General features: G+C 41.9%; 91 protein-coding genes and 2 pseudogenes. 46 read left to right on the top strand and 47 right to left on the bottom strand.

The genetic code is table 11. The features are described from left to right. Nucleotides 1-215: 215 nt before the first annotated feature. The 4 genes from U5J89_RS15315 (at nt 216) to U5J89_RS15305 (ending at nt 3,718) form a co-directional block, all read left to right on the top strand. Complete coding sequence (locus tag U5J89_RS15315; protein WP_322576525.1) at nt 216-1,175, top strand: integron integrase; 960 nt, start codon at nt 216-218, stop codon at nt 1,173-1,175. 5 nt (nt 1,176-1,180) lie between these two features. Then, the gene (locus U5J89_RS16140) at nt 1,181-1,339 is read left to right on the top strand and encodes a GIY-YIG nuclease family protein (RefSeq protein WP_416208550.1); all 159 of its coding nucleotides are present in this window, start codon (nt 1,181-1,183) and stop codon (nt 1,337-1,339) included. A gap of 890 nt (nt 1,340-2,229) precedes the next feature. After that, nucleotides 2,230-2,925, top strand: a complete 696-nt coding sequence (locus U5J89_RS15310) for an alpha/beta hydrolase (protein ID WP_322576524.1) — start codon at nt 2,230-2,232, stop codon at nt 2,923-2,925. A gap of 103 nt (nt 2,926-3,028) precedes the next feature. After that, nucleotides 3,029-3,718: a response regulator transcription factor gene (locus U5J89_RS15305; RefSeq protein WP_322576523.1), complete on the top strand. Its 690-nt coding sequence runs from the start codon at nt 3,029-3,031 to the stop codon at nt 3,716-3,718. Nucleotides 3,719-3,797: 79 nt separating this feature from the next. Here the strand turns inward: U5J89_RS15305 and U5J89_RS15300 are convergent, their stop codons facing one another. Further along, nucleotides 3,798-4,241 carry a CBS domain-containing protein gene (locus tag U5J89_RS15300; RefSeq protein ID WP_322576522.1) on the bottom strand — a complete coding sequence of 148 codons (444 nt, stop codon included), beginning with the start codon at nt 4,239-4,241 and terminating at the stop codon, nt 3,798-3,800. 90 nt (nt 4,242-4,331) lie between these two features. Here U5J89_RS15300 and U5J89_RS15295 point away from each other — a divergent pair, with 90 nt between their 5' ends. After that, nucleotides 4,332-5,021: an RNA methyltransferase gene (locus tag U5J89_RS15295; protein WP_322576521.1), complete on the top strand. Its 690-nt coding sequence runs from the start codon at nt 4,332-4,334 to the stop codon at nt 5,019-5,021. A gap of 86 nt (nt 5,022-5,107) precedes the next feature. On the opposite strand, the gene U5J89_RS15290 is transcribed toward U5J89_RS15295, so the two are convergent. From U5J89_RS15290 to U5J89_RS15270, 5 genes are all read right to left on the bottom strand, one after another. Beyond that, nucleotides 5,108-6,082: a M23 family metallopeptidase gene (locus U5J89_RS15290; protein WP_322576520.1), complete on the bottom strand. Its 975-nt coding sequence runs from the start codon at nt 6,080-6,082 to the stop codon at nt 5,108-5,110. Nucleotides 6,083-6,195: 113 nt separating this feature from the next. Continuing rightward, a complete protein-coding gene (hprK, locus tag U5J89_RS15285) occupies nt 6,196-7,224 on the bottom strand; it encodes an HPr(Ser) kinase/phosphatase (protein WP_322576519.1) in 1,029 nt (342 codons plus the stop codon). Between the two features lie 5 nt (nt 7,225-7,229). After that, complete coding sequence (gene hpf / locus U5J89_RS15280) at nt 7,230-7,529, bottom strand: ribosome hibernation-promoting factor, HPF/YfiA family (RefSeq protein WP_322576518.1); 300 nt, start codon at nt 7,527-7,529, stop codon at nt 7,230-7,232. A 23-nt stretch (nt 7,530-7,552) separates the two neighbouring features. Continuing rightward, entirely contained in the window at nt 7,553-8,470 is a 918-nt protein-coding gene (gene xerA / locus U5J89_RS15275) for a site-specific tyrosine recombinase/integron integrase (protein WP_322576517.1), read from the bottom strand. Nucleotides 8,471-8,544: 74 nt separating this feature from the next. Further along, the gene (locus U5J89_RS15270; protein ID WP_322576516.1) at nt 8,545-9,711 is read right to left on the bottom strand and encodes a glycosyltransferase family 2 protein; all 1,167 of its coding nucleotides are present in this window, start codon (nt 9,709-9,711) and stop codon (nt 8,545-8,547) included. 76 nt (nt 9,712-9,787) lie between these two features. Here U5J89_RS15270 and U5J89_RS15265 point away from each other — a divergent pair, with 76 nt between their 5' ends. Then, nucleotides 9,788-10,867: a hypothetical protein gene (locus U5J89_RS15265; RefSeq protein ID WP_322576515.1), complete on the top strand. Its 1,080-nt coding sequence runs from the start codon at nt 9,788-9,790 to the stop codon at nt 10,865-10,867. 705 nt (nt 10,868-11,572) lie between these two features. On the opposite strand, the pseudogene U5J89_RS16135 reads toward U5J89_RS15265, so the two are convergent. Further along, nucleotides 11,573-12,175, bottom strand: a pseudogene (locus U5J89_RS16135) (IS110 family transposase); the annotation flags it as partial. A 92-nt stretch (nt 12,176-12,267) separates the two neighbouring features. Between U5J89_RS16135 and U5J89_RS15260 the strand changes: the two are divergent. Next, nucleotides 12,268-12,537, top strand: a complete 270-nt coding sequence (locus U5J89_RS15260) for a hypothetical protein (protein WP_322576514.1) — start codon at nt 12,268-12,270, stop codon at nt 12,535-12,537. A 74-nt stretch (nt 12,538-12,611) separates the two neighbouring features. Here U5J89_RS15260 and U5J89_RS15255 read toward each other — a convergent pair whose 3' ends face one another. After that, nucleotides 12,612-13,277: a lysophospholipid acyltransferase family protein gene (locus tag U5J89_RS15255; RefSeq protein WP_322576513.1), complete on the bottom strand. Its 666-nt coding sequence runs from the start codon at nt 13,275-13,277 to the stop codon at nt 12,612-12,614. An 82-nt stretch (nt 13,278-13,359) separates the two neighbouring features. Here U5J89_RS15255 and U5J89_RS15250 point away from each other — a divergent pair, with 82 nt between their 5' ends. Further along, complete coding sequence (locus U5J89_RS15250) at nt 13,360-13,986, top strand: O-methyltransferase (protein WP_322576512.1); 627 nt, start codon at nt 13,360-13,362, stop codon at nt 13,984-13,986. A 57-nt stretch (nt 13,987-14,043) separates the two neighbouring features. Here the strand turns inward: U5J89_RS15250 and U5J89_RS15245 are convergent, their stop codons facing one another. Beyond that, nucleotides 14,044-14,481, bottom strand: a complete 438-nt coding sequence (locus U5J89_RS15245; RefSeq protein ID WP_322576511.1) for a peptidylprolyl isomerase — start codon at nt 14,479-14,481, stop codon at nt 14,044-14,046. Nucleotides 14,482-15,237: 756 nt separating this feature from the next. On the opposite strand from U5J89_RS15245, the gene U5J89_RS15240 reads away from it, so the two are divergent. Further along, the gene (locus U5J89_RS15240) at nt 15,238-15,645 is read left to right on the top strand and encodes a CoA-binding protein (RefSeq protein WP_322576510.1); all 408 of its coding nucleotides are present in this window, start codon (nt 15,238-15,240) and stop codon (nt 15,643-15,645) included. Here the strand turns inward: U5J89_RS15240 and U5J89_RS15235 are convergent. Beyond that, the gene (locus tag U5J89_RS15235) at nt 15,642-16,355 is read right to left on the bottom strand and encodes a hypothetical protein (protein WP_322576509.1); all 714 of its coding nucleotides are present in this window, start codon (nt 16,353-16,355) and stop codon (nt 15,642-15,644) included. The genes U5J89_RS15240 and U5J89_RS15235 overlap by 4 nt on opposite strands. Nucleotides 16,356-16,436: 81 nt before the next feature. Here U5J89_RS15235 and U5J89_RS15230 point away from each other — a divergent pair, with 81 nt between their 5' ends. Together U5J89_RS15230 and U5J89_RS15225 are read left to right on the top strand one after the other, a co-directional pair. After that, complete coding sequence (locus tag U5J89_RS15230) at nt 16,437-16,778, top strand: DUF971 domain-containing protein (protein ID WP_322576508.1); 342 nt, start codon at nt 16,437-16,439, stop codon at nt 16,776-16,778. Nucleotides 16,779-16,796: 18 nt separating this feature from the next. Beyond that, entirely contained in the window at nt 16,797-17,885 is a 1,089-nt protein-coding gene (locus U5J89_RS15225; RefSeq protein ID WP_322576507.1) for a calcium/sodium antiporter, read from the top strand. 36 nt (nt 17,886-17,921) lie between these two features. Here the strand turns inward: U5J89_RS15225 and U5J89_RS15220 are convergent, their stop codons facing one another. The 3 genes from U5J89_RS15220 to U5J89_RS15210 all read right to left on the bottom strand — a co-directional run bounded on the left by U5J89_RS15220 (nt 17,922) and on the right by U5J89_RS15210 (nt 22,507). Further along, nucleotides 17,922-20,240, bottom strand: a complete 2,319-nt coding sequence (locus U5J89_RS15220; protein ID WP_322576506.1) for a M28 family peptidase — start codon at nt 20,238-20,240, stop codon at nt 17,922-17,924. Nucleotides 20,241-20,285: 45 nt separating this feature from the next. Next, nucleotides 20,286-20,990 carry an SDR family oxidoreductase gene (locus tag U5J89_RS15215; protein WP_322576505.1) on the bottom strand — a complete coding sequence of 235 codons (705 nt, stop codon included), beginning with the start codon at nt 20,988-20,990 and terminating at the stop codon, nt 20,286-20,288. Nucleotides 20,991-21,085: 95 nt separating this feature from the next. Next, nucleotides 21,086-22,507: a pyridoxal phosphate-dependent decarboxylase family protein gene (locus U5J89_RS15210; RefSeq protein ID WP_322576504.1), complete on the bottom strand. Its 1,422-nt coding sequence runs from the start codon at nt 22,505-22,507 to the stop codon at nt 21,086-21,088. A gap of 167 nt (nt 22,508-22,674) precedes the next feature. On the opposite strand from U5J89_RS15210, the gene U5J89_RS15205 reads away from it, so the two are divergent. The 3 genes from U5J89_RS15205 to U5J89_RS15195 all read left to right on the top strand — a co-directional run bounded on the left by U5J89_RS15205 (nt 22,675) and on the right by U5J89_RS15195 (nt 24,600). Beyond that, a complete protein-coding gene (locus U5J89_RS15205) occupies nt 22,675-23,223 on the top strand; it encodes a transposase (RefSeq protein WP_322576503.1) in 549 nt (182 codons plus the stop codon). A 234-nt stretch (nt 23,224-23,457) separates the two neighbouring features. After that, nucleotides 23,458-24,156: a deoxyribonuclease V gene (gene nfi / locus U5J89_RS15200; RefSeq protein ID WP_322576502.1), complete on the top strand. Its 699-nt coding sequence runs from the start codon at nt 23,458-23,460 to the stop codon at nt 24,154-24,156. Between the two features lie 69 nt (nt 24,157-24,225). Further along, the gene (locus U5J89_RS15195; RefSeq protein WP_322576501.1) at nt 24,226-24,600 is read left to right on the top strand and encodes a four helix bundle protein; all 375 of its coding nucleotides are present in this window, start codon (nt 24,226-24,228) and stop codon (nt 24,598-24,600) included. Between the two features lie 62 nt (nt 24,601-24,662). Here U5J89_RS15195 and U5J89_RS15190 read toward each other — a convergent pair whose 3' ends face one another. Further along, entirely contained in the window at nt 24,663-26,078 is a 1,416-nt protein-coding gene (locus tag U5J89_RS15190) for an NAD(P)/FAD-dependent oxidoreductase (protein ID WP_322576500.1), read from the bottom strand. A gap of 255 nt (nt 26,079-26,333) precedes the next feature. Here U5J89_RS15190 and mgtE point away from each other — a divergent pair, with 255 nt between their 5' ends. Genes mgtE through U5J89_RS15175 form a run of 3 tightly spaced genes read left to right on the top strand, consistent with a single transcriptional unit; the run spans nt 26,334 to nt 29,053 of the window. Further along, the gene (gene mgtE, locus U5J89_RS15185) at nt 26,334-27,716 is read left to right on the top strand and encodes a magnesium transporter (protein ID WP_322576499.1); all 1,383 of its coding nucleotides are present in this window, start codon (nt 26,334-26,336) and stop codon (nt 27,714-27,716) included. Between the two features lie 18 nt (nt 27,717-27,734). Then, nucleotides 27,735-28,583 (top strand): thymidylate synthase, encoded by an 849-nt coding sequence (locus U5J89_RS15180; RefSeq protein ID WP_322576498.1) that lies wholly within the window; start codon nt 27,735-27,737, stop codon nt 28,581-28,583. Further along, nucleotides 28,580-29,053, top strand: a complete 474-nt coding sequence (locus tag U5J89_RS15175) for a dihydrofolate reductase (RefSeq protein ID WP_322576497.1) — start codon at nt 28,580-28,582, stop codon at nt 29,051-29,053. The genes U5J89_RS15180 and U5J89_RS15175 overlap by 4 nt, the downstream gene beginning before the upstream one ends. A gap of 80 nt (nt 29,054-29,133) precedes the next feature. On the opposite strand, the gene U5J89_RS15170 is transcribed toward U5J89_RS15175, so the two are convergent. Beyond that, nucleotides 29,134-30,396, bottom strand: coding sequence for an HD domain-containing protein (locus tag U5J89_RS15170; RefSeq protein WP_322576496.1), 1,263 nt, complete (start codon nt 30,394-30,396; stop codon nt 29,134-29,136). A 51-nt stretch (nt 30,397-30,447) separates the two neighbouring features. Further along, a complete protein-coding gene (locus U5J89_RS15165) occupies nt 30,448-30,894 on the bottom strand; it encodes a thioesterase family protein (RefSeq protein WP_322576495.1) in 447 nt (148 codons plus the stop codon). Between the two features lie 240 nt (nt 30,895-31,134). Between U5J89_RS15165 and U5J89_RS15160 the strand changes: the two genes are divergently transcribed. After that, nucleotides 31,135-32,214 (top strand): M42 family metallopeptidase, encoded by a 1,080-nt coding sequence (locus tag U5J89_RS15160; protein ID WP_322576494.1) that lies wholly within the window; start codon nt 31,135-31,137, stop codon nt 32,212-32,214. A 130-nt stretch (nt 32,215-32,344) separates the two neighbouring features. Here the strand turns inward: U5J89_RS15160 and U5J89_RS15155 are convergent, their stop codons facing one another. The 4 genes from U5J89_RS15155 to U5J89_RS15140 form a co-directional block, all read right to left on the bottom strand. Beyond that, nucleotides 32,345-34,846, bottom strand: coding sequence for a fasciclin domain-containing protein (locus U5J89_RS15155; RefSeq protein ID WP_322576493.1), 2,502 nt, complete (start codon nt 34,844-34,846; stop codon nt 32,345-32,347). 86 nt (nt 34,847-34,932) lie between these two features. Next, the gene (locus tag U5J89_RS15150) at nt 34,933-37,713 is read right to left on the bottom strand and encodes a TonB-dependent receptor (protein ID WP_322576492.1); all 2,781 of its coding nucleotides are present in this window, start codon (nt 37,711-37,713) and stop codon (nt 34,933-34,935) included. 22 nt (nt 37,714-37,735) lie between these two features. Then, nucleotides 37,736-38,695 carry a FecR family protein gene (locus U5J89_RS15145; protein WP_322576491.1) on the bottom strand — a complete coding sequence of 320 codons (960 nt, stop codon included), beginning with the start codon at nt 38,693-38,695 and terminating at the stop codon, nt 37,736-37,738. Beyond that, a complete protein-coding gene (locus tag U5J89_RS15140; RefSeq protein ID WP_322576490.1) occupies nt 38,688-39,260 on the bottom strand; it encodes an RNA polymerase sigma-70 factor in 573 nt (190 codons plus the stop codon). Before U5J89_RS15140 ends, U5J89_RS15145 begins: the two co-directional genes overlap by 8 nt. A gap of 531 nt (nt 39,261-39,791) precedes the next feature. On the opposite strand from U5J89_RS15140, the gene U5J89_RS15135 reads away from it, so the two are divergent. After that, nucleotides 39,792-41,771, top strand: a complete 1,980-nt coding sequence (locus tag U5J89_RS15135) for a M1 family metallopeptidase (RefSeq protein WP_322576489.1) — start codon at nt 39,792-39,794, stop codon at nt 41,769-41,771. A gap of 67 nt (nt 41,772-41,838) precedes the next feature. On the opposite strand, the gene U5J89_RS15130 is transcribed toward U5J89_RS15135, so the two are convergent. The 6 genes from U5J89_RS15130 to U5J89_RS15105 all read right to left on the bottom strand — a co-directional run bounded on the left by U5J89_RS15130 (nt 41,839) and on the right by U5J89_RS15105 (nt 50,474). Next, entirely contained in the window at nt 41,839-43,782 is a 1,944-nt protein-coding gene (locus U5J89_RS15130) for a redoxin domain-containing protein (RefSeq protein WP_322576488.1), read from the bottom strand. 272 nt (nt 43,783-44,054) lie between these two features. After that, the gene (locus tag U5J89_RS15125; protein WP_322576487.1) at nt 44,055-44,987 is read right to left on the bottom strand and encodes an L-threonylcarbamoyladenylate synthase; all 933 of its coding nucleotides are present in this window, start codon (nt 44,985-44,987) and stop codon (nt 44,055-44,057) included. Then, the gene (mfd, locus tag U5J89_RS15120; RefSeq protein WP_322576486.1) at nt 44,980-48,333 is read right to left on the bottom strand and encodes a transcription-repair coupling factor; all 3,354 of its coding nucleotides are present in this window, start codon (nt 48,331-48,333) and stop codon (nt 44,980-44,982) included. The genes U5J89_RS15125 and mfd overlap by 8 nt, the downstream gene beginning before the upstream one ends. Before the next feature lie 128 nt (nt 48,334-48,461). Next, entirely contained in the window at nt 48,462-48,821 is a 360-nt protein-coding gene (locus tag U5J89_RS15115; RefSeq protein ID WP_322576485.1) for a hypothetical protein, read from the bottom strand. After that, nucleotides 48,799-49,455 (bottom strand): VWA domain-containing protein, encoded by a 657-nt coding sequence (locus tag U5J89_RS15110; RefSeq protein ID WP_322576484.1) that lies wholly within the window; start codon nt 49,453-49,455, stop codon nt 48,799-48,801. The genes U5J89_RS15115 and U5J89_RS15110 overlap by 23 nt, the downstream gene beginning before the upstream one ends. Beyond that, nucleotides 49,452-50,474: a hypothetical protein gene (locus U5J89_RS15105; RefSeq protein WP_322576483.1), complete on the bottom strand. Its 1,023-nt coding sequence runs from the start codon at nt 50,472-50,474 to the stop codon at nt 49,452-49,454. Before U5J89_RS15105 ends, U5J89_RS15110 begins: the two co-directional genes overlap by 4 nt. 197 nt (nt 50,475-50,671) lie before the next feature. Between U5J89_RS15105 and U5J89_RS15100 the strand changes: the two genes are divergently transcribed. After that, complete coding sequence (locus U5J89_RS15100; protein WP_322576482.1) at nt 50,672-51,961, top strand: M23 family metallopeptidase; 1,290 nt, start codon at nt 50,672-50,674, stop codon at nt 51,959-51,961. 3 nt (nt 51,962-51,964) lie between these two features. Here the strand turns inward: U5J89_RS15100 and U5J89_RS15095 are convergent, their stop codons facing one another. Beyond that, nucleotides 51,965-52,840 (bottom strand): DUF58 domain-containing protein, encoded by an 876-nt coding sequence (locus tag U5J89_RS15095; protein WP_322576481.1) that lies wholly within the window; start codon nt 52,838-52,840, stop codon nt 51,965-51,967. A 190-nt stretch (nt 52,841-53,030) separates the two neighbouring features. Between U5J89_RS15095 and U5J89_RS15090 the strand changes: the two genes are divergently transcribed. The 8 genes from U5J89_RS15090 to tkt all read left to right on the top strand — a co-directional run bounded on the left by U5J89_RS15090 (nt 53,031) and on the right by tkt (nt 61,275). Beyond that, nucleotides 53,031-53,303, top strand: a complete 273-nt coding sequence (locus U5J89_RS15090) for a hypothetical protein (RefSeq protein ID WP_322576480.1) — start codon at nt 53,031-53,033, stop codon at nt 53,301-53,303. 108 nt (nt 53,304-53,411) lie between these two features. Next, nucleotides 53,412-54,524 (top strand): alanine dehydrogenase, encoded by a 1,113-nt coding sequence (gene ald, locus U5J89_RS15085; RefSeq protein WP_322576479.1) that lies wholly within the window; start codon nt 53,412-53,414, stop codon nt 54,522-54,524. A gap of 273 nt (nt 54,525-54,797) precedes the next feature. Then, nucleotides 54,798-55,598 (top strand): AAA family ATPase, encoded by an 801-nt coding sequence (locus tag U5J89_RS15080; protein ID WP_322576478.1) that lies wholly within the window; start codon nt 54,798-54,800, stop codon nt 55,596-55,598. Between the two features lie 13 nt (nt 55,599-55,611). Beyond that, nucleotides 55,612-56,550, top strand: a complete 939-nt coding sequence (locus U5J89_RS15075; protein ID WP_322576477.1) for a ParB/RepB/Spo0J family partition protein — start codon at nt 55,612-55,614, stop codon at nt 56,548-56,550. 91 nt (nt 56,551-56,641) lie between these two features. Next, nucleotides 56,642-57,181: a DUF5683 domain-containing protein gene (locus U5J89_RS15070; protein ID WP_322576476.1), complete on the top strand. Its 540-nt coding sequence runs from the start codon at nt 56,642-56,644 to the stop codon at nt 57,179-57,181. Between the two features lie 9 nt (nt 57,182-57,190). Further along, nucleotides 57,191-57,895, top strand: a complete 705-nt coding sequence (locus U5J89_RS15065; protein WP_322576475.1) for a TIGR00730 family Rossman fold protein — start codon at nt 57,191-57,193, stop codon at nt 57,893-57,895. A gap of 164 nt (nt 57,896-58,059) precedes the next feature. Further along, entirely contained in the window at nt 58,060-59,121 is a 1,062-nt protein-coding gene (locus U5J89_RS15060; RefSeq protein ID WP_322576474.1) for a tetratricopeptide repeat protein, read from the top strand. A 144-nt stretch (nt 59,122-59,265) separates the two neighbouring features. Beyond that, nucleotides 59,266-61,275: a transketolase gene (gene tkt / locus U5J89_RS15055; RefSeq protein ID WP_322576473.1), complete on the top strand. Its 2,010-nt coding sequence runs from the start codon at nt 59,266-59,268 to the stop codon at nt 61,273-61,275. Between the two features lie 54 nt (nt 61,276-61,329). On the opposite strand, the gene U5J89_RS15050 is transcribed toward tkt, so the two are convergent. After that, on the bottom strand, nt 61,330-62,484 hold the full coding sequence (locus U5J89_RS15050) for a PP2C family protein-serine/threonine phosphatase (protein ID WP_322576472.1): 1,155 nt from the start codon (nt 62,482-62,484) through the stop codon (nt 61,330-61,332). A gap of 128 nt (nt 62,485-62,612) precedes the next feature. On the opposite strand from U5J89_RS15050, the gene polA reads away from it, so the two are divergent. Further along, nucleotides 62,613-65,393: a DNA polymerase I gene (gene polA / locus U5J89_RS15045; RefSeq protein WP_322576471.1), complete on the top strand. Its 2,781-nt coding sequence runs from the start codon at nt 62,613-62,615 to the stop codon at nt 65,391-65,393. On the opposite strand, the gene U5J89_RS15040 is transcribed toward polA, so the two are convergent. The 11 genes and pseudogenes from U5J89_RS15040 to U5J89_RS14990 form a co-directional block, all read right to left on the bottom strand. Then, a complete protein-coding gene (locus U5J89_RS15040; RefSeq protein WP_322576470.1) occupies nt 65,390-65,782 on the bottom strand; it encodes a DUF2914 domain-containing protein in 393 nt (130 codons plus the stop codon). The genes polA and U5J89_RS15040 overlap by 4 nt on opposite strands. An 83-nt stretch (nt 65,783-65,865) precedes the next feature. Further along, nucleotides 65,866-66,024: pseudogene (locus tag U5J89_RS15035) on the bottom strand (TRIC cation channel family protein); the annotation flags it as partial. 81 nt (nt 66,025-66,105) lie between these two features. Further along, the gene (locus U5J89_RS15030) at nt 66,106-67,218 is read right to left on the bottom strand and encodes a DUF6588 family protein (RefSeq protein WP_322576468.1); all 1,113 of its coding nucleotides are present in this window, start codon (nt 67,216-67,218) and stop codon (nt 66,106-66,108) included. An 81-nt stretch (nt 67,219-67,299) separates the two neighbouring features. Further along, on the bottom strand, nt 67,300-68,229 hold the full coding sequence (rsgA, locus tag U5J89_RS15025) for a ribosome small subunit-dependent GTPase A (protein ID WP_322576467.1): 930 nt from the start codon (nt 68,227-68,229) through the stop codon (nt 67,300-67,302). A 94-nt stretch (nt 68,230-68,323) separates the two neighbouring features. Continuing rightward, nucleotides 68,324-70,858 carry an endopeptidase La gene (gene lon, locus U5J89_RS15020; RefSeq protein ID WP_322576466.1) on the bottom strand — a complete coding sequence of 845 codons (2,535 nt, stop codon included), beginning with the start codon at nt 70,856-70,858 and terminating at the stop codon, nt 68,324-68,326. Between the two features lie 163 nt (nt 70,859-71,021). Further along, nucleotides 71,022-72,587, bottom strand: a complete 1,566-nt coding sequence (locus U5J89_RS15015; protein ID WP_322576465.1) for a DUF5723 family protein — start codon at nt 72,585-72,587, stop codon at nt 71,022-71,024. Between the two features lie 30 nt (nt 72,588-72,617). After that, nucleotides 72,618-74,882, bottom strand: coding sequence for an ATP-dependent helicase (locus tag U5J89_RS15010; protein WP_322576464.1), 2,265 nt, complete (start codon nt 74,880-74,882; stop codon nt 72,618-72,620). Nucleotides 74,883-75,004: 122 nt separating this feature from the next. Continuing rightward, entirely contained in the window at nt 75,005-77,707 is a 2,703-nt protein-coding gene (locus tag U5J89_RS15005) for a valine--tRNA ligase (RefSeq protein ID WP_322576463.1), read from the bottom strand. Between the two features lie 360 nt (nt 77,708-78,067). Beyond that, nucleotides 78,068-80,425 (bottom strand): DUF2309 domain-containing protein, encoded by a 2,358-nt coding sequence (locus tag U5J89_RS15000; protein ID WP_322576462.1) that lies wholly within the window; start codon nt 80,423-80,425, stop codon nt 78,068-78,070. Between the two features lie 20 nt (nt 80,426-80,445). Next, nucleotides 80,446-81,816: a proton-conducting transporter membrane subunit gene (locus U5J89_RS14995; RefSeq protein ID WP_322576461.1), complete on the bottom strand. Its 1,371-nt coding sequence runs from the start codon at nt 81,814-81,816 to the stop codon at nt 80,446-80,448. Between the two features lie 254 nt (nt 81,817-82,070). Then, nucleotides 82,071-82,406 (bottom strand): hypothetical protein, encoded by a 336-nt coding sequence (locus tag U5J89_RS14990; protein WP_322576460.1) that lies wholly within the window; start codon nt 82,404-82,406, stop codon nt 82,071-82,073. A gap of 203 nt (nt 82,407-82,609) precedes the next feature. Here U5J89_RS14990 and U5J89_RS14985 point away from each other — a divergent pair, with 203 nt between their 5' ends. After that, nucleotides 82,610-83,512 carry a LysR family transcriptional regulator gene (locus U5J89_RS14985; RefSeq protein WP_322576459.1) on the top strand — a complete coding sequence of 301 codons (903 nt, stop codon included), beginning with the start codon at nt 82,610-82,612 and terminating at the stop codon, nt 83,510-83,512. 290 nt (nt 83,513-83,802) lie between these two features. Here U5J89_RS14985 and rsmB read toward each other — a convergent pair whose 3' ends face one another. The 4 genes from rsmB to U5J89_RS14965 all read right to left on the bottom strand — a co-directional run bounded on the left by rsmB (nt 83,803) and on the right by U5J89_RS14965 (nt 89,571). Next, nucleotides 83,803-85,122 (bottom strand): 16S rRNA (cytosine(967)-C(5))-methyltransferase RsmB, encoded by a 1,320-nt coding sequence (gene rsmB, locus U5J89_RS14980; RefSeq protein ID WP_322576458.1) that lies wholly within the window; start codon nt 85,120-85,122, stop codon nt 83,803-83,805. A 209-nt stretch (nt 85,123-85,331) separates the two neighbouring features. Further along, nucleotides 85,332-86,648: an APC family permease gene (locus U5J89_RS14975; RefSeq protein WP_322576457.1), complete on the bottom strand. Its 1,317-nt coding sequence runs from the start codon at nt 86,646-86,648 to the stop codon at nt 85,332-85,334. Nucleotides 86,649-86,694: 46 nt separating this feature from the next. After that, the gene (locus U5J89_RS14970; protein ID WP_322576456.1) at nt 86,695-87,543 is read right to left on the bottom strand and encodes a class I SAM-dependent methyltransferase; all 849 of its coding nucleotides are present in this window, start codon (nt 87,541-87,543) and stop codon (nt 86,695-86,697) included. A gap of 429 nt (nt 87,544-87,972) precedes the next feature. Then, nucleotides 87,973-89,571, bottom strand: a complete 1,599-nt coding sequence (locus tag U5J89_RS14965; RefSeq protein WP_322576455.1) for a histidine kinase dimerization/phosphoacceptor domain -containing protein — start codon at nt 89,569-89,571, stop codon at nt 87,973-87,975. 371 nt (nt 89,572-89,942) lie between these two features. On the opposite strand from U5J89_RS14965, the gene atpD reads away from it, so the two are divergent. Together atpD and atpC are read left to right on the top strand one after the other, a co-directional pair. Next, nucleotides 89,943-91,445: a F0F1 ATP synthase subunit beta gene (atpD, locus tag U5J89_RS14960; RefSeq protein ID WP_416208549.1), complete on the top strand. Its 1,503-nt coding sequence runs from the start codon at nt 89,943-89,945 to the stop codon at nt 91,443-91,445. Between the two features lie 17 nt (nt 91,446-91,462). Beyond that, complete coding sequence (gene atpC, locus U5J89_RS14955; protein WP_322576453.1) at nt 91,463-91,882, top strand: ATP synthase F1 subunit epsilon; 420 nt, start codon at nt 91,463-91,465, stop codon at nt 91,880-91,882. A 75-nt stretch (nt 91,883-91,957) separates the two neighbouring features. Here atpC and U5J89_RS14950 read toward each other — a convergent pair whose 3' ends face one another. From U5J89_RS14950 to U5J89_RS14935, 4 genes are read right to left on the bottom strand one after another with little or no spacing between them, the layout of a single operon-like run. Continuing rightward, the gene (locus tag U5J89_RS14950) at nt 91,958-93,049 is read right to left on the bottom strand and encodes a hypothetical protein (protein WP_322576452.1); all 1,092 of its coding nucleotides are present in this window, start codon (nt 93,047-93,049) and stop codon (nt 91,958-91,960) included. Nucleotides 93,050-93,087: 38 nt separating this feature from the next. Beyond that, nucleotides 93,088-95,454, bottom strand: coding sequence for a penicillin-binding protein 1A (locus U5J89_RS14945; protein WP_322576451.1), 2,367 nt, complete (start codon nt 95,452-95,454; stop codon nt 93,088-93,090). Then, nucleotides 95,454-96,239: a UDP-2,3-diacylglucosamine diphosphatase gene (locus tag U5J89_RS14940; protein WP_322576450.1), complete on the bottom strand. Its 786-nt coding sequence runs from the start codon at nt 96,237-96,239 to the stop codon at nt 95,454-95,456. Before U5J89_RS14940 ends, U5J89_RS14945 begins: the two co-directional genes overlap by 1 nt. Nucleotides 96,240-96,254: 15 nt before the next feature. Further along, nucleotides 96,255-97,274, bottom strand: coding sequence for a polyprenyl synthetase family protein (locus U5J89_RS14935; RefSeq protein WP_322576449.1), 1,020 nt, complete (start codon nt 97,272-97,274; stop codon nt 96,255-96,257). Nucleotides 97,275-97,570: 296 nt separating this feature from the next. Between U5J89_RS14935 and U5J89_RS14930 the strand changes: the two genes are divergently transcribed. From U5J89_RS14930 to U5J89_RS14870, 14 genes are all read left to right on the top strand, one after another. After that, the gene (locus tag U5J89_RS14930) at nt 97,571-97,843 is read left to right on the top strand and encodes a hypothetical protein (protein WP_322576448.1); all 273 of its coding nucleotides are present in this window, start codon (nt 97,571-97,573) and stop codon (nt 97,841-97,843) included. Beyond that, entirely contained in the window at nt 97,785-98,861 is a 1,077-nt protein-coding gene (locus U5J89_RS14925) for a glucose-6-phosphate isomerase (RefSeq protein WP_322576447.1), read from the top strand. Before U5J89_RS14930 ends, U5J89_RS14925 begins: the two co-directional genes overlap by 59 nt. 3 nt (nt 98,862-98,864) lie before the next feature. Further along, entirely contained in the window at nt 98,865-99,530 is a 666-nt protein-coding gene (locus U5J89_RS14920; protein ID WP_322576446.1) for a deoxynucleoside kinase, read from the top strand. Between the two features lie 46 nt (nt 99,531-99,576). Continuing rightward, complete coding sequence (locus tag U5J89_RS14915; protein WP_322576445.1) at nt 99,577-100,089, top strand: DUF177 domain-containing protein; 513 nt, start codon at nt 99,577-99,579, stop codon at nt 100,087-100,089. Between the two features lie 21 nt (nt 100,090-100,110). Further along, a complete protein-coding gene (gene rpmF / locus U5J89_RS16130) occupies nt 100,111-100,290 on the top strand; it encodes a 50S ribosomal protein L32 (protein ID WP_416208548.1) in 180 nt (59 codons plus the stop codon). 21 nt (nt 100,291-100,311) lie between these two features. Then, the gene (plsX, locus tag U5J89_RS14910) at nt 100,312-101,295 is read left to right on the top strand and encodes a phosphate acyltransferase PlsX (protein ID WP_322576444.1); all 984 of its coding nucleotides are present in this window, start codon (nt 100,312-100,314) and stop codon (nt 101,293-101,295) included. A gap of 13 nt (nt 101,296-101,308) precedes the next feature. Further along, entirely contained in the window at nt 101,309-102,304 is a 996-nt protein-coding gene (locus U5J89_RS14905; protein WP_322576443.1) for a beta-ketoacyl-ACP synthase III, read from the top strand. Nucleotides 102,305-102,307: 3 nt separating this feature from the next. After that, nucleotides 102,308-103,195, top strand: a complete 888-nt coding sequence (fabD, locus tag U5J89_RS14900; RefSeq protein ID WP_322576442.1) for an ACP S-malonyltransferase — start codon at nt 102,308-102,310, stop codon at nt 103,193-103,195. Nucleotides 103,196-103,206: 11 nt separating this feature from the next. Beyond that, the gene (gene fabG, locus U5J89_RS14895; protein WP_322576441.1) at nt 103,207-103,956 is read left to right on the top strand and encodes a 3-oxoacyl-[acyl-carrier-protein] reductase; all 750 of its coding nucleotides are present in this window, start codon (nt 103,207-103,209) and stop codon (nt 103,954-103,956) included. A gap of 147 nt (nt 103,957-104,103) precedes the next feature. Beyond that, nucleotides 104,104-104,343 carry an acyl carrier protein gene (locus U5J89_RS14890; protein ID WP_095607522.1) on the top strand — a complete coding sequence of 80 codons (240 nt, stop codon included), beginning with the start codon at nt 104,104-104,106 and terminating at the stop codon, nt 104,341-104,343. 26 nt (nt 104,344-104,369) lie between these two features. After that, nucleotides 104,370-105,614 (top strand): beta-ketoacyl-ACP synthase II, encoded by a 1,245-nt coding sequence (fabF, locus tag U5J89_RS14885; protein ID WP_322576440.1) that lies wholly within the window; start codon nt 104,370-104,372, stop codon nt 105,612-105,614. 7 nt (nt 105,615-105,621) lie between these two features. Next, on the top strand, nt 105,622-106,368 hold the full coding sequence (rnc, locus tag U5J89_RS14880; protein WP_322576439.1) for a ribonuclease III: 747 nt from the start codon (nt 105,622-105,624) through the stop codon (nt 106,366-106,368). Nucleotides 106,369-106,686: 318 nt separating this feature from the next. Beyond that, nucleotides 106,687-107,220 carry a hypothetical protein gene (locus U5J89_RS14875; RefSeq protein ID WP_322576438.1) on the top strand — a complete coding sequence of 178 codons (534 nt, stop codon included), beginning with the start codon at nt 106,687-106,689 and terminating at the stop codon, nt 107,218-107,220. A gap of 249 nt (nt 107,221-107,469) precedes the next feature. Further along, on the top strand, nt 107,470-108,582 hold the full coding sequence (locus tag U5J89_RS14870) for an MraY family glycosyltransferase (protein ID WP_322576437.1): 1,113 nt from the start codon (nt 107,470-107,472) through the stop codon (nt 108,580-108,582). The last annotated feature ends 812 nt before the right edge of the window (nt 108,583-109,394 follow it).

The following is a 109,394-nucleotide window of genomic DNA, read 5'->3' as shown; positions in this document are numbered from 1 at the left end:
AACCTAGTCTTATATGTACGTTTTAAATACTATTCATTGTAAGCATAATATGCAAAATTGTTGCTGAAGTAATCGTAACCTTTGTTTTTGAAATATTATGTGTACGGCTGAGCACAGGGCTAATACACATAATGTATATGCATAATATATTTTATCTGTAAGGTTTTGGGAGTCAGTTGGTCTTACTTATAACTGTTCATCTGAGAAAAAAAGATATGAGTAAAAGTAAATTATTGACCAAAGTAAGAGAGGAAATCCGCAGAAGAAATTATAGTTATCGCACGGAGAAGGCTTATCGCAGATGGGTTATTCGGTTCGTGAAATTTCATGGGCTTACACATCCATTAAAGATGGAAAAGGAGGAGGTCGTTGAATTTTTGAACTGGTTGGCGAATGAACGTAATGTGGCTGCATCTACACAAAACCAGGCGCTGTGTGCCATTGTTTTTCTGTATAAACATGTGCTCGATAAACCCCTGGGAGCATTTGATAACTTGCAGCGGGCCAGCAAGCCCAAGCGGTTGCCGGTGGTGTTATCTCCTAAACAGGCTCGGCGTGTGCTGGCTAATATGGGAGGTGATGCGCGGTTGATGGCTGAGTTGCTTTACGGGAGTGGTTTGCGTCAGTCTGAGTGCCTTCGACTGCGGATTAAGGATATCGATTTCGAATTTAATCAGATCTGGGTACGTAATGGCAAGGGCAAGAAAGATCGAACTACGGTGCTGCCTGAGATTTGTAAAGAGAAGCTTAAAAATCAGATTAAACGTGTAAAGCTTTTGCATCAAAAAGATCTGGATAAGGGATTCGGGAAAGTGGTTTTACCAAAAGCATTGTCGAAAAAATATCCGAATATGCCCAAAGAGTTTGGATGGCAGTACTTGTTTCCATCAGTGCGGCGGGCCGAAGATCCGCGGACGGGCAAAACCCAGCGCTACCACAAATCGTCATCTTATCTGCACAAGGCGATTAAAGCGGCAGTTTCGCAAACCAATATCATCAAGAAGGTGAGCAGCCATACATTTCGGCATTCGTTTGCTACGCACCTGTTGCAGGATGGGTATGATATCCGGACTGTACAGGAGCTGTTGGGACACAAAAATGTAAGTACTACCATGGTCTATACGCACGTCTTAAAAAAGGGTGGACGTGGGGTAAAGAGTCCAATCGATCATTGAAAACGATGAATGGTCATCAAAACAATCCCGTTAGAAATCGCTTGATTATGAGTTTTTATTACGTATATGTACTGAACAGTATTAAAGATGGAAATTGGTACACCGGATTTACATCTGATTTAAAGGAAAGGCTCCGGCAGCATAAAAGTGGTCAGTCAAAATAAACACGGGATCGGGGGCTATTAAAACTGATTTATTTTGAGGGATGTTTAAAGAAAGCGGATGCCTTGGCCAGAGAAAAATATTTAAAATCGGGGATGGGAAAAAGATATCTCAGGAATCGACTAAAACGGTCATTGAAAACCATAGATTTCTAACGGGGCGCACGTCCCAAAATAGGGAGGACGCGGAGTAAAGAGTCTAATAGATAGTTGGGGTTAAGAACTCGAAAAACAACAAATCTCGTATTATAACCACTTACATCTTTTCTTCTTTAGTTTTTTGCCGAAGTTAAGAGAATTTTTAGGGCATCAGAAAAGGACTCCATCGGAATAGTTGAAGACGGTGGTGAAGACAAAAATAATTTCCTGTTTGAAGATCCCGGGGCTTCGGGATCAAGTATAAATTATTTTCTGAGCTACCGGCGTAACCTGATGGAGTCCTTTTCGCCAGCCTTGATTTTTTACGAGCCTTTTGTATCAAGACAAAAGGCGAAAAGAAAGTATGTTAATGATTGTTGCACAAAAGTGATGCATTGGTCAGAGAAAAATATTTTAAATCTAGAATGGGAAAACAACATCAGAAAAATCTAAGAAAGCGTTCACTGGCAAATTTAGATTTCTAACGGGAGGGGACACGTTTTTAAAAAAGAGTGGACGTGGAGTAAAGGCCCTATTGATGGTAAACATTGATAAATGGCAAAACAAAAATTTGCCATGTCAAGATTTGCGCTCCATAAAATTTCTATGATCTTACAATTCACATCTTCCTTCCAGCATCAAACTTCTAATATCCCAAGTAACTACCGGATAGGGAATGTCGTTTTCTTTTGATGGTTTAAGTGGATAGCTTTCCGCCTCTAAAAACGCATTACTTAATACTTATCACTTGAATAATGAAAAATATCCTGAAATCAGGTCAAGCTACGTTTAATATTGAAGTCCCGTACAAGCTGATCGAAACGGGGGAATTATCCGATAAAAAGCCTTTGATCATTTACCTGCATGGGTTTAATCAGAATATGGAGCAGTTCGAAAAGCTGGTTGAGCCGATGCTTGATTTGAATGCCTTTCACTTGTTTGTGCAGGGGCCGTATCCAATTTATGATCGCAGCCGAAAAAAGAGAGTTGAAGACTGGGGACGTTCCTGGTATCTGTATGACGGGGAACAGGATCAGTTTGTAAACTCGCTGGAGTTGGCCTCTGATTTTTTGGAGAATTTGATTAGGGATATATTACAAGATATTTCAGCGAGCCGATTGGCTGTGCTTGGATATTCAATGGGTGGATATCTGGCGGGATATTTTGCCCTTTCTCGGTGGAAGCTTGTTGATGAGTTGATGGTTATTGGGGCACGTATCAAAACCGAGGTGTTTGAAGGACGAATAGGGAGTTATGAAGATATGAATGTATTGGCGCTGCATGGTACGGATGATAAGAGCGTGAAAAGCAAACCTCAGCAAAAAAGTTGTAAGCAGCTATCCGAATGGGGAGCAAATGTGACGTTCGAGGTAATAGACCGATCCCATAAATTGGATAATTTATACCTTCAGAAAACACAAAAATGGCTCAAATCCTTAGATTATAATTAAATATAGAATTTGAGATATAAACTTAGCATGTTTACAATCAGTTGGTTATAATCCATCAAGATTAACGTCGATTCAAAATAGGGAAACAGAGATATTTACTATCATGAATGTACTTGTAATTGAAGACGATCCTTCGGTACGCACGCTGGTAAAGGCGGTATTGGAAAAAAATGAGTATAACGTTGATATTGCCGAAACAGCCGAAAGCGGTGAAGAGCATGCCGTCGAAAATTCGTATGATATAATTATACTTGACTTGGGTCTTCCTGACGGTGATGGCTTTGACTTGGCTAAGGATGTGCGAGATCAGGATATAACAACTCCTATTTTGGTACTTTCTGCTGAGCAAGAGACGGATGTTAAAATTAAATGTTTACGTGCCGGTGTTGATGATTATTTGACCAAGCCGTTTAATACCGAAGAGCTTCTGGCTCGTATTGAGGCGATTAGCCGGCGCAGCGGGGAGGTTAACGGCGACCGAGTAATTGAATGTGGAGAGCTTAAAGTGGATATGCTCGAGCGCGAGTTCTGGGTGAACGATATCAAAGTGGATCTGACCAATAATGAATATAATTTGCTGGTATATCTGCTAAAGCGAAAAAATAATATTGTTACCCAGGAAGAGATTGCCGAGAACGTCTGGGACATCCACTTCGATACGCAGACCAACTACATAAATGTATATATCAGTTATCTTAGCGTAAAAAAATTCGGAACCACTCCGAAGAAGAGTATATCGATACCGTTCGGAAGAAGGGATTCATCATCCGATGTGAAGAGTAGTAGTTTGTAGATCTTTAACTATATAAAAAACCCTTGCAAGGAGTTTTATCTTGCAAGGGTTTTTTATGTTATAGCTAAGTTCACCGATATCAACCGGGATATCTTGCTTCTCCCTGTATGTATTGGCGCATATTTTTGATTTCGAACTCTTGCTTTGAGATAATAGATTTGACTAAATCCCCAATAGAAATTACTCCTGCAACAGTATCGTCTTTCATCACAGGCAAGTGACGTATCTTTTTATCGGTCATGATCGACATACAGGCCTCAACAGATTCTTCGGGCGTTACACAGTAAACATCATCAGTCATAATTTCGTGAACGTTCGTACTTTTTGAAGAACGTCCCTTTAGAATGACTTTACTCCGGTAATCGCGCTCACTGATAATCCCTTTTAACTGCTGATCTTCCAAGACGATTAGCGCTCCGATATCATGCTTATCCATCTTGCTAATGGCCTGGTAAACAGTTTCATTGGGAGCTATGGAATAGACTTTGGTTCCCTTGTTTTTTAAGATATCCCGCACAAGCATAAGACCTCCGTTTTTTATGTAAGAAAAAAGAACAGCTTAAAATCATTATAACATTTCTGAGGATTAAAAACATACACTCCGATTTTATTTATGGATAAGGCCTTAAAATCTAAGTTGATACAGTATTTACGGCAATTTGCTACCGAAGATCGGTGGCAGAGAATAAACAATGTGATTGATAATCGAACACGCTATGTGTCAGTTATCCTGGAGGATATCTATCAGCCGCATAATGCCAGTGCCGTATTGCGCAGTTGTGATTGTTTTGGGATTCAGGATGTTCATATTATTGAAAACAAAAATGAGTTCGATCCCAACAAGGGAGTAACGATAGGGGCAGATCAATGGATTACGTTGCAGTCGTATAATCAGCCGGACCAAAATAATACAGAACATTGCTACCAAAAGTTAAAGGAGAAGGGATATCGAATTATTGCTACTACGCCGCACGAAAATGATGTGACTATTGATGAGGTTTCGCTTGATCAAAAGACAGCGCTGGTATTCGGGGCTGAGCTTACGGGGTTGTCGGATTATGCACTGGAGCATGCCGACGGCTATGCCAAAATTCCGATGGTGGGATTCAGCGAAAGCTTTAATATATCGGTAAGTGCAGCTCTCTGTCTGTATGAACTAAGTACTCGGCTGAGAAAAAGTCGGGACGATTGGGAACTCAATGAGTCCGAGAAATTGGATTTACAATTTGACTGGCTTAAAAAATCGGTCCGGGCTCCCGAAAAACTTATTCAACGATATTTGGAAGAAGATAAAGAGTCGTAGCTGTTGGTTCAAAAAGCACTCAAATAAAAAAGGCTGCCGAAAAGCAGCCTCTTGTTACTAAAATTCCAATATTTGGATAACCATTGCTAATCCATGGACCGGTGATTATTCTCAACAATTTCCTTGTACATCATATATTCTTCGGGAGTGGTATCGGCAAATAAGAATTTGAGCGGATCAACGGGATTACTGCTTCTTCGAACTTCGTAGTGCAAGTGGGGACCTTCAACCATGCCCGATTCACCGGTAAAGCCGATCAAGTCACCGCGTTTAACTTTAGTGCCGGGCTTTATACCCTTGGCAAAAGAGGAGAGGTGAGCATAATAACTTTCGTAGCCGTATTCATGATCAATGATCAGTAATCGTCCATAAGTACCTTTTAGTCCTGCATATTTCACAACTCCGTCGCCCGTGGCAAAAATTTCGCTACCCACATTTGCTCTGAAGTCAAGCCCTTCGTGCTGGCGTTCATATCCCAATACCGGGTGATACCGCATCCCGTATCCACTGAGAATAATTCCTTCAGTTGGCTTAATAGCGGGAATATGCTTCATTTTCTCCCGGTTCTTGTTGTAGTAGCTTTTAATTTCGTTAAAGCTTACCTGCTGTATGTTGATACTTCGCTCCAGGCTTTCCAGGTTTTCAGCGGTCCATTTTAAAATCTCCGCAGTTTCCTGGCTATATACGTCAAATTCGGAATACACATCGGCACCACCGGCACCGGCCTGTCGCTCATCATAAGGAATTTTTTCCATTCCCAAGACCGACCGATACATCTCATTATCAGCTTTGGCCAGCTGGTCTACCTCTTGGTCTAAATCCTTAATTTTGGTCTTTGTTTGCTTCAGCTGATTGATAAGCTCCTGGTTTTCTGCTTTAAGGGCAATCTCAGCGGGAGTACCTACCGAAAATGAGAGAATGGAAATGCCAATTCCGGAAAGTACGACACCGCACAGAATCCAGATACAAGCCGTATAGACAATACGTTCTAAACTGTTGTATTCGACGGGCACAAACTCGCAGCTCTGCTCGTCGTAGTAGTAATAATTATTTAAAGCCATAGATGAAATGTTGTTTCATACTGATCTATAAGCAAGAGAAACTTATAAGCCGTTTGTTACAAACGAACTAAAAGTAGTGATACCTAACAAAATATCAAAAGGTGAATATGTGGCTACTCGATATCCCCTTCAAAATATTCGATGGCTCTTCGCGGCATGGCATCGGGATCTTTTTTATTGGCAATATGTGATTTTACCTTGTCCTGAAATGCTTCTGCGGCATCGTAACCGTAATGACGCAGAAGGTAATTCATAGCGATTACTTCGGCAATAACCGTTATATTTTTGCCGGGTGTGATAGGTAGATTGATGAGCGGGATATCTACTCCGAGAATGGAAGTGGTATCACGATTTAATCCTGTGCGTTCTATATCTTTGGATTCGTCCCACAGCGATAGCTCCAACACTACTTCAAGTCGTTTTTGATAGCGAATGGCCCTAACCCCAAACATCGACATGATATCGATGATACCGAGTCCGCGTATCTCCATAAAATGCTTGTTCATCTCGGTGGCAGAGGTCATCAATACATTGTTCTTTTTGGTAAGGATTACCACATCATCAGCTACCAGGCGGTGGCCTCGTTCAACCAGATCAAGGGCGACCTCACTTTTACCGATGCCGGATTTTCCGGCAATTAAAATCCCAATACCGTATACATCCACCATAGAACCGTGAACCATGGTTTGCAGGGCAAACTGGTCTTCCAAAAAATCCCTCGTCAAATGCATGAAGCGCGTGGTTTCCATAGAAGTGCCATACACAGGAATGTCTGCTTTGTCTGCTATTTCTAACAGGTAGTCGGGTAAAACATTGTTATGGGTCAGGATCAGAACGGGGATATCAAATTGAGTCAGGTTTTTAAAAGCATTAACCTGTTCTTCTTTGGAAAGATTTTTCAGATAATTTGTTTCGGTATTACCGATAATTTGTATCCGCTGGTGGGTAAAAAGTTTTACAAATCCGGCCAACGCCAGCCCGGGACGGTGTAAATCCGCCTCGGTAACATGGCGCTGATCGGCATTACTTTCGGCAACAAAGTTTTGTAAATCTATTTGAACGCGTTCCCGCAGGCGTTCAATAAGATAGGATACAGGTATATTCTCTTTTTTTGGAATTGATTCGTGGTCACCGAAAGGCATGATGGTTACCGCTTGTTTAAGGTTTTACTTTTATACTTTTTAAGCTGTCGAGCCACATTTTCGATAACCATGTTGATGGCCTGTTCATACGAGGAGGCCTGCTCTTTTGCATTGATTAATTTTTGGGGAACCTTCACATTCAACTCGGCCTGTTGTGGGTTTTCATCGTCGGGAACCGGCTGTAGAACGATATCACAGGTTAAAATTCGATCATAAAACTGGTCTAATTTTTGTACCGCATCTTCGGCGTATTGATGAAGTTCTTTGCTCGCATCAAAATGTCTTGCCGTGAACGTAGTCTTCATAAAAGTTACCTCCTAAATTAGCTTTAGTTTTTAGCTCTTGGATGAGCTGTTTCGTATACGTTTTTCAGTCGTTCAACTGAAGTATGTGTGTAAACTTGTGTAGCGGCCAAGTTTGCGTGGCCTAATAGTTCCTTAATTACTCTGATATCGGCACCCTGATCGAGCAGGTGGGTGGCAAAGCTGTGCCGTAATACGTGCGGACTTTTTTGTGTCACTTCGCTGGCACGCTGCAGATAATCTTTCACAATGCGCTGTACCGCACGTGGATACAGGCGCTGTCCGCTTGCCGCAATAAAAACAGCCTTACGGGCATCGGCATCGGTTCGTTCTCCGTACAGCTGGGGCTTGGTTTCAAGATGATTCTTTAACGCCTTACCGGCTTGCTTGCCAAAGGGCACAATACGTTGCTTGGCACCCTTACCCAGCACTTTAATTTGGTTGAGCTTAAAATTGACGTCTTCTTCGTTTAGGTTCACCAACTCACTTAATCGGATGCCCGTTCCATACAACAATTCTAAAATAGCTCTATTCTGTGACGATTTTGGCGTATTTCCTTCGGCCAAATCCATCATCCTATTTAAATCTTCAGCGTTGGCTGTTTTAGGTAGAGGTTTATCTTTTTTAGGTACAATTAATAAATGCGCCGGATTTTGTTCAACGATTCCGCGCTTAAAGCAGTACTTACAAAAAGAACGAACGGCAGCCACTTTTCTTGCAATGGTACTTTTGGCCAGACCGCGCTCAGACAGGTGTCCCAGCCACAGCCGGATCGTGAGTCGTTCGATTTCTGTGACATCAACATTTTCTTCGGGCACATCAAAGTAGATAGTGCAGTACTCAAGAAATTGATGCAGGTCGTTTTTATACGAAGTGATGGTATGCTCCGAGGCATTGCGCTCGACCTTCAAATAGCGGAGATATTTGTCTATGGCTTTCTTCATCTACTTGCAATATGGATACTTTGCGCATAAAAATAAACAGCGATTAATTGGTACTGAAAAGCCTGCTCAAAGAATTAGATATTGCGATCTTTCCACTGTGCCGACACTCCATTGAAATAATCTGAAAGTACTTGTATGCCCAGTAGCTGATACCAAACTACGCCCAATGGATGCAGGAAGCCGTATCGCAGTTTCCAGCCAAACCACAAGTCAACCGTAAAGCGTTGCAAAAACATCAGTACAACGGCGGCAAGAGCCAGGAGGATAAGCTTTGTTGATCCCCAAAGAAACAAGAATGGTAAGCTTAAAATGGGAATAATAAAGGTGATAATATGCAACAGCCCCATCCCGATAAATAGAAAGGGATTGTGACCAAAACCGGCAAAAAAGTTTTTGCGGAATCCCTGCCAGAGTTCTTCCCTCGACTCATACATGCGGCAGCTCACCGCATTCCGGCCGTGATACATCTTCATGCGAAATCCGCCCCGCCTGATATTTTTTGCCAGTTCAACATCCTCAACTACTTCATTTTTTACGGACTGATGCCCGCCGATAGCCTCATATGTATTCTTTTTAAAGGCCATAAACTGTCCATTGGCAGCAGCAAAAAGAGGTCCTATTTTGCACTGTAAAAAAGATGGCAACCATTTCGGAGATCGATATACGTAACGAGTAGGCAGGAGCGTGAGTAGGGCAAAATATACGAGCGGGATTACGGTCTTCTCCCAGAACGAACCAAACTTTTGCCGGGGCCATAAAGTAATAAAATCGACGACGTCACTGCCCATTGTGCGTACAACCTTTGATGTTGCTTCAGGTTCCAGCCAGGTATCGGCATCAATAAAAATAAGGATATCACTTAAGGCTTGCTCCGAAAGCTGGTGACAGGCCCACGATTTGCCCAGCCAGTCGTCGGGCTTTGGCTGGCCGCTAATCACTGTTAACGTATCAGTATATCGTTCGGAGAGCGAATCCAGAATTTCAGAAGTGCCGTCAGTAGAACCATCATCAAGTACTAAAACATGGTGATTGGGATAATGCTGGTCGATAGCGGAACGCACGCACCGCTCAATAGAGTTTGCTTCATTGCGGGCGGGAATACAGATGGTCACCGACGGAGCCTGCTCGTCGAAATAGTTGCGCGGCGTCGGGGGCAAAGGTGTAAAATCCTTTTTATTGAGATACAAAATGCTGCCCGTAATAAGCAGGTATCCCAGCGCTATGTAGAGTAAAATCGTCATCACTAAAAGGTAGCAGTGTAAGTCCTAAGATCAAACAGCTTGCAGCTGATCATTTAAACTATTTAATTGGCAGCTCATGAAAATAGTATCCGAATTCTCCAAAGACATACGTCAGCCCAGCCACACATCCGGCGGCTACCAATGGTGGTACTTCGATGGTATTTCTTCGGATGATCGATTTAGTTTTGTAGTAATTCTGTATGAGGGAAACCCGTTTTCCACACGTTATAATGGGGCACTATTGGCGGACAAAAACCCTTCTCCCGTAGAATATCCCGCAATTAGCATCTCCATTTACGAGTATGGACAACCCATTTATTACAGTTTTACCGAGTTCGAAAAATCTGATTGTCATTTTGATGAAGAACATCCGCTTGTAAAAATAGGAAACCATAAGATGGAAGGGAGCCTGATTGACAATCGGTTGCATTATGAGTTACAGCTTAGCGAAAAGTTGCCGAATGGGGATCAACTGAAAGGGACGATAGTGTTTAAAAGTGAAGAGGGCGACAATATTTTCAATAGTTTGGATAACAGTTCTACCGGACACACCTGGAACTTGGTACAGCCAAGAGCAGATATAGCTGCTGATTTAGATCTCGATATAAAAGGGGAGGAGAGGTCGATCAAATTTAAGGGACATGGATATCACGATCAGAATGCCGGAAATGAGCCCATGAAAAATGAGTTTGACGACTGGTACTGGGGGCGCTTCCATTTTGATTATGCTACGCTGGTGTATTATGTGATGAATCGGAGGGATGAGCAACAGCATCGGGCGTGGCTAATAAAAAATCAAGATGCCGAGGTTTTGAAAATATTTGAAGAGGTTGAGATGGCGGATAAGGGACTTACGGTATTTGGATTAAAGACGGCTCGAAAACTGGGATTCCGTTCCGGAAATATTGAAATCCGTGTTCAGCAGTCCCTGCTGCTCGACAACGGACCATTTTACCAGCGCTATAAAAGTGATGCCTTTTTGAAGATTCCAGACCAGCAGGTAGTTGAGTCAACAAGAGGAGTTACCGAGTATATTCGTCCGGACCGTATTTACAGCAAACTGTTTTGGCCCTTTGTCAACATGCGAATTTGGTATAAGCCAAAGGGGGCGCATTGGGTACAGCGATCAAAGCGGTTGTATCGATGGACGTGGTAAAATTATTTTTTAAATCATAAGAACTTGGGAGCCAATATTTTAACTTGCGATATATAAATTATGTTTATAGTATAAACGAATATAATAAATAACATCTATTAGTAGATTATAACTTTAACTATTCATCAATAATAATTATGTGGAAACAATTAAGCAGATCACCGATAGTATTAATTGTAAGTTTCATTTTATTTATCGGATGCAATAATAGCTCGGGACCTGATACCGAGCCCGAGGTAACACTGTCGGTTGCGGTTGACAACTACCAGGGGCTGACTAACAGATAGTTGATGGTTATCAGCTGGCAAATAATAAAATGAACCTCAGACTACCACCCACTTTCGACTCGTACAAAAAGGCTGGAGCCCGAAGAGTATCTTCATGAACAAGAAATTCTACTGAGTGTAGGTGAGCATGAAATGGAATCTGACGGGAGTAGCAGAAAATTGTGAGGTTCTTGAAGAATGCTCAGCGAAAACTATTCTGTCATCGCGAATGTAATGCGGCGATCTCCTTTGAAGCTTTGATCTGAGATTGCACTGCCTATGCCGAAGCTTTTTTATGCAGGTGCCAATACATGAAAGGCTCCGCGCAGGCAGGTAGGATGCAATATATATGCAGAAGTAAGCGGCTAATATTTCTTTTGAAGGTGGATCATGCAGCTCACAAATAGCTGAGGAAGCATTTTGTGTTCAATCAGCCAGTTTATGATGGCGGATTCCTATGCAACGTCGTACATGGTCTTAAGTACGTGATGAAACGATTTCGCTGTCGATGGATAACAGCAGTCGAAGCAGTGGGCACCTCATTGCTATCTTCCTGTCCTGATGGACGGACCTGACAACCACCTGCGGCAATGTCACGTAATGGACAGTTTCCGTGAGCGATCAAAGCGCTGCTCATCTGTTCGACTGATGCAGCATAATAGCAGTTCTTTCCAATACCTGGTATCGTGAGCAACGCCTGCAAAGTTTGCTTATAATGATCGTTAGCTAGCGTCTCCATTCTCCGATCAATTTGGGTAATATTATCGATAAGATGCTGCCGGTGCTGTTGGATCATTTCTGCAACCATTGGTTCCACTTGGTTTTGACTAAAGGCCTCATCCTGACCATTTAGGATGGCTTGCTGTCGCAATAGCCCTTCCCGTAGGCTCATGAGTTGGCCCAGCGCCTGGCGAACGTTAGATGGCGGGCGCCAACGGTCAGGCCGTTGATCGATTCCGTACTGGGCTATTAACGCCGCATCTTTGGCGTCTGTCTTTGTCCGGCTAAGCCTCATTTGCCCATAACGGCGAATAACCAGCGGATTAACTACGGCTTACCGTAACCTTCGATTGCAGTAGAGCCAGCTTGCTCAAGTTAGAGATAATAGAGACCGGAGGCTTGAACCATTACGATATGAGTCGGTATGACGGATCAAGGCATCCACTGGCAAAGATCTTTCCATCCGGTAAGATTGTGACAAAGCAGGCTTATCCGTGCTGGTCATCCGATGGTCATATCTACTTTACCAGCGTGGCTCAATCTACCGAAAAGAACACAAAGTCTGGCTTACAGGCACTTAACCATAATTCTACTCGCTCTAATCGGTCAGACTATTCAACAGATACTGATTTTTTTGATGATCGCGATGGAGATGATCGTTACATTACATGTCCGGAAAAGTAGCTTTCTTTTCCAAGTATATCTTTGCCTCGTATTTTGAGGAATGATTTTATTAAATGAGAGAAATATGTCTATTCTTATTGCAGGAAAACTTCAAATTCACTGTCGTCAAATCCGGCCGTTTTACGTAGTTCCGCCAGCATCTGGTCGAGCACTTCTTCGAAATGAGCTGTTTTTTCTTCACTGGATAATGAATCTTTTAAACGAACAGCTCGCCCCACATGCAGGTGCAGCTCCGGTTTGCTGTGACGAATGGTGTGCATGTAGATACTGATAGGCACAAAATCCACATCCTCCAACTTATCGTGCAGCCAGGTCAATCCCCCCTCAAAATTCATGGAGCTACCTACTGGGGTTATTGCTCCTTCGGGATAAATGAACAGGCTGGCATTGTCGCGATCAAATGATTTTACGGCATAGCGCAGGGAAGTAACAGCGCAACGCGGGTCATCTCTGTTAATTGAAAAGGCACCGATTTTCTGAAAGAGAGAATAGGTTTTCATCTGTTTATCTTCCATGATGGCGCGAGCCTGCTGACGAAATCGGTACTCGTTGAGCATCAGGGGAATTAATCCATCCCACCAAGAGTGATGATTGAGGTAGTAAATGGTTTTACACTGTGAACAGGGTTCGTACTCCTGTTTAAGCCATACCGTTTTGAATCTCCATTTGAAAAGGAGCTTGGTGTAAAGCCGAAAAATTTTAATAAAAAAGGGTGATTCCTTAGCGGGAATAAAATCCAAAGCAAAAATATTTGTTGAGTGTTGTTGACCTGAATATCTTTAGCCTGCTATAGAGTTTCCAGTATTAAAAAAAGTATTTGTTATGGACCAACAGGCGATTGAAAGTTATGCCATTAATCATACTACGGACCATTCGAAACTTATAAAAGAGTTGATAAGCGTTTCGGAAGAGAATCTCGAACACATTGATATGCTGAGCGGGCGATTGGTGGGGCGGCTGCTGAGTTTGCTTGTAAAAATATCCGGGGCCAAACGAGTGCTCGAGGTCGGCACTTTTACGGGCTATTCGGCACTGACGATGGCCGAGGCATTGCCTGATGATGGAGAACTATTTACGTGTGAATACAATGAGCGCTACGAAGATATTGCCCGTACCTTTTTTGAAAAGAGCGAAGCCGAATCCAAGGTAACGCTGGTGATGGGCAAGGCTTTGGAAACCATTCCCACCATTTCGGGCAGCTTTGATTTTGTATTTATTGACGCGGATAAGATTAACTATCCCAATTATTATAAGATGATTTTACCACGTCTTGAACAGGGTGGTATCATGGTAATCGACAATGTATTCTGGAGTGGGGAGGTGTTAGATTCCGAATCCGATAAAGGTAAGGCTATTGACGAGCTGAATACAATAATTCGGGGCGATAACGCCGTTGAGCAGGTAATGCTGCCGGTGCGTGATGGAGTTACGGTGCTGCGTAAAAAATAAAAAGCCTGAATCCGAGTAATCAGATTCAGGCTCTAAATTTAGCAGAGCGTTGTAAAATCAGTCAACGATTTCAATAAGCTCAATATCAAATGTTAAGTCTTTGCCAGCCAGCGGGTGGTTGGCATCGAGCTTAACGAGTTCATCTTCAACAGCAGTGATTTGAACGGGAATAGCCTGTCCATTTTCTTGCTGTTGCATCTGCAGTTGCATACCAACCTCCGGATCGATGTTATCGGGGAGATCAGATTTTGCTACTTCCAGCTCCAGGTCTTCTCGTCGCTGACCATAAGCGTCACCGGATTCAATTTCTACGGTGGTTTCGTCGCCTTCTTCCATGCCGACGACCGCTTTTTCAAAACCGGGAATTAACTTGCCTTCTCCCAGTGTAAACTCCAAAGGTTCGCGATCTTGAGAACTGTCAAATACAGTTCCTTCTTCAGTTAATGTTCCTGTGTAGTGCACTTTTACGGTGTCACCGTCTTTAACTTTAGACAAAATACTTTTGGTTTGTTTCTAATTGTCATGAATGTCTTTGAATATAAGGGTTTTTAGCGAAAATTGAGACCCTATTATCATTCAAATCTGATTGTTAGTAAATACGATTCATTAAAAAAAGGAATCAGGTGAAATCGTAAAGTCTGATTTTATCTAAGCGAGTCCTTATCTATTTTAATATGTATACTGCACTTTCCGGATACAATATTTTTTAAATTTATATCCTATGAAACGACCTTTATGGCTTCCTATGACCTTATACCTGATCTCTTTCGAAGTATACTATTTTTGGAGGATTGGGTTGTATTTTCACCATCGATGCAGGACTGACTATGGCATATATGTGAAAAGGAAGTACAACTATAGATGATTACGGTATTATTTTAGGCATCGAGAAAGGTTTTACCATCTTTTCGCATAGGTTTTAGAAGACAGATTGTTCGTAGAAATTCCCAAAGGTATCATCCTGTGTTTTACTTTTATACACCTGATTGTTTTTAACTAAGTGGGAAAGAGTAGGAAATTAATAAAGTGGGAGAAACTTCTGAATGCACAAATCAGTCTATAAGAAATGATTTTAGCACTGATTTTTGTTGCCTTAATAATATTTTTTGCCTTCAGAATGTATGATTCGAATATCTGTGATATTAAACATTGAACTCAAAATGTAGTACTATACAAATATATTTCAGAATTATATGTTTGGATTCATTGTTATATTCCTGATTAACATTCATGAACTAACGGGATAATCAGATGAAGGAACTGCTTGAGAATTTAAAAACGGTGGCAATAATAGGCTGTTCAGCCAACAAGTATAGAACCAGTTATCATATTGCTAATTATTTGAAGGAAAATGGAATCCGTATCTTCCCGATTAATCCCAACTATGAGGAAGTATTGGGGGTGAAATGTCTCCCAAGCCTGAATGAAATTCCCGAAAATATAACTATTGACGTGGTTGATATTTTCAGGGATTCGCAATATACGGCCGATATGGTTCGCCAGGTTATTGAATGGTCGGAAAAAACAGGACAAAAGCCGGTGATATGGACCCAACTGGATGTTTCTTCTGATGAGGCAAAATCTTTGGCCGAAGAAGCAGGGTTTACGTATATAGAAAATGAATGCATGATGGTACAGCACGAAAGAGTTACAGCTTAGGAATGCTCTTTGGTTTGCCCCATCATCTCCTTTCGGTCCTGATGATACTCCTTCAGTTTTTTTGCAAGCAGACGCTCTATTTGCAGTTCATCTTCGGGAGGAATATAGGTGGTAAAATCAGTGAGCTTGTCATCAGGCGTATAGTATTCAATAAGTAATACGTTCTCGGATTCCCACCGATAGGCAACCACTTTTTCCCATGATACAGACTGATCTAAAATGAGAATGCCCTTGTCTCTGAATTCAGGAACTATTGTTACGGTGAGTCCCCAGAAACCAAAGCCCAGTAGTGATAATCCCGAGGTAATACCAATGCCGGTAAAGGGTCCCAATTGCAGAATGCCAGTACGATAGATACCAAAAGTGATAATCAGTATAGCAATAATGTTGGGGGCTGCGTCGGTCCAAAAAGATCGATACACATATTCGGTTTTGTTAATAGCTCGTTTTAGAGAAATCATTTTAAAGGCAAAGCCCGAAAAGAATCCGGCGACCAGGCAGTATAAAAACATCGTAAAGCGAGCGGCAATATCTTGGGATATGAGGTCGAGCCATTGCCCCGCAGAGATGAGGGTGAGAAGTACCATTGCTCCCACAAAACCATTCAAGACTCTGCGCTGATTAAGATGTTGCAGGCGAAGAATTCGGCGATATCCCATCCAAAATGAAAGCAGAAATGCTACAGCCAATAAGCTAACTATGAGATACATGCGTTTCTTTTATCTGTTAAAACTGTTGGAATCCATGGCATGAACGCCTTACCTTTCGATCTAATATAAGAAAAGATGACTATGCAAAGTGATATTTTACCTACCGGAATTGAAGTTTCCAACAGCGATCAGATTTTGGAAATAGATTGGTCAGACGGACATCATTCGGAGTACTCGTTGTTTGGACTTCGGAAAAATTGCCCCTGTGTAATGTGTCGCGGTGGACACGGAAATATGAATACCTTTGACCGATCGCTGTTTTTTGTGGAGCCTACCCAGCACTTCGAGATTGAGGATATTAAGCAAATTGGCAATCATGCTATCAAGATATTTTGGAGCGACGGTCACAATAACGGTATGTACCAGTGGGAAACACTGCGGGATATGTGTCCCTGCAAAGAATGCTATCCCGAACAGGAATAATACAGAAATATTATTCTTATGACTGTTTTATTCTTTGTTTTGGGATTAGGGTTTTTAATTCTGGGTGCGGAAGTATTGGTTCGAGGAGCATCCCAAATTGCGTCTAGTATAGGTATATCACCGCTTATTATAGGGTTGACAGTTGTGGCATTTGGAACAAGTTCACCGGAGCTGGCCGTAAGTATAAAAGCTGCTGTCTCAAGTCAGGCAGATATTGCTCTGGGCAACGTAGTGGGAAGTAATATATTCAACGTGCTTTTTATATTGGGTATATCAGCGCTTATCGTGCCCCTTCGTGTCTCACAACAATTAATTAGGCTGGATGTACCACTTATGATCGGGGTTTCTGTGCTGACATTTCTTTTGGCTATTGATTTGAATATCAGCAGAATTGATGGGGTACTCCTTGTACTTTGCTTGGCAGGATATATCGGCTTTCTGATTTATCAAAGCCTTGGTAATTCAGAAGAAAATAGTGATCATAATCAAAATGAAATAGAAAAAGATGAGCCCAGTGAGAAGTCACGTCATTTTGTTAACCTAATATTGGTGGTTGGGGGTCTTGGCTTATTGGTAATTGGATCGCGATGGTTTGTCAATAGTGCCGTAAGCTTCGCCACTTATTTAGGGATCAGTGAACTGGTAATTGGTCTCACTATTATTGCTGCCGGTACCTCAATGCCGGAAGTCGTTACTTCGATTATTGCGGCGATTCGCGGTGAGCGAGATATCGCGGTCGGAAATGTGGTGGGTAGTAATATATTTAACATTATGGGAGTGCTTGGCATTGCCGGTATCATGGGACCGGATGGAATCAACGTTTCTGAATCATTTGTGAGTTTTGATATTCTACTGATGATTGCTGCTGCGGTAGCTTGCTTGCCTATCTTTTTTACAAAAGCGACTATAAATAGATGGGAAGGGGCATTATTTTTAGGTTATTACGTAGTATATACGCTTTATCTTGTTTTACTAGCGAGCGATCATGGAGCATTGCCAATATTTAATAATATAATTCTGTACTTCGTCATTCCATTAACGGTTATTACAGTTTTAGTTGTTGTTTTTCAGGAGTTTATAAGCAAGAACAAAGCTGCTGAGAGGTAGTTTTTTTATTCCTTCCCGGCTTTATGTATTGATAAACTAATCGCTCACTGAATGGTTTCGCAGGGTATCAACTGTAACACGTTTTTCCCAAATCGTAGCATCGGAGCTTAACACCGAATAGGGGGCAGGAATCATATGATCTGGCCTCGGTTGATAATTCTCAACTAAGTTGGTGGGTAATCCAGGATCGACAAATGTGAAATCCAGTAATGGAGCACTTCCCGAATTTTGATAGCTTAGATTTATATGAACGGCTTTTGTAAAATCGTGGAAGTAATATAAGTACCGACCCATATCTTGGTCATCAAAAATGGGTTTACCCTCTATAGCTATTTCAGTTATTGGCGAAGAGTTATTCCAATTCATCTTCATAGCAATTCCCTTTTTTGCATTCATTTTCAGGGTGAGGAACCGTTGAGAGTCAGAGCTGCTGTCGCTTAAGATCTCGAATTCAGGTTGCGGTATATCAAGCGAGGTCGTTTTCTTGTATAATGCATTGCTTCCAAGCGATAACGAAATATCGGCAGGCGCTCCTCTGCTGTAATCATCCGATAAAAACTGCTGTGTCCAGGCATCAGTGGATGGCTCGCGGCTGATCCAATAGGCTGTATCAGTATCCAGATTCTGAACAAAATTAATACTGTTTTGCTTTTTGTGATTGTGGTCGAAATCGGAAGTTAGAGAAGCAGCAATCATACAGATCAGGGATAGAGTAAGAATTCCACCACTCCACTTGTACTGGTGATTTTTGATAATGGACCACACCAGTGGCCACATTAGTCCGATGAGTAATATGAGCACAACCATGCTTACTGCCAGCATTTCGGTGGTTAGCATGATTTGCACCAGCCTGATATAGGGCGAAATGATAAAAAGTCCCCAAAAGAAAGCAACAGCTAAAACAGCAGTATGTTTCCAGGAATAATTTGTGAGATCATCCCCTAAAATAATCCATCCCGCAAGACCCATCAGTGCCGGCCAGGTGAAAATATAGGAAGCGGTAGGTAAATACCAGGCTGTTATCAGGGATAATAGTATCCAAATTGTAAACGGGCCGGATATTAACTGTTGGGTTGATAATTTGTTTTGAATCCAGCCGTAAATCCCGATAAAAAGCCCGGCATTTAACAGAGTAAAGCCCCAAAAATACCAAGCATGGTTATACACTTCGCCCTGTATAATCCATTGATACTGTGGATGAAGTGCTTTAAGTCCTTGCCATCCGAAATAGGTGATAAGGGCTCCAATGGTAACGGTGATTAAGAATAATAGCAGGCTCCCAAGATATCTTCCGATGGTTATTTGTTTTGTTCGAAATAGATAAATCAAAAAGGTGATAAATAGCAGACCTGTGACCAGCGCCAAGGGGAATGACCACCCGGAGGGATAGTATAACAGCCCGCCGGTCACGTTATTGAAATAAACAAATTCGGTCTCGCTTTGCTGGGCAAAATTCGTGTTTCCAAAATGCCTGACATTGCTCAGTAGGTTGGAACCGTGGTGCTGGACGGATGCAAGCGAAAGGTTTTCGGGCGTATCCAGCATGGTATGGTAATGCAGAAAGTCTTTGGTGAATGCAAAATTGAGTCCATCAAGTCCGGCCCGTTTGGTTACCGACATATCGGTATCGTTGGGCAACAATTTATAAACGGTGTACATCAGCGAGTTGGCGACCGGATACGGCGTGGCTTGTGCAAAATGGGGAATAAGGTGACCGTTATTTTCACTTGTTTCGAACATCATGGAGGGGCCGCTGGAGCCGCGTGATTCGAAGTTGAGCACGAGATCTATTTCTTGCAGCTCTTCAAATTCATCCGTAAAAAGTTCGGCCCCCAACAGGCCGCGCTCTTCGCCGTCTGTCATTAAAATCCACACATTGTTTTGCAGGGTATTTTGTTGGGATTTGATAGCTCGAAGCGACTCCAAAATTGCAGCTACGCCCGAGGCATCATCGCCGGCTCCATAGGTGTTGGGTTTGGAATCGTAATGGGCCATCAGCAGAATAGTTCTCTGTGGGTTAGCGCCGTTCATTTTCGCAATGATATTATTTGTATTACCCACCAATCCGCGGTCAAAACTTGAGCCAATGCCAATACCGGATTGTATGGTTGGCTCTAATCCCAGTTGGCGAAGCTCATCCAAGATATAGCTTCTGGCACTGTCGTTAGCTGCAGTACCAAGGGGACGTGGTGTTTGGGCTAATGCTTCAATGTGTTTGAAGGCACGTTCTGCTGAAAATTCGGTATCGGGACTTGTTTCCGGGTTGGGAGATGGTGGGGATATCACATAAAAACTGAGCCACACAGAAAGTACCAAAACAACCCCTAAAACGATCCGATGATTTATGGTTTTCATAGAGAAAAAGTTAGGGGATGTTTTTATGCATCCCCGTTAAAAATGTTATTGTGGATTGGTAGCCCAGACACTGGTTTCAGTGATAAAACCGCGGTCGTGGAGCGAAAGCATATTGCAGATCGCCTTGGCAATATCATCAGCGACCAGTTTAGTGGGATTAAATTCGCGTCCGCCGCGACCGGCCTTGTCAAAGAATTCGGTCTGCACCTCGCTGGGATTAATCTGCATTACGCGAATATTGTTGGGACGCAGTTCGGCTCTCCAGCATTCGGTCATGCCGCTGAGGGCAAATTTGCTGGCACAATAGGCCGTACCTCCTTCAAAACCGCGTTTACCGGCCGATGACGAAACATTGATAATATTTCCATAATCCTGCTCGATAAAGTGCTTGGCGCATTCACGTCCCACCATCATAGCACCAACGGTATTAACTTGTAGTACACTTGTAAGGACTTTTTCGGATAGATCTGTAAGTTTTGAAAACTGTCCGTAGCCCGCATTGTTGATCAGTACATTAAAACCATCGAGCTGTTCAATAGTTTCTTCTACGAGATTGATCACCTGTTCTTCCTCACGGACATCACACTGGAGTGGGATCGCCCCAATTTCATCGGCTGCTGCTTCCAGTTTATCTAGTCCGCGAGCCGCAATAACAGCTTCGCCGCCGGCTTCAATTATTGCTTTTGCCGTTGCCTTGCCAATGCCCGAGCTTCCGCCCGTTACCAGTGCTTTGATATCAGATAATTCCATAGTGCAATAATTTTTAGATTAAAAACTAAATTTTCCAAGTGTAATATTTGCAGTAAATCGTTGAGATACAAATTGTGTAACTTTGTGCTATGATATTACTCAATTAAGGATTGAGCTAAGGTTTGTATCAGCTTCCACGCCTCATTCACATGGTGTTTTTCAAGGTTCGTATTTCCCAGTACAATGCGAATGGTATATTTTCCATCGAGTTTGGTATGCGTTAAAAAAAGTTGCCCGCTTTGCTGTATTTGCTCGAGGAGTTTTTCATTGAGCTCATTGAGTTTTTTCTCATCATCAATGTAGTCGGGATGAAAACGAAAACAGATCGTATTTAGGGGAACCGGTGCCATAAGCTCAAAATCATCGTGTTGTTCCATTTCCTGTTTTAAATACTGAGCGAACGTAATATGCTGACGGATTTTTTGCTGTAATCCCTCGATACCAAAGCTGCGCATTACAAACCATAGTTTGAGTGCACGGAATCGACGTCCCAATGGAATTCCCCAGTCGCGATAGTTCTTCACCCGCTCATCTTCAGGAGTTTTCAAGTATTCCGGCATAATTTCAAAGGTACGCACCAGCAGAGCCTCATCCTTAACATAAAAGGCAGAGCAGTCAAAGTTGGTAAACATCCATTTATGGGGATTAAAAACGAACGAATCTGCATGTTCGATGCCCTCATTCATCCATCGCCGTTCGGGTAATAAGAGAGCCGTGCCCGCAAAGGCGGCATCTACGTGTAAAAAGATCTCATACTTTGAGCAGATTTCCCCGATTGCTTTAAGGGGATCAATAGCTGTAGAACCGGTAGTGCCAATGGTTGCCACTACGGCAGCAGGCTTGAATCCCTTTTCAAGATCTGCTCGGATTGCTTCTTCCAGCGCACTCGGATCCATGGCATATTTATCATCTACCGAAACCTTTCGAAGATTTTGTCGCCCGAATCCGGCTATTTTAACATCCTTTTCGATAGATGAATGCGTTTCTGATGAGCAATAAATCGTAAAGGTTCCATCATTCGGATATCCTTTCTCATTGACTTTAAAATCGGTGATCTGTTCACGGGCCATCAGCAGGGCGCAGAGGGTAGAGGTGGATGCCGTACTTTGAATGACACCTGTAAATGGTTCAGGTAATCCGATAGCTTTGCGCAGCCATTCCATCACCTTTTCTTCGAGTTCGGTGGCGGCCGGAGAGGTCAGCCAGCTCATACACTGGGCACCGAGCGTAGCCGTTAGCATTTCTGCCAAAATTGAAGGATAGCTGGTGTTTGCTGGGAAATATCCCATAAAATTAGGACTCTGCCAGTGGGTTATGCCCGGCATGATAATATCTTCAAAATCTTTGAATTGCTGCTCAAATGACTCGCTTTTTTGGGGTGCCTCATCGGGGAGTTTTTGCAAAATATCTCCGGGCTGTACATTCGGTTTAACGGGATAATCTTCAACCTCTTCAAAGTAATCGGCCATCCAGTCGACGAGCTGATGGGCATGTTTGCGGAATTCTTTATTGTTCATTGGTTATTAATTTTTTCTTACTTAGAGGTGTCAAATAAGATGGAGCCCACCTCACTTGGCTGCTTATAAGTTTATGAACTCCAATATATCAGGTGGACTCCATCTTATCTTTTTATTTTTTGTAAGTATTTGATTGCATTCAGGTCTTACTATAAAAAATTAGAAATATGGATCTTGAAACTGGAAAGTTTTATCACCTTTATAATCGCTCCAACAATAAGGAACTGTTGTTCAGGAATGAAGAAAACTATAGGTATTTCTTACGCAAGTTTAAAGCCAGATTCAAAGATTATTTATTGGTTTATGCCTACTGCTTGATGCCAACGCATTTCCATTTCTTGATAAAAATCGAAACTGAAAATATTGATGACCTTAGAACACATATTGGAATTCAACTGAGTGCTTATACAAAGGCTATTAATAAAGCATTTGACCGAAACGGAAGTTTATTTCAACAGCATACCAAAGCTAAATTAATTGATAAGCAATCATATTTGTTAACTTTGATTTCTTATATTCATCAAAATCCGATCAGGTCAAAGTTGGTTGACAAACTTGAGGCATGGCCTTATTCCAGTTATTTAGATTTAGCCGGATATCGAAACGGAACACTGGTAAATCGATCAATTATAGAAGAAAACTTTTCGACCGTGGAAGATTTTCGAGATTTTTCGAATCAGACTATTCAAAATATTCCCGAAAAACATTTGGTTTAGTGTAAATAGAAGGAGTCCACCTCTGAGGTGGGCTCCTTCTATGGAGACTGAGAATTATTTTGCGGTGGTTACGTTTTACACGCTGAATAATTTTAATGGTCCTTCACATTTTGAAGCTATTTTTGGTTCACAGCCGGTACAAAATTATCCTTTTCGTGCGTATCACTCCACCTTAATCCGCAATAATTCTGATGTCGGCTTGGGAAAATCTTATTTAGATTTAATTTTATTTTCATGGGACGTTTAGAGTATTATAAAACCATCGATCCTGCCGAGGCGAAGCGTATTCAACTCGAGCTGAGGAAGCAAATTTGTTTAGATCAGCTTCCATGTAACCCAAAATTAGTAGCCGGAGCTGATATTTCTTTTGATCGCGGATCGGATATGATGCATGCAGCCATCGTAGTTCTGGATCTGAAATCCTTAAAACCGGTGGCGCGTTCCCTAGCTTCTGACGAAACGAGTTTTCCTTATATTCCGGGATTATTGGCTTTTAGGGAGATCCCCGTGCTGTTAAAAGCATGGAATCAACTTAATTATAAACCTAATGTATTACTATTAGATGGACACGGCATTGCGCATCCCCGACGGATGGGTATTGCTACCCACTTTGGAATTGAAGTTGATCATCCGACAATCGGCTGTGCTAAAAGTATATTAACAGGTACCCACGGAGAACTTGGTATAGAAAAGGGAGATAAAGCCGATCTTGTAGATGGTGACGAAAAAATTGGAATTGCTTTGCGGAGTCGAAAGAATGTGAATCCGATTTATATATCGCCGGGACAAAAGTGTTCTTTTGATGATACTTATGAAGTTGTGATGCAATTATTGACTAAGTATAAATTGCCAAAGACTACACGACTGGCACATCAATGGGCAAATAAGTTGCGGAGGGGTGAAGCGAAAGAGGGATATCAGAAGATGCAGTAGGCAGATGGCGGGTGGCAGTTTAGTTTTTAAATTATTATTGTGACGTATACCACATATGAAATTATCATTATGGGAGAAGGATTCAAAGACCTGAAAGTTTATAAGATGGCCTATCAGTGTGCCAACGATGTTTTTGAGGTAACAAAATGTTTTCCCAAAGATGAGAGATACTCACTGACCGACCAAATTCGAAGGTCTTCAAGAAGTGTATGTGCTAATATTGCCGAAGCATATCGCAAAAGAATTTATCCCAATCATTTTAGGTCGAAAATTTCAGATGCCGATGCCGAATGTTCAGAAACTCTTGTTTGGTTAGACTTCTCAAGAGATTGTAGCTATATATCTAAAAAACAACATAAAATATTAATCAAACGGTATCAGCAAATAGGAAAAATGCTTGGAATTATGATACAAAATCCTAAAAAGTTTCTTCCAAGAAAGTAACTCAGAAACTTTCAGTTGTAACGTAAAACAACACACAACTGCATACCGCCATCTGCCAACTGCTAAAGTCTGCGCAACACCGATTCTGCCGCATGATAACCACACATACCGTGAACGCCGCCGCCGGGCGGAGTGGAGGATGATGCGATATACATATTGGTTTTTGGGATATGATAGGGATCAAATAACCCCGCCGGACGCGTGAAAAGCTGCGTGATGTCAGCGCGTCCGCCATTGATGTCACCACCAATATAATTGGGATTATATGATTGCATGGCTTGGGTATTCATCTTGTGGGTGTCGATAATACAATCTCGAAATCCCGGAGCAAAGCGTTCAATCTGATGAATAATTGGCTCCGTCATATCTTCAGTGGATCCATTGGGAACGTGGCAATACGCCCAGCCGGTGTGATTATCATCCGGGGCTCTCGTTTCATCCCATAAACTTTGCTGTGCGACTAATACATATGGCTTTTCGGGATGTTGCCCACTGGCTGTTTGTTTTTCTGATGTCGCAATTTCTTCGAATGCTCCCCCCACGTGTACGGTTCCTGCTTTTTGGCACAGTTCGTCTTCCCATGGGATGGGATCACTGAGTGCGAAATCAAGTTTGAATACTCCTTGACCATACTTATAACGCTGCAGTTTTTTTATGTATGATTGTGGGAGATTTTCGCCTGCAATATCTAAAATTTGTTGAGGAGTGTTATTAAATAAAATGACTTGGGATTCGGGCAGCTGATCAGTAGAAGAAACTTCAACGCCTGTTTCAATTTTACCACCCAGCGACTTAAAATGCTTTGCCATAGCTTTAGTAATTGCGTGGGATCCGCCTTTGGGATAGGGCCAGCCAACGGTATGGGCGGCAGTACCCAGTACCAGTCCAATAGCAGCAGTAGCGGTGGCATCAAAAGGCATAATGCCATGAGCTGCTAATCCGGCAAAGAGAGCGCGTGTTTGGGTAGATTTAAATCTTTTGGCAAAACTGTTTGCTGATTGAAGTGCTTGAAGTCCAAACCGCGCCATCATTAGAGGGTGATTCGGTAAAAGCGAAAACGGAGCTAAAATATCAGTAAGAAGACCATCCCATTTATCAAGGAAAGGCGCAATGCTGTGAGCGTAGTTACTTTTATCTTCGCTATTAATATATGATACCGTTTTATCAAATGACCGAAACAGTACTCCGGCGGGCTGATCGTCCAATGGGTGGGCAAGCGGCACCTCGGGTTGAATCCATTCGAGACCGTAATCTTTGAGCGGTAGACTTTTTAAAAACGGAGATGCTTTGGCCAAGGGATGGATGGCCGAGCAGATATCGTGATGGAAGCCGGGCTGGGTTAATTCCATCGTTCGGGTTCCGCCGCCGATGGTATCTTCTTTTTCAAACATTTTAACCGATAGTCCCTCTTGCGCCAGGCGGATGCCGGCCGCTAAACCGTTGGGACCTGAGCCGATAATAATTGCGTCATAATCCATATATCGTGGATAATATTAATCAGAAGTGTAGTAATAATTTTTGGAGTTACATGATAAACTGAATATTAATAGATAGAAAAACTAATAAATATTAAAGTAAGATATCTAAAAGCAATTTTGTGATATTCTATAAGCAATTCTTACATTCTGAACGGAATCTATGAGAGCATAAATCCAAAGCTGGATTAATTTTTTTGGATATAGCTTGATTGTCATTGGTGCCACTAAAGTAAAAGCTTACAACTTGATTTACTTATGATAGTTCATCTGCTGAAACCGGAATTTGAAGAGCTCATTAAAGAGAAGGACTGGGTAGCTCTGAAGGATATTCTGAATGATGTACCTGCCGTTGATGTGGCAGAACTATTGGAAGAATTAGATGCAGAGGTGGCGATTGTAATATTTCGTTTGCTCAAGAAGCAGAAAGCGGCCGATGTGTTTACCTACCTGAGTTCGGGGAAGGGGGTAGAGCTTCTCAATATGTTTACTGCACAGCAGCTGAGTGAAGTGATGTCGAACCTGGAGCCGGATGAGCGTGTATCACTGATGGAAGAACTTCCCGGCCATCTAACGCAGCGGATTATGAACTCAATGAGTGTGGAAGATCGCAAACAGTCGCAAAAGCTGCTTGGTTTTCCCGACGAGAGCGTAGGTCGACTGATGACACCGCGCTATGTTAAGGTGAAAAAAGATTGGACCGTTCAGCGGGCCATGGAACATATTAGGCAATATGGCCACAGCGTTGAGACGGTTAACGTAATATATGTGGTGGATGCAGATGAACACCTGATTGATGATCTGCGATTGAATCAGCTAATCTTGGCCGATCCCGAAGCACCGATTTCTTCGTTAATGGATGAAAGCTTTGAAGCTTTGAGTGCTTTTGATGATCAGGAGGATGCCGTAAAAATGCTCAGTAAGTACGATCGCGTAGCCATGCCGGTGGTCGATTCTGATGGCATCCTCGTTGGAATTGTGACGGTTGATGATGTAATTGATGTAGCCGAGGAGGAAACGACCGAGGATATGCAGCTGATGGCCGGTATGAGTGCGCTGGATGATTACTATTCGGAGACGACCATTTTTCAAATGGTAAAGAAGCGCGTGGGCTGGCTGATTATGCTGTTTATGGGTCAAATGCTCACCGTTACCGCTATGGCCAACTATGAGGAAGCACTGGCCGCAGCAGCGATGCTCTCATTTTTTATTCCGATGATTATTTCCAGCGGTGGTAACTCGGGTTCACAGGCAGCAACGCTTATTATTCGCGCCATATCAACAGATGATATTAAGCTTAATGACTGGTGGATGGTGCTAAAAAGGGAATTGCTGTCAGGATTTTTGTTGGGTAGCTTTTTAGGAGTTTTAGGATCAATAGTTATTGCTACCTGGATGGTAATGCGGGGCAATGTGTTTTCAATTGAGCTTGTTTTGCAGGCATTAACGGTGGGAACAAGCCTCGTTGGGGTTGTAGTATTCGGTAATTTAAGCGGATCTATGCTGCCTTTTGTGATGTCACATTTTGGGTTAGATCCGGCCGTAACATCGGCTCCTTTTGTTGCTACCTTAGTTGACGTGACGGGTATCATTATCTACTTTTCAGTAGCGTTATTATTATTACAGGGCGTGTTATTATAATTTTAAAATTAGGGATATATGAAAGCATATTTAGATCTTGTTCGCAGTGTTTTGGAGAATGGTGTAAAGAAGGAAAACCGTACTGGTATCGATACGATCTCCAACTTTTCGGAGTTTTATAAAGTCGATTTGTCCGAAGGATTTCCACTGCTTACGACTAAGAAAGTATATTTTCGATCGGTGATTCTTGAATTGCTCTGGTATCTGCGCGGCGAAGATCATATTCGCTGGCTGCGTGACGAAAACGATTGTCATATCTGGGATGACTGGGCCGATGAAGATGGCCATGTGGGGCCTATCTATCCGGTACTATGGCGGCGCTTTCCGTACCACGAGGAAGAGGAAATTCATTTTGAAGGGGATGCCTCACATATTTGCAAAACGGTGTTGATCAAAAAAGAATTTGATCAGGTGCAGCGTGCTATAAAAATGTTAAAAGAAAATCCTAACAGCCGGCGCATTGTAGTAAGTGCCTGGCATCCCGGGCTGCTCGATCAGATGGCGCTGCCGCCCTGTCATGTGATGTACATTTTTAATGTTTCTAACGGTAAACTAAACTGTCATCTTACTCAGCGATCTGGTGATATAGCATTGGGTATTCCATTTAACCTGGCGTGCTATTCAGCGCTGACCATGGCCATTGCAAACGAAGTGGGACTGGATTACGGAACCTTTGCTCATACCATTGTTGATGCTCATATCTACGAAAATCATGTAGATGGCTTGAAAGAACAGCTGACCCGTGAACCACGTCCGCTTCCTACGCTCGAAATTGCCGATAAACCGGTTGATGAGCTTGAGTTTGATGATTTTGAACTTAAAGATTACCACCCTTACGATTCTATTAAATTTGAGGTAGCGGTATGACCTTGGCTGCTATTGTAGCTCACGATCCCAATCTGGTAATAGGAAAAGAGGGTGATCTGCCGTGGCACTATTCGGAGGATCTGAAATATTTTAAGCAGACGACCATGGGATGTCCGCTTATTATGGGGCGGGTCGTATTTGAGGAGCTTGGGGAAAATCCATTACCCGGTCGTGAGAATATAGTTCTCAGCCGATCTCGTAATTATGATCACGTGTCTACCTTTTCTTCTTTTGATGAGGCGCTGGAGCATGTAAAAGATGAGGAATTAGTGTTTCTTATTGGTGGTGGAGAAATTTACCGGCAGTTTTTGGATCGCTGTGATAAACTTTTTGTCACGGAAATACATCAGGAATATGAAGGGGATACCTATTTTCCTGAATATCGCGACGAGATTGGAAAGACCTGGAGAGAGATTAAACGAGATGATCGGGAAGAATTGTCATTTGTTGTATATGAAAGGATGGAATAAGCTTAACACTAAGGCATAAAGAACAATAAGTTTGTATAAATTATTCTCTCTTAAACACTCCTAGTGTCTTAGTGGTAAAATCAAAATTCAATGTCTTTATCTTTCAGATGCACTACGTAAGGTTTTACCACTGGCTCGGTTAGGGCGATAATATTTTTAGTGTCAGCCGCCTTGGAAAACTCAACAGCATTGTCTTTTTCTTCTAAAATCCAGATGCCTTCATTTTCGTATTGATATGCCTCACTGTAGCTTTCGTCAAAAGCGAAATAATAGTTCGCAGTTTCCTCATCGTAGGGCAGTCCTCTTTTTTTGAGGACTTTTTGGGTCTTGGTTAAAACCTTCTTTTTAATCTGCTTAGAAGGTTTTTTGTCAAGGAAGGTGGTGCGGAAAAGTTTGCGGGATTGAAATCGCTTGCAGAGATTTGCCAGTACCGCATCATTGGAATACTGCCAGTATTTAATACTTTGAAAGACATCATTATCGTCGAGCTGTAAGTATTTCTGCAATACTTCACTTGTTATCTTTTTCTTGGCGCTGGGGTTATTTTCCAAAAAATATTGGAGGGCAGGAGAGGCGTGATAAAGCTGTTTGCCTTCTGCAATTAATTTCCGCACTCGTTCAAAAATATGTTGCACTAATTTATCGGCACTAAGTACTGTTTTGTGAAGATAAACCTGCATGTACATCAGTCGGCGCGCAAGAATATAATTTTCAATGGCATAAATTCCCTTCTTTTCAATTACAATATTCCCCTTGAGTACGCGCATGGTTTTAAGGATGCGTTCAATACCAACGGAGCCCTCATATACGTTGGTAAATGCGCTGTCGCGTTTAAGATAATCCAGGCGATCGATATCCAGCTGCGATGAAATTAGCTGATTTAAGAACGGTTTTTTGGAATACTGATCCGTAAAAATTTTGATGGCAAGATCCAGTGTCCCATCCATTTCTCTATTGAGATGACGCATCACAGCAAGCGTCATTTTTTCGTGATGGAAATCTTTGATAAGGTCAAACTCGAGGGTGTGCGAAAGGGGACCGTGACCCACATCATGAAGCAGGACGGCTATAAGAGTGGCCTCATATTCGGCGGGACTGATAGTGGTATCTTTTTCCCGAAGATTATTAAGCGTGCGCTGGGCTAATTCCATGGCTCCCAGGGCATGAGAAAAACGAGAATGCTCCGCAGCCGGAAAAACCAAATATCCTAATCCCATCTGTTTGATACGACGTAGACGTTGCACATAGGGATGATCAACAAGCTCCAAAACCGGACCTTTGGGTACGGTGATAAATCCGTGAATGGGATCGTTGAATATTTTGTACTGTGTGCTTTTATCCATGGATCGGTAATTTAAAATCAATAATGAGCACAAAAGTAAACAGTTGTGGGATCATTCAAAAAGTGAATTTGGAAGCATGTACTTTTCAGTATTAGGGATGTCTGGAATTCTTGCAGGACGTTGTTTATTCAAGTCAAACCAAACGCCGTGGGCCTCGGCTACGGATGCCAGTTTTTTCTCATCACCGGTATAAATAGCCTGGAAACTGGTGATGCTGGAATTACCGAGCGATTTTATCCCTGAGCCAATTAAAATATTGTTCGGGTATTCTACGGGACTTATGAATTCAATTTCGATATTGGCCAACACAAAGCTGTATCCGTTTTTTAATTCGCTGGCCAGCTTGTTGACTTCCTGGATGAATTCGATTCGGGCTTCTTCGTAATAGGTGCTGAAAATAGCGTTATTTACGTGATTTAGCGGATCTAAATCACGAAATCGAATAGGAATAGTAGTCCAGTGCGGGAAAAGCGTTTTGTTGTAATCGGGTCGAATCATAAATCGTATTATTTGTAATGACTTCTGCAGCAATAAGTAAGATAATCGCAAAATAATCATCTTAGTATTGAATATCCTACTTCAAATCGAAAATGAGTTTAGCGGTAGGGCTGTGAATTCTTATATTCAGAATTAAAACGAATAGTAGTCATTATTTGAAGCAAAACTGTGTTGTTCTGAACTATTTTTAGATCCTGAAATAAATCCAGAATAACATGCTAATAAAATTTGTAGAAAAGAATGTTTGATGAAAAAGGAAAAGAATTTTTAGAAGAGTTACTGATAACGCCTAGTCCTACGGGCTTTGAATCAGCAGGCCAGCAAGTATGGACAGAATATGTGGATAATTTTGCGGACAGTGTCGAGGCTGATGCCTATGGATCGGCCTATGCGAAACTGAATACCAGCTACGATGTAGCTACGATTATGCTGGAAGCCCACTGCGATGAAATTGGTATGATTGTGCAGCACATCACCGATGACGGGTATATTTATATTAATAAATTAGGGGGAAGTGATTCAACTATTGCTAAAGCCAAAAGAGTAAATATTCATGCTCGTAATGGGATTGTTTCGGGAGTAACAGGAAATACGGCGATCCATCTTCAGGATAAAAAGAATGGAGGAGGCGAGCAGCCAAAGTGGAAAGATATTTATGTGGATATCGGAGTATCCAGCAGGGAAGAAGCATTAAAATTGGTGCAGGTTGGAGATCCCATTACCTACGCCGACGAGTACGATTACTTGTCTGATGAAATTATATCGGGTCGAGGGCTTGATAATCGTATTGGTGGATTTATGATTGCTCAGGTTTTGAAAAGGCTAAACGAACGCCGCAGCGATCTGAAGGTAAATGTGGTTGCATTGAACTCAGTACAAGAAGAAGTGGGCGGTTACGGTGCGCGCATGATGAGTTATCGCATAGATCCAGATGCGGCACTGGTAACCGATGTGACACATGCGACCGACACCCCGGGTATAGATCATAAAGAGCACGGATTGGTTAAGCTTGGCAAAGGTCCTTCTGTACAGCACGGTGGAGCCAATCATCCCAAGATTGTAGAGTTTGTTGAAGATGTTGCCGGGAAAAATAAAATAGAGCTGCAGCATGAAGCCACCAGTGTGCGAACCGGAACTGATACCGACAGTATTTTTTATCAAAAAACGGGTATCCCAAGTGCGTTAATTTCACTGCCACTTCGATATATGCATTCTCCGGTAGAAACGGCCTCTTTTCAGGATATTGAATCACTTATTGAATTGATGACTGAAACGGTTGTGGCTTTGGAGCCAGATCAGACCTTCAACGTCCTTAAGTGACAGAAACGCTGGAAAGCATGATTATTCTTCTTTAACTACCTATGGCTATTCCCTCAAATAAAAAAAAGCCGTACTCCTTTTATAGAGTACGACTTTTATCAGGGATTGTGCGGGTAAATAAACGCTGCTGTTAACTTGGAAGCAATACGCCGTCAATAATATGGACGACTCCGTTGGTACCCTGTAGGTCAACGGTAGTTACGTTATAGGTATTGCCAGCCTGATCGGTCAGCGAAACGCTGCCGTCATTGTTGACTGTAATCTCTAAGTCTGCTCCGTTAACCGTAGTAACTGTACCCGAAGTGATATCACTGGAAAGCACTTCTTGAGGAAGTACATGATAAGTTAGCACATCCTCGACGTTATATCCGGAAAGGTCAGCGTTGGCAAAAGCATCGTTGGTGGGAGCAAAGACGGTAAACGGTCCGTCTCCTTGCAACGTACCTGCTAATCCGGCATTAACAACAGCATCTTCCAGCGATTGCAGATTATAACGTTTAGATATAATACCTACTACATCTTGATACGCATCTGGGAGTAACACCTGATCTATGGCGTGGATGGTACCGTTAGAGGCATCGATATCAGCGGATACAACTGTGGCATTATCATTGACAGTTACTCCGCCGTTAGCTTCTATAAAGAGATTACCACCTGCCAATGCTCCTACTGACTGTTCAGCCATTAGGTCGGTAGATAAGATGTCTCCGGAAATCACATGATACTGTAGAATCTCCGCAAGCTGCTCATTTGTAAAGCCACTCAGATCAACCCCAGAGAAGGCGTTGTCTGTGGGAGCAAATACGGTAAACGGACCGGCTCCTTGCAAGGCTTCGTCCAATCCGGTTTGTCCAAGAGCATCTACAAGGGTAGTAAAGTTACCGGCATTGGTGGCTACGTCTACAATATTTGGACTTGGGTCGAGTACACCATTAATAACATGTACTACGCCATTGGTGCCTTGCAGGTCGGCTTGTGTGACCTGGTACATCTGTCCGGTATTATCCGTAATGGTAACCGTTCCGTCGGAAACTTCAATTAAGAGCTCTTCCCCTTGAAGGGTTGTTACGGTTTGTGATGATTGTAGATCTCCTGAGAGTACTTCTCCGGAAATTACATGGTACTGCAGCACATCAGAAACGTTAAGTCCGGATAAATCTTTGTTGGCAAAGGCCTCATTGGTGGGAGCAAAAACCGTAAACGGTCCGTCTCCCTGTAACGTACCGGCCAATCCTTCACTTACTACAGCATCTTCCAGCGACTGTAGATTATATCGTTTGGATATAATACCAACTACATCCTGATAACTGTCGGGCAAGAGCACCTGGTCGATCTCGTGGATCGTACCATTGGATGCGCCGATGTCTGGTGTTACCACAGAGGCACTTCCATTAACAGAAACTCCGCCGTTGGCTTCAACAAAGAGGCTGTCGCCTGACAGTGCTTCAACAGACTGCTCAGCCATCAGATCAGTGGACTGAATGTTGCCTGATACGACGTGATACTGCAGTATTTCGGTAAGTTCTTCATTGGTAAAGCCACTCAGATCAACTCCAGAGAAGGCGTTGTCGTTGGGGGCAAATACGGTAAATGGACCGGCTCCCTGAAGGGCCTCGTCCAAACCTGTTTGTCCGAGTGCGTCAACCAAAGTTGTAAAGTTGCCGGCATCAGATGCGACATCAACGATATTGGGATTTGGATTCAATACACCGTCAATGATATGAACAACACCATTAGTTCCTTGAATATCGGCTTGAGTAACTTCATAAGTCTGTCCGGAGTTGTCGGTAAGTGTAACCGTACCATCAGCAGCCTCAATGGTTAACTCAGTTCCGTTAACCGTTTGTACTACCTGAGCTGGCTGGAGATCTCCGGATAGGACTTCATTCGGAAGAACGTGATAAGTCAGAATATCCTGAATTTCTTGTTCTGACAGTCCGGAAAGATCGACTTCGCTGAATGCTGCGTTGGACGGAGCAAATACGGTATAACTTGCTTCATCATCCTGCAGCGTACTAGCCAGTCCGGCTCCAACTACGGCATCTTCGAGGGACTGTAGGTTATAGCGTTTGGCCACAATGCCAACTACATCGAGATACCCGTCAGGCAATAAAACCTGATCGATAGCATGAATTACGCCATTCGACGCTTCAATATCGGGATCCACCACCGTCGCATTGTCATTGACAATGACATTGCCTTCGGCACTCGTAATAAAGAGGTTGCCCCCGGCAAGCGCTTCTGCAGTTTGTGGAGGATTAAGGTCGCCCGATGCAATATTTCCGCTTACTACATGATAGCTGAGTACTTCTTCGAGCTGTTCATTGGACAGCGCAGAAATATCGACATCAAGATTAGAGAAAGCACTATTAGTAGGGGCGAATACCGTAAAAGGTCCATCGCCTTCGAGAGTAGATACCAAGCCGGCATCACTTAAGGCCGAAACAAGATCACTGAAATCGTCATTTGACTGAGCGACTTCAACAATATTTCCTGTTTCGTTTGGAGGATCAGTTGGACCGTCGTCATCGCCACCACACGCTTGTAGCGTAAATACTAACAGAACTGCAATAAAACTGTTGAACAGAAATGTTCGTAGTTTTATTAAAGGATTGTGAGTTGTTGTTTCCATAATAAATAGTGTGAATTGGTTAGTAATTTGAGTTCACACTTATATACACTAGAAAAAAAGGGTATGACTAGTCGGCACTGATTTTTTTAATAAATAAATCGAATACCGACAGAAGGGGTGAGTCCGGGCAGGGTTTTTCGTTGGATGGCGTACTGCAGGGTACCCTGGGATGATTGTTCGGGGATCAGTCTCTTTTCCAGAGTATTTTTACGATCTAATAAATTGACCAGATCCAGTCTGAGCTGAAGTTCTGAATCGTTTAAATCCAATGACCAGTTTAATCCTACATCGAGCTGGTGATAGGGACTTAGGGTATCGTTGGATGGGCTGTTGAAATCGACGGTGCCATATTGTGAGCGATTATTATTGATGGGGAGGTAATCATAGTATGCTTTGTTGAAGGCCCAGCTTCTTCCCCAGATGCTTTGCCACCTGACTGTTAACATGAAAGAGGAAAATATATTCCAGTTGATAGCGGCCGTAAGCTTGTGAGGTTCATTCCAAGGTGCGGTGACATATTGGCTATTGAATCGCTTGGGACTCCTTTGCTTGGCAATACTGTACTCATAAGACAGGCTTAATTCCATCATCAGCTCCTCAAATAGTTTTTCAGCACTTATACCGATTCCGTAGCTATACCTTTTACCATGTTCAACAAAAGTACTCTGACGGTTAAATTTGGCATTTGGATCATCAGGCTGCTCCAGAAGGGCATGGTAGTCAAGCATTAAAATAGTAGGGTTCCATTTATAGTAACCTTCCCATTTTAGTGACAGCGTTTCCTGGGGTTCCACAAGAATCTCAGAACTGGCGTGATATGACTTCGGTACATCTGTAGTAAAGTCAACCGGTACCCAAAAACGGATAGAAGGAACAATGGAACTGGGACCTACATTGGTTACATCAAACTGATTTACATACTGCCGGTATAATCCTCCTGAAAACTTCAGTGAAACAAAGCCCAAGGCCGTTTCCTGGAAATCAGTTTGGGCAGAAAGCCGGGGCTCCAGATAAAAGTTCTGCCGATTTGGGACATAGGTAAATCTTGATCCCGCGGTAATTTTTGTATTGAAATCAAGATTATATTCATCTTCCAGAAATCCTGATAGCATAAAGGTTGAACGGCGGGAAGAAGAAAAGTGGTAAAATAGATCAGAAAGCTTAAAAGAGTAATCTACGATTTTCGGCTCAATACCGAAATTCAGTTTATGATTCCGATTCAGGCTATATTCAAAACTTGCATCAAAAGAGTACTGTCTGATTAAATTCTGATCACCCGTATGAGGTTGGTTATCAATATATTGATCCAGGTTATTTATCAGCTGGGTATTATTGTCGGGTACTGAAGCAATATCCTCAGTGCTTGCCATGCCAAAGTGATGGTTGGAGTAATGATTGGAATAGGAAAGACTGAATTGGGCCTGCCAACGGGAATTGATTAGCCAATTATGTTCCAATCGCAATATATCGTTCAACCAGTCATAGGTATCGCGGGTATACATCGATTCAGGGATTCCATCCTGATCACTGTTATTGGAAAGTAAGCGGGTCTGAAGGTAGTTTTTACCGCGATAATAGCTAAAATAAGTTGTATGAAAATCATTGAAAACTATTTCATTGCTCCAGTGGAAATCATAGAAATTGACATCCGATTGGTGTCTAGCTTGGTCAAAAAGCACTCCATCCATGCCATTGTCAATGAGGTTTCCGGAAATTATGGGATCCAGGTTATCCCAATTTTCAAGGGTGTTGGAAAGAGTAGGTTTTTGGTACCATCTCCAGATATTGCTCCTACCTGCTACCATAGTTTTATACTCAATCCCTTTACCAAGTGAAGGTGTTAGGTTTATCCGGCCATTTAGGCTAAGCGGATCAGCCTGCAGCATGGCATTGTTTTCCTCATCAGCCGGCAAGTCTTGGTTTATAGAAATAATACCGGAGAGCTGACTTCCGACCGAAGGTCGGTAACCGGCTTTGTGTACAGTAACTTTTTGTAGGGCGTAGGGACTAAAGGCACCGGTCAGCCTGCCAAAACTGACGGGATTATAAATAGGCACACCGTCCAGCATAACCTGGTGTTCTCCTTCCGCTCCACCCTGAATATTAAAATCCGCCAAAGGAATGCTGAAATTAACACCCATTACGGATTGTATACTTTTCATGGCATCGGGAGAACCTGTATAGGAAGAAAGTGTTTCTGTTAGGTTATTCACCTCTTCGCTTCCTGATTTATTATAGGGTAGTCTTGGTTGTATACTAGATACTACCAGTGGTTCAATAAATACCGGACGAGATTCTAAGTAAAACTTACGTGGGTTGTTACTTTTTAGAGGGATGGAAATAGTATCTCTTGCAGTTTTGTAACCTACATAGGTAACGGTTACTCTATATTTACCGGTTAATAATGGACCAATGGTAAACCGTCCCGCGCGGTTGGAAGAAGCTCCGGTAGAAGCATCAGCAATTAAAATATTTGCGTCTTCAAGAGGTTTGCCGGTACGTTTATCAAGTACCATACCGGCCAAACTGCCATAACGAGATTGGTTTTGAGCAGATTTAATGATGACATACGTGCCCGAGGAAAGCTGGATATAATCCAGGTTGGTGTCTTCCAGAATATTGGAAAGAATCTGTTCGGGAGTTTGATTTTTCGAAAGGCTGAAAACTTGTTGAGAGCTTAAGATTGACGGATCATAGATAAGGTCAATTTGAGTTTTGTCTACAAGCTCTTTAATGGCTTCTTCGATGGGTGTTCCGCGAAACAGGAGGGTATATCTTTCGGATATCGTTCTGCTATTGTTCTGAGCAAAACCGGAAGATATTGATAGCAAAAATAAAATGAATAGCAGTATACTCTTTAATTTCATGCCGATTCGGTAAAAGAATTGATTATCGCTTATTTTCTATGATAAATCCGCCATTTATTTTCCGATAGTTTAAAGCTTTGCTCTGACAAATATCCTGTACAATCTGTTCGGCATCCACTTTCTGGTTGTAGTAAATAGTGAGAGTATCAAATAACACCTCTTGGGGTTTTACTTGGATATCAAGATCAAATCGCCTTTCAATTTCCCTGATGATCTGTATCAAAGGCATATTCTCGAAGGCAAATTGATTATTCATCCATGCTAAAGTTTTATCTTTAGAAACATCAAAAGGTTGTTCCGGAATTCCATCAAAATTTTTGAGGATGCTTTTTTGACCGGGTTCCAGAATCACCGACTCATCTGGATTCTTGGTAGGATAAAAAGCAAGGGATCCTTCTGTTAAAAGCACTGAGGTTTCGGGTACCTTACTATCTTGCCAGGAGCGAATATTAAAAGAAGTTCCTAATACTTTTACGATGGCGTTTGAGGTATGTACTTTAAAGGGAAGATTTCCATTTTTAACTTCAAAATACGCTTCACCCTCTAAAGAAACTTCTCTGTCCGTAAAATTGAACAATCGATTGTATGTGATTGATGAGCCGCTATTGAGCGTTACCGTAGATTCGTCAGGCAAAGTTACGGTAGTCAATTCCCCATAGGAGGCTGAGTATTGGACCGGTATTGTAAGAAAAGACAACCCTGCCGCTATAATGATAACTGCTGCAGCTGCTATCCATCTCCAATTCAATGTTCTGATTTCAGCCGTTTGCGGTTTATCTTGTTTAGCTTCTGTATCAATTCCAGTTTGTGATGCAATATTAGCAAATACGTCATCCTTTTCCTTTTCGGAAACAGATACATTCTGACTTTCATCAGTTTTTTTTGCTTCTTTCCAAATTTTCTCAACGTTTTCCTGCTCTTCCTGATCCAATGTATCCAGGAATTCAGCAAGCCAGTTGTTAAAGGAATTTTTACTATTCATAATGTTTGTCATTAACGTCCTTGTAGGTTTTGTACCTTTCCTGAAGGTTATTGAGTGCCGCAACAATATGATTATTCACTGTACGTGCCGATATATCCATGATTTCAGCAATTTCATCATGGGAAAGCCCTTCATACCTACTTAATTTAAATGCTTCCTGCTGTCTGTCAGGTAATTCATCAATCCACTTTTTTAACGGTTCTAATAATTCTGATTCTTGTTCTTCTTTAAAAACTACTGAACTTTCATCAGCAATTTGGAGGTCATCCAATTGTGCGCTGTCTTGAGGTGTATCGCGGAGGTAATTGAGTGCATTATTTTTAACTATCTGGTATAAATAGGTTTTCAAGGATTTTGAAGGATCCAGATTCGAACGTATCTGCCAAAGTTTGATAAAACTTTCCTGAACAATATCCATGGCAGTATCTTTGTTCTTGGTAAACCGCCAGGCATATCGCACATAGTTTTCAAAGGTTGCATCAAACATATTTTTAAAAGCAATTTCGTCGCCGTTTCGAATACTTCGAGCCCACGCAGAAAATTGGTCATCAGAAATGGAGTCCATTCTTACTATGTCTCAGTGATTATACACTAAATAAAACAGGTATGACTATCTCAAATTGAGAAATATTTTCCAATAATATAAATTTAATCAATTCATAATATTTCAAATATCTTGGTACAGTACGTTTTAATTTGTTCATAGAATTTACCGATGAATGCAAATTCCATTCTATTTTTAAGTTTCACTGGTCTCTGATAGCTTTAATCCGTCAAAAATTATTGAGTTTGTTGTAAATAGTGCCGGCAAAAATGAACATTGAATTTAAAGCGAAGATGTCAGCGTTCTCCCGGCTCCGATAGTTATGGCATATGTATCAAAATTTGGCATCCCAAGTGCACTTATTTCTCTGCTTTGTCCGCTATCTGTTCCCCGTAGAATTGGTTATTTTAAAATATTGACTGTAACTGTTCTGAGCAGGGCTCGGTATCAATCATTTTAGATGCTAATATAAATCTAAAACATTGTAACCAGACTGTTTAGTCCGGATTGATAAATCTATTTTTTTTAAAAACAAAACGACGGTTAAATATTATGATGAAAGTAAAGTTCGTATTAGTTCTGTTTTTGTCCATGGTGATGGCAACACAAGTGCATGCACAAGAACAAAAATTGAATACGGTTCAGGAAGAATTTTTTCCTTATGAAACCGGGGAAAGTACACAATATCGAAGTGCCAGCGGTGAGCCGGGCGAAGATTACTGGCAAAATGTTGCTGATTATACTATTGATGCACAGCTTTACCCCGATCAGCACAAAATAGAAACCTCTATTACCATTGATTATACCAACAATAGTCCGCAGAATTTGAAGTTTGTATGGCTTCAGCTTGATCAGGATCTGTTCGAGGAGGACTCTTGGGGTGCTAAACTGACGCCACCCGGAGGGGCACGGTTTGGTAACGAGGGTTTTGATGGGGGCATCAAAATAGAAAATATCCAAATAACACATAATGGTGATACTTATAAACCTGAAACCCATACTGTTGATACCAATTTAAAGCTGAATCTCAGAGAGGCTCTCAAAGCCGAAGGCGGTAAGCTGCAAATCAATATTGACTATAGTTTTAAAGTCCCAGAGGAGGGGTCTGATCGACTGGGACGCCTTGATACGAAAAATGGTGTTATCTATGAAGTTGCGCAATGGTATCCTCGAATGGCGGTTTACGATGATCTGAAGGGATGGAATGTGATGCCGTATCTGGGAGCCGGTGAGTTTTATATGGAATATGGGACCTTCAATTATTCTATTACAGTTCCGGCTGAATATGTGGTTGTGGCTTCCGGTGAGCTTTTAAATCCCGAAGATGTACTTACGAAAGTACAGCAAAAGCGGATGGAGAAAGCCCGAAATAGTGATGAGCGAGTGTATATCATTCGAAAAGATGAGGTGGGTACTGAGGAATCTCGTCCCAGCGGAAAGGACCGACTGACCTGGAAATACAAGATGGAAAATACACGTGATGTTGCCTGGGCGGCATCGAAAGCGTTTGTATGGGATGCAGCGCGGATTAATTTGCCTGATAATGAACAGGCCATGGCTATGTCGGTGTATCCTAAAGAAGTTGCCGGTGACTCGGCGTGGGGGCGTTCAACTGAATATGTGAAGGGTTCGATTGAATTTTATTCTGATTATTTAATGCCGTACCCATATGCTAATGCGATTAATGTGGCCGGTACGGTAGGGGGAATGGAATATCCTGGCATTGTATTTTGCAGCTGGCAAGCGAAAGGAGCCGGCTTATGGGGTGTTACCGATCACGAGTTTGGTCATGAGTGGTTTCCCATGATTGTAGGATCTAACGAACGCGAACATGCCTGGATGGATGAAGGATTTAACACCTTTATCAATAGTTTAAGCACTGCTAATTTTAATGATGGAGAATATCATAATCCCCGCAATGCTCGTTTCCTAAATAGCTGGTTGACGAGCAAAAATACCGAGCCCATTATGACCGCCCCAGATCAAATTCAAGAGGGTAATTTTGGCCGCGTATCGTATTATAAACCGGCACTTGGCCTGCAAATTCTTCGCGAATCGATAATTGGGAAAGAACTTTTTGATGAAGCCATAAATGCCTATGTCGATCGCTGGGCGTATAAACATCCCACACCCGATGATTTTTTCAATACCATCGAAGATGTTACGGGTCGCGAACTGGACTGGTTTTGGCGCGGCTGGTTTGAAAAGACGTGGACTATGGATCAGGCGGTAGATAAGGTGGCATATACCAAAGAGGATCCTTCAAAGGGAGCTTTTATTCGTATTAAAAATAAAGGTAAATTGGTGATGCCGGTGAAGATGGAAATCACTCAGAAGAATGGAAAAACCGAAATTGTAGAATTTCCTGTCCATACCTGGCATCGTGGAAATGAGTGGCTTTTCAAATACGATTCAACATCACCGCTTCAGAAGGTAGTAATTGATCCCAATAAAGAATTTCCGGATGTGAATCCTGAAAATAATTTGTGGAAAGCCGATTCGGCTGGAAATAAATCAACAAATAAGAATTAGTGGCGAATAGAGTTTAAAATAAAAAAGGCCTGCTTTTATCGCAGGCCTTTTGATATAAGTGTTACCATTATTTTTGGGCCGATGCTTGGTCAGCTGACTGTTTTTTATCCAAGAGCATTTCAATGTTAAGCCTTACCTTTTTCTCCATGATAGGTCCTTCAAAGCCCATCTTTTTAAATTTGATATTGCCATCTTTGCCCAAAATATAGGTTGTGGGAAGACCCCGAACGCCAAAAGCTTTCGAAGCTTTTGAGTTCACATCATAGTATATAGGAAAAGTGTAGTCCTGATCTTCCTTCCATTTTAGGATATCCTCGATTGAGTCGGTGCGCCCGTCATTAACAATCATAAATTTCACATTGGAATTTTCCTGATACTCTTCGTACATATTTTGGAAATGAGGAAAAGAATCAAGGCAAGGCCCGCACCAGGTTGCCCAAAAGTCGATAATTACAATTTTGTTATCTAAGGAACTTGTGTCAATTTTATTGCCGTCAAGATCTGTTATATGACCTAGAGAGGGGGCTTCCTTATTAGGGCGTTCCTTTTTATATTTTTTTCTCATTTTTTTCTCCCAGGCTTTGTTAATTTTTTGGGTCTTATCTTGAAATCCCGCTTCAGATCCATTGTAGGCGATATATGCCTCCCGTAATTTATCTTTGTACTCTTTATTGGTGGGCTCATCCATCAATATCTCCCAATAGATATCAAAGGCTTTCTTTGGTCGATCCGTCTTCATATATAACTGAGCAATATTCTTTTTAGAGGATCTGGTATTTGCCAATTCGATAGCTTTTTGAAGTGTCTCTTCAGCTTTATCGAGCTGGTTCATTTTCATGTGGATTAATCCCAATGTTGCCAGCACTCTGCTTTTATCTTTGTTCCGTTCTTTGGTTGCCACCGAATCTTCAACATGACCTACGACAAATTCATCCTTGCTGATAAATCGAACAGATCCGACAGCTTCTTTGGGAACAGCTGCCAATGCTTTTTCTGCATAAGAAAGTGCGAGCTCCAGACTGTCGCCTTTTTCAGCAAATCCATTAGCGATACTGTTTAATTGATTCACTTTCCAGGGCCAGTTGCTCGTTTCGATCTTTTTAGCATATTTAACCATCTCTTCTGTGTTTCCTTCTTCTTTGTAATAATCAAATAGCTGCTCATACGTATTGGTTCGGGTTATCTCGGATTCAGTATGTTCCAGGATTTTTAAAAGAGCATCTAACTTTTCAGTCGAATGCTTCATATCCCGAACCTTGCCCCGCAGATCCCTGATAGCCATTCGGCCTGTGGGATATTTTTCAATGGCTTTTTGCCTTATCGAATCAGCTTTCACATTGTCCTTCATAATGCGATATGCTCGAACCAATTTGCGAAGGGATTTTTCGGAATCTGAATTTTGCTCGAAGTTTTCTTCTATGATTTGATACGCTTCTTTTTGCAACTGTTCTTTTTTGGATGGTTCGAGGCTCATTCGTGCGTTTAGCAAGCGCAATTCGGTGAATTTATCATCTGGATTATCTTTGAGTTGCTTCTTGTATAATCCAATTCTTACTGAATCGGCTTTCTTAGGGTTCTGATATCGTTTTCGGAGACTGAATCCCTTTTGTTGATAAGCTCCGTCAACTGGGGTACCATTTTCATTGTAAACATACATTTCATAAAGGTGATCGCCGACGCCTTTATCAGTTTTTTTGTCGGACTTAAAATAAAAGGAAGCAAATTCTGCATAGTTAGGTACTTTCCAGGATACAGACCAGCGATCTCCCTGCTGTTTCATATCCAGATCGTCTGGCAATTCATAAAAATTTGAGTGACCAAAAACCAGCGTTAAATTATTCGGATTAGAAATATTAGCCATCTCAGCAGAGGGGTTGTAGTATACCTCGATGGTATCTCCAGCTGTGGGTTTTTCCGGTGTTATAGTAATCGGACTTTGTTGAGCCACAGCAGAGATCACGGGTAGAAATATCATCAACAACGTGCCAATAAGTTTATGTGAATAGTTCATAGTATGTACTTTATTATTGTAATAAATATGAGTAGATCACTTTATAATACTAATTCCATAATCTATTGTTACACAAACAGTTCTGTTTGTAGGTATTAAGGAAACAACAGTATTAATTTGTTAATACTAACTAAATAGAATTAAATACTAAAAACTATCAAACTCAGAATCAACTAGCAGTTTATTATTGTATGGGTATTGGGGGAATAGATGTTTTAATTCTTTATAAGAGGCAACTATGTAGAAGTGATTGCTAATCAATAAAATTGGGATTAGCCTATAGCCTTCGAAATACGGTTTTGTAGCGCTTGCACAATCGGTTTTTGGAGCTGCTCATCTGAGAAGGGTTCAATGAATACATACTCCAAATGTTGATGATCGGCATGGCGAAATCGATCGTATAATTCATGGGCCATTTTATTAAAATTCCCATCGTAATGAATAACACGGCTGTTTTTTCGGGGAGCAGGACGGCTGTGTAGAAGATATAGCGCTTCCTCTACAAAAGTGGCATCGCCGCCGCTTATCCATTGGACTTTCGCTTCCGGGGAGTAGTGTGAATATTTGGTACCGGGACTTTTGGCCGTTTCATCTGTTGAAGAATTACTTTCCTGAATAACCTCTTTGTCAATGATGCTGGAAATATCATCTGCACTAACCGCACCGGGACGGTAAATAGTATAAGGTTCAGAGGTGATGTCCAATACCGTAGATTCAAGTCCGATCTCGGTTTCTCCGGCATCCACAACGGGAAAATCATCCCCAAAATCTTCTTTGACGTGCTCTGCTTTGGTAGGGCTCGGTTTGCCCGATGAGTTGGCGCTGGGGGCTACCACCGGTCCGGCCAGTGCTATAAGTTGTTGCGAAAGCGGATGCTTGGGCCAGCGCAGGGCTACGGTATCCAGTCCGGCAGTAATAATATCCAGCACTTCCGGCTTCTTTTTAAAGATGAGCGTAAGAGGACCCGGCCAGAACGCATCCATCAGTTTTTGGGCATCATCTGTAATTTCTGAAGCAAAATCTTCAACCTGTTTCTTGTCAGCAATATGTACAATGAGCGGGTTGTCGGAGGGACGTCCCTTTATTTCAAAGACTTTTTTTATGGCATCGGGATTTTTGGCATCAGCACCGAGACCGTATACCGTTTCCGTAGGAAAGGCAACCACTTCTCCCGATTTTAAAAGGTTGATATACTGATCAAGCATGGCTGACCTCCCGTCTTTTATCGGTTGAAGGAGCTAACTCTTTTAAAAAGGTTGCGGCTGCTTCAAGATCGGGAATTTCTTGAATAACAAATCGTACGCGGTCTTCTTTTTGGATGACTTCGTATCTGCCTTCGGCTTCTTTTTGCATTTTCTTGAGTACGTGCTGGAAACGGTCGCCATAAAATTCTTCGCCCAGATCGGAATCATGTTTCGGGCATTCCATCCACATGCGATTTGAGCGAATACGGACTTTCGTAATAAATAGCTGTGATGCATAAAGTTTGACAACAGAAGCGGTAATCAGGTTTTGAGTAGCTTCGGGAATGGGACCAAAGCGGTCTTTTACTTCCTCTTTCCATTCCTTGATGGTTTCCAGCTTTTCGGCTCCGGCCAGTTTTCGATACAGGTTCAGCCGCTCCACATTATCAGATACATAATCACTTTCGAGCAGGGCAGGGAGATCAAATTCAACCTGTGTTTCAGGCAGTTCAATATCGGCTTCTACATCGCTGAATACATCACTGAACTCTTCTTCCTTAAGTTCTTTGACGGCGTCATTGAGTATTTTTTGATAGAGGTCAAAGCCAAGGTCGTTGATAAAGCCGCTTTGTTCAGCTCCCAATATATCGCCTGCACCTCGGATGTCAAGGTCGCGCATGGCAATGTTGAATCCGGATCCCAGATCCGAAAATTCTTCCAGGGCCAACAGTCGCTTGCGGGCATCATCAGTAAGCGACTTAATATCTTTTGTGATTAGATAGCAAAAAGCTTTTCGGTGAGATCGACCCACGCGTCCGCGCAGCTGATGGAGCTCAGCCAATCCAAACATGTCCGCACGGTTGATGATCATCGTGTTGGCATTGGAGATATCTATGCCGTTTTCCACGATATTGGTAGAAACCAGCACATCAAACTTATGCGCATAAAAATCTTCAATGATGCTTTCCAGCTGTTTTGAGCTCATTTGTCCGTGGGCGAATCGAACGCGTACATTGGGCATAATATCGCGCACCATATTAGCAACAGACTCAATCGTTTTTACCCGGTTGTGGATAAAGAAAACCTGTCCGCCTCGAGAAACTTCTTGTGAGATAGCATCCTGTATAAGTTCTTTGTCAAAACTGTGAATTTCTGTTTCAACAGGTTGACGATTAGGCGGTGGAGTATTGATGATGCTAAGATCACGTGCACCCATCAGCGAAAATTGCAGTGTCCGCGGAATAGGAGTAGCAGTAAGCGTGAGAACATCAACGGTAGCACGGTACTCTTTGAGTTTTTCTTTGGTCTTAACGCCGAAACGTTGCTCTTCATCCACAACCAATAAGCCCAGATCATCGAACTCTACATCTTTGGAAGTAAGCCGATGGGTACCGATAACAATATCTGCTTTTCCTTCTTCAAGCTTCTTGAGCGTTTCTCTTTGCTCTTTGCGGGTTCGGAAGCGAGAAAGGACCTCTACGGTAATGGGAAAATCTTTCATCCGCTCCGAAAATGTTTTATAGTGCTGATCGGCCAAGATAGTTGTGGGAACAAGTACGGCTACTTGCTTATGATCCATTACGGCCTTAAATGCGGCTCGGACGGCCACTTCCGTTTTTCCGAATCCAACGTCGCCACATACCAGGCGATCCATGGGCGTATTGGATTCCATATCTTCTTTTACAGCTTCAATAGCATCGCGCTGATCAGGGGTTTCCTCAAATTCAAAACGTGCTTCCATCTCGGTTTGCCAGGAGGTATCGGCAGAGAAATCATACGCATCTTTGGACTTTCGCTTGGCATACAGCTTAATAAGGTCGCGCGCTATATCTTTAACCTTTTCCTTGGTTTGCGCTTTTTTACGTGCCCAACGTCCGGAGCCCAGCTTGCTTATTCGGGGTTGTGTACCCTCCTTTCCCGAGTACTTCTGGATTTTATGAAGGCTGGTTACATTGACATAAAGCAGGGATTTTTCCTTATATCGTAATACCACAGATTCTTGCTCTACCCCGCGCACTTCAATCTTTTTAAATCCGGCAAATTTGCCGATACCATAATCCACATGCACGACATAATCCCCGATGTTGAGATCGCGCAGCTCTTTCATAGAGATATTGCTGGTATGTCGCTTGCGGCGGATTTTGGGACGATGATAACGGTTAAAAATCTGGTGGTCGGTATAAACAGCTAATCCCTCATTGTTGAGGGTAAAACCCTCGTGGATAGATTCTACAGACAGATGATACCGCAGATCTTTGGAGCGGTCACCAAGCAGTTCTTCAAAACGGTCGCGCTGACCTTCGTTATCGCATAGGATATAGGTATCGAAACTTTTTTTGCTGAGCTGCTCAATGTTTTCGCGAAGCAGCTTAACGCTTCCGTTAAAATCAGGTTGTGGACTGGCATCCAAACGGTACGACCATGCAGGTTCACTCTTTTCGGAAAAACCGCCCAGCTGAATGCGTGCATGATTTTGATAGGACTCTTGCAGGTTCTCCAAATTCACATAGAGTTCTTCGGGCGGGAGAATGTCTTCCGTAGATTTTAGCTCCTTAAATGTTTCGAAAGCTTGCTGAAATCGATCTTCAATATCCGATTCAATAAGCGAGCGATTTAGTAATACAAATACCGTATCCTCATCAAAATAAGAGAGCACACCCTGTTTTTGACCTTTGCTGAGGCTGGATGCATCGGGCACAAAACGGGCCGTATCTAAAAATGATACAGAACGCTGTGAATCCGGATCAAATTCTCGGATGGAGTCGACTTCATCCCCAAAGAATTCCAGCCTGATGGGATATTCGCCCGAATAGGGAAAGACATCCAAAATACCGCCGCGGTGGGCAAATTCGCCCGGCTGATTTACGAATTTTACACGTTCATACTCTTGGTCAACCAGCTCTTCCTTAAGGTTATCAATTTCAACCGAATCCCTCTTTTTAATCGTCAGTGATGCATCGGTAAAAACGTCCGGAGCAACAATCTTTTCAAATATTGCAGCAGCTGAAGTGACCAATACTGCTTTTGGATTCGTGTTTATTTTCTCAAGCACTTCCGAACGTTGAACAACAACGGAGCTGTCAGTGATCTGCTGATCGTCGTAGGGCTTGTGACCGGTCTCGGGAAAATAGCTGGCCTGTTGAACATCAAGTGCTTCAAGATCGCCCTGCATAAACTGGGCTGATTCAGGATCACCGTGAATGACAACAACTTTGTCAAACTTTTGGGCCAGTTTTGCAACCAGAAAAGAGGGCGTAGATCCTACAAAATGGTTGAGCTGTATAGTGTTGCGCTCTTTGATGTGGGAGTGAAGATCACTCCACGGAATTTGGGCTGAAAATGTTTTTAATACAGACTGTAACGCCATGAAATTGTTAATTGGAAAAGAATTCTACTACTCGAAAATTGAATAACAAAATAACTATAAATTAGGTTCTATGGGAATAGGAACACTGCATGTTATCAGTTATTACGATAAGATAGCCACCTTGGTAGTTACTCAGTAGCTTTTCGGAAGATAAACTGTTCGGAGATAATACTCAGAACCAGCAGTAATATTCCGGGGATTAGAAATCGCGGGTATAAATCCTGTACATCCGTGTAGATAACTTCCTCGATTTCCGTTTTTTCAAGTTCATCAATCTGATTATAAATATCTTCCAGCTTTTCGGTATTGGTGGCTCTGAAATAGGATCCGTTGGTCATATTGGCAATCTGTGTAAGCATTTCTTCGTCAATATTAACCTCTACATTTTGATACCGATCACCGAAAATAGGATCTTTTACCGGATAGGGAGCCGTCCCGCGCGTGCCGGCACCAATGGTATAAATTTTAATATCGTAAGAAACGGCCAAGATCAGCAGCGGTGACGGGATCTATTTCTCCGGCGTTATTTTGCCCGTCGGTAAGCAGGATGATAACCTTGCTTTCGGCTTTACTTTCTTTGAGGCGGTTCACGGCGGTGGCGATTCCCATGCCGATGGCAGTGCCGTCTTCTACGACACCCATCTCAACATCCTCGAGTAATCTCTTAAGCAGATCGTAATCAAGCGTAGGGGGTACCATCGTAAAACTTTGACGAGCAAAAAGTACGAGGCCAATACGATCTGAAATACGCTTATTAATAAAGTCTTCGGCTACGCCCTTGGCTGCTTCTAATCGATTGGGCTTCAGATCTTCGGCTTTCATCGAGGTGGAAATATCAAGCGTCAAGACGATATCAATTCCTTCGGCATTTCGTTCTACAGTGGTGTTTTTATACTGGGGACGTGCCAGGGCAATAACAATAAGAATGAAAGCTAAAATCTGTAATAAAGGTGCTGCCCAGATGCCGTACGATCGCCAGTTGCCACTGAGGTTTTTAAGTCCCGAGGTGTTGGAGAATAAAAGGCTGGGATTTTTTTTGTTGCGATGCTTCCAGATCTGATAACCAATAATAGGTATCAGAAGTAGTAACAGCCATAATAAATGAGGATTTGCCCAACTCATGCGTTCACCTTCTCACTATTTTCATGTTCTTCATAAAATTCTTCGCGTTGGGCTTCCATTTTAGCCTGATGTTTGCGCCGGAGGTGGTCGATACGAGGTCCGTCGATTTGTTGAGCGCGATCCAGGAAATTATAGGCTTTTTGGAGGGCTCGCTCGGCCTGTTTGGGAGTAGGATTAAATTTGGCAAATTTTACCATATCTGCTTCTTGCAGTACGGCACGGGTATCATCAATAAGATCTTGATCGATAGAACCATTTCGAAGCATAGTTAAGAGTTCGCCACTGGTTGATTCCAAAGCGGGAAGGTTGTAAAGCGACTCATAATATTGCCGGATGGCATCACCAAGATCACTATAAAAAGCCTTGTAATCTTCTTGAGTAGAAAGTTTAGCGTTTTCGAGTTGTTGGATCGATTTTCGAAACTCCTTTAACGGATTTTGAAACGGAGTCGGGGTAAATGTCGGTCGCTCTTTTTCTTCTAGTTGTTGTTCTTGCCACTGCAGGTAATATTGATAGGCATAATAGGAAGTGATGGCTAAGATCAGGAATCCCAAAAGATACGGCCACCAGGCGCGTGCAAATTCAAAAATGGGTTTTAGGGGACGAAGAGATTCGTCGTTACCGGCCAGAATACTGCTAAAACCAACAGGAACAGGTTTTGTGTAGAGCGTTGTTGTGTCTTGTTCTTTAACTAATTGAACAGGTAATTTGGGGATGAGTGTATCGACGGTGCCAAAGAACTGGAGCTCGTAATAAACGCTGTCTTTATACTCGGAAAGCTTAAACTGTTTTCGGGAACGAATTTCAAAAGTGCCGCCAAGGTGAGAACTGTCTGGGAAGGTTATTTTATCGTATTCTTGATTTTTATCGAGTGTAATAGAAAAATCGAAGGTATCTCCAACTTGCAGAGAATCAACAGTGGAAAATTCTTTTAGATTCTGAGTCTGTCCACTTAAAGGAAAAAAAACCAGCAGAAGGCAGACGATGGAAAATCCGTTTACAAATCTTTTTATTGCCACTGAGACTATACGATGTTTGAAATTTATTTTATATGGGGAATGATAATAACGTGATCCCAATTAACAGGCACCAAAAATAGAAAAAATAGCGCCATTCGGAAAAACTAGATGCCTAAAAGTTATGTGCAATATTAACTGTGCATAGATGTTGTGAAAATGATAACTTAAAACGAATTATTTCTAACAAATTTGGAGTGATGCGAACGAGCTTTTTATTAGGTGTACTGCTAATCTTTTTTATGTGTGGGTGCATTTCTGAAACGGAAAATAATACGCCTGAACAGCAGCTGGAGCCAATTTCAGCAACTGTTGATACCACGGTTACGGCTCCAACATTTGATAAATTTGGCATTCCCACAGATAGCGTTGAAGTTCAGGATTATACCGTTAAACGCAACGAAAGCTTATATCTTATACTCGATAAGTTCGATTTTAGTCCCCAGGAAATTTATTCCATAACGCAAGAGGCCCGTAATATTATAGATTTTAATCAAATTAAGCCCGGCCAAAAATACCGTGCGTATATATCGGCTGATAGTACGAAAGATGTTTCAAATATCGTTATACAGAACAACCCATTGGATTATGTAGTATTGGACTGGCAGAAAGATTCGTTACGAATTTATAAGGCATCGCGAGCGCTTACCAGCAAAACAGTTGCGACTTCTGGTGAAATTGAGAATTCATTATATCAAACGATAAGTTCGCAGGGTGCCAGTCAACTGTTAGCAAATAGAATGGCGAATATTTTTGCCTGGCAGATCAACTTTTTTGGATTGCGTCCGGGCGATTCTTTCGAAGTTCTTTATGACAAACAATTTATTGATGATGATTATTACGGTATTGGTGAGATAAAAGCAGCCGAATTTACCCATCGCGGTGAATCCTACCAGGCATATAGATTTCGTCATGGAGATGTGCAGGGCTATTTCAATGAAGAAGGGGAAAGTGTGCAGAAAGCACTCCTACAAGCTCCGTTCAAGTTTAGTCAGCGGGTAAGTTCAAACTTTTCACGCAGCCGCTATCATCCCATACTAAAAAAACGGGTACCTCATACCGGTGTTGATTATGCGGCTCCGCCGGGTACACCGGTATTGGCGGTGGGGGATGGAACTGTTACTGAAGCAAGGTACCGCGGCGCGAATGGAAATATTGTAAAAATAACTCATAATTCGACCTATCGAACTGCATACTTGCACCTGCGGGGATTTGCAAGCGGTATCAAGCGCGGAGTAAAAGTGGAGCAGGGACAGGTTATTGGCTATGTAGGAAGTACTGGCCGTGCTACCGGTCCTCATCTGCATTATTCGCTCTATAAAAACAATCGGCCGGTAAACTCTCGTACAGTAGATTTGCCATCATCGGAGGCGGTACCTGATAGCCTGATGGATATTTTTGCTCAGGTAAGAGATAGTTTGAATCATCAACTGCAAGCAAAAATTGATACGACCCAAGACAGTGGACCTGTTATTACAGAGGTAAAATAATAGTTAATAACGGTGCATGCGCCTGCGGAAAAACGTCATAAGCGGTCGGATGTATGAGGCGCTGGTTTCCAGTTCAATCATATCAATTTTCATCCGTAAAAATTGATCCCGAAGCTGATGTTTGGCCTTTTCTCTTTTCTTTTGATACTCTTTGCGCACTTTTTCGCTGGATGTATCTATAAGTACTTCTTCACCGGTTTCGGCATCCCGTAAAGGAACTAATCCCAAGTCGGGAAGTTCATCCTCAAACTTATCGTTGATAAAAATATTTACAAGATCGTGTTTACGGTTGGTGATTTTGAGCTGCCGATCGTATTGATCATCTTGAAAGTCGCTGGCCAATACGATGATGGCTCGTCGATTCAGCAGGCGGTTTACGTATGATAACGCCTCGCTAATGTCAGTACCCGTGCCCTTGGGCTCAACCGTTAGCATTTCGCGAATAAGACGGAGCACATGTAGCCGACCTTTTTTGGGAGGAATCACTTTTTCGATTTCATTCGTAAAAAGAATGAGTCCGACTTTATCTCCATTTTTGATAGCACTGAATGCTAGTACGGCACATATTTCTATCGATAGCTCCATTTTACTTTGCCCCTGACTGCCAAAGATGCCGCTGGGAGAAATATCAACGCAGAGCATGAGGGTTTGTTCGCGTTCTTCTTCAAACTGCTTGATGAATGGGTCGCCTGAACGTGCGGTGACATTCCAGTCGATTTGCCGGATGTCATCCCCATAGGTATACTCGCGTACTTCCGAAAACTCCATTCCGCGCCCTTTAAATGCTGATTGATATTCGCCGCCAAAAAGATTGTTCACTTTTCCCTTGGTGCGAATTTCAATCTTGCGGACTTTCTGGAGAATTTCTTTTGATATCATAATAGAGAAGTTGGTATTTCAGTATGTGCAAGGATAGTGGAATTATCATTTATTTGAAAGTTGATAATTATCCAGCTACAGGTTCAGGTTTGCATATCATAACAATTTGGTAACAGTTTCATAACGGTTTGTTTAGATACAATTATTGTCTTTGAATATCTAAACAGTTGATAGGTGAATGGATTAGCACATGATTATCGGCAGTGAATTCAATAAGAAGTATCAGCAATTGTTGTGGGAGATTGGCTCGCTTTCACAGGAAGATACTTCGAAACAGATTCCGGTAAAGAAAATTAATGCCACTCTTGAATGGGATAGGATCGAAATAAAACATGCTCTGGAGTACTTGCAAGAGCTTGGATTAATTAAAACAACGACGATTGGCGGTCCTCTCTTATATGGTCACATTACTTTAACAGAATCAGGACTAAAGAAGTATAAAAGCTTATTTGATCATGAGTGATTCTGATTATAAAAATTGGGATAGTTCCAGTTAAAATTTTCCCAAAAATTACCTACCTTTGGCACGGATTTAACTCCGTAGCATACTATTAACAAAAATTTTGTATTCATGATTATAGGTGTACCTAAAGAAATTAAAACACACGAAAACCGCGTGGCGCTACTACCCGGCGGTGTAACAAAAATGAAGCGTAATGGTCATGATGTATTGATCCAAAAAGGAGCCGGGGAGGGCAGCGGTTTTCTGGATGAGCAATACATAGAAGCCGGAGCTGAAATTATTGACGATGTAGATGAGCTCTGGAATAAGGCCCAAATGATCATGAAGGTGAAAGAGCCTGTTGAGGTCGAGTATGACCGGATGAAAGAAGGACAAATTATTTTTACCTATTTCCATTTTGCCGCCAGTCGGCAATTGACTGAGGCTGTTAAAGAGTCTGGAGCTGTAGCAATTGCTTACGAGACGGTAGAAAAGGAAGACGGTTCTTTACCATTGCTTATTCCTATGAGTGAAGTCGCTGGCCGTATGGCTTCCCAAGAAGGAGCCAAATATTTAGAGAAGCCCGAAGGGGGACTTGGTATTCTATTGGGAGGTATTCCAGGCGTAAAACCGGCTAATGTATTGGTTATTGGCGGTGGTATCGTAGGCGTTAACGCTGCAAAAATTGCGGCCGGAATGGGAGCCAATACTACGATTATGGATATCAGTATGCCGCGGCTTCGCCATCTGGACGATATTATGTCGCGTAATGTGGATACTATGTTTTCCTCTGAGGCTAATATCCGAAATCTGCTTCCCCATGTTGATATGGTAATTGGCGCAGTATTAATTCCGGGGGCAAAAGCGCCCAGCTTAATTACCCGCGATATGCTTGCCGATATGCAGAAAGGATCGGTATTAGTAGACGTAGCTATTGATCAGGGTGGATGTTTTGAAACTTCGAAACCGACTACCCATGATAATCCTATTTATGAAGTTGATGGTATTGTACACTACTGCGTAGCGAATATGCCCGGAGCAGTACCCCGAACATCCACGCTTGGATTAACCAATGTTACGCTGCCGTACGCCGTAGATATTGCTAATAAAGGCTGGAAGAAGGCTCTACAAGATGACAAGGAGCTGCTTAAGGGTCTTAATATTGTCGATGGCGATATCGTCTATAAAGAAGTTGCCGAAGCTTTTAATATGGATTATATGTCCATTGAAAACGTATTATAAAATACTACCATTATAACGATAGAAGCCAAATATCTGTAAAAAGATATTTGGCTTTTTTTGAAAAATCGGGCACTTCTGTAATATCCGTGAAACAATATGTGGAACATATAAAATATTTCTTTAGATAAGCCGTTGTAATGTATTGGCATGCAGGAAACTAACCCTGTTGATATCTTAGTGAACAACTTGTTAATAAGTATTTTTGTTTACCATAAGTCATCCCATTATATTTTTAAATAATTACATCGATAATTGTTGTTATAGATTGTTCATATGGGCAAAATAATTTCCATAGCAAATCAAAAAGGCGGTGTTGGTAAAACAACGACGGCTATTAACCTCGCTGCCAGCCTTGCTGCTATCGAGCATACTACCTTAATAATTGACATAGATCCCCAGAGTAACACTACCAGCGGGTTGGGTATTGAAGCAAAGACAGTTTCGCATTCTGTTTATGAAGTGATGGTAGGAGGGGTAGATGCTTCTGATGCTATCAGAGAGACAGACTTGCCTTTTCTGGAGCTGATACCTTCGCATATTAATTTGGTCGGGGCCGAAATTGAGATGATTGATCGAGATCAGCGCGAGCGTATCTTGGAGAAAGCGATTTCGGGTCTAAAGGAACAATACGATTTTATCATTATTGACTGTCCGCCTTCACTTGGATTGCTTACCATTAATGCATTAACAGCATCCGATTCGGTTCTGATTCCGGTGCAATGCGAATATTTTGCTTTGGAAGGGCTGGGACAGCTATTAAATACAATTAAAATCGTGCGTCAGCATTTAAATACCGAGCTTGAAATTGAGGGCGTGCTTCTAACGATGTATGATACACGCACTCGACTTTCCGATCAAGTGGCTGATGAAGTACGGAAGTATTTCGAGGATCGGGTCTTTGAAGCTATCATTAAACGAAATGTTCGTCTTGCCGAGGCACCCAGCTTTGGAAAACCTGCGCTGCTTTATGATTCTACAAGTGTAGGAGCTAAGAATTATCTGGCATTGGCACGCGAAATTATCCATCGCAATAAAGAGCTTTTTAAAGATAGTCCGGTATTTGCGAGTAGTTAAAAGGTGATGAATTATGGCATCAAAAAAGGTTTTAGGACGCGGTTTAGGAGCTTTTTTTCCCGAATACGATGAAGGAGGAGAGCAAGCGAAAGGGAAAAAATCAGGTAAAGAACAGGATGGGGATGGATCGCCTTACGTAGAGCCGCAGAAGCGGGTAAATATTGTGTTGCATGTGCCGGTTGATAATATCCGTCCCAATCCGCATCAGCCTCGCAAAGAGTTTAACGAGGAACGTCTTGAGGAGCTTGCGGACTCAATTGATGCTCATGGATTAATCCAGCCGATAACGGTACGTTATATCGGTGAAAAGAGGTTTGAGCTCATAAGTGGTGAACGACGTCTGCGGGCAGCAAAGCTGGCCGGATTGGAAGAAATTCCGTCGTATATTCGTGAAGTTAACGATGATGATATTATTTCGTATGCGCTTATTGAGAATATCCAGCGCGAGGATTTAAATCCTATTGAAGTGGCAATGGGGTATCAGCGATTGGTAGAAGAGGCCGGGTATACCCAGGCCGAAGTAGCCGATAGGGTAGGGAAAAATCGATCTACGGTTACCAATATGCTGCGGTTGTTGAATTTGCCGGCATTTATTCAGGCAGGGCTCCGCGATCAAAAGATATCTATGGGACATGCCCGAGCGCTTCTTTCTATTGATGATGAAAATGATCAGGAGGAAGTGTACAATAAAATTATTGATAGGGGATATTCTGTTCGAAAGACCGAAAAAGTAATCCGAAAACTGAATGAGGATCAGAAAAAGAAATCCAAATCAACTGATGCCTCTGATAAGGAAAGTGCTTTTTTAAAGGAAATATCGAATCGACTACGCAGTACGTTAAGTACGAAGGTCAATATTAAATCTAAGAAGAATGGTGGGGAAATACGTATTGAATATTATTCGGATGAAGAACTTGATCGCCTGCTCGAGCTTTTCGATTCTATTTCTTAGCATATCTGTTTTCTTGTGTGTGCCAACTTCAGGTCAGTCTCAGCAATTGAATAATTCGCTTATCTCTCCATCTGGAAATTTTCATCCCAATTTGAATGTACGTTATCAGAGCCTAAAATTTGTCAATGATACGACAAGAGAGAACGGAAATGAAGATTTGCCTAATCCTAACAGTGTAATGTATAAGTCGATGATTATTCCAGGCTGGGGACAAATTGTTAATAACCAAGCTTGGAAGGTACCCTTTGTATATGCCGTTTTGGGGGGATTGGGATATTACAGTGTTCATCTGACAAAAAAATACCATGACTATCGGGCAGCGTTTTATAATTTAAATCCGGATACTCCCGATGACTTACGATTTGGAGCAACCCCTTCGTATATTCCTGAAAATGCTAATTTAAATGAGGTACGAAATCTGCGAAACAAATTTAGAAATAATCGCGATCTGGTTTATGTGGGTATAGTTTTGGCCTACGGTCTAAATATTATTGATGCTTATGTTTTTGCCCACATGCGATCGTTTGATGTATCAAAAGATTTAAGCATGCGTCCGCATGTAAAACCTGCGGTGATGGCACAGTCTAAAATACCGGGAATTACGTTATCAATTGATTTAATAGCTAAATAAATAAGAGTTATGAGTAGTAATAATGAAGAAAGTAAATTGATAGTACCTGATAATTTTGGGGATAGTCTTGAAAATGATGTTTGGAGTATCTTTAAAATTATGGGTGAATTTGTTGAGGGCTACGATAAGCTTTTCAAAATTGGCCCGTGTGTATCCATTTTTGGATCTGCCCGGATGGATGAAGGTCATAACTATTATAAAATGGCCCAGAAAACTGCAAAGAATGTTACCGAAAGAGGATTTGGGATTATCACCGGAGGGGGACCCGGAATTATGGAAGCTGCCAATAAAGGTGCCCAGGAGGGAGGCGGTAAATCGGTAGGTCTCGGTATTACGTTACCCCACGAACAAGGATTAAATTCCTATGTTGATGACGATTATATTATCAATTTTCATTACTTTTTTGCCCGCAAAGTGATGTTTGTAAAGTATGCCCAGGGATTTATTGTTTTTCCGGGTGGTTTTGGAACACTCGATGAGTTTTTTGAGGCTCTGACATTGATACAAACCAAAAAAGTAAATCCATTTCCTATCGTGCTAATCGGAACGGATTACTGGGGGGGCTTGGTTAAATGGATTAAGGAAACCATGCTTGCCAATGGCACGATATCAGAAGAAGATCTTGATCTGTTTCATGTGACGGATGATGAGGAAGAAGCTGTAGAAATTATTTGTGATTTCTACCAGAAACATACCTTAGGTCCAAATTTCTAAAAGGGTTTAATTTTATTAAAAAAATAGTTATACATGAAACAAAATTTTATATCAGGGATTAGAAACATGTAACTGATGACTAAAACAGGTCTATTTTAAAATCATAACAATAAAATGCGCACGATTTAGTTATCTTTTTGTATAAATCTTAAAAATCACTACAATTGCGTATTTGTAAATTTAACCATAAACCGAACAAACAAATGAAGTTGTTGAAATCAAGCATATCTGTATTCTTACTTGGTCTTTTTATCTTTGGGTTAGGCCAAACTGCTGAAGCACAAGATCGCAAAGAGGCCGTCCAAACATATAACAGTGCTCGGGAGATGGTTCAGAACGGCGATTATCAGAAAGCTATTGATCAATTCAAAAAAGCGATTGAGGTTGGTAGTCAACTTGGCCCTCAGGGACAGGATATCGTCGAACGAGCTAAAGGAAAATTGCCCGAAGTATACCGACAGATGGCTCTTGACAAATATCGTGCCTTTAAACAAAATCAAACCATTTCAAATCTTGATGCTACGATAGATGGTTTTCAAAAAACAAAAGACGTAGCAGAAGAGTATGATAATTCCGAAATTTCAAATCAGGCGAATGGAGTAATTAATCAATTACTCTATAGTAAGTCTATTATTCAGTATAAGCAGCAAAATTACCAAGACGCTCTTGCAACACTTGATGAAGTGATTAAGAATGATCCTAATTACTCTAAAGCATACTATCAAAAAGGGATTGTACTAAAGAAGATAAAAGGAACAGAGTTAGAACGTTCTATTGATCTCTTTGATAAGGCTATTGAAGTAGGACAAAAAACGAATGACAGCCAAATTGTTTCTCAAGCAAGAAAAGCTGCTCATGATGAACTTGTGTATCGCGGAGCAAAAGCAATTGAAGAGAAAAACTTTTCGCGTGCAAAAGAATTGTTAAATAAAGCACTTGAATATAACTCAAGTTCTGCAGATGCTCATTATCGTTTGGCCCAGGCTTACAATAAAACCCAAGACTGGCAACAAGCTGCAGAACATTCTGAAAAAGCTCTCGGCTTTGAAACAGGAGGCCGAACTGATAAAGCAAAGATCTATTTTGAACTTGGTACTGCATACCAAGGATTAGGTCAAAAAGATAATGCATGTGGTGCCTATAATAATGCCGCCTATGGCAATTTCAAATCCCCTGCTGAGCACCAGATGGAATATGAACTTGAGTGCGAAAATACTACAGGATAAATAGTTTATTTAACGTTAATATTTTTATGAGGCCTCCAATCTTGGAGGCCTTTTTTATTTGTAAGAACTTCTCTTTTATGTAAGCAGAGCATTGACTATTTTCAGCACTAATTTTGGCCCTCAAATAAAATCAGATTTTATAAAATGAGCTCTAAACAATCCACACTTGACGAGCTATGTGTAAATACGATCAGAACCCTTTCTATTGATGCGGTACAGGCTGCAGAATCCGGCCATCCGGGCATGCCAATGGGGATGGCAGATGCAGCTTATGTGTTGTGGACGAAATTTTTAAAGCACGATCCCGCTAATCCCGAATGGTATGATCGTGATCGGTTTGTTTTATCAGCGGGACATGGTTCCATGCTGCTTTATAGCTTGCTTCATCTTACCGGATATGAACTTTCGCTTGATGAACTCAAGAATTTTCGTCAATGGGGAAGTTTAACGCCGGGACATCCCGAGTATGGTTTGACTCCGGGGGTTGAAACTACGACCGGTCCACTGGGGCAGGGTTTTGCTACAGGAGTAGGCATGGCTATGGCTGAGAAGCATATGAGTGCTAAGTTTAATACTGATGAATATCAGATTACAGATCACTATACATACGGTATTGTTAGTGATGGTGATTTGATGGAAGGGATATCACAAGAAGCCGCTTCATTGGCCGGTCATCTTAAATTGGGAAAATTGATTTACCTGTATGATGACAACGAGATTTCTATAGATGGAAGTACGGATTTGGCCTTTACCGAGGATGTCCAAAAACGTTTTGAGGCTGCTAAATGGCATACGATCAAAGTAGATGGGCATGATCGGCAAGAGGTAGAACAAGCTATTGAAAAAGCACAAGCTGAAACTGAACGTCCATCTCTTATTATTTGCAATACTCATATTGGATTTGGAAGTCCCAATAAACAGGATAGTGCTGATTCTCATGGAGCACCATTGGGAGAAGAAGAGGTTAGAAAGACGAAAGAAAATCTTAATTGGGAACCAGATAAAAAATTTCACATTCCGGATAAAGCATTAACACATTTTCGCACTGCTATTGAAAAAGGAGCGGCATCTTTCCAAGAGTGGCAAAATACATTTGAACAATATCAGCAAGCTCATCCCGAGAAAGCAGAGGCATTTTCGAACGCTATTAATTATGAGCTTCCTGATAATTTTGAGGATTTTCTGCCCAATTTTGAGGCTGATGAAAAGGGCATGGCAACTCGTGCATCGTCAGGTAAAGTATTGCAGTCGTTAACAGAAAATGTGCCGCAGATGATTGGTGGGTCGGCAGATCTTACGGGAAGTAATAAAACCTGGATTGATGATGCCGGGATATTTTCAGCTTCCGATTATAGCGGACGCAATATCCATTTTGGAGTACGAGAACATGCGATGGGTGCTGCGCTTAATGGCATGGCGTTGCATAAAGGAGTGATTCCATATGGCGGAACATTCCTTATCTTTTCTGATTATTGTCGTCCGGCGATACGGATAGCTGCACTTTCTCATATCCCGTCTATATTTGTATTCACCCATGATAGTATTGGGTTGGGAGAAGATGGGCCCACGCATCAGCCTGTGGAGCATCTGGCATCACTGCGTGCCATGCCTAATACACTGGTACTTCGGCCGGCAGATGCCAATGAAGTAGCCTGGTGCTGGAAAGCCGCCTTGGATTATAAAGAAGGTCCATCATTGATTGTTCTTACGCGTCAAAATGTACCAACTTTTGAACGTACACAAGATAATACTGCCAAGAATGCCACTAAAGGCGGATATATTCTTGCGGATTCGGAAAAAAAACAACCGGATGTAATTTTAATGGGTAGCGGATCAGAAGTATATCGTGCGATGGAAGCCAAGGATAAACTTGCTGCCAAGGATGTTGATGCACGAGTAGTTAGCATGCCGTCATGGGAGCTTTTTAGAGCGCAGGATCAATCTTATCGGCAAGAGGTGCTGCCTAAAGAAGTTACGGCTCGAGTCTCCATTGAGGCGGCCGCTTCACAGGGCTGGAGAGAATGGGTTGGCACAGAAGGCACCATTATTGGCGTTGACCGTTTTGGAGCTTCAGCACCCTACGAAACGATCTTCCAGGAATACGGCATAACCAGCGATCGAATGGTAGAGGAAGCGCTCAAGCTTCTTAAATAATGTATTAAGAATAAATAGAAGATAAGCGGTTTGCGAAACGGTAGACCGCTTATCTTATTTATTTTTTGTAAGGCGATGGACGCAAGTAAATGTTACATCATCTACGGGTTCTTCGTTGCCGATAAAGTTTTCCAGTGAAGATTGTATTTTATGGATGATCGATTTGGAATGAAGTGAGCCGTAGACACTCATAATGCCATCGAGGCGTTCATCTCCGTATTCTTCGCCCCATTCATTGCGCGACTCGGTAAGCCCATCTGTATAAAAAAGGACACTGTCACCAGATTTAAAATGGAATTTCTTTTCTTGTAAGTAATGCTCCATATTTGTTGATGTCGTCATACCAAGGGCAAAACCATCGGATCGTAAATCAAAAGTGGCATCGCGTTCATTACTGAATAGGATAGGAGCGTTATGGCCGGCGCGGGCAAAAATGAAATGATCTTCTCCATCAGGAAAGAAAGCAGCGCAGGCCGTAACAAATGTTTTATCTTTAATATCTGACTTTACGTAATTATTGAGCTCAAGGAAAAGCTCTTTTGGAGAAGGTTGACTTTTTTCGATGATAAGATGAACTAAAGCCTGCATACGTACCATATACAAAGCGGCCGAAAGTCCTTTACCCGAGACATCAGCAATTACGATATATGTTCCTGTATCAGTTTCGATAATATCTACGTAATCGCCACCTACTTCTTTAGCGGTATTGGCAAAACAGGCAATTTCCAGGTTTTTGCGATGGTGTTCGGTATTGGGTAGCAAGCTGAGCTGAATTTCTCTTGCAAGGTCAATCTCACGTTTTACATCCGATTTTTCCAATAACTCAACGAGCAGCAGCATCAGCATGGAAACAAATGCAAAGGGCAGCAGTAGGTTGTAAAAAAATACGAATCCCGTAATTTGTAGAAATCCGATCAAATAGTGCGCGACAAATGAGACAACCGACAAGCCAAATACCAATCGCCGGGTAGGATTGAGGCGCTGCGTTAACGCCGAAAAAAGGCGCATAATTTTTAAATGCCCGGGTATCGTTTCATCTTCCGTCTTCTCAATATTTTCACCAATGGCTTCGGTATAGAGTTGCTTAAGGCGGTCGGTGTCCTTATAAAATTCCTTTCCCATACGTTGACGGGTCATACCCGAAACGTACTCCTTATAAAAGGATTTCGTATTTTGGAATGCTGACTGCGCTTCGTTTTTTAATCCCATGAAAGAGTATGATCAATTATATAGATGAAGTTGTTATTCGAAAACGACACTAAAAAGTTTTACCTTTTACTCGATAATTTAACAACTGGATAGTAAGAATTTTAACGTTCCAAGTTTAAGTAAAAAGCATGTCTAAAAGCCTCCTTTTTTTGTTGGATGGTATGGCACTGGCCTACCGTTCGCACTTTGCGTTTATCAGTAGTAATTTACAGAATTCTGAAGGTATTCCCACCGGCCCAATTTTGGGTTTTGCTAATACGCTTGAGAAGCTGTTGGAGGAGCATGAACCTACCCATATTGCCGTTGCGTGGGATACCCAGGCGCCGACTTTCAGGCATGAGATGGATGAAGATTATAAAGCTAACCGGCCACCACAGCCCGAAGAACTAACAATTGGGATTCCCTTGATTAAAGAGATGATTGAGGGTTATGGAATCAAAAATATTGAGCAGGATGGCTACGAGGCAGATGATATTGTTGGGACAGTAGCAGATCGTGCGAACGCAGAAGATGTAGATGTTTTTCTGGTTACTCCCGACAAAGATTTTATGCAGCTGGTACATGATCATATCACCATGTACAAACCCGACAACCAGAATGGTGGCTTCAATCTGATAGATCGCGAAGGGGTGAAAGATTACTTTGGGGTATATCCCGAAAAGGTGGTTGATGTGCTGGCTATACTTGGGGATAAATCTGATAATATTCCCGGAGTAAAAGGAATTGGAAAGAAAGGAGCTCCCAAGTTAATCAATAAATACGGATCACTTGAAGCCGCTATTGAGGATGCTCCAAATATGAGTTCGAAGCGTCACCGAGAAGGTCTGCAGGAGTATGCCGAAGAAGCAATGCATGCCAAGGAAATGGTAAAAATAAAAACAGATGTTCCTGATACGGTAGATTGGGAGGATCTGGACTGGCAAGGGGCCGATGATGAAAAGCTGGGGGCTTTCTTTAAGCGGATGGAGTTTCGTACCCTTACTAAAAAGTATTTGGGAGAAGAGATAGTTCGATCAGCAGATAAAAAATCAGATTCGGGAAATAAAAATCAGGGCGATCTGTTTCTGGCGGATGATGAGACCGAAGAAGAATCACCGCTTGAGAGTTATGACGAAGATATTGTCACCTACGAGTTAGTGGATTCCAAAGAAAGTCTTGATGAACTGGTAGATAGACTCAGCAATAAGAATGTCATCTGTTTTGATACCGAAACCGATGGCGTTGATCCTATGGAAAATTCGCTGGTTGGTATTGCTATCTCTGCCACGCCCGGCGTCGCCTATTATATACCCTTAAATGGAGAAAAGGGGATTGATGAGAAAGAGGCAATAGAGATCATGAGTCCGTTGTTCAAAAATCCGACAACTAAAAAGGTTGCCCACAATTTTAAGTTTGATTACATGATGCTTCGTCGGGCCGGATTGGAGATACAGGGTAAGGTTTTTGATACGATGATAGCGGCATATCTCATCGATGCGGACCAAAAGCTCAAAATGGACACACTGGCAGAGGAATATCTCGGTTATGAACCGATTCCTATCACTGATCTTCTTGGCAGCGGACGTAAACAAAAGTCGATGGATGAGTTTGATCCGGAAGAAGTGCGCGTGTATGCTTGTGAAGACGCTGATATTACGTTGCGATTGTATGAAGTGCTAAGTGACAAATTAGAGGAAGATGAACTTGATGATATTGCTGATCATCTCGAGTTTCCGCTTATTGAAGTGCTGGCAAAAATGGAGATGAACGGCATTTTGCTGGATAAAGAAATGCTTAAAGAGTTATCGGCGTCGCTGCGCGATGATTTGTTGGAACTCGAGCAGAAGATATATGAAAAGGCGGGTACGGAATTTAATATCAATTCGCCCAAACAGCTGGGAGAAGTATTATTTGATAAAATGGGACTGCCGGCGGGCAAAAAAACCAAAACGGGGCAATATTCTACGGCTGAATCGGTGCTTAAGAAGTTGGCCAAGGATTATGATATGCCGGACATTATTTTAGAGTACCGTGCACTGAGCAAGTTAAAGTCAACCTATGTGGATGCTCTGCCGAAGCTGATCAATGAGGAGACTGGTCGTATCCATACAGATTTTAATCAGCATATTGCGGCAACGGGACGCCTTTCCTCATCGAATCCCAACCTGCAGAATATTCCTATACGCACCAAACGGGGACGTGAAATTCGCAAGGCATTTATTGCGGATGAAGGATTTGAGTTACTATCGGCCGATTACTCCCAGGTAGAACTCCGCGTTATTGCTTCAATGTCGGGCGATGAAAACATGATTCAGGCGTTTAAAAATGATGAGGATATTCACTCCCGAACAGCAAAAGAGATTTTTGAGCTGGATTCACTTGACGATGTTACTTCTGATCACCGTCGAAAAGCAAAGGAGGTTAATTTCGGGATTCCCTATGGAGTAAGTGCCTATGGATTGGCGAATCGCCTGGGGATTAGCAATAGTGAAGGGAAGGATATGATTGATCAGTATTTTGAGCGTTTCCCGGGAATTTTGGAATATATCAACGAAACGAAAGCTTTTGCAAAAGAGCATGGTTACGTAAAAACGCTGATGGGGCGTCGTCGTTATATTTCTGATATTAATGCCAGTAACTGGAATCGCCGGTCATTTGCTGAACGTACGGCTATAAATATGCCTATACAGGGAACCGCCGCTGATATCATTAAGCAGGCGATGATCGATATTCAGGAGTACTTGGAAGAAAATGAACTTCAAACCCGGATGCTGCTGCAGGTTCATGATGAGCTTATCTTCGAGGTACCAGAAGAAGAGCAAGACTCCGTTCCCCAAAAGTTGAAGCAATTGATGGAATCTGCTTACGAATTAGCATGTCCCCTTAAAGTAGACATGGGACTTGCCAAAAACTGGCTTAAAGCACACTAATTTTCTGTAATAACAAAATTTTTGGTTGCAAGTACCTCGCCATTTGGCCCAAGCACCATTACCCGCCAGGGACCGGTCCAGCTTTCAAGAATTTTTTTGGAACTCCATGTCCGCCAGTTATCTCCAGCCACCGTTAATTCAACCCGAGCTTTCTCCTGCTCTTTGTAATACCATTCGTGAGTAATTTGAGTAGTATCGGAGACGCCTTCAACCTGAGTAAAACAGTAGATTGTACCAATATCTGCAGTAAAGGCGGTATCAATCCCCGAAGGTTTGCGATCTTCTATAGCTTCAGCGAAATCAAACTGTTGTATTTTGATCTCTTGAGCTTGTGCTGTGCCCGTAAAAGTGATTATCAAAAAGAAAAGTGTAAATATTTGTGTTTTCATAACTTTATCTCCCAATTTCATTATCAGACTCAAAGAAATATTATTACAAATATGGTAAACACCAACTTATTCTTTTAATTTGAATCGCGGGTTGTGCCGCCTCCTCCGGCCGTTACAACAGCAATAATTACCACGACAAGCAGATCAAGGTTTTTGCGTCCGGCAGTAAGAGCCCCCGATATAGCAAAAACAGTTACTCCGAAAAGATCCAGAAGGTAAAGTATATCTATAGATTCTGACATGTTTTATATACTTCTACGCTCAAATAAAAAGGGGAGTTCGAGTGAACTCCCCTTTTGTAATAAAAAATTTTAGGTTCATCTTTATCTGAAGCTAATACCGACGCCCAGATTGTAGCTTGGATAATTCGACAGGGTATATGAACCTGAAATGTGTAGAACGGTAAATTTTAGTCTAAATCCTGCGAGAGCACGAAACCCATTATCGCCATCAATTGATACGTCGATGGGGTCATCTACCGCATTAACAATTAAGGGTTCATTGTTTTGGGGATCGTTCTGATAAGCCTCGTTGGGAATAACAGTTGGATATGATCCAGGTGTTGTTATACTGAAAGTGGAGGCTTCGTAACCAACACCTGCATATACCGAGATGATGGGTAAGCTTTTACCAACCAAGGCGTTTATAGTCCATGCATCGGTATTCATTTCGACGGTTTGATCCTCCCATTGAGAAACGTTATATGGATTTTCGGTATTATTAGGATCTCGTATTACATCACTGGCCGTTAAATTAAGGTCTGATCCCACATCCATGGTGGTGTATCCAAACATTACCGATAGATTAACAGGTAGCAATTTACCGCCGGGCAACCATTGATTGATTCCGTGTTTGGCACCTACGCCAAATAGGTTGAATGATCCAAAATCTCCAATCTTGGTTTTCGGAGTATAGCGAAGCATTAATTCAGTGTCTTTAATAATACCGACTCCGGCTTTTATCATGGGAGCGGGCACGTATCCAAACCCCGAACCATTGGGCATGTTAAATTCTAAAAGCTTTTGCCGAGTGCCATTTATTTCTTCATAAGCAGCGAGCAGTGAGCCTGTTTCATCGGCACCATTAATAGTTGGAGTAACAGGGTTTGTTCCTTCCAACTCCAGTTGTTGTAGCCCAAGTTCATTAATGTTAAATGATTTCGCAGCATCGGGCACAATAGCTAAACCGGCACTGACGGTAACATCAAAACCCAATTTGCTGTGCGGACTGGCGGTATTGGTCCACCCGGTGTTGAGCGAAGCACCAAATCCCGATCCAAAAGGCTCGAGATAGGAACGTGCCAAGGTATTGGCATCTTCACGGCCTGCTTGTAAAATATCTCCGATATCTCCAACCTGTCCAAAGGTGGGAGCTGCATCGAAGGTAAACAGACCAAATAGCAGTACAAAGGTGAGTAAACGGTATCTTAATTTCATATCCCTAATATTTAAATTTTGATATTTAACCATCTGTAAACTATTGCAATACTAAAGAATTTGAAGCTAACTCTCTAATTATTAATCCTCTTGCAGAGATTCGAGGATATTAAGGTAAGAATCATACCTGTCGGCATCGATATGGCCCTCTTTAAAAGCCTCTATCACACCACAGCCCGGTTCGTGAGCATGGGTGCAGTTGTTGAACTTGCAGTTTTGGCGCGGTTCTAACATCTCCGGAAAGAACAGTGAAAGCTCCCACGGTTCGATATTTACCAATCCAAATTCTTTTATTCCGGGGGTATCAACAATATATCCCCCAATTTGCAAAGGCAGGAGTTTTGCAAAGGTGGTGGTGTGTTTTCCTTTTTCATTAAATGTAGAAATTTCACCAACTTTGCGGTTGATGTTGGAGTCGATACTGTTTAGCAAACTTGTTTTACCAACACCCGAAGGGCCGACTAAAACAGAGGTGTTATCTCGAAGATCTTCTTTTAGACGATCAAGAGATTCCTCATCATGGATACTGGTTTTGAGTACAGGATAACCCAGCGAGTCATACAAATCGGCAATGGAATCTATATATGCCCGGGCGTTTTTATCGGCCAGATCCATCTTATTTATAATGATCGAGGCAGGGATTTGGTAAGCTTCACAGGTTACCAGAAAGCGATCAAAAAAGCCCTGTTTCATACGAGGCATTTTAACGGATTGTACGGCATAGGCCCGATCTAAATTGGCTGCCAATATCTGATGGTCTTCCTGGTGATGGGTGGATTGACGGATCAAATAATTTTCGCGGTCTTTTATTTCTTCGATGCTTCCCGATCCGTCATCATTCATTTCAAACTCAACATAATCGCCTACAGCGATGGGATTGGTCAATGCATGATCTTTAAGACGAAACCGTCCCGGAAGCCGACAGTTAATCGTCTGCATACCACTATCTTCATCATAAGCAACTTTATACCAGCTTCCGGTAGACTCAACAATACGTCCTTCTTTGGGCAAACTTTTGTTGTTTAGTTTGAAATTAAAACGTCATTAAAATAAAAAAGTCGCCCCGATAAATCGAGACGACTTTTTAGTATTTATAATTCAATCGTTATTCCATAACAATGGTTTCTTCGGTGGAGTCGTTAGATACGGAATTATCACTTGTTCTCTTTTTATAAGATTTACTAACCTTGAAGCGTTCCTGAGGATTTCGTACAGTTTCATCCTCAAGTACAATATCAAGCAGGGGATCCATGCGCTCAAGATACTCCACTTTAAGATCGCCGAGTACGTCTTCTTCAATCTCAGCGACATCCTTTTCATTCTTTTGCGGTAACAGAACTTTTTCGATACCGGCACGCTTGGCGGCCAGTACTTTTTCCTTAATTCCGCCTACAGGCAGAACAAGTCCGCGCAAGGTAATTTCGCCGGTCATAGCCAACGTCCCTTTCACTTTGCGCTGGGTAAAGATCGAGGCTATTGCTGAGAAGATGGAAATACCTGCCGATGGCCCATCTTTGGGAACAGCGCCCTTAGGCACGTGAATATGCAGATCCCAGTATTTAAAGGCTTCTTCCGGGATGTTTAATTCGTCAGAGTGGGCCTTTAAATACGACATTGCTAGCATGGCCGACTCTTTCATCACATCACCAAGCTGACCGGTAATGTGGAGTTTGCCTGTTCCTTTTGATACGCTGGCCTCGATGAAGAGGATATCTCCACCGTATGGGGTCCAGGCCAATCCAGTGGCAACGCCCGGAACTTTGGTGCGTTCAGCAACTTCTGAGAAGTACTTACGCTTGCCAAGATATTCCTGGAGATCATCGGCTTCTATAACGTGTTTGCCTTCATCGCCCTTAGCAATTTTTGCGGCAACGCCACGGCATACCGAACCGATCTCTCGTTCGAGCGATCGAACACCCGATTCGCGGGTATATTTTTCAATGATTTGTTTAATCGTTTCATCCTTAATTTCGATCTGGTCATCTTTTAAGCCATTTTCTTTAATCTGTTTTGGCATCAGATGCTCTTTGGCAATCTGCGTTTTTTCCTGCAGGGTATATCCGCTGATATTGATAATTTCCATACGATCGCGCAGCGGAGCAGGAATAGTATCAAGCGAGTTAGCGGTGGCAATAAAGAGGACGTTTGACAGGTCGTATTCGAGCTCAAGGTAATTATCCGCGAAGCTGTCGTTTTGTTCGGGATCAAGTACCTCGAGCAGGGCAGAAGTGGGATCTCCTCTGTAGTCAGAACCCACCTTGTCGATTTCATCGAGCATCATAACCGGATTACTGGTACCGGCTTTCTTCATGGCACGCAAAATACGTCCCGGAAGGGCTCCAATGTATGTCCGTCGGTGTCCTCGGATTTCAGCCTCATCGTGAATGCCACCGAGGCTAAAGCGTTCAAATTTTCGGTTTAAGGCCCGTGCAATTGATTTACCAAGTGATGTTTTACCAACTCCGGGAGGCCCGTAGAAACAGAGGATAGGGGCCTTCATATCCTTCTTGAGTTTAAGTACGGCCAAGTATTCGATAATACGCTTTTTAACCTTGTCTAGACCGTAGTGATCATCATCCAGTACCTCTTGAGCATTTTCCAGATCAAGGTTATCATCGGAATATTTCTCCCAGGGAAGATCTAAAATCCATTCTATATAATTATGGATAACGCCATGGTTTGGAGATGAATTGGGAGTGCGTTCCAGACGCTTTAATTCTTTTTCTACCGTCTCCTGGGCTTCTTTAGGTAGATTTTTTTCCTTGGCTCGTTTGCGCAGGGATGCAATTTCTTGCTGTTCTCCATCTTCTCCGAGCGCTTCCTGAATTGCTTTCATCTGCTGACGCAGGTAAAAGTCACGCTGTTGCTCGTCAATATCTGACTTAACTTTTGTGCGAATTTCCTCGCTCAGATTCAGAACCTGGAGCTCTTTGTTGAGAAACTCCATCACCCGTTCCATTCGCTCCGAAAAGTTGCGAATTTCGAGTACTTCCTGTTTATCCGAGGTCGAAACGTTGAGGTTCGACGAGATAAAATTCAGCAGAAAATTGGGACTGTTGATATTGTTTATTGCAACAGAAGCTTCCGATGGAATATTCGGTGACAGATTTACAATTTTTTGTGCTGTTTCTTTTACAGATCTGATGGAGGCATCAAGCTCTACACCTTCAATATCCATCTCCTGTCGATAGGGCTCAACCGAAGCCTTGAAATAGGGATCTTTCTGCAAAAATTCCTCAACCTCAAAGGTTGTTTTTCCCTGGATGACGATACTTTTACTGCCATCGGGCATTTTGATCAGCTTAAGGATTTGAGCAACGGTCCCAACTTCATAAAGATCCTTTCCATCCGGATCTTCATCTTCCTCATCCTTCTGGCTGACTACACCAATGGTTTTATCCGATTCGTATGCTTCCTTTACTAATTTTAGGGAACGGTCTCGGCCCACCGTAATGGGTACTACAACACCGGGAAAAAGAACGGTGTTTTTGAGTGGTAAAATGGGAAGTTCATCAGGTACCTCTGATTGCGTTAATTCCTTTTCTTCCTCTTCGGACATCAGGGGAATAGCCTGTTCAAAATCGTCAAATTGATCTTGAATATCTTCAAAATTGGCCATGTTATCGAAGATGTTCTTCATATATTCAATTATTTAAATCTATATTTTTTTCGTGTTGTATTACATTGATGCAAATAAAGAGCCAACTTTAATCAAACTACCAATTAGTCATAATTACTGGCAAAATAGCAAGTTGAACTCTTAATTGAGAATGACCTTGACAGCTTGACAGAAATGGTCTTGATTACAGGTGTAGCTGAATGCCTGCGAAGGCGCCTCCCACAAACTCAGTGGTAAAGGTATTAGAGCGAAAAATGATCTGTGTCCCAATATTAAAATCCCAATACCGGCTTTCATAGCCGGTGCCTATGCCAACATGTGCAGGTAATCCCGCTGATAATCTTGTACCCATTCGGAGGGGTATTTTTTTAATAGGGCGGACCTCCATACCCAGATGCATAGCCAGTTTCGTGTTGGTCAGCGCTGTATTATTTAACCCGAGAGTCAGATCGCCCATAATTTTAATTCTTTCGAGATCCAGCATAATTCCGCCATTTAGTGATGTCGGAGTTGGAGCCGAAAATGTACCTTCTCTAGGATTTTGAGCGCGGTTAAATGGGTTGGTAACCTCCAATGCCTCATCAAAATACGTTATGTATTGTCCTCCGGATCCTATAAACATCGATTCTTTGGGGAATTCACGACCGATTTGCAGCGTATCATCCGGAGCAGAAAAGGAAAGCGGTTGTTCGGTGTACCGGATCATTCCAATATCATTAAAAGAGATGGCAATACGCAGCGATTTCCCGACTACTGATTTTTCGGGATCATTTTCAATAATATTGAGGTTGCTGCCAAGAGGGATGAGGTATGTAAGACCAAAATCAAATGCTGCACCGTAGCCGGTAGGTTCGAAATTGAACTTTTTATTTAAATTGTTATTGATAGCAGTTTGTGGATTTCCGGATGAAAGGTAATCCCTGGTCATACGCGTATACTCACCGGAGGACTGATACGAAAACTCGGTTACATATTGGGTTTGTGCATTCTCATCAGTCCGCTGTTGCTGTCCATAGTGAGTAGCACTGAAGGTGGGACCTGCTATTATGAATTTGGGGGATATTCCTACATATAATTTACTCAATCGTGCAAATAACCCTTCCAGAAAAGTGAACTCACGTCCATATCCCAGTGCAATTTCCAGATTTTTGCTGATATGCTGATCCAATGTAAAATCGCGAAGTTTTTGGTCGCCTCGCCGAACATATTCATCCGAATACCAACCTCTGCCAACCTCAATACGAGAAGCATATCGACCCCGCGCTGCAATAGAAAACGTTTCGTCGCCTCGATACCATGAAATACCTCCCAACATTACATCTGTTCGTGTTTGATGCTGAGATACTAACTTTTTGCGGGGATAATTTTCATCAATGATCGTTTGGCGTTGTTTCGGAGTAATAGCCACTACACCCGACTGATATGGGAAATAGCTGTCGGTAAAATTGAAGAACTGGTCACCGGCTACATCCGAAGATAGAACGGGCTCGTATACAATTCCTGTTTCCCCAAGATTTATATGGATAGTGCCGTGGCGGTCATTGATAGCCAGGTTTGCAGGATTCCAAAACAATGCTTCATTGCCGGATAGATAGGCCGTACCGCCACCACCCAGAGCAGTATTTTGGGCATTAAGCACGGGCTGTGCTTGCATGGGGATAGAAATACTGCTTAATATAAATAGCAGTATACCTACAGCTAATTGGGCAGTAGATCTTAAATTTAAGCCGTCAAAAAGTGTGTTATTCATGTGCTGAACCTGTTTGCCGGCAGTCATCTATTACCCGACAACCTGCATTTTTGCTGCACGGAGCATCAATGTTTTTCGTCCTCGTTCTTTAAAAAATACAACAACTTTCGTTCTTTCGCCTTTTCCACTGCGACTTATAATTTTTCCCGGTCCAAAAACATTGTGAACAACTTTTGCTCCAACCTGAAAAGGGTCCTCATCAGGATTATCGTAATGGATCTGCGTATGTGATGAGCGGTTATTTTTGTCGTACAGTGGTTTTTTCCAATCGTACTCTACTGTTGTGTCGCCATTATTAGAGCTGCTACCATTTTTGTTATCAGAAAATCTGTTTTTATCCTGATCAATGGATGATCCCGTTTCAGTGCGTACCACGTCAGAACTCACTTCATCAAGAAAGCGTGATCTTGTTTTCCGTTGCTCTTCACCGTATTTGTAGCGGCTGCGGCAGTGACTGAAATAGAGTTCCTTTTCGGCGCGGGTAATAGCTACATAAAACAGCCGCCGTTCTTCCTCGATATTGACGTCTTCGTTATTGCGACTGCCTACGGGGAAAAGCTCTTCTTCGAGTCCTACAATAAATACTACGGGGAACTCGAGACCTTTGGCAGCATGCACCGTCATCATGGTAACAGCCGGCTTTTCCTCATCGTATTTATCGGTATCAGTTATTAGACTTATTTCCTGAAGAAAAGAACTGAGGGTAGCATTATCGTTATTTTTCTCGAAATAGGAGATTGCATTTTGGAGCTCTAGGATATTTTCACGTCGTGTCATTGACTTCGGAGAATTTTCTTCCACCAGTGATTTCATGTAGCCGGACTCTTCCAGCAGTTGCTTGGTTACTTGCACCAAGCTGGTTCCGCTGGCAAGCTCTTGTTTTAAGCCATTGATCATGCGCACAAAATCCTTCACACTATTTTCAGCGGGTTTGTATACATCGGCTTCTTCCACATTCTCCAGGATGCGCCAGAGCGATTGCCCCGTCTGTCGGGCGCGATTCATCAAATCGGAGAGTGATTTTTGTCCAATTCCCCGCGATGGTTCGTTGATGATGCGCATTAAGTTCGTGTCGTCATCAGGATTGATAAGCAGGGTCAAGTATGCCAGCACATCTTTAATTTCCTTGCGTTGATAAAATGAGAGACCGCCCACCAGCTGATACGTAACTCCTTTTCTCCGGAAGGTTTCCTCAAAAACGCGACTCTGATAATTCGTGCGATACAGGATGGCAAAATCGTTGTAATCATATCCTTTGCGCATCTTCAAATCCTGAATATAATTCGCTACGCGATTAGCTTCATCACGCTCATCATAATTATCCAGCACGGTGATGGTGTCGCCCATATCATTATCGGTCCACAGCGTTTTTTCGAGCTGCTTGCTGTTGTTTTTGATGATGGAATCCGCAGCCTTCAAAATGGCTTTGGTCGAGCGATAATTTTGCTCGAGCGGAATCTCAACAGCATCCTCATAATCACTTTTGAAATCCAGAATATTACTGATGTCGGCTCCTCGGAACGAATATATGCTTTGAGCATCATCACCGACCACACACAAATTCTCGTATTTGCTGGCTAACATATTGGTGACCTTGTACTGGGCATGGTTGGTATCCTGGTACTCATCAATCATGATATATTTGAAGCGATCCTGATACTTTTCAAGTACCTCGGGATGCTCATTGAATAGCTCTATCGGTTTGATGAGAAGATCATCAAAATCCATGGCGTTGTTGTGTTTGAGACGCTGTACATAGATTCTGTAGATCTTTGCCGTAATGTCGTCTAACGTGCTGTGGACAAATTTTTCGCTGTAATGATCGGGATTGATGAGCTCGTTTTTGGCATCACTAATTCGACGCTGTAGAATGCGCGGTTTTATCTCTTTGGGATCGTAATTGTTTTCCCGTAAAATCTGCTTAATGGCATTCTTGGAATCATCGGTATCGTAGATAGAGTAATCGGAGTTAAATCCAATTTTTTCAGCTTCATATCGAAGAATTTTCGAAAATACCGAGTGGAAAGTCCCCATCCACAGGCGTTTTGCTTCTTCGCCAATCAGCTGTTGAATACGTTGCTGCATTTCCTTGGCGGCCTTATTGGTAAACGTAAGCGCAAGAATTTCGTTGGGTGCCGCCATGTTTTGATGGATCAGATAGGCTATGCGATAGGTAAGCACACGTGTTTTACCGCTGCCGGCCCCGGCCACAATTAAGAGGGGACCTTCGCCGTGACGTACAGCGCGCTTTTGTTGCTCATTTAAGTCGTGTATAAAATCCGGTTCTTTCGGCATAAAGAGTTAAAAATCATTTTTTGTTACATCTCCCGACTCCGCTGAAGCACGGACCCACCCTTCTCAAGGAGGGATTGGAAATTCCCCTTCGAATGGGGATGCGGCTTTAACCGAGGGGGATATTAAGCATCCAATTCTTCTAAAATTTCGCGCAGTTTTTCGAGATTTGTTTCCGTGTCTTCTTTCTTATCCCGCTCTTTCTGAACCACATCTTCAGGTGCGTTATTAACGAAGCCATCGTTATTTAGCTTACCCTCAATAGATTTTAAAAATCCTTCGAGGCGATCAATTTCTTTCTGAATACGTTTGCGTTCCTTATCCAGATCGATAAGTCCTTCCAGCGGTACGAAAAGTTCAGTACCTTCGATAACAGCTGATGCGGATGTTTCAGGCTTTTTTAAGTTAGCTGATACTTCAAACGAATCAATAGATTGGAGCTTACGGAAGATCCACTCGTTTTCGCTTAACGCATTGGCCATAGTATCATCCTTGGCCTTGATGAGGAGATCGATCTCATCATTGGGATTTAAGTTAAATTCGGCCCGGATGTTTCGAATAGCAGAGATCATCTTCTGAATAGACTCAAAAAGCTCTCTGTCTGATTCGGAAACTGCAGACTTATCAAATTCCGGCCAAGAGGCTACAATCATAGCTTCATCGGTATCCCGGTTGCGGATAAGCTGCCAGATTTCTTCGGTGATAAACGGCATAAACGGATGCAGCAGTTTCATCAGCTGCTCAAAGAAATTAAATCCGCGTGACAGACGATCTTCGGGAATGCTGGCTCCCGGTTCGTCAGCTTTTATCAGCTCAATGTACCAATCGCAGAAATCATCCCAGATCAACGAGTAAATCTTGTGTAGTGCCTCGTTGATACGGAAGTTTTCCATGTCTTTGTTGATCGCATCGATGGTTTCATGCAGACGAGAGAGCATCCAGCGATCAACCAAGTTATTCTCATTAATTTCGAGCGAATCCGTTAGTTGTGTTTCCTCGGTACGATTCATCGACAAGAAGCGAAATGCGTTCCAGATTTTGTTGGCAAAATTTCGTCCCTGTTCGCAAAGTTGTTCTTCGAAAAGCAGATCGTTGCCGGCAGGGGAGGAGAACAGCATTCCAACGCGAACGCCGTCGGTTCCGTACTCTTCCATTAGTTTTATTGGATCGGGTGAATTACCCAGCGATTTCGACATCTTACGGCGCTGACTGTCACGTACAATGCCTGTGTAATAGACATTGCTGAATGGTTTCTCGTCCATAAATTCATAACCGGATATAATCATTCGTGCTACCCAGAAAAACATGATTTCCGGAGCGGTAACTAAGTCCTGTGTTGGATAGTAGTATTCCAGATCTTCATTGGGTTCTCCGGTACGAATAAACTCCGGGTCGAAGACGGTAATCGGCCACAGCCAGGACGAAAACCAAGTATCGAGTACATCCTCATCCTGACGGATATCATCAGCAGATAAATCAGTATTGCCGGACTTTTCGCGAGCTTTTTCAATGGCTTCTTCTTCCGTTTTGGCTACTACATAATCATCTTTACCGTCACCGTAATACCAGGCGGGAATACGCTGTCCCCACCAAAGCTGACGCGAAATACACCAGTCGCGGATGTTTTCCATCCAGTGGTTGTAGGAGTTTTTAAATTTTGAAGGATGGAACTCAATATTATCGTTCATAACATTTTCGTGGGCGGGCTTGGCCAGCTCATCCATCTTGCAGAACCACTGCAGCGACAGACGCGGTTCGATGATCGCATCCGTTCGCTCAGAATACCCGATCTTATTCTGCATTTCTTCAATCTCAACAAGCTGATCACTTTTTTCCAGGTCTTTTATGATCAGTTCCCGGGCGTCAAAGCGATCTTCACCAATGTAGTGCTCAGCAGCTTCGCTGAGCGTGCCATCGGGATTGAGCATGTCGATAATTTCCAGATCGTGCTTTTGACCAATTTCATAGTCATTTTCGTCGTGAGCCGGCGTAATCTTCAGGCATCCCGAACCGTATTCCATATCCACATACTCATCGGCAATAATTGGTACTTCGCGCTCTACAATTGGAATGATGGCTGTTTTACCGATCAAATCCTGGTAGCGCTCGTCATCTGGGTGAATACAAACAGCCGTATCAGCTAAAATAGTCTCGGGACGTGTGGTGGCGATCGTGACCCACTCGTCACTGTCTTTAATTTTGTAGCGAACGTGATAGAGTTTTGAAGTTTCCTCACGATGAATAACTTCTTCATCAGAGAGAGCAGTTTGGGCTTCCGGATCCCAATTGATCATGCGCTTTCCGCGGTAGATATAGCCACGCTCATAGAGTTCGATAAAGCAATCAACAACAGCTTCATAAAGATCATCTTCGAGGGTAAACCGCGTGCGTTCCCAGTCGCAGGAGGCACCGAGCTTTCGTAACTGCTGCAGGATGATTCCCCCGTGCTCGTCAGTCCAGTCCCAGGCGTGTTCTAAAAATTCTTCTCGTGTGAGATCTGCTTTGGTGATCCCATCTTTGCGAAGTTTTTGTACAACTTTGGCTTCGGTAGCAATGGAGGCGTGATCGGTACCGGGCACCCAGCAGGCGTTTTTACCCTGCATGCGGGCACGACGCACCAGCACATCCTGAATAGTATTGTTGAGCATGTGTCCCATGTGCAGGACGCCCGTTACATTGGGCGGAGGGATGACGACCGTGTACGATTCGCGGTCGTCGGGCTCAGAGTGAAAAAAGCCGTTATCCTCCCAGAAGCTGTACCATTTATCTTCAATACTGCCGGGATCAAAATGTTTGGGAATGTCTTGAGAAGCCGTGGGTTTATCCAAAATGCTAAAAGCTCGTTTTACAGGTTCTGATTAATGCTAATTTAGTCGCAAAGATACGAAAAAGGAAAGAAGATGTAGAGTGGGAATTGAGGTTCTGTTTTATTACAGAAATTGAAATAGAATAGGAACCAAAAGCTTCAACAGCAGAGAAAGGTAAATAGCTATATTGTCGATTTAATTACATTTTTGGCAGGCATCCAGTTAAGTCAAATATAGTAGGTAGAAATTATGACAACAACCAATTATGAAAAAGCAAAAATAGAAAAAGTCATAGTAATTAAATTAAACTGCAAATGGGACATCAGAGCTACCAGTGGAAAAATATCAATGTGTTTACTGAATAAATTCGAAAAGATTTAGTTATCCAAACACTGAAGTTTCCGAATTCTTCCAAAGAGAATTTCTTACGGTTTCTTTTTGAGGATCTAGCACAGCAAGATGAATCCATTCATTTTCAATCAGCTTCCCAAGTGTCTTTTGATTGGAAGCAAAAATGGATTTTACCTTTTGTTCGGGTGCATAAATTACAACGGTTAGACGAAGCGGAAGATGCTCAAGTAGTGCTTCATCTTCGTGAAGTGACTCTAATGGCAAGCCAAACTTGAGATCTCCTCCGTTGCCTTGAACTACACCATATTTACCAGTTACATTTTGGGTTACCTTGGTTCCGCTTCCAAATTTTTCGTTATCCACCGTAGCAAAATAGTAGTGGTTGTTAATCCACTGCGTTACTACCATAGGACCCTGTAATATTGCCTCCAGCTTTTTGCCGTCAGAATCTTTTTGCCAGTCATAGGAGTGTAAAAAGCTGCGGGCTTCCAGATTCAGGTTAGCAGTGAGTTCGCGAGGGGCTATAATGAATGAAGCATTGCCCGCTAGTCCCCATTCTGGGCGGGTTTCTGCCCAGTCAGACGCCCTACGAGCGGCCTCAAGCCTTGAAGCTTTTTGATTTCCATCCAAGATATCGAACTGTTCGTAGTTCGCATAATTTTGTGCCGTTCTGAGATCGTTTTTCAGCTGTTTTACCCGCTGGGCGAATCGTTCCGGCACTTTTTCATCAAACAAGTGAATGTGATTTGTCGTGGTATTGTGCTCGGCCGCCAAAAACAAGGTATCTTCGGGAATAGTAATATCGTAATCCTTTGTCAGAAGTTTTCTCACTTTCTTGTCGTTGCAAATATCGGCAAGAGCGCGAGCATTGTGCCGCCCCTTGTTGCCGGCACAGGCTCCACAATCGAGTGCCGAGGCGTATGGATTGTTAGCCGTTTGACTGCCATGTCCCGCAAATACAACCAAATCTGAAAATTCCTCCCAGCCCATAAGCTCAAAAGCGGACTTTGCAATTTCCGCTTTTTCCGTGGCTGACAATTCATTAATGGTCTGCAAGTTATCCGATGATTGGGAAGACAAAATTATGTCACTAAAATATTCGGGATGCCCAATAAATTCAGAAACATACTCTTTAATACGATGGAATAAATTTGGTGCCAGTGTTCGTACAAGCATACTAAGGGCATAGAAAAATCCGGTAGATTCCACGTAGCCAAAAGAAGCCGGAATATTATTTTTAAGAGAAAAGATGAGCCTATCAATCGCTTTTTTTAGGCTATTGTAATAGTCAAAGTTCTCGAATGTATTTACATCTTCCTTACGCACCTGTTCAGTGGCATTCAGTTCAGCATCCAGAATAGGTGGACAAGATTTATGGCGAATTTCTTTTTCAGGATGTATATACTCCATGGCCACCCCAAAGAAACCGGCGTAGCCAAAGGTTTCGTAGTTTCCCGCTTTTTCTACCGCCCGTCGGATCCGCTCTGAGCGAGTATCAATACAAAATACAAATTGTGCATCGGGTATCTTTTTTGTGCCGTTAGGTTTTATTAATGCCTGTTTTTTGACTTGGTTGATAAGTGTTTCCTGGTAGGTACGTTCCATAGCCGTAAGCCAGGCCAATTTTAGCTTATCTAATTCTTTACGGTCCTGTTTGACCGGATTTTCTGACGGGGTAAGATCACTATCTAACATAGAACAGAGAGCTAACCGAACCGCGAGATAATCTTTCATCGTGATCGGATAAGCCTTTTGCCAGTCGCTTGGATTTTCGATACGATACTTGATATATCCGACCCATCCCGGAAGTGCAAACAAGTGGTGCTTAAGAATTGGTTCTAAATCGTCGGATCCAAAGTGAGAAGTAAGATGCTGTATGGCCTCCAGCGGTTCATCGGGAAGCGAACGGATGATCTGACGGTTTGGTAACGTCGGATCAAAACGAGCTGTGCTTTGCCATGCTTTATAAAAACCTGAGTCACGATTGGGCATGCTCCATTCGGTGGATCCCTCATCCAAAAATACGGTCAGCCATTTGATCAACTGTCGGTCTACATCACCGAGAAGGTGACTCTTGGAGCTCTGGGATTCCAAGTCCTGTATACGCCACAATGATTCTTCGGCAGAGAACGTTATTCCTCGGTCTTGGAGTTGCCGTTCCAGTATTGATCGGTCAATCGCTCCTTTTTCCCAAGCCTGCTTAAAGGCTTTGGCAGAAGGATACCCTTCAATACCAATGTCTTTTCGAATCCTGGAAATGGCCTCCTCGAAACGAAGATTCTCCAGGCCACTCAGCGGATTAGATGTAACAAAAGAGTAAAGAGGCCAGTTACTTGGCAACTGGTCTGAAAGAGCTCGAATAGATGCAGTAATTGTTTCTTTTTTCATACAATTTTGTTGCTGTTCGATTATTGAAGTATGGTATTGGATTTGGGTTGTGAAACATTGAGCAAGTATACGTACAGCCGTCGAGATTTTTTATACCACTTGAGCTCGATAGTCAGGAAAGTAGCCAAATACAACACTCCGATGGTAATCTGATCCCAGCCAATAGGTAACGCAACTTCGGCCATGGGTGTTTGCTGCATCAATACTGAAATGCCGTTAAAGATTACGGCATACGCCAGGAGCGCCGGAATGATTATCAAAGGGAGTGCTATAAGCCGGGAAAGAAGCGGCAGTGATGACCTACCAAGAAAATCCTGGGCGCCGTGAATAACGGTTAGTACAATTACAAATGTTAGAAAAAGTCCGCTGTTCAACTCCAGTCCCTTTCCGGTGGAAATAGCAAACAGCCATCCACCTGCCAAACCGCTAAGGAGAGTAACAGGCAGATACCATTGTTTCCAGCTCCGTTTGCTATCACCATTGTATGGCGATTCTTGTACGACGTTACTCCCGGATGAAAGGAAAAGGTAAGCTTTGTAAAAGCCATGTAGTATCAGGTGAGCAACAGCAGCTGAAAAGAACCCGAGCCCGCATTGCAATAACATAAATCCCATTTGAGCTGTCGTTGAGCATGCCAGTTTCTGCTTGATATTTGCCTGCACAAACTTGCTGAATTTACCGATCAGAGCGCCAATACCACCTACCATTACTAAAACCCACAATAGATCACTCATATAAATAACCGTAGCCGTACGCGTTAACAACACAGCTCCAGCGTTTACAAAGCCGGCATGCATCAGTGCCGAAGCCGGTGTGGGTGCTGTCATAGATGACATTAACCAACGCTGAAAGGGAAACAATGCTGATTGCACAACAGCTCCAGCAATGAGCAGTAACGAAGCTTGCCATATGACCAGCTGCCTGTCCTGTTCCACCAACGATATTATCTCCGAAATACTCCATGCACCCGTTAGCATTGCCAGCCATAACAATCCTGCAGCCACCAACGCGGTACTTACCAAAAAATAATTCCGTGCATTTTTTTTCGAGGCCTTTCCTTCGTGGTACTTCGTGTATCCCCCGATGAGTTCAGCCATGAGCAGTCCCATACTTAGCCAAGAAGCAATAAATAACAGAACATGATTAGAAATAGCCATCAGTAAAGCCGAGACGGTAAAAAGCACACAATTAATTAAGAATCGGCGGAGTTTCTTGTGACCGGCCATATATCGGGCTGAGTAGCTAAGCACGATACTGCTAAAGAGGGTAACAGCTGTGCTAATAATAAGCGCAAGATGATCTACCAGTAAAATTTGACCAATTTGGAATTCCAGTGGATAAAAAAATGAAGCTGACAAAAGTGAGGAAAGAGATAGGGTCAATGTCCACATTAAAAGAACTATTACTGTTGAAAACGGTCGGTTTTTTTGCCTTAAACTCTCATTCCTTGATTCTAATGACATGCTGTACTAAATAGGTTTACAAATTTATAATTTGAACTTCTTTTATATTTACCGTGCAGAATGTAGGTATTACAAAGAATAAATATTAATTAATGATTATTATCTTATTAATAAACTATTGTTTATAGATAGTATAAGAGTATTATCTGATTCGATTTAAAATTAATGGTTATTCTATCTGTCTATTCAGAATTATCTTGGAATTCGATACTGATCTGCGAATCTATTTTAATAGACATTTCACTGTCATCTATATTTTCAAAAATTTTCAACAGCTTACTACGTATCTTTTTGAACTCTTTAATCCTATTTTTTGATTCTTGGTTTTCTTTTCCATTAAGCTCATAAGAACGCAGGTTTTTTTTATTGTGAAATGAAATTTTGCTACTAATTAGACTCACAAGCACTTCTTTTGCTTCAGAAGGCGTAAACGTTCCTTTGATTAAAGTTAAATTTTCTAAAGAGGAGTAATTGGAAAATTCTACTTCGCTATCATGCTGGTTGTTTGTGTTTCTCATGAGATATTTTCTTTAGTTTTCCCCGCTTTTAGTTTAGTTGATTTTTGCTCGTCATTTATGACCAACTTGATACCAGTTTGGGTATTAAGAAGTCTTATAATTACTGTCATAACACAGTGTATTTTCATTACCGAAAATAATTGCTTTTATATATAAGTGTTAATTAATAATTTTGATTTTAATCATTAACTATTATTTATGTTATGAAATTTACATTTCATCAATTAAAGATTTTCGGGATGGTAGCTCGTCATAAAAGTATGACCCAGGCAGCGCGGCAGTTACATATGACGCAACCTGCGGTTTCAATCCAGATAAAGCAGCTACAGGAAGCAGTAGACATTCCTCTAATTGAGGTAGTGGGGCGAAAAGTTTACTTAACCGAGGCTGGAGAAAAGTTATACAAAGCTTATCAGGCTGTGGACCAAGAGCTGCAATCGTTTGACGCAGCTATTTCGCAACTTAAAGGAGGATTAAAGGGAACGCTTACTATATCATGCGCCTCAACCGCCAAATATTTTCTCCCATATATGCTTGGTGGATTTCAAAATAGGTATCCTAAAGTAGATATAGCACTGAAGGTAACCAACAGAAATGAGGTTCTTGGGCACTTATCGCAAAATGAATATGATCTTGCGGTTCTTACTCAACTGCCCGAGGACAATTCTACTACAGCTATTCCCTTTCTTGAGAATCCACTTGTCATAGGTGCCCCTTATGATCATCCGCTGTCAAAGGAAAAAAATGTTACCATAAAGCACCTCAAAGGACAACCGTTTATCTTTAGGGAAAAAGGATCGGGTACCCGAATGGTGATGGAAAAGTACTTGAAAGAGAAAGGAATGTCACCAAAACCTACCATGGAGCTCAGCACTAATGAGGCCGTAAAACAAGCAATTCGTGCCGGAATAGGGTTATCCATTATCTCAAAGCTGAGCCTTACTAATGAGGTTGCACTCAATCAAATATCAATATTAGATGTCCCTGAATTCCCAATCAAAACTCAATGGCATGTAATTTATAGGAATAACAAAAAACTAACGCCCGTTACAGAAAACTTTATTGCTTTTTTACAAGAAAAAAATGTTGACCAAAACCTTCCTTGAATGTGATATGTAATGCAAACACAATTTTAATTTAAGCTTTACTTGGTCAGAGGAGATCTTGTCGTATCTATAGATACCCTGTTTAGTAAAGTATTTTTGTGCAAATTTTAATCCAGTAAAACGGGAATTATGAGGATAAGTTTTCCCGGCTATGGTATACCGAGAATATCCTCAATAGAAGTGCTTTATACTTTTAGAAAAAGAATTGAACGCTTAATCCTGTTTTGACTAACTGTTCTTTGTATGTGCCAATTTTATTTTAAAGCGGACAGTATTATTCTGATATGAAATTAACTGGTACGTTTTAGCAGCACCCCAAAGTGTCCGTCGCAGCCGTGCTTGTGTGGAAAGGTCTGATATGCCAGACCACCGTGGACCATCACTTCATCGGGAACATATCCTTCGACCGATTGCATTTCGAAATTTTCGTGTCGATCGAGGAAGTTCATGACTTGCTCCATATTTTCTTCCTCTTCGAGGGAGCAGGTACTGTAAACCAAACGCCCGCCTTTTTTAACCATTTTTGCAGCAGAATCGAGTAGGTCAGCTTGCAATTGAACAGCATTATCAAGAGAATCTTGGTCGCGTTTCCAGCGCAGGTCGGCTCGCTTGCTGAGGACGCCTGTTCCTGTACAGGGCGCATCCAATAGAACAGCGTCTGTTTCATCCAGTTCAAGCTCGGTAACGTCGGCACGACGTACCCGAATATTTTCAGCTTGATAGGAGAGGGCGCTTTCGGCCAGTTTATCAAGTCGTTCAGAAGAAATATCGACAGCTAAAATATCCCCTTCGCCATTCATCAAATCAGACATTAAAATACTTTTGGTGCCGGGAGCTGCACAAAGATCATAAATTGATTCTTCTGAATTTGGATCTAAAAGATAGGGGGCAAAACCGGCCGCAATATCCTGAACCTGACAAAATCCTTTGTCCAACCAGCCTTTAGCAATAAAAGGCGCTACGCTATCCACCTTGAAATATCCGGGCAGCCAATCACTTTCTTCAAATTCGATGCCGTGTTTAGTCATCCGCAGTTTAAAATTCTCTGTTTTTGTACGCAGATTATTGGCGCGGATATAATAATTCGGCCGCTTGTTATTGGCCTGCATCAGCTTAAACGCTTCGCGTTCGCCAAAACGATCGGTCCATCGCTTTACCAGCCATTCGGGATGAGAAAAGGTGGTGGCAACTAATTTTGTACGATCTTCAAAATTGGGTTTGGGCAGATTATCGATATCCCGTTGCAGGTTGCGCAGTATTGCATTGGTAAGATCTCCGGTGCGCGAGCCAAGGCTGTATTTTGCTATATCTACGGACTCGTTGATGGCTGCATAGTCGGGCGTACTATCCATAAATACCATATCGTATACCCCGAGTCGCAGAATATTTTTTAAGCTCGATTTCATCTCATCGATTTTTACGTTTGAAAACTGGTCGATGAGAAAATCGAGATAGGAGCGACGTCTTAAAATATTTTGCACATACTCGCGTACTTCAGCACGGTCGCGGCTCTCAAGCTTGTTGGCTCGGGAATAATCAAGAACTCCGTTATCTTCAAAATCTATTAGTATTTCTACGCTGATAGAGCGAGCTGTTGCTTCGGTATCCAATGCAATATCTGTTTAGAGTTAAACTTTCTGGTGATAATCAATCCTGTAATACAGCAAACCACATCCACAAAGTGTAACAATCGTTCTGTTCACTTTTTTATTGTTTTAAGCGAATAAATACGTGGTTTCTTAGGTTGCCAAAAATACGATTTTAGCATGGGAGTTGCTAATAGAGAATGGATTATATTGGGCCGGGGTTTTAGGATCTTCTATTTCGTTTTATTCTGTGCCCAATAGTAAACCGGAAGACCTACTGCCAGAATTGCTATTCCAACCATCGCGCCCCATCCGGTAAACATTATGCTTGAATACAGAAGATAAGAGCTGCATAGGATAAATAGGATTGGCGTAAGTGGATATAGCGGTACTTTGAAGGTATCTCCTGAAGTTTCTTCTCTATATCTGAAAAGAAATAGTGTAATGGTGGTAAGAAGGATAAAAAACCAGAAAACCGGGGCTGTGTAATCGACCATCGTGGAAACAGCCTCTTTTGTAAATGCTCCTAAAAAAACGAGTGAGAGGCTAATACCTCCTTGAACAAGCAAAGCGTTAATGGGCGAATTATAATTGGGATTCCATTTGCCAATCCATCCCAAAGCATCAAAGTCGCGGCCCAGCGCATAGTTTGTTCGCGCACCGGTAATGATGGTTGCATTGGCGGTTGAGAGTGCAGATATGATAACAATAGTGGCCATGATAAAAGCTCCCTCGGATCCGAAAATACGATTGGTAAGATCTACACCAATCGTTTCTGATGTTCGGAGCTGTTCGAGCCCAAGCACCTGTAGATAAGCGCTGTTGATGAGCACATATAGAATAGTAATTACAGCTAATCCGATGAGTAATACCTTTGACATATTTTGGCGGACATCCTTTAGTTCGGCCGAAAGATAAACGCCTTCGTTCCATCCGCCATAAGTGAGCAGGACAAAGATCATAGCTGCACCGGCCGAGCTGTTGACTGAGGATCCGCTTTGGGGTGTGATTTCACCCCCGGTGATAACGCCGGCTAGTCCGCAGAGCAGTAAAATACCCACAATAAGAGTCGTCATACCGTTTTGAGCATTTTTCGCGGGATGGGTTCCCCAGATATTTAATCCGGTTAAACCTACAACGGTAATACCGGCATAAATAGATGAGCTGTATGTGCCCAGATCATAGATGGTAGAAGCATAATCGCCCAGAATAAAAGCAGCCAGGGCAATAGATCCTGTTTGAATGACCGTCATTCGTCCCCATGAAAATAAAAAGCCTATGGTTGATCCATAGGCTTCGGTAAGAAAATAGTACTCTCCACCGGCGTCCGGTTTCTTAGTTGCAATTTCGGCATAGCAAAGCGCTCCAATGATAGATATGAGTCCACCTGCCACCCAAAAACCGATATAATGGAGTTCTGATGATGCGTTTTGGGCAACGATGGAAGGCAGGCGAAATATGCCGATACCAACCACAATGCCGACAATGACAGCAATTGCACTAAGGTTTGTAAAAACTTTAAGCGGTGACCCCGAATCGGATTTGTTCATGCAGCAGAACCCAATCTATTGTTAGGATAAGGAGGAATAAAAGAAATTATTTCTTTGTTGCCGACCATTGAGAAAAATTCTTTTTCTGGCCGTTATGGTGCTGCATCATCCCATAAATCTTATCTCCTTCAACGCGTCCACTAAAAATATAATTTTGATCTCCATTTGAGGCCCGGACGGTAAGTCGCTTTCCTTTTAGCTCGGCTTTGTGGATATCAAAAAAGGTGTTGTTGTTATCGGTGAGTTTGACTGAAATTTCCTGAAATCGTTGATTGACGGTCATATTAAAATCGGTCCCATTGTAACTCCACGACCATGTCCCTTCGGTCTGTGCTGGTATTACCCAATAATAAATATCGTGACTTCTCCCATCGTTTATAACAACTACTTTCTTATCCGCTTTCCAGCTTCCCATATCAAAGCTGTGTGAAACAACTCGGGTACCGGGTTGCAGTTTTTCTATTAGTTCAGGACGTAATTTTTTGTTTACTGAGGGCAATAGATACATCGTAATTACAGAAGCTTCACTAAAATCGGTATCAAAAATATCTCCTTTCATAAACATTATTTGATCATCAACGCCTTCGTTTCGGGCATTTTCCCGAGCTTCGGCAATGCGTTTTGGATCAAGATCAATACCGTGTCCACTGGCTCCACGCTTTGCGGCAGCAATAACGATGCGCCCGTCTCCGGATCCTAAATCAATAACATAATCACTGGATTCTACATCAGTAATGTCGAGCATGCGTTCAACTACGTTGTCGGGGGTAGGTACATAGGGGACGTCCAGATCTTGTGCTGAAATGGGTGATGCAGAGGCGATGGAAAATCCCAAAAATAATAGTACCACGAAAAAGTAGTTAAGTAATGATTTACCTTGTGTCAGCTTTTTCATAAAAAGGTTACTTAGAATATTAATGGAGAAATAATTATGTAATCTACTACGAAATCTTAAAAATGAAAGCTTTTATTTGAGTTTAAAAAACTAACTATTTGATCAAGTTGTTCCACCAAGTATTAATAATTACACCTTTTAATAGTTATTTGACTATGATAGACCTTTACAGGGTATTAGTTTTACTATGAATAGGGGTTAAACAAAACAAGTGTAGGCTTACAAATGCAAAAAAGTATCGCCCGGAAGATCTCCAAATAACGGCTTTTGGGTGATCTGTTTAGTCTGATAATGAGCCGTTATCGTAGCTGGCAAGTACCGTTGATTGAACAAAAAATCTATTATTATACAGTATATAATTACAAATGTAGGATATCTTAAATCGTTAATGATAATACCTATAATATATGGCGAAAAGTGTATGAGAGCTTAATTTTGAAATGCTAAACTAAATGTTGTTCCCTCATCTCGTTCACTTTCGATAGATAGATCAGCTTTAAGCTGTTTGGAAAACTTTTTAATGAGGGTCATTCCCAATGACTTTGTTTTCATTTTTTCCGGATCCTTTGGAAGTCCCACCCCATTATCACGGATATAAATATTTATTTTATCATTCCTAACTGTACTTCCAAGCTCAATTAAACCATCAGATCTTCCATCAAAGGCATGTTTATGAGCATTTATCAGAATTTCGTTGATCACCAAACCAAGCGGTATGGACTTTGACATTTCCAGTCGTGCATCTTCTAAATTGAACTTGAGATCGATGGCAGTATTTTTCTTAACAAATGATCGATGGGTAAGATTACCGATGCGTTGCAGGTATTCTTTCATGCTAATATTAGAGAACGACTCATTTTGGTAAAGAGCTTCATGAGCCAGAGCCATCGACTTAATACGAGCTCGCGCGGTTTTAAATGTACTATTATTCCCATTTTGTGAGGAGGTCTGTTCCTGTAATTCGAGCAAAGCACTTACCAGCGCCATGTTATTTTTAACGCGATGATGAATTTCTTTAAGGAGAATTTTCTTTTCATCTAATGAAATCTGTAGCTTTTGCTGACTTTCATGAAGCTGACGTGTTCTGTTTTCCACCTCCGATGTTAGCTGTTGATTCCATCCTCCAATAAGTTTAAAAGCCCCATATCCCGTTACTACAATAATACCGATCGATATCCACGATATAATCTCAAATGACTCAAGAGCATTTACCACATCAATAACAGTGGCTGTTTTCTGTTCCGTCATCACCTCTTGGACTCGTAGCTTGCCCAAGTATTTTCCTGAAAAAATAAATAGGGCAAGTGCACCTGTAATTGATGTTACCGCCCCGGATACCCATTTCAAAGATAAATGGGATCGATTGGGCAGCGAAAACAGACGACTTTTTAAACGTTCGACTGCAGGAGTAAATAACCATAACAGGGGACCTGTTATTAAGATTGCCTGAATAAAAGAACCGCTCCACCAGCTCTTCCATATCATCAGAGTTTCAGAAGCGGAAAGTTGATGACTAAAGCTCCAGATAAAAGATCCCAGTGAACTTCCTATAGATGCGATAAACATAATGGAGATAAAGAACGCAATGCTTTTCAAGCTACGCAGATCGTAGGCGACATTGAATCCCTGGTATGCCATTGCACAGATAGCCACACCTAATACAAAAGCAATCGCAAAAACGAGCGCCCAACCCCAAGGCATGCTCGAATGGAATGCAATAATGAACGAGCACAAAAAAATTGGAATAAATCCCCACTCAAAACCAAACCAGAAAAACAACAGTAGTCCTAATATTAGTGCAGGATTAAAAACGAAAAACCTAATGACGTCGGCTCGGCTGTTTGATAATGACATCCATTCGCTGGGCAGTAGTGCAATTGTAGCATATAGCGTTCCGGCAATGGCAATAATCCACATTGCTAACATTCCCCAAATGCGCATATCTGACAGTGGATATCGCGAGAGTAAAATATCAAAAGTCAATGGCTTCCAAAGAAAGGAGGTGCTTTGTTGATCATTACTGTTCATAACCAATAGTATTCAGGCTAAAGTTATTTGCTGCCAACGATGGTTCAAGAAATGTAAGAAATCGCCAAAACATTAAAAAATTTTAATGTTTATTAATAAGTGTATGGGGTATACGTGAGTAGGAGTTTTAAAATATGATAGAAGAGGCCTTTAATTTTTTAGGGATCAGGGTGGAGATTCTAAAGCGGAATTACATTACCTATATTCATAAGAATATTGTCCTGCGCAAGTTATTGATGTGCAATAAAGGTGTGATTTGACTTTCATTTGCTCGTAAAAAGTCCTAACTTTTGCCGCTTCTTATGTGGTTGGAAATTCACATTTCTTTCCGAAAAGAAATTATCAAAAATTAACTCATTAGAACTAAGTAAATAATGAAGAAAGGAACCGTTGCACAAGTGATTGGGCCGGTTGTGGATGTCGATTTCGATCAGGGCGATATCCCCCCGGTACTAAATGCACTTTATATTGAAAGAGAAGATAAATCTAAACTCTATCTGGAAGTTGCTCAGCACCTTGGAGAAAATCGTGTTCGTACGATTGCGATGGATTCAACCGACGGATTGGTTCGAGAGATGGAAGTTTTTAATACTGGAGCTCCGATCTCGATGCCGGTAGGTGAGGATATCCTCGGGCGTGTATTTAATGTGGTGGGAGAACCTATCGATGGAATTGAGCCTCCCAAAGGAGATCGTACATATCCTATTCACCGATCTTCGCCGGATTTTGAAGATCTTGCCACATCTACCGAGATGCTTGAAACGGGTATTAAGGTTATTGATCTTCTCTGCCCGTATGCCAAAGGTGGAAAAACGGGACTTTTTGGCGGTGCCGGTGTAGGTAAAACGGTTCTTATTCAGGAATTGATTAATAACATTGCCAAAGGTCACGGTGGGCTTTCGGTATTTGCCGGTGTTGGTGAGCGTACTCGTGAGGGTAATGATCTTATCCGAGAGATGCTTGAAGCTGACATTATTGATTATGGTGAAGAATTTAAAGAAGCATTTGAAAATGGAGAATGGGATCTCAGCAAGGTTGATATGGATGCCTTGAAAGATTCTAAAGCCGCCTTTGCCTTCGGACAAATGAATGAGCCACCAGGAGCTCGTCTTCGTGTAGCACTTTCCGGGCTGACACTGGCCGAGTATTTCCGCGAAGAAATTTCTCGCGATATCCTGCTCTTTATTGATAACATTTTCCGATTTACACAGGCGGGATCCGAAGTTTCGGCACTGCTTGGACGAATGCCTTCGGCCGTAGGTTATCAGCCAACATTGGCTACCGAAATGGGTGACCTGCAGGAGCGAATTACTTCTACGAAAAACGGTTCTATTACATCCGTGCAGGCTGTTTATGTGCCGGCTGATGACTTGACCGACCCTGCTCCGGCAACAACATTTGCCCACCTGGATGCAACGACGGTATTGAGTCGAGCACTTACACAGATCGGTATTTATCCGGCTGTAGATCCGCTGGATTCTTCTTCTCGAATTCTTGATCCGCATGTTATTGGTAAAGAACATTACCAGACGGCACAGCGTGTGATAGAGATTCTTCAGAAGTACAAAGATCTACAGGACATTATTGCTATTCTGGGAATGGATGAGCTTTCGGATGAAGATAAAACGGTTGTATCACGAGCTCGTCGCATTCAGCGTTTCTTGAGTCAACCGTTCTTTGTCGCTGAACAGTTTACAGGTCAACCCGGTACCTATGTGAATGTGGAAGACACGATTAAAGGTTTCAAGAAGATTCTTAATGGTGAACTCGATCACTTACCGGAAAAAGCTTTCTACATGGTTGGTACCATCGAAGAAGCAGAGGAAAAAGGCGAAGAATTGCTGGCCAAGGAAGAAGCTGAAGCCGCAGAATAATAAGAGATAGATAACAAATGAATACCTTTAGTGCTCAAATATTAACTCCGGAAGGCTCCATCTTTGATGATGAGGTAACCGGAGTACGAGTCCCCGGAGAGATGGGGAGCTTTGAAGTTAAAACGCTTCACGCCAATATTATTTCTTCGCTTGAAGTCGGGGAAATTCTGGTTCGCAAAGCAGCCGGCGGAGAGCAATCTTTTTCCGTAACCGGCGGGTTTGTAGAAGTCGTTGATAATAAGCTTACGCTATTAGCCGAAGCCGCTGAACCGGTTGAGGAAATAGATGTGGAGCGAGCAAAGCAAGCAAAAGAGCGGGCCGTTGAGCGTCTTGAATCTGACGATAAATCGATCGATAAAGATCGGGCAAAAAAGGCACTTAAACGTGCAAAAAACCGAATAAAATTATCGATTGATATAGGGATAAATACCCAATAGTTCTTATAATTATGATAATTTCTTAAAGGCGATCTCCGTTTGGAGGTCGCCTTTTTCTATTTATAGATTAAATGATTATTGAGGTCTAAGAAACATGTGTTGACTTGCGGTGTGTAAGTCACGCCAGCACCTGTTTATGGTGGAATCAGGATTGATGACGGCCATACCTAAAAGTGGATAAAGGTCTTGTACACAATGGAGGGCTGTTTCGCATGATCGCTTGGATTGAATAGATACCTTTTCAGCACGGTTATTGTCAACTTCTCCGGATTTTTGCAGGTCTTGCCAAGATTTTTCTACGGTTTTATAAATAGCTTCTTTTGCTTTACCAAATTTTTGAGTGGAGTTATTGAGCTCTGACTGTAGTGATTTTGGAAGATTATCAAGTTCATTAACTTCATATTTGGACAGCAATATTTGTTGGGCTTCATCCAAAAAACGCCTTGCTATTCCAAGCATTGAAACTGCCAGCGTACAGTGTGCAAATGCTTCAAATGGATACTGGTAGAGCAGTCCATCTACATGAACGGAATCCGGAGAAATAACAAATGTTCGTTTCTCTGGGATCTGTATATCCTGCACCCCAAAATCGTGACTCCCCGTAGCTTTAAGTCCCATACTGTTCCACTTATCGGTTATCTCAATTTCATCAGGATAAAAGCCGACAGCTAATGTGACAGGATTCCCGTCTTCGTGTATAACTGCCCCATCATTAGTGCGAAAACAGGTTGCGGTTATTAGGGTAGCGTGATCTATACCGGAGGCATATTTCCATGATCCATTTATACGATAACCGGAGGCTGTCTTTTCAGCTTTTCCTCCGGGGAATCCCGAACCGGCAATGACTGTATTCTTTTGACTGAAAACGGAGCGTGCAAAATCAGGCTCCATAAATGCTCCAAAGAGCCCGGCCCCTGAAGTAAGGGTAAGCGTCCAGCCCAGACTTCCGTCAATCCAGGAGGTTGCCTCAAGCCAGGGTAGGGCCTCGGGTAAATCGGTTTGTAAACCACCATATTGCTGAGGGACAAAAAGATCCAGAAGTTTCTTTTCCCTGAGAATATCTAAGGCCGATGGCGTTAGCTTTCCTAAGTCCTCAGAACGTTTGGCCTCTTCAATTAGCTTAGAGATCTCCTCTTCGGAAAAATAATCCGAGATATTAATTGCCATATAAAAATTGGACTACACTTAAAACAAAGGATATTATGTTACCAACCTATGCGTCCGGTGCCGGTTTCATTATTTTCGGTACTATCGGGATCTTGTGGCATTACAAAACCGGGGGGAGATTCAAAAGCATCATAGCTCCATGGGGCTTTGGGATCCGATGAGGCCAAATTGATAAACTTGCCAACAATGGGAAGAGCAGAACGTGCTCCCTGACCAATATATGTATCTTGTGGAAAACGAATCATTCTATTCTCTCCACCAACCCATGCCCCCATCGTGATATGTGGCATCATGGCGATAAACCAGTTGTCGGCACTATTTTGGGTAGTCCCGGTTTTACCGGCAACATCTTGACGAACTCCATAAACATTACGCAGGCGAACTCCTGTTCCGTAATAATCCTTGCCACCGCGAATAACACCGCGCATCATATCTACCATCATATACGCCGTTTCGGGGCTAATAACCTCTTGCTGGTATTCAGGATGATATTCTTTGATGACGTTGCCTTCTTTGTCTTCAATACGGGTGACCGCAATAGGATCTATATGGACTCCCTGGTTGGCATATGTGGTGTATGCGCTTACCATTTCAAGCAAAGAAACTTCTGCCGTTCCAAGGGCGATAGAAGGATAGGCGGGCGTACCGGACATATCAATACCCAGATTAGAAGCCATCTGTTTAATTTTGCGTGCGGCAGGTTCTAATTCTTCCAATTTATTGGTCCCCGGCGCTCCAGCTAACTCAGGTAGAAGTCGAATAGTAACATTGTTTAAGCTACGGGCCAGGGCTTGACGCAGAGGTACCATTTCGGGTCCCGAAGGAACTTCAGGATCTTTAGGCTTCCATGCATCACCCGATCGATCATAAAATACACTGGGATATTTGGAAAATTTGTGATAGGGCTTGTAGCCATTGTCGATCGCTACCGTGTAAACAAAAGGTTTAAAGGTAGATCCGGCTTGTCTTCGTGATTGATAGACGTGGTCATACTGTACATTGCCATAATTGGATCCGCCTACCCAGGCTAAGACATTCCCGTTATTGGGATCGATACCCACAAATCCGGCTTCAAGACGTGTTTTGGCACGCTTTACAGAATCAACAAAAGCGGAATCAGCCATTAGCGTGTCAAAGACTACCGATTCTTGATCAGTATTGTATTTAGAAAACGCATTTTTATAGCGATCGGTATCACGAATAAATTCTCGCAGAAAGGAGGGATATTTATCCCAAAGCTTTTTCATATACTCTCCGTTTTCAATAGACTCTTTGCATCTGGCAAGGGAAGCCTCCGGAGCCCACTGATCCCATCCTGTTGTCCATTCACACTCATAAATGGTTTGTAATGAATCGAGCTTGGTACGCAGAGCTTGCTCGGCATAGCGCTGAAGTCGTGAATCGATCGTCGTATAAATGGTTAAACCGTCGGTGTTAAGATCGTATCCATTTTCTTTTAGCCACGGATCAACCTTTTGGCGAACATACTGACCGAAATAACGATTCTCCTGTCCGGTTTTGGATGGAGGATGATAATCAAGCACAATCGGTTCTTGCCGTAACTTATCGTATACCTCATCACTGATAAATCCTCGTTTGTTAAGCTGAAATAGAACTGTATTGCGTCGGCTTTTGGCATTATCAGGATAGAGGCGAGGATTGTATAAATATACCATTTGCAGTGATCCCACAAGTGTAGCAGCCTCAGAAATGGTTAAATCCCCCGCATTTTTACCGTAATGGGTTTGTGCTGCAGATTCTATCCCAAAAGCACTATTGGGAAATTCAACGGTATTGAGGTACATCTCAATAATTTCACGCTTGGTATAATTGTGTTCAATTTGAACGGCCGTAATCATTTCGCGCAGCTTTCGGACAACAGAAAAATCTCGGCCAATTTTTTTATAGAGGTTTCGGGCCAGCTGCTGTGTAAGAGTGGATCCGCCCTGAATACGCCCATTTATTAAATGCCAGGGAATAGCGAGAGTTCGGATCATATCGATACCCCAGTGATTGTAGAACCGGTGATCTTCGGTAGCAATAAGTGCGTCAACTACGTGAGGTGATATTTGCTCGATAGGTACATAGGTCCGATTCTCGGTATAATAGCGATCTAAGACTACGCCATCACGGCTCTTTAGTTCTGAAGCAACGGCCGTTTGGGGGTTTTCGAGCTGTTCTATAGAAGGGATGCCTTGGTACAAGTAAAGGGTAAAGCCGGTAGCTGCTAATATGATAATACCTACAGCTGCTCCAGCCCAGCGGAGTAATTTCTTTGAGATACCGTTATTATCAGACGATGATTTTTTATTGTTACCGCCGTTGCGCTCTTGTGCTTTTTTTTTCCGAAAATCGGGATCGTTAAAATAACGATCCATGTCATTGCCGTAATCTGAATTGCTCATTAATAGCTGCTGGTTTCAAAATGTTTTAACGTCTGTAACTGTGGCTTCCAACAAACGAGAGAGATATCCTCATTATTGTAATAAGCCATCGTTCGATGGTGATAAAAGGTACCTAAATTTATATAGGTTCCGAAAGGAAATTGTTTCTGCCTGGGAATATGATCGTGACCGGTTAAAATAATTTCTATATCAGAATTTTTGAGATGATGCCTGGCCCAGTTATTTAATTGCTCTTTTTTTCGATCATCCCAATCCATTTTACGGGTAATACGCGAAAAGTATTTCATGATGGTATTTCCCATCTGGGGTGGGAATATCGTTTGAAATAGCATCACAAATTGCCGGCTTCGTAAAATCCGGTGCATCAGAGGTCGCTTTAACTGATATTTAGGATTAGTGAGTCCATCGCCGTGTAGCGTTAAGATCTTTTTATCATCCCTGCTAAATTGGTATTGTTCATGGATGAGGTAAAATCCCCGATCTTTTAAATGATTGCGGGTCCAGTTATCGTGGTTGCCGGTAATATAAAGCGTGGGCCCCAATTGATTATTGAAATCCTCAAAGCGGTCGAGAAGCTTTTTACCAAGTTTGGGTACAAAACCCGGATATTCCATCCAGTAATCAAAAAGGTCCCCCAACACAGCCAATCGAATATCATTTCGCTGACAATAGTTGATTAATTGGATGAGTTCAGATTCAATACGTGCATTTTGGGTGTCATCAAAACCGCCCAGGTGGACATCAGAAATAAATAATAGGGGCGGTTGCAGTGCAGGAGAATCCATTATTAACTGAGGCGATTATTTCTTCCGCTCGATGATAAAGGTGATAAGATCTTCAAAGGATGTTCTTTCCGGTGATTCGGGTAGGGTAGAAAGTTCATCAAGTGCTCGCTGAGCATACTCATTCATGATCGAGCGGGCGTAGGTTATTCCTCCTTTGTCGTGCACAAAACGCACAATTTCCTCAATTTCATCATTGCTTTTCTTACGTTTTCGCATCAGGTGACGCATACGGATCGTCTCAAAAAACGAGGCGTTATCAAGGGCTTTGATAAATGGCAGCGTTACCTTTCGTTCCTGTATATCATTTCGCTTGGGTTTGCCGATGTCATCAACGCCGTAATCGAACAGGTCGTCCCGAATTTGAAAAGCAATGCCGGTATTCATCCCGATATCATGCATTTTCTGGTGAATTGCAGGATCGTCGGAGGTAGATACAGCTCCACACTCACAACAAGCCGCAATAAGGCTGGCTGTTTTTTCAGAGATAACTTTAAAGTAGTACTCCTCATCCATGTTAAAAAGACGGGCTGCTTTAAACTGCCGCAATTCTCCCTCGCTCATCTTTTTAACGGCATCGGAAAGTACTTTTAACAGTTTGAACTCCTCGTATTCTAAGGCGGTAAGTAACCCTTTTGAGAGCAAGTAATCTCCCAGAAGAACGCTGGCCTTATTTTTCCAAACTTTATTAATACTCAGAAATCCGCGACGGACTTCCGCATCATCAACAACATCATCGTGAATGAGAGTAGCGGTATGAAGCAGTTCAATCATCGTTGCAGCTACATAGCTGCGCTTATTTATCTCCCCGAAAAGCCTGGCTGACATAAATACGAGCGTGGGACGAATTTCTTTACCCTTTTGTCGCAACAGGTACTGAACAATTTTATCAAGAAGAAATACATCGGTACGGAGCTCGTCTTTATAAAAGCTGCGAAACTCGGATAAACTCTCTGATACAGGATTGGTAATCTGTTTTAGCGTTTTTTTATCCGTACTCTTAAATTTTGTGACTTCTTTTAGTTCAGTATTAATCATTTACCTATATCTAAGTAGTAGAAGGCTTAAAATTGTTGAAAAGATGCTGGTTTCAATATACCTGAAAGCATGCAATCAATTAGACCTAATATAGCTGTCTGGGATGAGCTTCTCCACATTCAATTTTAGCTAAAATTATTTTAAATAATAGTTTGCTTGAGGTTCACTGTGTTAAATCAGGTAATGGAATAATAATTTGAATTTTATCGATTAATCAGGTTTTATACTCCATCAAATTTTTTAGTTTATCCCAACCAGTTAACGCTTATTTACGAGACCTATAAATACAACGAAAAATGATTGATATTAATACAAGCCGGGCCAAACAGTATTTGGCTGAGGATGAGTTCAGCCGGGCTTATGAGCAGGCTGAAAAAGCTTTTAAAACGGTACAACAGGGTAGTGGAGAAGGATCTGAATGGTTGGGATGGCGAGGTCTGCTTGCCGATCCCAATGATGCTATTCTAGAACAGATAGATAGTTTGGCAGCAGCCATTCGCGAACAGGCAGATGTTTTTATTGTATGTGGAATTGGTGGGATCTTATTTAGGGGCTCGCGCCGTTATTGAAGCTTTGCGTTCTTTTTTTGGAAACGACGGGCCAGAGATCATTTTTGCCGGGCATCATATGAGTGGAAAATATTTAAAGGACTTGATTGGCTATTTGAGTGAGCCGAACGAAGATGATGAGCCCAAGAGTGTGTTCTTAAATGTGATCTCAAAATCGGGAACCACCCTTGAGACAGCTCTTTCTTTTCGCGTGCTTCGAAAATGGATGAACAAACAATTTCCTGAAGATGTTGACGACCGGATTATCTGTACCACAAGTAAAGAGGGGGGAGCACTCAATGAGCTTATTGATCAGCACGGATACAAAAAATTTATCATTCCTGATGATGTAGGAGGCCGGTTTTCGGTGTTGACCCCTGTAGGATTATTTCCTATTGCAGTAGCCGGGATTGATATCAGAACGCTATTTTACGAAGCCGTTTCAAAATATGAAGAACTGGAAGAGGATCCCGGGCAGGTTCTTGATTATGCGGCCACAAAATTTGCGCAATTTAATAATGGCAAAACCCTGGATGTATTAACTACTTTTGAGCCTCAATTAGAAGCATTGGGAGGATGGCTGCAACAATTGCTGGGCGAAAGTGAGGGTAAGCAAGGCAAGGGCATGTTTCCCGCTACGGCTACCTATTCAACTGATTTGCACAGCATTGGCCAGTTTATTCAGCAGGGGACTCGCAATATGATGGAAACATTTATCACGGTTAAATCAGTAGAGAAAGGTATCACAATCGAAGAGTTACCCGGAAATCACGATGGGCTCAACTATTTATCGGGACGAACATTTCACGAGATAAACACGCAAGCATTTAAGGGAACGCTGCAGGCACATACAAATGGTGATGTGCCCAGCATTGTTGTTACGCTCGATAAATTGAATGCACAAAATATTGGTGAATTTATCTATTTTTACGAACTGTTGACGGCTGTATATTGCTATTGCTTAGGGGTTAATCCCTTTGACCAGCCAGGCGTAGAAGATTATAAAAGAGAAATGTATCAACTACTGGGAAAACATTAGGGTATGTCAGGTAATATTTCAGAACAACTTGAAGAAGCAGAAGAAGATAATCTTAAATTTATTTCCATCGCAGGTAATATTGGTGCGGGTAAATCTTCTTTAACAGGTTTGCTGGCAAAGCATTTTGGATGGGAACCCTTTTATGAATCAGTGGATGATAACCCATATCTGTCTGACTTTTATGAAGATATGCGTCGCTGGAGTTTTAATCTGCAGATATACTTTTTATCCAGCCGGTTTCGGCATCAAAAAGAAATGTTAGAGCGTGAGGGTCGTTTTGTACAAGATCGTACGATTTATGAAGATGTTGAGATCTTTGCCAAAAACTTGCATGAAATGGGCTTGATGAGCGATCGTGACTTTGAGAACTATGAGGCGCTCTTCAAGGAGATGACGAATTACCTCCAGGAACCTAATTTGCTCATCTATATTCGCGCGCAGGTTCCAACTCTTGTCCAACAAATTCAGCAGCGGGGCAGGGAATATGAAAACACAATCCGTATAGAATACCTCGAGCGATTAAACAGGTTGTATGAAGATTGGATTCAGCGTTATCCCCATGAGAAGCTGATTATTGATACCGACGACTTGGATTTTGTTAATAATAAGGAAGATTTGGGGCGCATTATTGAACTCGTTGAGCAGCGGTTATTTGGGTTGTTTAATTGATTGCAGGTAAATCCAAATATTCATATTTTTGGAAACTATTACGGATATGTCAAAACTTGAATTTAACATAGTAGAAATACCCGACGGCGAAAGTCGGCGCACGGTAGAGTTAACCGAAGAGGATTTGGATCTATCGCCCTATACATTTCAGGGCGGGACGGTTGATCTGCTTTTTTACCGTACGTTGCATTTTATCCGGGTAAATTTTCATGTGGATTCGGATGTAGAAATTGTCTGCGATCGATCGCTGGAACCATATATCCAACCTATTGAATCAGACTATGAAGTAGTATTCAAAGTTGATGTTCAGGAAGAAAAAGAAGATGAGAACGGAGCTGTTCGTAGATTTAACTTTTCAACTAATACGCTGAGCATTGAAAATGAAGTCCGTGATACCATATTTTTAAATGTCCCGATTAAGAAGCTTCATCCAAAGTTTCTTGATGAAGAAGGAAGACCAAAAGAATTTGAAACAAAATCTTTTGGAGATACTAAAGAAGATACAGACGCCGAGGTGGTAGACCCCCGGTGGAAAAAATTGAAAGAACTTAAGAATTAACAGAAATATCATTATTAGCTAATGGCACATCCAAAACGTCAACATTCTAAGTCACGAACTAACAAGCGTCGCTCACACCATAAGATAGGTGAGCCAACCCTGGCTGAATGCGATAATTGTGGTGCACTGCATCGCTATCACCATATTTGTAAAGAGTGCGGCTACTATCGCGGCCGACAGATTATCGATGTGAACAAGTAATTTTATCCTAATCTCTTATTCATGATCATTGCTGTAGATGCCGCAGGGGGCGACTACTATCCGAAAAGTCCGGTAGAAGGATCAATACAGGCTCTTGAAGAAGATCCCAATCTAACGGTTATTCTTATTGGACCAGAAGACGTGATAAATAATGAACTTGAAGGGCATGACTATGATCAGGAAAGATTGTTAGTTCAGCATGCTCCTGAGATCATTGGTATGGACGAGTCACCTGCCCAGGCCGTAAAAACCAAGCAGAACTCTTCTATTGTTACGGGTGTTGGAATGCACAAAAAAGGGAAGTGTGATGCATTTCTTAGCGCCGGAAATACGGGAGCTTTGCTGGCTGCCTCTACATTTCTTTTAGGGAAGTTGGAAGGCGTAAGTCGTCCTACTATTGCAACTGTTTATCCAACAATTAAAGGTCCACGGCTGGTAATGGATGCCGGAGCAAATCTGGAAGTACGTCCATCGATGTTTGTTGAATTTGCAAAAATGGGCCGGGTCTTTGCCAAAGAAATTATGGATGTGGATGATCCTCAGATTGGTTTGCTGAATGTGGGCGAAGAAGAAGAAAAAGGAACAGAAAATCTAAAAAATGCCCATAACGAACTTCAGGCATTACCCAATTTTATTGGGAATGTGGAGGGCGGTGATATTTTCAGTGGAAAGGCTGATGTCTTTTTATGTGACGGCTTGATTGGAAATATTATTCTCAAATTTGGCGAATCGATTCCAGAAGCCCTTGAATTATTTGTGAAAAAGGGAATCAAAGATTTAGGGCTTGGAGCCGAGGAAGCGAAGTTGGTCAGCAAAGTACTTAAAACATCACTTGCAGAGTTCGATCCCGATAAGGTTGGGGGTGTACCTTTCTTAGGTGTTGATGGATTAACAATGGTAGGGCATGGAAGCAGTTCTCCGTTAGCGATTAAAAACATGATATTGAGTGCCGCAAAATGTGTGGACCACAATATCAACGAAAAAATTGTAGCATCTCTTAAATAAATAACCCCCATACATGGCGGAAGCAACACAAGCAGCAATAACAGCAGTAGGACATTATCTGCCCGAGAATCGGCTGACCAATGCCGATCTCGAAGAAATGGTAGAGACAAATGATGAATGGATTCGGACTCGAACAGGTATTGTGGAACGGCGTATCCTTGAGGATGATGACAAAGCCACAGCCTTTATGGGGGCAGAGGCAGCTAAAGAAGTGCTTGAAGAGCGAGGGATTACCGGCGAAGAGATAGATACTATTATTTTAGCAACGGTAACGCCTGATTATCTTTTTCCGGCCACAGCATGTTTAGTCCAAAAGGAGATTGGAGCCAGTAACGCCTATGCTTTTGATTTATCCGCTGCTTGCTCCGGGTTTTTGTATGCACTTACAACAGGAGCTAATTTTATTGAATCAGGTCGGGCTGAAAAAGTGTTGGTAATTGGTGCCGATAAAATGAGCTCAATTATCGATTATACTGATCGATCAACCTGTATTTTATTTGGTGACGGAGCGGGGGCCGTTTTGCTTGAAGCTTCAGAAGATGAAACAGGAATTATTGATTATATCCATCGATCTGAGGGAGATACGAATTTATCCTTATATCAGCCGGCGGGAGGTAGTTTAAATCCGGCCAGCGAGCAGACCGTGACCGAACGGCTGCACTACGCTAAACAAGATGGACGCACTGTTTTTAAGAAAGCGACTGTTGGTATGGCTGATGTTTCAGAAGAAATTATGGAGAAGAATGATCTTACTGCTGATGATGTAGCTTGGCTGGTTCCACACCAGGCGAATTTGCGTATCATCAATGCTACAGCCAATCGTATGGGGCTGGACAGCGACAAGGTGATGGTGAATATTGACAAATATGGAAATACAACAGCCGCGACTATACCACTTTGTTTATATGACTGGAAAGATAAATTGGAACACGGAGATAATTTGATCCTGGCCGCATTTGGCGGAGGTTATACCTGGGGATCAATCTATCTAAAATGGGGGTGGAAATAAGTTATGAGTACAGCGTATTTGTTTCCCGGACAGGGATCACAATCTGTTGGAATGGGAAAATCTCACTATGATGATAATGAGCAATTTGCTTCTTATATAGATGAAGCAAACAATATTCTTGGCTTCGACCTTAAACAGATTATGTTTGAGGGACCTGAGGAAAAGTTGAAACAAACGGAATTCACTCAGCCTGCCATCTTTTTACATTCCATTGCGTTGTTTAATACGCTAGATGCAACTCCTGATATGGTTGCAGGACACAGCCTGGGTGAGTTTTCTGCACTTGTAGCCTGTGGAGCTATAACATTTGAAGATGCTCTCAAAATTGTACGTCGGCGCGGTAAACTGATGCAACAGGCCGGAGAAAATAATCCCGGGACAATGGCCGCTGTTATTGGCATGGATGATGACATTGTAGAACAAATTTGTGAGCAGGCAACCGAAGAGGTTGGGAAAGAGGTTATTGCTGCAAATTATAACTGTCCCGGGCAAGTGGTAATTTCCGGAGATGAAGAAGCCATCGATAAAGCGGTAGCATTATTGAAAGAAGAGGGCTGCCGCTTGGCAAAGAAACTTCCGGTGAGTGGAGCTTTTCACTCGTCACTGATGCAACCTGCTTATGATGGACTGAAAGAAAGCTTGGAAACGCTTGATATTTCTAAACCCGATTGTCCCATTTATAGTAATTATACAGCAGAACCGACGACAGATCCTGAAGAAATTCGATCAAACGTTTTAAATCAGTTGCTGAATCCTGTGCGATGGACGCAGACGCTTCAGAATATGCATGAGAATGGGGCTGAATCGTTTGTTGAGGTAGGGCCTGGCAAAGTTTTGCAGGGACTTGTGAAGCGAACGTTAGACGATGTTGAAACAAATGGTTATCAATAAAATTAATTACGATGAGTTTATCACTTAAAGGAAAGACAGCGTTAGTAACAGGAGGAAGTCGTGGAATTGGTCGATCTATTGCATTAACGTTGGCAGATTATGGAGCCGATGTAGCGATTACTTTTGCCAGTTCAGTTGATGCAGCCAATGAAGTAAAGAAAGAAATTGAAGCCAAGGGTAGTAAGGCAAAAGCTATTCAGGCTGATGCTGTGAAGCTTGAAAAAGCAGAAGAAGTTATTTCTGAGTTAACAGATGACTGGGAAAAGCTGGATATTCTGGTTAACAATGCCGGCATCACTCGCGATAATCTGATCCTACGGATGAGCGAAGAACAGTGGGATCAAGTAATAGATACGAACCTGAAAAGCATTTTTAATTACAGCAAAGCTGTTGCCAAGCCGATGATGCGAAATCGTGGCGGATCCATCATAAACATTAGTTCTATTGTGGGGCTTTCCGGAAATGCAGGACAAAGTAATTACGCCGCTTCTAAAGCAGGAATTATTGGATTTACGAAATCTTATGCTAAAGAGTTTGCTTCCAGAAACATCCGTGCAAATGTAATAGCACCCGGATATATTACTACGGAAATGACAGATGAACTGGATGAGGAAATTCTTGAAGCAATCAAAGAGGAAACACCTATGGCGCGTGCCGGGAATGCCGAAGAAGTTGCTAATACAGTATTATTTTTAGCTTCAGACCTCAGTTCTTACATTACCGGGGAAACCATACGCGTTGATGGTGGAATGGGAATGTAACCCAAAGAATTATTATTAAAATGTATAGCTAAATACACTCTTTACATAAAGTGTATTTTATAAATTTAAATTGTATTTTCAGCCCATGCTTAACGAAAGTGGGCACTTTTCATTAAAATTAACCCGAACATAAGTTAAATTACCGTTATGTCTCAAGACGTTGAATCAAAAGTAAAATCAATTATCGTTGATAAATTAGGTGTTGATGAATCAGAAGTTACGCACGAAGCGAACTTCACCAACGATTTAGGTGCTGATTCATTGGATACTGTTGAACTCATTATGGAGTTCGAAAAAGAATTTGATATCAGTATTCCTGATGAAGATGCAGAAAACATTGCTACAGTAGGTAATGCTGTTGAATATCTTCAGGAGAAAGTAAGCTAACATTCTCAAGCGCTAAATTTTTTAGCATGTCTAATCGCAGAGTTGTAATTACCGGAATCGGTGCCCTTACCCCAGTAGGTAAGACGGCACCTGATTTCTGGAATGGGTTAATATCGGGTAAGAGTGGAGCTCAGCCTATTGAGCATTTTGACACTTCTGATTTTCCAACCCAATTTGCCGCACAAATAGAAGAGTACGACGAACAAGACTATTTCGAGCGCAAGGAAGCGCGCCGGCTGGACAAATTTTGCCAGTATGCGCTTATTGCAGCCGAAGAAGCAATCCAGGATACCGGTCTCGATTTGGATGAGATCAATAAAGATGATGTGGCCGTAATTGTTGGAACGGGCATAGGAGGTATGAATACCTTTTATGAGCAGTCCATCTCATTTCATGAACATGGCCCGAGAGGTGTGTCTCCGTTCTTTATCCCCAAATTAATACCCGATATGGTAGCGGGACAAATTTCCATTAAATATGGATTTAAAGGCCCCAATTTTTGTGCTGTTTCAGCATGTGCTACCGGTTCACATAATATTGCTTTGGCTTACGACTCTATCAAACATGGACAGGCCGAAATGGCTGTCTCGGGAGGTTCTGAAGCTCCGGTTTCACGCATTGGCGTAGCCGGCTTTAACTCTATGAAGGCGATGTCTACCCGTAATGATGATCCTCAAACTGCATCACGTCCCTTTGATAAAAACAGGGATGGATTTGTACTGGGTGAGGGATCAGGAATTCTATTTTTAGAAGAGTATGAGCATGCGAAAGAACGAGGTGCTCAAATATATGGTGAAATTGTAGGATATGGTTTTTCTGCTGATGCGCACCATATTACTGCTCCTGATCCTGATGGAGAAGGGGTTATTTTAGCTCTTAACAGAGCACTTGATTCCGCAGGTATTGAAAAAGAAGAGGTAGATCACATCAATATGCATGGCACTTCAACGCCGCTTGGCGATATTGCCGAGACAAATTCCATTAAAAAGGTGTTTGGGGATCATGCGTATGAAATTAATCACAATTCTACCAAGTCGATGACAGGACATGCCCTTGGCGCTGCCGGGGCAATTGAGTCGTTAGCTACCTTGTTATCGACTTATCATGGGATGATACCGCCAACGATCAACTTCGAAACGCCTGATCCGGAGTGTGATCTAAATTATACCTTCAACGAAGCAGAAGTACGAGATGTAAAATATGCCTTGAATAATGCATTTGGATTTGGCGGCCATAACACTACGCTCGTATTTAAAAAATTTGAAGAGTAAATAGTGAATGTTTGATAAACTCAGGTCATATTTTCAAACAGACGAAGAGTTACCACCTGAGCAGCAAAAAAGAATAAAAAAGCTCGAACGGATTATCGGCACCTCAATTGATAATCCGTTTATCTATATACGTGCCCTTCGCCATCGCTCAACATTGGCCGATGATAAATTTTCATCTATTGATTCGTATGAACGTCTCGAATTCTTGGGAGATGCCGTTCTTGATCTGATTGTTACTGAAATTATCTTTGATCTTTTCCCCAACGAAAATGAGGGTTTTTTAACGAAATTACGGGCTAAACTCGTTAAGGGGAACACCCTGGCAATGTATGCTGATAAACTGGAGCTTAATAATCTTATGCTTTTGGGGGAACGGGTGCGTGGACAAGGTATTGAAGAATCCAAAAGTGTTTTATCTGATCTTTTTGAAGCACTTGTAGGTGCACTGTACCTTGATCTGGGATATAAACCCGCCTCTAAATTTGTACGAAATGTTATTGAGCAATACGTCAATTTTGACCAGATCGTAAATACCCTTGATAACTATAAAAGCCTGCTGTTGGAGTTTGCCCAAGCAGAGCAAATGGAAATTCCTACCTACGAAGTGATTTCTGAAAGCGGTCCTGGCCATGACAAAACTTTTGGGGTTGAAGTCTATGTTGATGAGAAACCTATGGCCCAAGGCAAAGGCAAGAGTAAAAAAGAAGCTGAGCAGGAGGCTGCTCGCAAAGCCCTGAAGATACTTGAGCAATAAATCTGGTCTAATTCTATAGATTTAGCTGCCAAGAGCTAATATACTGTTTTCCGTTTAGTATAATTCTCATCACATTGTTTATGTTAAAATAATGGGGGGAGTAAAAGAAATTGCATTAAAATGTACTAAGATTACATAAATGGAAGGAAAAATTTCATACATTAGAACCTAATTTTATTTCGACTTGATACTGAGGAATTTAGTTTTGATTCTCGAGTTAATTGGTCGTATTCGAAATTTAATTTGGGAAGTGATAAAGTAGTATTAGGAATCCGTAAATATCTTTTTTTCGTTATTTCTATATATAAATCAGAATATATGTCTTACTATAAATTTATGTTTAAAAAATTCACGTTCTTAATTGGCATTACTTCACTTATTATTTTTTTAGGAGTAATAGATTCGAATGCTCAAGGTGAATTAGAACAATTTGCTAATGAAGGTATAATTAAAGTTGCTGAACCCGGACAATTGGCTGATACGTTGAATTTATGGGGAGATGTTAGAAATCCGGGAAGGTACATGGTACCCCAAGGCACTTCGATAACAGATTTAATTTCCTATGCCAGAGGTCCTGTTGTTAATACAGAAGAAAGAAGAGTTCTGGGTATAGAAGCATTTGTTTTGCGATACTCTCCTGAAAATGAGCGTGAGATAGTAAATGTATTTAGATTCAAACCAAATGAACCTTTACCTCGTGAAATGAGAAATTTTGTGTTGCAAAATAATGATACCATTACCATAAAAGTACATCGGAAAAGAACTTTTATCCAAGCGGTAAGAAACGTAACTCCTTTCCTTACGCTGATAATTTCTGGGATTATTGCATATGACCGCATTGTCAATAATTAATGGTAGTGATTTGAAAATTAGTTTAAATAAATTTGATTAGAAGTCAGCAATAGGTACTGAATATCTTTATATAAATAGGATGTTTGAATTTTCTTTTCCCAAAATAAATTTTGACTTAAGTCATTAATTTTAATAAAATAATCAGACTTAGTAATAGAGAGAAAAATGCAAAGTACATTTAAAAGTTTTGTACTTTTTGCATATAAAGTAAAATTTAACGTTTGCTAAAGAAATATTGGAGAGCTAATAATGGGGTTCGAAAGTACAATAGGGGTAATACTGGCAGTTGTAACAGCATTTTTGATTAGTTACGCATTTATGCCGGTTATTGTAAAAATTGCCGGTCTCAAAGAGTTGATCGACAATCCACCAGAGGGGCAGAAAAAAGTTACGGTTGCAGATGTTCCAAACCTTGGGGGTATGGGCATATTTGCGGCGTTTTTAATTGCCTTTTCTATTTGGGGTCATGCTAATCAACTGGAATCATATCCGTTTTTAGTGGCATCGTTATTTATGCTTATTCTTACAGGAATAAACGATGACATATTGGAATTAACCACTCCAAAAAAATTAGTTATTCAATTCCTTGCATCTGCTGAAATAGTTATTGCTGGAAAAGTTTTAATTACAAACTTCGGCGGGTTATTTGGGATTTATGAAGTACCTTTTTGGGTTGGTGCTGTTGTAACAATCTCTTTATTTGTCCTCTTTGTTAATTCATTCAAATATATTAATGAAGTAGACGTACTTGCCGGGGGAGTAGGTATTATTATTTCATCGATATTTGGCATTTGGTTTTTGGGAGCAGGATTCTATACGCTTGCAATATTATCCTTTGTGATAGCCGGAGCGCTGCTTGGGTTCTTAATCTATAATATGCATCCTACAAAAGTTTCATTAGGGGATACTGGTTCGTTATTAATTGGTTTTGTACTTGTGTTTATAAGTGTTCAATTTATTCAGATTAACAATACAATTATAGGTAATCCCTGGCATATTGATAACTCAATTATTTTTGCTTTTGCAGTGATGATAATTCCGGCAGCTGATATTCTCAGGGCACTTTATATCAGACTTGTAACCGGCAAGAATCCTTTTGTGAAGACACATATTCATAAGAGATTAACTGAGTCTTCTATAATGACTAAAGCTTTTATTTCAATTTCTTATTGGATAGGAAATCTATTGATTATTGCTATAGCCTACTCACTAAGTGGGATAATGAATACTACTCTTATGTTCTTGACAATAACAATATTAGGAATGATGCTATTGCCTGCCACAAAATTTCTATATAGTAGCCTTGAGCCACTACTGGAATTTAGTGACAAGAAAATATCCATCAAGAATATAAAACAGTAACTAAAGCTGTTCATAAAACCGGTATTTTACTTCACAAAAACAACGGTCTGCTACTTATCCTTTCTCAGCATCTTGTAACTGTTTTAGTTGAAATCTGAGATTTCTAAATAAACTAGCCAGATCATGATCTATTTGTATCAAGGGAGAATTAAATAGATACTTTCCAAATACAATAAACAGAACGTAAATGCTTCCAGCTATCGAAACCTCAGCAAGTAAAGGCCATGATAAAATACTTGTGAGAGCAATGCATATTGCAAAGCCGATTGCGTTGAGAAATAAATAATATGTAAGCCGAAAACTTTTATTATTGTGCATGATATAGGGTTTTTAGATGATATTTAGGTAACCTAACACACATGTTTTTTTAGTGCTCATCATTTACAAGAGATATTTCAGTAACCGTTGTTACAAATAGAGTTTAATAATTGCCGTTATATTTGTACTGAGTGCTATCTCCACACATATATTAAGGAAAATTAATTAATATTAAAAAAAATTAATCTTAAATCTTCTCATCAATAATTTCTCCTTCTAATATTCATATTCCACATAGGCAAAAATGTTCCGGATTAAATTATAGGTGTTATCAAATAAGGCATCTTATTAACCTTGGTCGCATATTATCACAGGATAATAGACAGGTACTATTGGATTTACACCTATGTCTTACTTTTGCCTTGAAAATGCCAAATTGAGTACCTTGTTAACTATTTCTCGAATAATCTAATTGGATATGGAAAGGGCGTAATTAGCGTTTTTCACATCTAATCCAAAGTTATAGCCAATTAGTCAATTAGTTAGGAAGTGGG

This window comes from Fodinibius sp. (assembly GCF_034521915.1).
Classification (GTDB): domain Bacteria; phylum Bacteroidota; class Rhodothermia; order Balneolales; family Balneolaceae; genus Fodinibius.
Note: the sequence above shows the minus strand (reverse complement) of the source record. Positions and strands in the feature narration are given on the sequence as shown.

Coding starts and splice junctions, on each gene's coding strand:
- U5J89_RS15315 (WP_322576525.1), top strand. CDS start 216: ATGAGTAAAAGTAAATTATTGACCAAAGTAAGAGAGGAAATCCGCAGA.
- U5J89_RS16140 (WP_416208550.1), top strand. CDS start 1,181: ATGAATGGTCATCAAAACAATCCCGTTAGAAATCGCTTGATTATGAGT.
- U5J89_RS15310 (WP_322576524.1), top strand. CDS start 2,230: ATGAAAAATATCCTGAAATCAGGTCAAGCTACGTTTAATATTGAAGTC.
- U5J89_RS15305 (WP_322576523.1), top strand. CDS start 3,029: ATGAATGTACTTGTAATTGAAGACGATCCTTCGGTACGCACGCTGGTA.
- U5J89_RS15300 (WP_322576522.1), bottom strand. CDS start 4,241: ATGCTTGTGCGGGATATCTTAAAAAACAAGGGAACCAAAGTCTATTCC.
- U5J89_RS15295 (WP_322576521.1), top strand. CDS start 4,332: ATGGATAAGGCCTTAAAATCTAAGTTGATACAGTATTTACGGCAATTT.
- U5J89_RS15290 (WP_322576520.1), bottom strand. CDS start 6,082: ATGGCTTTAAATAATTATTACTACTACGACGAGCAGAGCTGCGAGTTT.
- hprK (WP_322576519.1), bottom strand. CDS start 7,224: ATGCCTTTCGGTGACCACGAATCAATTCCAAAAAAAGAGAATATACCT.
- hpf (WP_322576518.1), bottom strand. CDS start 7,529: ATGAAGACTACGTTCACGGCAAGACATTTTGATGCGAGCAAAGAACTT.
- xerA (WP_322576517.1), bottom strand. CDS start 8,470: ATGAAGAAAGCCATAGACAAATATCTCCGCTATTTGAAGGTCGAGCGC.
- U5J89_RS15270 (WP_322576516.1), bottom strand. CDS start 9,711: ATGACGATTTTACTCTACATAGCGCTGGGATACCTGCTTATTACGGGC.
- U5J89_RS15265 (WP_322576515.1), top strand. CDS start 9,788: ATGAAAATAGTATCCGAATTCTCCAAAGACATACGTCAGCCCAGCCAC.
- U5J89_RS15260 (WP_322576514.1), top strand. CDS start 12,268: ATGAGTCGGTATGACGGATCAAGGCATCCACTGGCAAAGATCTTTCCA.
- U5J89_RS15250 (WP_322576512.1), top strand. CDS start 13,360: ATGGACCAACAGGCGATTGAAAGTTATGCCATTAATCATACTACGGAC.
- U5J89_RS15240 (WP_322576510.1), top strand. CDS start 15,238: ATGAAGGAACTGCTTGAGAATTTAAAAACGGTGGCAATAATAGGCTGT.
- U5J89_RS15235 (WP_322576509.1), bottom strand. CDS start 16,355: ATGTATCTCATAGTTAGCTTATTGGCTGTAGCATTTCTGCTTTCATTT.
- U5J89_RS15230 (WP_322576508.1), top strand. CDS start 16,437: ATGCAAAGTGATATTTTACCTACCGGAATTGAAGTTTCCAACAGCGAT.
- U5J89_RS15225 (WP_322576507.1), top strand. CDS start 16,797: ATGACTGTTTTATTCTTTGTTTTGGGATTAGGGTTTTTAATTCTGGGT.
- U5J89_RS15220 (WP_322576506.1), bottom strand. CDS start 20,240: ATGAAAACCATAAATCATCGGATCGTTTTAGGGGTTGTTTTGGTACTT.
- U5J89_RS15215 (WP_322576505.1), bottom strand. CDS start 20,990: ATGGAATTATCTGATATCAAAGCACTGGTAACGGGCGGAAGCTCGGGC.
- U5J89_RS15210 (WP_322576504.1), bottom strand. CDS start 22,507: ATGAACAATAAAGAATTCCGCAAACATGCCCATCAGCTCGTCGACTGG.
- U5J89_RS15205 (WP_322576503.1), top strand. CDS start 22,675: ATGGATCTTGAAACTGGAAAGTTTTATCACCTTTATAATCGCTCCAAC.
- nfi (WP_322576502.1), top strand. CDS start 23,458: ATGGGACGTTTAGAGTATTATAAAACCATCGATCCTGCCGAGGCGAAG.
- U5J89_RS15195 (WP_322576501.1), top strand. CDS start 24,226: ATGGGAGAAGGATTCAAAGACCTGAAAGTTTATAAGATGGCCTATCAG.
- U5J89_RS15190 (WP_322576500.1), bottom strand. CDS start 26,078: ATGGATTATGACGCAATTATTATCGGCTCAGGTCCCAACGGTTTAGCG.
- mgtE (WP_322576499.1), top strand. CDS start 26,334: ATGATAGTTCATCTGCTGAAACCGGAATTTGAAGAGCTCATTAAAGAG.
- U5J89_RS15180 (WP_322576498.1), top strand. CDS start 27,735: ATGAAAGCATATTTAGATCTTGTTCGCAGTGTTTTGGAGAATGGTGTA.
- U5J89_RS15175 (WP_322576497.1), top strand. CDS start 28,580: ATGACCTTGGCTGCTATTGTAGCTCACGATCCCAATCTGGTAATAGGA.
- U5J89_RS15170 (WP_322576496.1), bottom strand. CDS start 30,396: ATGGATAAAAGCACACAGTACAAAATATTCAACGATCCCATTCACGGA.
- U5J89_RS15165 (WP_322576495.1), bottom strand. CDS start 30,894: ATGATTCGACCCGATTACAACAAAACGCTTTTCCCGCACTGGACTACT.
- U5J89_RS15160 (WP_322576494.1), top strand. CDS start 31,135: ATGTTTGATGAAAAAGGAAAAGAATTTTTAGAAGAGTTACTGATAACG.
- U5J89_RS15155 (WP_322576493.1), bottom strand. CDS start 34,846: ATGGAAACAACAACTCACAATCCTTTAATAAAACTACGAACATTTCTG.
- U5J89_RS15150 (WP_322576492.1), bottom strand. CDS start 37,713: ATGAAATTAAAGAGTATACTGCTATTCATTTTATTTTTGCTATCAATA.
- U5J89_RS15145 (WP_322576491.1), bottom strand. CDS start 38,695: ATGAATAGTAAAAATTCCTTTAACAACTGGCTTGCTGAATTCCTGGAT.
- U5J89_RS15140 (WP_322576490.1), bottom strand. CDS start 39,260: ATGGACTCCATTTCTGATGACCAATTTTCTGCGTGGGCTCGAAGTATT.
- U5J89_RS15135 (WP_322576489.1), top strand. CDS start 39,792: ATGATGAAAGTAAAGTTCGTATTAGTTCTGTTTTTGTCCATGGTGATG.
- U5J89_RS15130 (WP_322576488.1), bottom strand. CDS start 43,782: ATGAACTATTCACATAAACTTATTGGCACGTTGTTGATGATATTTCTA.
- U5J89_RS15125 (WP_322576487.1), bottom strand. CDS start 44,987: ATGCTTGATCAGTATATCAACCTTTTAAAATCGGGAGAAGTGGTTGCC.
- mfd (WP_322576486.1), bottom strand. CDS start 48,333: ATGGCGTTACAGTCTGTATTAAAAACATTTTCAGCCCAAATTCCGTGG.
- U5J89_RS15110 (WP_322576484.1), bottom strand. CDS start 49,455: ATGAGTTGGGCAAATCCTCATTTATTATGGCTGTTACTACTTCTGATA.
- U5J89_RS15100 (WP_322576482.1), top strand. CDS start 50,672: ATGCGAACGAGCTTTTTATTAGGTGTACTGCTAATCTTTTTTATGTGT.
- U5J89_RS15095 (WP_322576481.1), bottom strand. CDS start 52,840: ATGATATCAAAAGAAATTCTCCAGAAAGTCCGCAAGATTGAAATTCGC.
- U5J89_RS15090 (WP_322576480.1), top strand. CDS start 53,031: ATGATTATCGGCAGTGAATTCAATAAGAAGTATCAGCAATTGTTGTGG.
- ald (WP_322576479.1), top strand. CDS start 53,412: ATGATTATAGGTGTACCTAAAGAAATTAAAACACACGAAAACCGCGTG.
- U5J89_RS15080 (WP_322576478.1), top strand. CDS start 54,798: ATGGGCAAAATAATTTCCATAGCAAATCAAAAAGGCGGTGTTGGTAAA.
- U5J89_RS15075 (WP_322576477.1), top strand. CDS start 55,612: ATGGCATCAAAAAAGGTTTTAGGACGCGGTTTAGGAGCTTTTTTTCCC.
- U5J89_RS15065 (WP_322576475.1), top strand. CDS start 57,191: ATGAGTAGTAATAATGAAGAAAGTAAATTGATAGTACCTGATAATTTT.
- tkt (WP_322576473.1), top strand. CDS start 59,266: ATGAGCTCTAAACAATCCACACTTGACGAGCTATGTGTAAATACGATC.
- U5J89_RS15050 (WP_322576472.1), bottom strand. CDS start 62,484: ATGGGATTAAAAAACGAAGCGCAGTCAGCATTCCAAAATACGAAATCC.
- polA (WP_322576471.1), top strand. CDS start 62,613: ATGTCTAAAAGCCTCCTTTTTTTGTTGGATGGTATGGCACTGGCCTAC.
- U5J89_RS15040 (WP_322576470.1), bottom strand. CDS start 65,782: ATGAAAACACAAATATTTACACTTTTCTTTTTGATAATCACTTTTACG.
- U5J89_RS15030 (WP_322576468.1), bottom strand. CDS start 67,218: ATGAAATTAAGATACCGTTTACTCACCTTTGTACTGCTATTTGGTCTG.
- lon (WP_322576466.1), bottom strand. CDS start 70,858: ATGAAGAACATCTTCGATAACATGGCCAATTTTGAAGATATTCAAGAT.
- U5J89_RS15015 (WP_322576465.1), bottom strand. CDS start 72,587: ATGAATAACACACTTTTTGACGGCTTAAATTTAAGATCTACTGCCCAA.
- U5J89_RS15010 (WP_322576464.1), bottom strand. CDS start 74,882: ATGCCGAAAGAACCGGATTTTATACACGACTTAAATGAGCAACAAAAG.
- U5J89_RS15000 (WP_322576462.1), bottom strand. CDS start 80,425: ATGAAAAAAGAAACAATTACTGCATCTATTCGAGCTCTTTCAGACCAG.
- U5J89_RS14995 (WP_322576461.1), bottom strand. CDS start 81,816: ATGTGGACATTGACCCTATCTCTTTCCTCACTTTTGTCAGCTTCATTT.
- U5J89_RS14990 (WP_322576460.1), bottom strand. CDS start 82,406: ATGAGAAACACAAACAACCAGCATGATAGCGAAGTAGAATTTTCCAAT.
- U5J89_RS14985 (WP_322576459.1), top strand. CDS start 82,610: ATGAAATTTACATTTCATCAATTAAAGATTTTCGGGATGGTAGCTCGT.
- U5J89_RS14975 (WP_322576457.1), bottom strand. CDS start 86,648: ATGAACAAATCCGATTCGGGGTCACCGCTTAAAGTTTTTACAAACCTT.
- U5J89_RS14970 (WP_322576456.1), bottom strand. CDS start 87,543: ATGAAAAAGCTGACACAAGGTAAATCATTACTTAACTACTTTTTCGTG.
- U5J89_RS14965 (WP_322576455.1), bottom strand. CDS start 89,571: ATGAACAGTAATGATCAACAAAGCACCTCCTTTCTTTGGAAGCCATTG.
- atpC (WP_322576453.1), top strand. CDS start 91,463: ATGAATACCTTTAGTGCTCAAATATTAACTCCGGAAGGCTCCATCTTT.
- U5J89_RS14950 (WP_322576452.1), bottom strand. CDS start 93,049: ATGGCAATTAATATCTCGGATTATTTTTCCGAAGAGGAGATCTCTAAG.
- U5J89_RS14945 (WP_322576451.1), bottom strand. CDS start 95,454: ATGAGCAATTCAGATTACGGCAATGACATGGATCGTTATTTTAACGAT.
- U5J89_RS14940 (WP_322576450.1), bottom strand. CDS start 96,239: ATGGATTCTCCTGCACTGCAACCGCCCCTATTATTTATTTCTGATGTC.
- U5J89_RS14935 (WP_322576449.1), bottom strand. CDS start 97,274: ATGATTAATACTGAACTAAAAGAAGTCACAAAATTTAAGAGTACGGAT.
- U5J89_RS14930 (WP_322576448.1), top strand. CDS start 97,571: ATGATTGATATTAATACAAGCCGGGCCAAACAGTATTTGGCTGAGGAT.
- U5J89_RS14925 (WP_322576447.1), top strand. CDS start 97,785: ATGTTTTTATTGTATGTGGAATTGGTGGGATCTTATTTAGGGGCTCGC.
- U5J89_RS14920 (WP_322576446.1), top strand. CDS start 98,865: ATGTCAGGTAATATTTCAGAACAACTTGAAGAAGCAGAAGAAGATAAT.
- U5J89_RS14915 (WP_322576445.1), top strand. CDS start 99,577: ATGTCAAAACTTGAATTTAACATAGTAGAAATACCCGACGGCGAAAGT.
- rpmF (WP_416208548.1), top strand. CDS start 100,111: ATGGCACATCCAAAACGTCAACATTCTAAGTCACGAACTAACAAGCGT.
- plsX (WP_322576444.1), top strand. CDS start 100,312: ATGATCATTGCTGTAGATGCCGCAGGGGGCGACTACTATCCGAAAAGT.
- U5J89_RS14905 (WP_322576443.1), top strand. CDS start 101,309: ATGGCGGAAGCAACACAAGCAGCAATAACAGCAGTAGGACATTATCTG.
- fabD (WP_322576442.1), top strand. CDS start 102,308: ATGAGTACAGCGTATTTGTTTCCCGGACAGGGATCACAATCTGTTGGA.
- fabG (WP_322576441.1), top strand. CDS start 103,207: ATGAGTTTATCACTTAAAGGAAAGACAGCGTTAGTAACAGGAGGAAGT.
- U5J89_RS14890 (WP_095607522.1), top strand. CDS start 104,104: ATGTCTCAAGACGTTGAATCAAAAGTAAAATCAATTATCGTTGATAAA.
- fabF (WP_322576440.1), top strand. CDS start 104,370: ATGTCTAATCGCAGAGTTGTAATTACCGGAATCGGTGCCCTTACCCCA.
- rnc (WP_322576439.1), top strand. CDS start 105,622: ATGTTTGATAAACTCAGGTCATATTTTCAAACAGACGAAGAGTTACCA.
- U5J89_RS14875 (WP_322576438.1), top strand. CDS start 106,687: ATGTCTTACTATAAATTTATGTTTAAAAAATTCACGTTCTTAATTGGC.
- U5J89_RS14870 (WP_322576437.1), top strand. CDS start 107,470: ATGGGGTTCGAAAGTACAATAGGGGTAATACTGGCAGTTGTAACAGCA.